We start from the raw sequence: 115343 nt of genomic DNA on the forward strand, positions 1-115343 counted from the left end.
CGATCCTGGTCGTGGACGAGACCGGCGACGTGAAGAAGACCGCTGTCGGGCGGCCGGGCTGGCCGAGGACGCCGTCTTCGTACACATGTACCGCCGCGGCGCCCTCGTGTGCGTTCACCCGGTCATACGGCCGTGGTCGCGAGCAGCTTCCGCAGCAGCCCGGCCAGCTGTTCCGCCTCCTCGGGCGTGAGCGCCTCCTCCAGGGCCGCGCGCTGCTGCGCGAGCCCGGCCGCCACGGCCTGGTCCACCAGTTCACGTCCCCGGTCGCTGAGCGTCACCCGCAGCCCGCGCCGGTCGTTCGGGTCGGGGCTGCGGCTGAGCAGCCCGGCCTTCTCCAGCTTGTCCAGCCGGCCCGTCATCCCGCCCGTGGTGATCATCAGGGTCGCGGTGAGCTCGCGCGGCGAGAGCGTGTAGGGCGCACCCGAGCGGCGCAACGTCGCCAGCACGTCGAACTCCCCGAGCGCCATTCCGTAGGGCGCGTACGCCTTGTCGACGCGGCCTCGCATCGCGTTGGCCAGCCGGTAGATCCGCCCGAAGACGGCCATCGGCAGCGTGTCCAGGTCGGGGCGGACGACCGCCCACTGGTCGGCGATGGCGTCGACGGCGTCGTGGGCAGGGGGTTCGGTGCTCTCCATGGCGGCAGTCTCCCGATCGATCGGCTCGACGGCAAGTAAGTCACTGGACGGTAAGCCACTCACAAGGCAGAAGCTTATGAAAAAGCTGCTTGCTAATAAGTGGCTTACTGCTAAGCTACTTTCCGTCAAGCCAGTTGGACTCCGAACCAGGGGGGACCTGCCATGTCCCGCAAGGCCGCCGTCGTTGCCGTCACCGCACTCGCCCCGATCTCCTGGGGCTCCACCTACTTCGTCGCCACGGAGTTCCTGCCTGCCGACCGGCCGCTCTTCACCGGTCTGATGCGCGCGCTGCCCGCCGGACTGCTGCTGCTCGCCGTCACCCGCACGCTGCCGAGGGGTGCCTGGTGGTGGAAGTCCGCGGTCCTCGGCGGTCTCAACATCGGCGCCTTCTTCCCGCTGCTCTTCCTCGCCGCGTACCGGCTGCCGGGCGGGGTCGCGGCCGTCGTCGGCTCGGTCGGCCCGCTCTTCGTCGTGGGCCTGGCCGCGCTCTTCCTGGGTGACCGGCCCACCGTGCGATCCCTGCTCACCGCGATCGCCGCCGCCTTCGGCGTCAGCCTCGTCGTCCTGAAGGCGGGTGCGGCCCTCGACCTCGTCGGTGTGGTCGCCGGCCTGCTCTCCGCCCTGTCGATGTCGGCCGGAACGGTCTTCACCAAGCGCTGGGGACGCCCCGAGGGTGTGGGTGCGCTGGCCCTGACCGGCTGGCAGCTCACCGCCGGCGGCCTGATCCTGCTGCCGATCGCCTTCCTGATCGAGGGCGCCCCGCCGGCCCTGGACTCCACCAACCTGCTCGGCTACGCCTACCTCGCCCTCGGCAACACCGCGATCTCGTACTTCCTCTGGTTCCGCGGAATCGAGCGGCTGAGCGCCTCCTCGGTGACCCTCCTCGGCCCGCTGTCGCCGATCACCGCGGCCGTCATCGGCTGGGTGGCGCTCGGTCAGGCGCTTGGTCCGGTGCAGCTCGCCGGCATGGCGATCGCCTTCGGCGCCACCCTGGTCGCCCAGCTGAACCCCCGCACCCCCGCCCCGAAGAAGACCGAATCGTTCAGCTCGACTGAAAGGAACGGTCAGGAACTTTCGATGGACCTGGAGGGTGCCGCGGTGCGACGGTAGGGCCTCACCGACCGAAGGGATCACCGTGACACTTCTGGACCGCGTCCGCACCGAACCGAGAACGACCGACGAGCCGGCACCCGCGAAGAACCTCGCGCGGGGGGCCGGCCTCGGCGTTCTTCTCGCGCTCGTGGCCACGGTCGTCTGGTCCGGCAGCTTCGTCGCCACCCGGGACATGGCCGACTCCGTCCCGCCGGTCCAGGCCGTCTTCTGGCGCTGGGTCATCGCCCTCCTCGCCGTCGCCCCCCTCGCGGCAGGACAGGCGTGGCGGCAGCGACACCTGATCCGCCGACACCTCGGCTTCGTCACGCTGGCCTCGCTGTTCGGCGTCGCCCTCTACAACACCCTCGTGCACCAGGCCGGACTGACCACGTCCGCCTCCAACATGGGCATGATCATGGCCGCCTCCCCGGTGATCATGGCGCTCTTCTCACGCTTCGGCGGTGAACGCCTCGGCGTCCGCCGCGCCTTCGGGATGCTCCTCGCGGTGCTCGGCGTGCTGCTCCTCGTCGGCAAGGGCTCCCTCGCCGTCGACTTCACCGCGGGCGACCTGTGGATGTTCGCCGCCGCGCTGTCCTTCGCCTCGTACAGCGCCCTGCTCAAGCGCAAGCCCGCCGAGATCGGCGCCCTCGCCTTCCTCTTCACGACGTTCGTGCTCGGCGCGCTGATGCTGCTCCCGCTGTACGGCGTCAGCCTCGCCGTCCAGGGCGGCTTCGAGCCCGCCGTCGGCACGGTCGGCCCGCTGCTCTACGTCGGAGTCTTCTCCTCCGCCATCGCCTTCTTCGCTTGGAACAAGGCCATCGCCCTGATCGGCGCGGCCCGCGCCGGAGTCGTCTACTACCTCCAGCCGGTCTGCGTGGCCCTGCTCTCGTACGCCCTGCTCGGCGAGGAACTGGGAATCGCGGGCGGCGCGTCCATGGCGCTCATCCTGGGCGGGGTGGCCTTGGCCTCGGCGCGGAGGGGTGATGGGGTGCGCGGTCTCTGCCCCTCCAGAGGGCGACGGCCCCGCACGAACCTGCCCGCACCAGACAGCCCGGTAGGTTGCGCCCCATGACCGAGTGGGACATCAAGAAGCTTCAGATCCTCCGCACCCTCCGCGACCGCGGCACCGTCACCGCGACCGCGGAGGCCCTGCTCATGACCCCCTCGGCCGTCTCCCAGCAGCTCAGCAACCTCGCCAAGCAGCTCGGCGTCCAGCTCCTGGAGGCGCAGGGGCGGCGGGTCCGGCTCACCGATGCCGCGCATCTCGTGCTCCGTCATGCCGAGGTCGTCTTCGCCCAGTTGGAGCGCGCGGACGCCGAGCTGGACGGCTATCTGCGGGGCGAGGTGGGGCAGGTGCGGGTCGCCGCGTTCTCCACGGCCGTACCCGCCCTCCTCGTCCCCGCCGTGCAGCAGCTGCGGACCGCGCACCCCGGACTCGACGTCCGGATCCGCGAGGCCGAGGCGTCCGAGGCGTACGAACTGCTCGGCGCCGGCGAGGTCGACCTGGCCCTCTCGCTCGCCGCCCACGCCCCCTCCGTACGCGACCCCAAGTTCAGCCGGGTCCCCCTCCTCGCCGACCCCCTCGACGTCGCCCTGCCCGCCGGTCACCCCCTCGCCGACGCGCCCGGGCTGCGGCTCGCCGACCTCTCCGCCGAGCCCTGGATCTTCGGCGGCTCCGGCCCCTGGTCGGAGATCACCACCGCCGCCTGCGAGGCCGCCGGGTTCGTGCCCGAGCAGGCCCACAGCGCCGCCGGCTGGACGGCGATCCTCGCCATGGTCGAGGCGGACATGGGTGTCGCCCTGGTGCCCCGGATGGCCTCCGCCGAGCGTCGCGCCGGGGTCGTCATGCGCGTCCTCTCCGCCGACCAGCCGCGCCGCCATGTCGTCGCGGCGGTACGGCGCGGGGCGGAGGAGGGGATCGCGGTGGCCCGGGTGCTCGCGGCGCTGCGCCACGCGGCCGCCCAGCGCGAAACCGTTCAGCAGAACTGACCGGCGCGAGAACCCGTGCCGAGAACCATTCAGCACAACTGAAAATACCTGTCGAAAACATTCGATGGACCCACCAGGTCCTGGAGGCGCACAGTCTTCTCATGACCTTCGAGACGAGCCAGGACCAGGACCCGCACGCCAACGACGCCGCCCCCTACGGCGGAGGCGACCCGTACGCCGACTACCGCACCGGTGACTTCCCCTTCACCGAGCTGGTCGACCTGGCCGACCGCCGTCTCGGCGCCGGTGTCGTCGCCGCCAACGACGAGTTCTTCGCCGAGCGCGAGAACCTCCTCGTCCGCGAGCGCGCCGTCTTCGACCCGGAGCACTTCGGTCACAAGGGCAAGATCATGGACGGCTGGGAGACCCGCCGCCGCCGTGGCGCCGACGCCGAGAACGTCTTCCCCGCCCCCGAGGACCACGACTGGGCGATCGTCCGTCTCGGCGCCCCCGGCGTCATCCGCGGGATCATCGTCGACACCGCCCACTTCCGGGGCAACTACCCGCAGCGGGTGTCGATCCAGGCCACCGCCGTCGAAGGCTCGCCCAGCCCCGAGCAGCTCCTCGCCGAGGACGTGAAGTGGGAGGAGATCGTCCCGCCCACCCCCGTGCGCGGCCACGCCGCCAACGGCTTCGAGATCGACGTCGAGCGCCGCTTCACCCACCTGCGCCTCTGCCAGCACCCCGACGGCGGCATCGCCCGGCTGCGCGTCCACGGCGAAGTCGTGCCCGACCCCGAGTGGCTGGAGCTGCTCGGCACCCTCGACCTGATCTCCGTACTCAACGGAGGCGTGTACGAGGACGCGTCGGACAAGTTCTACTCCTCGCCGACCCAGATCATCCTGCCCGGCACCTCCCGCAAGATGGACGACGGCTGGGAGAACCGCCGCCGCCGCGTCCGTGGCACCAACGACTGGGTCCGCTTCCGGCTCGCCGCCCAGGGCGCCGTACGCGCCGTCGAGATCGACACCGCCTACCTCAAGGGCAACTCGGCCGGCTGGATCGCCCTCCAGGGCCGCAACGGCGAGACGGGCGAGTGGTTCGAGATCATCCCGCGCACCCGGCTCCAGCCCGACACCCTGCACCGCTTCAAGCTCCCGGCCCAGGCCGTCGTCACCCACGTCCGCCTCGACGCCTTCCCCGACGGCGGCGTCGCCCGGATGCGGCTGCACGGCACGCTCACGGAGCAGGGCGCGGCCGATCTGCGCACGCGTTACGCGGCGCTCGGCGGCTGAACCGCCGACGCACAGCTTCCGCCCGGCGGGCGGCCGCGCGCCGACGCCCGCCCGCCGAGCGGACTCAAACGGACGAAGGGGCACCTCCGTGGGGGAGGGTGCCCCTTCGTCGTTCAGCTCGTGACCGTTACGCGGCGGCCGCGTCCGCCGCCCGCGCCTTCAGGGCGCGCTCCACGCCCGCCCGGCACTCCGTCACCAGACGCCGCAGCGCCGGAGCCGGGTCGTTCGCCGCGATCCAGGCGTCCGTGGCGTCCAGGGTCTCCTGCGAGACCTGGATCGTCGGGTAGAGCCCGACCACGATCTGCTGGATGATCTCGTGGCTGCGGGTCTCGGAGATGCCCTTGATCGAGGCGAAGTACTTCGCCGTGTACGGAGCGAGCAGCTCGCGCTGGTCGGTCTGCACGAAGCCCCCGATCACCGCCTCCTGCACGGCGTTCGCCAGCTTGTCGGACTCCACGACCGACGCCCAGGCCTCGGCCTTCGCCGCCTCGGTCGGACGGGCCGCCCGCGCGGTCGCCGCATGGCGCTCGCCCGCCGCGGTCTTGTCCCGCGCCAGCTCGGCCGCGATCTCCGGCTCGTCGAAACGCCCCGTGGCGGCGAGCCGCTGCACGAACGACCAGCGCAGCTCGGTGTCCACGGCCAGGCCGTCGATGACCTCGCTGCCGTCCAGCAGCCCGGCGAGCACGTCGAGGTCCGCGTCCGTACGGGCGGTCGCGGCGAACGCCCGCGCCCACGCCAGCTGGTGGTCGCTCGACGGCACCGCCGTCCGGAGCTGCTCCAGCGCGGCCTGCCCCCAGCGGGCCAGACCCGTGTCACGCCATTCCGGCGCCGCGTACAGGTCGAGGGCCGCCTTCACCTGGCCCTGCAGCGACTGGACCACGCCGATGTCGGTCTCCTTGGTGATACCGGAGAGCACCAGGTCCAGGTAGTCGCGGGTGGCCAGCTCGCCGTCCCGCGTCATGTCCCAGGCCGCGGACCAGCACAGCGCGCGCGGCAGGGACTCGGTGAAGTCCCCGAGGTGCGAGGTCACGTTCTTCAGCGACACCTCGTCCAGGCGGACCTTCGCGTACGACAGGTCGTCGTCGTTGAGCAGTACGACCGCCGGACGCGGCTTGCCCGCGAGCTGCGGGACGGCCGTCAGCTCGGCCGCCTCGATGTCCAGTTCGATCCGGTCCGTGCGGACCAGCTTCCCGACCGCGTCCAGGTCGTAGAAGCCGATCGCGATCCGGTGCGGACGCAGCGTCGACTCGCCCTTGGCGCCGGCGGGCAGCGCCGGGGCCTCCTGCTTGACGGCGAACGAGGTGATGGCGCCGTTCTCGTCGGTCTCGATCTCCGGACGCAGGATGTTGATGCCGGCCGTCTCCAGCCACAGCTTCGACCACGCCTTCAGATCACGGCCGGAGGTCTCCTCCAGCGCGCCGAGCAGGTCGGTCAGCCGCGTGTTGCCGAAGGCGTGCGCCTTGAAGTACGCCTGGACGCCCTTGAAGAACTCGTCCTGGCCGACGTACGCCACCAGCTGCTTCAGGACGCTGGCGCCCTTGGCGTAGGTGATGCCGTCGAAGTTGACCAGCACGTCCTCGAGATCGTTGATCTCGGCCATGATCGGGTGCGTGGACGGCAGCTGGTCCTGACGGTACGCCCAGGTCTTCTCCGCGTTGGCGAAGGTGGTCCAGGCGTTCGGCCAGCGGGTGCCCGCGACGGAGGCCTGGCAGGCGACCGAGGTGAAGGTCGCGAACGACTCGTTCAGCCACAGGTCGTTCCACCACTCCATGGTGACCAGGTCGCCGAACCACATGTGCGCGAGCTCGTGCAGGATCGTCTCGGCCCTGCGCTCGTACGCCGCGTCCGTCACCTTCGAGCGGAAGACGTACTGGTCCCGGATGGTGACCGCGCCCGCGTTCTCCATCGCGCCCGCGTTGAACTCCGGGACGAAGAGCTGGTCGTACTTGGCGAACGGGTAGTCGTACGCGAACTTCTCCTGGAACCAGTCGAAGCCCTGGCGCGTGACGTCGAAGATGTGGTCCGAGTCGAGGAACTCGGCCAGCGACGGGCGGCAGTAGATGCCGAGCGGAACGGTCTGCCCGTCCTTCTCGTAGGACGAGTGCACCGAGTGGTACGGGCCGACGATCAGCGCGGTGATGTACGTCGAGATCCGCGGGGTGGGCTCGAAGACCCACACATCGTCCTTGGGCTCCGGCGTCGGCGAGTTGGAGATCACCGTCCAGCCGCTCGGCGCCTTCACGGTGAACTGGAAGGTCGCCTTCAGGTCCGGCTGCTCGAAGGAGGCGAAGACGCGGCGGGCGTCCGGCACCTCGAACTGGGTGTAGAGGTACGCCTGGTCGTCGACCGGGTCGACGAACCGGTGCAGACCCTCACCGGTGTTGGTGTACGCGCAGTCCGCGACGACCTTCAGCTCGTTCGGGCCCTGCTGGAGGTGGGGCAGCGCGATCCGCGAGTCCCGGAAGACGGCGGCGACGTCGAGCGCGTGGCCGTTGAGTACGACCTCGTGCAAGGCGGGGGCGACGAGGTCGATGAAGGTCTCCGCACCGGCCTCGGCGGAATCGAAGCGGACGGTGGTGACGGACCGGTAGGTGCCGCCCTCCTGCGCACCGGAGAGGTCAAGGTCGACCTCGTACGCGTCCACGGTCAGCAGCTTCGCCCGCTGCTGCGCCTCTTCACGGGTCAGGTTTGTGCCAGGCACCCGGTCAACTCCTCGGTTTCGTGACGTTTGGCTCATCCTTCCACGCCGTACCTCAGCGCCGCACCGCACATTTCCAAGGCCCGTCCCCGCTGATCCGCAGCAGTCCGGGCCCGGGTACGGGCGCGCTGACACGGACCTCGCCGATCTCGTTGACCAGCAGGTCCTGGTCCTCGGCGTCGTACTCCGGCTCGCGCGGCGGGGTGTGCTGATGGACGGTGAAGTTGGACTCGCCGTAATGGAAGAAGTCGAGGACGCCGGGCGGCCCGTCGTAGACGACGAGGTCGTGGGCGTGGCCCTCGATGTGGCTGTCGAACCGGCGGGCGTGGGTGAGGGGGAGGACCCGCAGGGTCCAGGGGGTGTCCGCCTCGACCCGCAGGGTCAGCGGCCGGTCGCGCGGGACGAGCGCGACGGTACGGGCGCGGACGTCGTCCTCGTACGCCATGAGCAGGAAGTCCTCGGCGCGGCCGTACGCGTCGCAGGACTCGATGGTGGTGGAGATCGAGTGGTACGACTCGATCTCCAGGAGAGCCCAGCCCGGGGGGAGGGTGGGGTCGCAGTGCACGGTCTCCTTGCCGCGGCCCTGGTGGACGGAGGGCCGGAAGGACGAGGAGAACGGGTCGACGGGGGCGACGGAGGCCGGGTCGGCGGTCGCGTGGGGGACGACCGGGGCGCCGTACGCCGGAGCCGGTGGCGCCGGGGCTGGGGAGCCGTACGCCGGGGCTGGTGGCGAGGCGGGGGCGCCGTACGCAGGCGGCTGGGTGGGGGAGCCGTACGCCGGAGCCGGTACCTGGGCTGGGGCGCCGTACGCCGGAGCCGGTGGCGAGGCCGGAGGCGTACCCCTGCCCCACGGCACGGAACCGCCAGCCGCCCTCCCGCCGGTAGAACTCGCCGAAGACGAACGCCGTCTCCGTCGTCGCGTCCCCGATGGCGAAGTACGCCACCGGTGCGCCCGAGAGGTCCGTGACCCGTACGTCCAGGGCGGGCACCTGCCCGAAGGCCCCGCCGTCCGCGGAGGCGGCGACCACCACCCGGTCGATCCCGGGCTCCACCCGCGCGAGATCCAGCCACAGCCAGTCCGCGGCCGCGCTGCCCGGCGCGCCCGGCGCCGACTTGCCCAGATGCCGCACCGCGCCCGACGGGTGCTCGACGTGGTTGTAGAAGACGAGATCCGCGTCCCCCCGCACCCGCCCGCCCGCGTCCAGCAGCAGCGCCGAGACATCCACATCGGGCGCCCCGGCCGTTGCCTGCCAGGCGACGGCGACCTGGAGGGCCTGGGCGGGCACCGGAATGTTGGCGCCCTTGGGTATCTGGGTCATGCGCCGGATCCTGCCACCCCGAGGCCCGGCTTCGAACGCGTTGTCCGAATTCCGCCGGGTCCGTGACCACGGGACGCCGCAGGGGCGGCCGGATGCCGGCCGCCCCCGCGTGTTCGAACCGATCAGGCCTGGCGGAGCTCCGCGGCCACCAGCTCCGCGATCTGCACGGCGTTGAGCGCCGCGCCCTTGCGCAGGTTGTCGTTGGACAGGAAGAGCGCCAGACCGTTGTCGACGGTCTCGTCCACGCGGATGCGACCCACGTACGAGGCGTCCTTGCCGGCCGCCTGGAGCGGGGTCGGGATCTCGGAGAGCTCGACGCCCTCGGCGTCCTTGAGGAGCTCGTAGGCGCGCTCGACGCCGATCGGACGCTCGAAGCGGGCGTTGACCTGCAGCGAGTGGCCGGAGAAGACCGGGACGCGCACGCACGTGCCGGAGACCTTGAGCTCGGGGATCTCCAGGATCTTGCGGGACTCGTTGCGGAGCTTCTGCTCCTCGTCCGTCTCGTGGGTGCCGTCGTCGACCAGGTTGCCGGCCAGCGGCACCACGTTGAAGGCGATGGGGCGCCGGTAGACGTTCGGCTCGGGGAAGGCGACGGCCTCGCCGTCGAAGGCCAGCTGGTCGGCCTGCTCGGCGACGGCGCACGCCTGGGTCCGCAGCTCGGCGACGCCCGCGACACCCGAGCCGGAGACGGCCTGGTAGGTGGTGGCGACCAGCGCGAGGAGACCGGCCTCCTGGTGGAGCGGCTTGAGGACCGGCATGGCGGCCATCGTGGTGCAGTTCGGGTTGGCGATGATCCCCTTGGGGCGGTCCTTGATCGCGTGCGGGTTGACCTCGGACACGACCAGCGGGACCTCGGGGTCGCGGCGCCAGGCGGAGGAGTTGTCGATCACGACGGCGCCCTGGGAGGCGACCTTCTCGGCGAGGGCCTTGGAGGTGGCCCCACCGGCGGAGAACAGGACGATGTCCAGGCCGGTGTAGTCGGCGGTGGAGGCGTCCTCGACCGTGACCCCGTCGACGACGGTGCCGGCGGAGCGGGCGGAGGCGAAGAGCCGCAGCTCGTCGACCGGGAAATTCCGCTCGGCCAGGATCTTGCGCATGACTGTGCCGACCTGACCGGTGGCTCCGACGATTCCGACCTTCACGGGGACTCCTCCGTACGTTTGTGCAGGCTGCTGCCGTCCATGATGCGTATGTCCCGGCCCGCCTTGTCCAATCCATTGTCCGAGGATCGGGACGCGAAAGGGGCGGGCGCCGGTTTCGGCACCCGCCCCTCACTCGCTCAGCGGTGTTACGGAGTGACGCTGCCGATCACGACGCTGCCGGCGCCCGCGACCGTGCCGCGCGCGTTCAGCAGCTGGACCTCGCCGAAGAACTGCCGGCCCTCGGGCGCGGCACCGGCGACCAGGACCTGGGCGCCGACCTTGGCGGTCGCGCCGTTGGCCAGCGGGTAGGTCTTGGTGTTGTCGACCTGGACGCTGCCGAGCGACGCGGAGTAGTACACGTCACGGTAGTCGTAGGTCGTGCCACCCGCCGCCTGGACGGAGTAGCCGTCGATCTCGATCGTGTAGGTGCCGGCCGCCGGCTTGATCAGCGTGACGGCCTCCTCCGAGTCGCCGTCCGCGGACGAGCCGACGACCTTGCCGTCGAACTTGACCGCGAGGTCGAGGTCGGCGGCCTTGTCGGAGGTGTTGCCGATGGCGACGTCGAGCCGCTCCACACCCTCACCGATGGTGACGGTCTTCGTGTGCTTCTCGTGGTGCTGGATCGTCGGGGTCTCGACCTTGGCCGAGCCCAGCGAGCCGCCCTTCAGCTTGCCGTCGATGCCGGCGAACTTGTTGGTGACGGTCCACTCGACGGCGGCCGGGGTTCCGACCTTCGCCTCGGCGACGGTCTGCACGGCCGGGGCGAACTCGGCGCCGAGCACCGAGACGTCCAGCTTGTACGGGTTGTCCAGGTCGGGCGACGTGCGACGCGCCTCGACCTCGATCTCCCAGACGCCCGGCGTCGGGTTGGCGTACGAACGCAGGTCCGGACGGCAGGTGTTGGCCGGGTTGTAGTGCGGGTAGCACACGTTGGAGGCGGTGGACTCGAAGGCCACGCCGTACGGGTGGATCGAGATGAACCGGGTCTGGCTCTTCTCCTTCAGACCGCCGATGGCGACCTCAAGGGTCTTGGCGCCCTCCGGCACGGTCACGAAGTACGACTTGTGGCTGTTGCGCTGCACCGTGCCGGACGCGGAGTACGCGAAGCCGGGCGCGGCCAGGTCCTTGGCGACCACGACGGTCGACAGGATCTGCTTGTCGACGCCCTCGGTGCGCTCGTCGTCCAGCTCCAGGATGGCGCTGTGCACGCCGGCCGTCTGCGGCTTCGCCTCGACCTTGACGGTCACCGGCTTGTTCAGCGGCAGCGTGATGTAGTCGTACGCCGTGGCCGCCTTGAAGGTGCCGTCGTTGTACTTCCAGTTCAGCTCGTGCCGCACGCCCCACGTCGGGCCCGTGGTACGGGTGATGGTGACGTCGTACGTCTTCTTCTGGCCGACCTTGAGGCCGCCCTCGCGGTCGTACACACCGGTGCCGGTGTGCGGGGCCGGGAAGATGGCGGTGTCGACCGGGGCCTCGACCTTGTAGTCGTGCGCCGTGGCGCCGTCCTCGATCGAGTCCCAGGCCTCGTTGATGTCGATCAGGCCCGAGCCCTGCTCGTGGGCCGCGACGCCGGAGATGCGCTTCGCGGTCGAGGTCAGCGCGGTGCGCAGGGTGAGCGGGGAGAGCTCCACGCCCTTCAGCTTCGCGGCCGAGAGCAGCAGCGCGCTCGCGCCCGCGACCTGCGGGGAGGACATCGAGGTGCCGTTGAGCATCCCGTAACCGGCGGGCAGCGCGTAGCCGGACTCGGCGACACCGGCGCCGGCCTGCCAGGTCGGGATGGTGTTCACGGAGGAGCCCGGACCGGTGATGGTCGGGGTGAAGCCGCCGTCCTCACGCGGGCCGCGCGAGGAGAAGGGGAACATGGCGTACGACTTGGTGACCGCCGAGCCGTAGTTGGAGGCCCAGGTCGACTTGGAGATCGCCGCGCCGACCGAGACGACCTTGTCGGCCAGGCCGGGGTCGCCGATCGTGTTGATGCCCGGGCCCGAGTTGCCGGCCGAGATGACCAGCTGGACGCCGTACTCGTCGATCAGACGGGTGTAGAGGCGGGCGCGGACGTTGTCGCCGTCGTTCTGCGCGGGCAGGCCGCCGATCGACATGTTGACGATGTCGACGCCACGGTTGACGACGAGGTCCGTCATGCCCTCGGTGAGGGCGGTGTTGGTGCAGCCGCCGGTCCAGGTGCAGGCGCGCGAGGAGACGATCTTCGCGCCGGGCGCGGCACCGTTCATCTTGCCGCCGAAGAGGCTGTTGGCGGCGGTGATGCCGGCGACGTGCGTGCCGTGGGAGGACTCGACGATGCCGATGTTGACGAAGTCGCGCTTCTGGCCCACCCAGGTCCCGCCGAGCGGGTCCATCGCGACGTCCTTGCGGATCTCGACGACGAACGGGGTCTTCTCGACGACCTCGGTGGCCGGGTTGTCGGTACCGAAGTAGCCGATCTGGTACCCGTCCTTGTACGGCTTCATCGGCGCGTTGTCCGTGAAGTCGTTGTTCTGGTCGGTGTCGACGCGGACGGTGCCGGCGGCCGGGTCGTACAGCATGCCGAAGAGGTCGGCCGTGTCGCCGTCGCGGTTGATGTCACCGGCCGGGTCGCCGCCAGCGGTGATCGCCTCGTTGAAGCGGCTGAACTGGTAGGAGCCCTCGGGCGCCTTCCAGGACTGCGAGGAGGCGGTGAAGACCGGGCCGGCGACCGGGGTGATCTGGGCGCGCCAGGTGGCGTCGCCCTCGGTCAGCGGGTCGGTGGCGGTGACCCAGTCGACGATCTTGCGCTCGCCGGTGGTGGTCTTCTGCAGGGCCGGGTGGCCCAGGTCGACACCCGAGTCGAGGATGCCGATGGTCACGCCGCGGCCGTCGGCCTTGGGGTGGTCCTCGACGAACTCGACCGCACCCGTCTCGTGGGACGGGTTGTACGGGTTCTTCGCCGGGGTGTTCTTGCCCGGGGCCGGGTACGTCGTGGTGACGGTCGTGCCCTCGACGGCGCCGGTGGTGCCCGCGTCCGGGGTCGGGTCGTCCAGCTTGATCTCGGCCTGGAGGTCGATCGACTGGACGGAGGAGAGCTTGGTGGCCGCCTTGATGGCGGCCTCCGCCTTGGCGGTCGGGATGGTGGCGCGGACGTAGCCGAGCTTGTCGTCCTGCCTGCCGACGGAGGCGCCCTGGACGGAGTCGAGCTGGCCGGCGACCTGCTCGGTGGCGCCGGGCGCGGTGGCCACGAGGATCGTGACGTTCTTCTCGCCGGACGTCTCGGCCTCGCTCAGGCGCTGGGCGTCCGTCGGGCCGAGCTTGTCGGCGGAGTCGGAGGACTTCACCGGGGGAGTGGTCGCCGGGTCGTCGGCGGCCAGGACCGGGGCGGCACCGGCCGCGATGAGCGCGGTCACGAGTCCGGCGGCGGCCGCGATACGGGCCGCGCGTCTGTGCCCGGGGGTCGAGCGCCCGGGTATGGAGCTCTGAGATTCGGGGGTGGTCATTTACATCCCTGTTTGTGAAAGAAGAGGGTCCGGATTTCGGTACCGGATGACCGCTCAGCCTTTCGCAAGTGACAGGGGTTTGTGGAGAGTTATCAGGTGGCGGAATACGCCTGTGGCGCACATCCGCCACTGCGGGACATGCGCCACTGAAGACGAATCGCCCTCAATCGGGGCGAGTTGCCGACGGATTAGTTGTCTTTTGTACGGGCATAGTGACGCGAGGCCTTGGCCCGGTTGCCGCAGGCCGCCATCGAGCACCACCGTCGCGTGCCATTCCGCGAGGTGTCGAAGAAGTGCAGGATGCACGCCTCGTGGGCGCAACCCCGGATGCGGTCCGGTGCGGTGCGCAGCAGATCGAGGTAGTCCCGGGCGGCGGTCCAGGCGGGGCCCCAGGCGGAGTCCTTGAACTCCGGCTCCTCGCCCGGGCCCTCGGCGGTGAGGGTGGCGCGGATGCGGCCGTGATCGAGAACGGCGTCGACGCGCGCGACGGCGGCGGGGTCGCCCGGGAGATCGGCGAGGGCGAGCAGGGCGTCCCGGGCGGCGAGCGTGTGGCGGAGGGTCGTCGCGTCGGCGGCGAAGCGCTCGTTGAGCCCGTTCGAGGTGAGCCAGACGCGCAGACCGTCGGTGTCCGTGAGCAGGTCCTGGCGTACCCCTTCCCGCATCCAGCGGGTGTTGAGCAGGTCGAGGGAGACGGGCTCGCCGAGCAGGGGCCGCGGGTCGGAAACGGTCATGACGGACACCCTCCTCGAAGAGCTAACCCCTCAAGGTTACGTGACCGGTTGCGTCATCGACCTTCTAACCTCTAAAGTCGAATTAAGAGGTTAGCCAGTCGATCAGAGGGGAACCGTCATGTCGGCGATCGGAATGCTGAACACCGGCCACATCGGCCTCAACGTCACGGAGCTGGAGCGCTCGCTCGGCTTCTACGCGGACGTCCTGGGCTTCGAACTGCTCGCCGAGGGCAAGGAGGACGGCCGGCGGTACGCCTTGCTGGGCCAGGGCGGACGCCTCGTCCTCACGCTCTGGCAGCAGGCGGGGAGCGCGTACGACTCCGGCCGGGCGGGCCTGCACCACCTCGCCTTCGAGGCCGAGTCGATCGACCGGGTCAGGGCGGCGGAGACGGCCCTGAAGGAACGCGGCACCTCCTTCGCCTACGAGGGCGTGGTCGCCCACCGCGAAGGCGCCTCCTCGGGCGGCATCTTCTTCCACGACCCGGACGGCACCCGCCTGGAGATCTACACCCCCACGGGCGCGGAGGACGCAGAACCCCCGACGAAGGACGCCCCGACCTGCGGCTTCTTCTAGCCTCCCGCCCCCCGTTGTGGGCAACTGTTCCGCATGGGGGTCCCCCCAGGACGAAGTCCTAGGGGGAGGGACGGGTGGGCACAACGCCACGAACGCGCTCACCGCGCCAAGGGCCCATACCCCGCACCCCCGGACCCGCAGACGAAAGGCCTCCGGCCATGGACCCGTACAACCCCGGCTCCCTCACCGTGCAGAACCGCGTCGGCGTCCGGGACCGCGCCGACCACATCGCCCGCTCCATCACCCCCGGCATCCGCCCCATCGCCGCCGCCTTCCTCGAGCTCCAGCCCATGCTGGTGCTCGGGGCGGCGGACGCCGACGGTCAGGTCTGGAGCACGCTCCTGACCGGCACCCCCGGCTTCGTCCGGGCGACGGGCCCGCACACGATCTCCGTCGCGGCGCCCCTGCCCACCCCCTGCGGCCCCGAAGGTGCGCCCGTGGGAACCATCGCCCTCGACCCCCGCACCCGCCGCCGCATGCGCCTCAACGGCATCGCTCGCCCCAGCGCCCGCGGCTTCACCGTCGAAGCGGAACAGGTCTTCTCCAACTGCCCGAAGTACCTCCAGAAACGCGAGCTGTACGCACCCGACCTCGACACCCCGGCCGGTGCCGCGCGGCGCGGCGGGGCGCTCACCCCCGACCAGGAGCGCTTCGTCCGCGCCGCCGACACCTTCTTCATCGCGACCGCCGCCCCCGACGGCGCGGACGCGAGTCACCGAGGCGGCAACCCCGGCTTCGTCCGGGTCGTCTCGCCCGCCGAGCTGAGCTGGCAGGACTATCCCGGCAACGCGATGTTCCTGACCCTCGGCAACCTGGAGACCGACGGCCGCGCGGGCCTGCTCTTCCTCGACTGGCACACCGGCACCACGCTCCAGCTGACCGGCCGCGCCCACACCGAGTACGGCCCCGGCGGAGTCCGTACCACCCGCTTCCGCGTCGAGCGGACCCTCGAGACCCCGTCCGCCAGCCCCCTGCGCTGGTCCCGCCCCGAGTACTCGCCCGCCAACCCACCCCTGGACTCCTGAATGGCATCCGCCCCCGCCCGCCCACATCCCCGTGCCGTCGCCACGGCCACCTCCGTCAGCGTCGCGGCGCTCCTCGCCCTCGTCGCTCTCGGCACCGTGCTCCACCAGCCCCTGCTGATCCCGCCCCTGGCGGCCAGCATGGCGCTGGTCGCCGGGGCGCCCGACCTGCCGCTCTCCCAGCCGCGCTCGGTCGTCGGCGGTCAGCTCCTGTCCGCGCTCACCGGCTTCGCCGTGCTGCTCGTCGCCGGGCCCGGACTGTGGGGCGCGGCCCTCGCCGGCGGTCTCGCGCTCGGCGTCATGATGGCGGCCCGCACCCCGCACTCGCCCGCCGCGGCGACGGCCGTGATCGTCACCCTCCAGAATCCGCCGTTCTGGAGCTTCGTCTCCCTGCTCGCCCTCGCGAGCGTCCTGCTCGTCGCCGTCGGCCTCGCGGGCGCCCGGGCCGCCGGGCGGACGTACCCGGCGTACTGGTTCTAACCTCGGGACATGAAGCAGGAGTTGAGGGTGGCGGCCTACGCCGTGTGTGTCCGTGACGACGAGATACTCCTCGCCCGCTGGGTGGACAGCGCCGGGGCCAAGCGGTGGACGCTCCCCGGCGGCGGGATGGACCACGGCGAGGAGCCGGTCGACACCGTCGTGCGCGAGGTCGAGGAGGAGACCGGGTACGTCACCGAGCCGGTGGCCCTGCTCGGCATCGACTCCATCCGGCGCGGCTGGCTGCGCCGGATCGCCGGCCCGGGTGACTTCCAGGGGCTGCGGATCATCTACGAGAGCCGCATCACCGGTGGAGCCCTGCGCAACGAGACCGGCGGCTCCACCGACCTCGCCGCCTGGCATCCCCTCGACTCCGTCCCCGACCTCACCCGCGTCGAACTCGTCGACATCGGACTCCAGTTGTGGCGCGAGCGCCCCCCGGTCGGCCGCTCCCGCCTCGCCGATCCGGCGAACGGCTGAAACTCGCTCAACCCCGGAGATCGTCCTCAACCCACCCGCCCGCACCCGGTGTCCCCTCCCGTGACCGCAGAACACACACCAGGGGAGCCCGCACCATGTCAGCTGCACGTTCCGCCCGTACCGTCCTCGCCGCCACCGCCGTGGCCGCGCTCACCGCCACCGCGCTCGCGGCACCCGCGGCCGCGGCCACCGCGCCCCGGAAGCCCGACCACGGCGCCACCCAGCAGGCCCTCGACGCGGCGGTCGAGGCGGGCGTGCCCGGCGCCGTCGCCCAGGCCCGGTCAGGTCGCGCCGGCTGGACCGGGACGGCCGGCGAGCGTGGCGGCAAGGACCACTACCGGGTCGGTTCCATCACCAAGACCTTCGTGGCGACCGTGCTCCTCCAGCTCCAGGCGGAGGGCCGCCTCGACCTCGACGACCCCGTCGAGAAGTGGCTGCCCGGCGTGGTCCGCGGCAACGGCCACGACGGCCGGAAGATCACCGTCCGCCAGCTCCTCAACCACACCAGCGGCGTCTACAGCGTCACCTCCGACCCGGGGTTCCAGGAGAAGGTCTTCGGCCCCGCCTTCCTGGAGCACCGCTACGACACCTGGACCCCGGAGCAGCTCGTCGCGATCGCGATGACCCACCAGCCGGACTTCGCCCCCGGCACCGCCTGGACCTACTCCAACACCAACTACGTCCTGGCGGGCATGGTGATCGAGAAGGTGACCGGCCGCCCGTACGGCAAGGAGGTCGAACGCCGGATCATCAAGCCGCTCCACCTGCGCGCGACCAGCGTGCCCGGCACGAACGCGGCGATGCCGAAGCCGAGTTCACGGGCGTACTCGAAGCTCTCGATCGACCCGAACGCGACGACGGTCCACGACGTCACCGAGCTGAACCCGAGCCTCGCCTACGCGGCGGGCGAGATGATCTCCGACTCCAACGATCTGCAGACCTTCTACCGGGCCCTGCTCAAGGGGAAGTTGCTCCCGAAGGCCGAGCTGCGTGAGATGACGCGGACGGTTCCTGTCAGCGCCGAGAACCTGGAGTTCCGCTACGGCCTCGGGCTGATGCAGCAGAAGCTGAGCTGCGGCAAGGAGGTGTGGGGACACGGCGGTGGCATCCACGGCTCCTCCTCGGAGGCCGTCGCCACCAGGGACGGCGAGCACTCGCTCGCCATGAACTTCAACGCCGACTGGGCGGGTGACAGCCAGGCCGTCATCGAGGCCGAGTTCTGCGGTACGGCTCCGAAGGGCTGACCCTCACCGGGGCAGGACGACGACATAGGCGGCGGGCTGCCGTTCCGACGCGGCCATCAGGGCCGTACGGACCACGGTGGCCTGCTGGTCCATCGCCTCGCGCAGCTTGCGCGGGGTGATGTGGACGACCGTGATGCCGAGCCGCTCCAGGTGCTCGCGCTTGCGGGTGTACTCCGACCACAGTGCGTCGTCGTCCTGCCGCGGCGCCCGGGTGTCCAGCTCCACCGCCACCGCCTGGTCCGGCCAGTACGCGTCGAGACCGCCGAGGTGCGGGCCGCCGGGCAGCCGCAGGTCCACGTTCCACAGCGGGTCGGGCAGGGCGAACTCCCGCACCATCTCGTACAGCCGCTCCTCCGCGATGCTCCGGCCCTCCGCGAGCAGCGAGTCCACGGCGTCCACCACATGCGGCCGGGTGAGCAGCCGTGCCCGGTTCAACTCGCGTACCACCGCTCCTGGTTCGCAGTGCCCGCCGCGCACCGCCTCGGTGAGCAGTCGGCGTACCACGGCCGCGTCGGTCAGGCAGGACACGGCGTCGGCGAGGGCCCGGGCGACCGGCGCGACCGCCACCCCGGTGATCTCCAGAGGCTCGGGCATGTCCTGGGCGCGCACCACCCGGGCCCAGGACGTGGACCGCAGCCGTCGGGCGCGGGGCACCAGGACGTCGATCCGGTCCAGGGAGAGCAGCGGGGGAGCGGACGAGAAGCGGTGCAGGGCGAGCGCGGCGAGCCCGGTGATCATCGGGTCGGGGCTCTGGGAAGGCACGGCGGCGGAGCGGCGGGCGTAGAGGAGCGCGGCCTGCAGCCGGTCCTCGCTGGTGGGCTGCCCGGGGTGCAGCAGGAAGACGCCGGGGAGGATCTGCTGCCATCCGCCGCCCGGCCGGCAGTGCTCGGAAATCTCGGCGCCGGACAGTCCCTGCGCGCGCAACTGGGCGCCGGACAGGACGCGTTGCCGGTTCTCCGGGGCGGGGGAGACGGGGAGCGGGCGGGGGCTGATGGGGGTGTTGTGGTTCATGTCGGGGGTCTTCCGCTCCCCGAGCCCCCGCTAACCGCTGTTACAAGCGCGTCGCCAAACCGGGACATCCTCGCCCTAAAGTACGCGCGTTCGACTGCCGATGAACGGTGCCGCGTCGGGCCCGGTGCGGCGGGTCCAGCCCTGCCCTCCCTCCCCCCAGGACGACGTCTTGAGGGGAGGGAGGGCACAGGGAGGGTGTCAGGCGCCGGCGTCGCAGGCCTGCCCGCGCAGCGCCCGCGCCAGGTCGTCCCGGCCCTCCAGGACCAGGCGCCGCAGCGCCGGCGCGGCCGACTCGTGCGCGGCGAGCCAGGCGTCCGTCGAGGCCAGGGCCTCCTCGCCCAGGAGACCCGGGAACAGGCCCCGCACCACGTCCATGCCGATCTGGATCGAACGCTCGGCCCACACCCGCTCGATCGCCGCGAAGTACCTCTCGGCGTACGGCGCGATCAGCTCCCGCTGGGAGGGCTGGACGAAGCCCGCGATCGTCGCCTCCACCAGCGCGTTCGACAGCGTGTCCGACTCGACGACCTGCGCCCAGGCCTGTGCCTTGACCGCCGCGGAGGGCCGGGCCGCCAGACAGCGGACCTGGTGGCGCTTGCCGGTCGCCGTGTCGTCCCGGGCCAGTTCCTCGCCGATCCGCGCCTCGTCGGCCCGGCCGTGCGCGGCCAGCGGCTCCAGGAACGACCAGCGCAGCTCCTGGTCGACATCGAGACCGTCGATCTTCGCCGTACCGTCGAGCAGGCCCTCGAGCAGCTGGAAGTCCGCGTCGGAGTCGGCGACGGCCGCGAAGAACCGCGCCCAGGTCAGCTGGTGCTCGCTGCCCGGCTCGGCCACGCGCAGCTCGCGCAGCCCGCCCTCGGCGAGCAGCCGGCCGCCCTCCGCGCGCCACTCGGGCGCCGCGTAGTGCGTGACCGCCGACCGCGCCCAGGCGTGCACCATCTGCAGCACGCCGATGTCCGTCTCGCGGCCCGCGAAGTCGAGCACGACCGCCACGAAGTCCCGGGCCGGCATCAGTCCGTCCCGCGTCAGGTTCCACAGCGCCGACCAGCACAGCGCCCGCGCCAGCGGGTCCGTGATGTCGCCCAGGTGCGCCCGCAGGGTCGCCAGCGAGCCCTCGTCGAAGCGGACCTTGCAGTAGGTCAGGTCGTCGTCGTTGACGAGCACCAGGTCGGGCCGGGCCGACCCGGCCAGCTCGGCCACGACCGTCCGTGCCCCGTCGACGTCCACCTCGGCCCGCGCGTACCGCACGAGCTCGCCCTCCACCGACACCTTGTACAGACCGACGGCGGCCCGGTGCGGGCGCAGCTCGTCCCCGCCCTGGACGACGGCCAGCTCGGTGATCCGGCCCTCGGCGTCGTACGTCACCACCGGCGTCAGCGTGTTGACGCCCGAGGTCTGCAGCCAGGACCGCGACCAGGCCTTCATGTCGCGCCCGGAGGTCTCCTCCAGGACCGACAGCAGGTCGGCCAGTCGCGTGTTCCCGTACGCGTGGCGCTTGAAGTAGCGGCGCGCGCCCTCCAGGAACGCGTCCCGGCCCGCGTACGCCACCAGCTGCTTCAGGACCGAGGCGCCCTTGGCGTACGTGATGCCGTCGAAGTTCAGCTTGGCGTCCTCCAGGTCACGGATGTCGGCCGTGATCGGGTGCGTGGACGGCAGCTGGTCGGCGCGGTACGCCCACGACTTGCGGTTGTTGGCGAAGGTCACCCAGCTGTTGGTGAAGCGGGTCGCCTCCGCCAGCGAGAAGGAGCCCATGAAGTCGGCGAAGGACTCCTTCAGCCACAGGTCGTCCCACCACACCATGGTGACCAGGTCGCCGAACCACATGTGCGCCATCTCGTGCAGGATGACGTTCGCCCGGCGCTCGTACGCCGCCTGCGTGACCTTGCCCCGGTAGATGTACTCCTCGCGGAAGGTCACCATGCCGGGGTTCTCCATCGCGCCGAGGTTGTACTCGGGGACGAAGGCCTGGTCGTACTTCCCGAAGGGGTACGGGTAGTCGAAGTTGTCGTGGAAGAAGTCGAAGCCCTGCTTGGTGATCAGGAAGACGTCGTCCGCGTCGAAGTGCTTGGCGAGCCCCTTGCGGCACATCGCGCCGAGCGGGATCTCCAGCTCGGTCCCGTCGGCCAGGGTGCGCTTGTAGGTGTCCGTGACGTAGTGGTACGGCCCCGCGACGACGCAGGTGATGTACGTCGAGATCGGCGCCGTCTCCGCGAAGCGCCACACGCCGTCGGCGCCCTGCTCCCCGGCGCCGTTGCTCCACACGGTCCAGCCCTCGGGGGCGGCGACCTCGAAGCGGTGGGGGGCCTTCAGATCGGGCTGCTCGAAGGTGGCGTACACGCGGCGGGCGTCGGCCGGCTCGTACTGCGTGTAGAGGTAGACCTCGCCGTCCTCCGGGTCGACGAAGCGGTGCATGCCCTCGCCGGTCCGGCTGTAGGCGCACTGCGCGTCCACCACCAGCACGTTCTCGTCCGCGAGGCCGTCCAGTGCGATCCGGGAGCCGTCGAAGACGGTGGCCGGGTCCAGCGCGCGCCCGTTCAGCTCGACGGAGGTGACGGCGGGGGCGATCAGGTCGACGAAGGTGGTGGAGCCCGTGCCGGTACGGCGGAAGCGGATCGTCGTCACCGAGCGGAAGGTGCGCACCCTCCCCCTGCCTTCGGCGGGGGTATCCCCATCCCCGGACTCGCCGACCGCCGAGCGCAGGTCGAGGGCGACCTCGTACCTGTCGACGGACAGCAGCGCGGCCCGCTCGCGGGCCTCGTCGCGGGACAGATTCTCACCGGGCACGGTCACTCCTTCGTGGCGCGTTCGAAACAGCACCGATCCTCCCATGTGCGGCTGACACACGGCACTCGGGGAATGCCCTCGCCGACCGATGGCGTTGCTCCCCTTGGCGCATAGAGACCCGTCCCTGAGGAGTGACATGTCCGAGAGCAGGACCACCGCCGACTTCTGGTTCGACCCGCTGTGCCCCTGGGCCTGGATGACGTCCCGCTGGATGCTGGAGGTCGAGAAGGTGCGCCCGGTCGACGTGCGCTGGAAGGTGATGAGCCTGGCCGTCCTCAACGAGGACAAGCTGGACGAGGTCCCGGCCGAGTACCGGGAGATGCTGGAGACCAAGGCCTGGGGCCCGGTCCGTGTGGTGGTCGCGGCCCAGCAGCAGCACGGCGACGAGGTCGTCGGCAAGCTCTACACGGCGCTCGGCACCCGCTTCCACAACAACGGCGAGGGCCCGACGCGCGAGGCGATCTCCGCGGCCCTCGCGGACGTCGGCCTGCCGGCCGATCTCGTGGACTACGCCGACAAGGACACCTACGACACCGAGCTGCGCGCCTCCCACAAGGAGGGCATCGAGAAGGTCGGCCAGGACGTCGGCACGCCGGTCATCTCGGTCCCGGGCGCGGACGGCGACCACGTCGCCTTCTTCGGCCCGGTCGTGACGCCGACCCCGCGCGGCGAGGCGGCGGCCCGGCTGTGGGACGGCACACTGCTGGTGGCGTCGACGCCCGGCTTCTACGAGATCAAGCGCACGCGGACGGCGGCGCCGAGCTTCGAGTAGGACCCCTCGAGCCGAACGACCCCCGCGAGTCCTGTCCTCGCGGGGGTCGTTCCTTTTTCCGCCTGCGACGTGAAGGTTGAGAAGACGATCACGAGCAGGACGAGCGGGGGCCGATCAGATGGAGATCAGCGGGACGGACGTCTTGGCGGCCTGGTAGCGCTTGTTCACGTCCTGCCAGTTGACGACCTGCCACATGGCCTCGATGAAGTCCACCTTCTGGTTCTTGTACTGCAGATAGAAGGCGTGCTCCCAGGCGTCGAAGACCAGCACCGGGATCGAGCCCTGGCCGACGTTGCCCTGGTGGTCGTAGACCTGCTCGACGATGAGCCGGCCGCTGATCGGCTCGTACGCGAGGACGCCCCAGCCGGAGCCCTGGGTGGTCGCGGACGCCTTGGTCAGCTGGGCCTTGAACTTCGCGAAGGAGCCGAAGGACTCGGTGATCGCGTCCGCGAGGTCACCCACGCCGTCGGCGGCCAGCGGCTCGCCACCGCCACCGTCCTTCGGGCTGTCCATGTTGTTCCAGTAGATGCTGTGGAGGATGTGGCCGGAGAGGTGGAACGCGAGGTTCTTCTCCAGGCCGTTGATCGCGCCCCACTGCTCCTTGTCGCGCGCCTCTTCCAGCTGCTCAAGGGTGTCGTTGGCGCCCTTGACGTAGGCGGCGTGGTGCTTGTCGTGGTGCAGCTCGATGATCTGCGGATTGATCACCGGCTCCAGCGCCGCGTAGTCGTACGGCAGTTCCGGAAGTGTGTAGATCGCCATATTCCGAGCCTCTCGCTGCTGCTGCTTATTGCAACCTATATGCAAGTGCAGGCTAACAGCAGCAGTGCCGCGAAGTTGATCAGTCCTTCGTCGTAGGTCCCGGGCCGGACACGGCGGAACCCCCGGACCGCGGGGCGCGGGCCGGGGGTTCCGGGGGGAGGGGGAGCGGTGTCAGGCGTCCTGGCGCGCCGCCCCCGCCTTCTGGCGGACGATGCCGATGACGGCCAGCACCACGGTCATGACGCCCGTCGCGTACAGCTGCACGCGGGTGCCCTCCTCGCGGGCCATCAGGAAGAAGATCACCGCCATACCGGCGAGCGCCACCCAGGTGAGGGCCGGGAAGGCCCACATCCGCACGACCAGCTTCTCGGGTGCCTCGCGCTCCAGTCGGCGGCGCAGCACCAGTTGCGAGGCCGCGATGAAGATCCAGACCACCAGGATCACGCCGCCGATCATGTTCAGCAGCCACGGGAAGATCGTCTCGGGGGACCAGTAGTTCAGGCCCACGCAGACGAAACCGAAGAAGCAGGACGCGAGTACGGCGAACCGCGGCACACCGCTGGAGACCGTGCCCAGCACCTTCGGGCCGAGGCCGCGCTTGACCAGCGAGAAGGCGATGCGGGAGGAGCCGTAGATGTTCGCGTTCATCGCGGACAGCAGGGCGATCAGCACCACGATGTTCATGATCTGGCCGGCTGCCGGAATGCCCAGCTGGTCGAGAGCGGCGACGTACGGGCCCTTCTCGGCGACCGCCTTGTCGTTCCACGGGACCAGCGTGACGATGACGGCCATCGAGCCGATGTAGAACAGCGAGATGCGCCACATCGCGGTCCGCACGGCCTTGGCGACGCCCTTGACCGGGTCCTCGGACTCGGCGGCGGCGATGGTCACGGTCTCCATGCCGCCGTACGAGAACACCGAGGCGAGCAGGCCGATGACCAGGCCCTCGCTGCCGTTCGGCAGGAGGCCGCCCTCGCCGAAGAGGTTGGTCGTGCCGGGGGAGTCGGTGCCGGGCAGGACACCCAGGATGGCGAGCACGCCGAGGCCGAGGAAGAGCGCGATCGCGCCGACCTTGAGGGCGGCGAACCAGAACTCGAACTCGCCGAAGTTCTTCACGGCCGCCAGGTTGGCGCCGCAGAAGATCAGCATGAAGAGCGCGACCCAGGCCCACTCGGGCGTGCCGGGCAGCCAGCCGGTGACGATCTTCGCCGCGCCGATGCCCTCCAGGCCGACGGCCACGCTGAGCAGTACCCAGAACGACCAGCCGGCGGTGAATCCGGCCCAGGAGCCGAACGCCCGCTCCGCGTGGGAGGAGAACGAGCCGGAGGACGGGTACGCGGCCGACATCTCGCCCAGCATGCGCATGACGAGCATGACCAGCAGGCCGGACAGCGCGTACGCGAGGACGATGGACGGTCCGGCGGCGGCGATGCCGGCGCCGGAGCCGACGAAGAGGCCGGCGCCGATGACGCCACCGAGGGCGATCATCGAAAGGTGGCGTTGCTTGAGCCCGTGCGACAGGGTCGCGTCGTCTTCCTTGCGGTCGACGGGCGGGGGCGCGGTGGTCCGGGACATGAACCTGCCCTGTTCGGGGAGGAGGCGGGGGGACGCGCCACAGTCTGTGGGGGTGTACCGCTCACAGGGAACGGATGTCCGCTATACGGGCACGAGCTTCACGCAACGTGAAGATCTCGTGTCGTTTCGTACGCGCTGGTAGGTCCAGCCCCCGCTCCAGAGGGCCTCAGCGCCGCCGGTCCCGCAGCTCCCGCAGCCACGCCACCAGCAGGACGGCCCCGGTGGCCGCGCTCGACCACAGCACCTGCGGCCGCGCCCCGTCGTCGGTCAGCATCAGCACCAGGACGGCCCCCATCGCGGCCAGCGCCGTCCACGTGAGCCAGGGGAAGCCCCACATCTTCAGCGTCAGGGTCTCCGGCGCCTCGCGCTCGATCCGGCGGCGCAGCCTCAGCTGGGAGACCGCGATCAGGCCCCAGACGAAGAGGAGTACGGCGCCGACCGCGTTGAGCATGTAGAGGAAGACCGAATCCGGCCACTGCAGATTGAGCAGTACGGAGACGAAACCGAAGGCCACCGACGCGAGCACCGCCCGGCGCGGTACCCCTCCCCCGCTCTCGGCTTCGCTCGAGCGGGGGGACCCCCGTCCCGAGATCTTCAACAACCCCTTCGGGGCCTCACCGCGCTCGGCGAGCGAGAAGATCATCCGCGAGGAGCCGTAGAGGTTGGCGTTGAGCGCCGACAGCAGCGCCACGAAGACCACGACGTTCATGATCTGGCCGGCCGAGGGAACCCCGATGGCGTCGAGCACGGCGACGTACGGCGACTGACCCGGCTTCATGGAGGTCCAGGGCAGCAGGGTCACGATGACCAGCATCGAGCCGACGTAGAAGAAGAGGATCCGCCACACCGCGCTGCGCACCGCGCGGGCCACGTTGCGCGCCGGGTCGTCCGACTCGGCGGCGGCGATCGTCACGACCTCCAGACCGCCGAAGGCGAAGACCACGGCGAGGACGCCGGAGACCACGCCCTCCCAGCCGTTGGGCAGGAAGCCGCCCTGGCCGGTCAGATTGGTCATCCCCACCGGTTCCGTGTCGGGCAGCCCGCCGACGATCGCCAGCGTCCCCAGGATCAGGAAGAGGACGATCGCGCCGACCTTGAGCGCGGCGAACCAGAACTCGAACTCGCCGAAGTTCTTCACCGCCGCGAGGTTGGCGACGGTGAACACGATCATGAAGACCAGGACCCAGCCCCACTGCGGGACGCCCGGCACCCAGCCGTGCGCGATCCGCGCCGCGCCCGTCGCCTCCACCGCGAGGACGACGACCAGCAGGAACCAGTACAGCCAGCCCACCGAGAAGCCCGCCCAGCGGCCGAGCGCCCGCTCGGCGTGGACGGAGAAGGCGCCCGAGGCCGGCATGGCCGCCGACATCTCGCCGAGCATCCGCATGACCAGCATCGCGAGCGTGCCCGCGATCAGATACGAGAGGACGATGCCGGGCCCGGCGACCGCGATCCCCGCGCCCGAGCCGACGAAGAGTCCGGCCCCGATCACCCCGCCGAGCCCCAGCATCGTCAGATGACGCTGCTTCAGCCCGTGGGCGAGCGGCTCCGATTCGGGAGCGAGGGGAGCCGTGGCGACAGGAGGTGCGTCGTGCATGAGGGGGCTCGTGCCTTCGGAAGTGTTTATGGAGAACCCACAGTCTCGCTGCTGATCGCCCTCTGGCGCAAAAAGGACCTCTGTCCAGCTCTTCCTCGTGACAAGCGTCACGTGGCGCGAGGCATGGATCCCGTTCTTTGTCCGATCTCGACGAAGGGCTCAACCTCCCCTTTGTGGGCGGCTGATGGTGATCGAGCGTTCACTCCTCGACTACGGTCGATCCGTCCTGACCTCCCTCACCCCGCGGAGTACCGATGAGCACCGCCGTCGCCCCCGTCCGTTCCCTCCGCTCCGGGACGGTCCTCGCCGACCTGCTGCCTGCCACCCGCGCCCGTGACATCGCGCTCGTCGTCGGTGGCGCCGCCCTCACCGGCATCGCCGCCCAGATCGCCGTTCCGGTCCCCGGCTCCCCGGTGCCCGTCTCCGGCCAGACCTTCGCCGCCCTGCTCGTCGGCACGGCGCTCGGCGCCCGTCGCGGCTTCCTCTCCCTCGCGCTGTACGCCCTGGTCGGCATGGCGGGCGTGCCGTGGTTCGCGCAGGCGTCCTCGGGCTGGTCGATGCCGTCCTTCGGCTACATCCTCGGCATGCTGCTCGCCGCCACCGTCGTCGGCGCCCTCGCGCGCCGCGGAGCCGACCGCTCCGTGCTCCGCACCGCGGGCACGATGGCGCTCGGCTCCGTGATCATCTACGCGGTCGGCGTGCCGTACCTGGCCTTCGCCACCGGCATGACGTTCGGGCAGGCGGTCGCCGCCGGCCTGACCCCGTTCCTGATCGGCGACGCGCTCAAGGCCGCGCTCGCGATGGGCGCGCTGCCGACCGCGTGGAAGCTCATCGGCCGGAAGGGCTGACCGGACCGGCCCCTTCCTTCGCCGAGAAGAGTGGCCGCCTGAAGAGGTTCGCCGGGTCCACCTGGGACTTCAGTCCGGCGAGCCTCTTCCGCGTCTCCGCGTCGTACAGCCCCTCCGTCCGCTCCCCGTCCCCGAAGACGAAGTTGAGCGCGCGGCCGAGCGTCCGGGGCGCCAGAGCCGCCTCCACGCGCGCGTGGAGCTCGCGCACCGGGCCCGTACCCTCCTCGTCCAGCGGGTACAGCGCCCGCACGAGGAAGCCGGCCTCGCGGTACGGCACGGAGTTCGGCCGCTCCTCGGCCAGCGCCCCGCCCAGGTGGTTGATCTGAACGACCGCCATCCGCCCGGCCTTCGGCCCGGTCAGGTCGAGGACCGAGGCGGCCGCGTCCGGGTCCAGCTCGCTCACCAGGATCCCGTCGCCCCAGTAGGCGTGCGGGAAGTCCGGGTCGCTGTGGATCGTGTGGCTCTCGGTGTACGACATCTCCCGCAGCGAGTCGCTGAGCGCCGGGCCGATCGCCCGCAGCGGCGCCACCAGCCGCTCGCCCTCGGCGGCGTCCCCGGTGAACGCGACCCGCACGGAGATCACGTACCGGCCACGCAGATGCGGCGGAAGCGCCGGGACGTCCGGGTGGACCAGGGCGGCCAGGGACGAGGTCAGGGTGTCCGGGAGGGTCTCGGTCCACTCCTTGTACGTCCGCAGGACGGTGGCCGGGTCGGTCTCGGCGCCGTCGAAGGAGAGCGCCCCGCCGTAGAGCCGGGCGACCGGGACCAGGCCGACCTCCAGGGCGGTGACCACGCCCAGGCCGTGCCCGCCGCCGAGCAGTCCTCCGTACAGCTCCGGATCGCCGGCGGCCGTCACGCGCCGCAGGGTGCCGTCCGCCGTGACCACGTCGAGCGAGCGCACATGGTCGGCGGTCCAGCCGAACTCCCTGGCGAGGATTCCCAGGCCCCCGCCCAGCGTGTACGAGACCGCTCCGACGCCCGGCGCGGACCCGTCGAGCGGGGCGAGACCGTACGGGGCGGCCGCCTCGACGACCTGTCCCCAGCGCACCCCCGCCGCCACGCGCGCGGTGCGCGCCTCGGGGTCGATACGGACCTCGTCCATCCGCCGGGTGGTGATCAGCACGCCGCCCTCGGCCGCGCCGGGCAGCCCGTGGCCGGTGGCCTGGACGCCGACCGGCAGTCCGTGCGCCGCGGCGTGGGCGACGGCCGCCCGGACCTCCTCGGCGTCGGTGGCCCCGACGATCAGCTCGGGACGGACGGCGAAGCCGGTCTGGAAGCCGGCGAGCTCCTCGGCGTACCCGGTGTCGCCGGGGCGGAAGACGTGCTGAGCAGAGATGGACATGAGAAAGCTCTCCGTTCCTTGGGGGGTGTCCCTGGGGATACGGAGAGCTTCTCGGGGATACCTGACAGAACCCGTCAGGTATGGATTCAGTCCTTCGCGACGGGCTCCGGGGCCTTGTTGAAGCGGTCGCGGACCAGGGAGATGGCGACCACGAGGCCCGCCACCAGCAGCGACAGCAGGACCTGCTCACGGGCCGAGCCGCCGTTGTAGAGCATGTAGCCGAGGACGAAGACGATCATCGCGATCGTCGCCCAGGTCAGGTACGGGAAGAGCCACATCTTCACGAGCAGCTTCTCCGGGGCCTCCCGCAGGATGATCTTCCGCATGCGCAGCTGCGAGAAGCAGATGACCAGCCAGACGAAGAGCGCGATCGCGCCGGACGCGTTCAGGAGGAAGGCGAAGACGGTGTCGGGCCACTTGTAGTTGAAGAAGACGGCGACGAAGCCGAAGACGACCGATCCGATGATGGCGGCCTGCGGCACGCCCTTCGCGTTCGTCCGGGCGAAGGCCTTCGGCGCGTCACCGCGCCGACCGAGGGAGTGGGCCATGCGGGAGGCGGTGTACAGGCCCGAGTTCAGGCAGGAGAGCACCGCGGTCAGGATGATGACGTTCATGATCTGACCGGCGTGCGGGATGCCGATCGAGTCGAGCGCCGCGACGTACGAGCCGTCCTTCTCCAGCGAGGGGTCGTTCCACGGCAGCAGCGAGACGACCACGAGGATCGAGCCGAGGTAGAAGATGCCGACCCGCCAGATCACGCTGTTGGTGGCCTTGGCGACCGCGCGGCGCGGGTCCGAGGACTCTCCGGCGGCGAGGGTGACGATCTCGCTGCCCATGAAGGAGAAGACGACCATCAGGATGCCCGTGAGGATCGCGCCGTAGCCGTTGGGCAGGAAGCCGCCGTGCTCGGTGAGGTTGCTCAGTCCGGCCGCCGAGGTGTCCGCACCGGGCAGGACACCGAAGATCGCGAGCCCGCCGACCACGATGAACGCGGCGATGGCGACGACCTTGATGCCGGCGAACCAGAACTCGAACTCACCGTAGGAGGCGACCGAGCCGAGGTTGGTGGCGGTCAGGACGACCATCACGATCAGCGCCCAGGCCCACTGCGGGACGGACGGGATCCAGCCGTTGAGGATGTCGGCACCCATGGTCGCCTCGACGGCGAGCACGACGACCCAGAAGAACCAGTACAGCCAGCCGATGGAGAAGCCGGCCCACCGTCCGAGCGCCCGGTCGGCGTGGGCCGAGAAGGAGCCGGAGGTCGGGTTGGCCACGGACATCTCGCCGAGCATCCGCATGACGAAGACGACCATCGCGCCGACGAGCGCGTAGGACAGCAGGATGCCGGGGCCTGCGGCCTTGATGCCGGCCGCGGAGCCGCCGAAGAGTCCGGCGCCGATGACACCACCGATGGCGATCATCGAGAGGTGACGGTTCTTGAGACCGGCCTTGAGCCCGTCGGACTGCTGCGAATCACCGGGGTTTCCGGTGGCGCCGCCTTCCTTCGCAAGGGTCGGCTGCGTGTTCATGAACGCTTCCTTAAGTCTGGGGGGCGCTCGGGTCGCGAGCCCGAGCATTCAACACCGGAGGGTGGGGTGATCGGAAGACCCGATTCCGGATCGTTGCATCCAGGGCCAAAGGTCCATACCGCTACGGACCGACGCCCCGACCCCGCTGACCGCTACCCCGCCCCCCGCGTGCCACACTCGGAACCATGCGCGTGTACCTCGGCTCCGACCATGCCGGCTTCGAACTCAAGAACCACCTCGTCGAGTGGCTGAAGGCCCATGGCCACGAGCCCGTCGACTGCGGTCCCCACATCTACGACGCCCTGGACGACTACCCGCCGTTCTGCCTGCGCGCCGCCGAGAAGACGGCCGCCGACCCGGACAGCCTGGGTGTCGTCATCGGCGGCTCCGGCAACGGCGAGCAGATCGCCGCGAACAAGGTGAAGGGGGTGCGCGCGGCCCTCGCCTGGAGCGTGCAGACCGCCGCCCTCGGCCGCGAGCACAACAACGCCAACGTCGTCGCCATCGGCGGCCGCATGCACACCCAGGACGAGGCGACCACCTTCGTCGAGGTCTTCCTCAAGACCCCGTACTCCGGTGACGAGCGTCACACCCGCCGGATCGACATGCTCTCCGCGTACGAGACGACCCGCGAGCTCCCCCCGATCCCGGCCCACCACCCGCAGGAGCCGACCGCCTGATGCCCGAGGGGCACACGATCCACCGACTGGCCGCCGACCACCGGGAACGGTTCGGCGGCCGGTCCGTGCGGGTGACCAGCCCGCAGGGCAAGTTCGCGGACTCGGCGGCGCTGCTCGACGGCACCGTGCTCGAGACCACCGAGGCCCACGGCAAGCACCTCTTCCTCGGCTTCCCCGGGGAGGAGTGGATCCACATCCACCTGGGCCTGTTCGGCAAGGTGAACTTCGGTGACGCCCCGGCGCCGCCGCCCACGGACACCGTGCGACTGCGCCTGGCCAACCCCGAGGCGTACGTCGACCTGCGCGGCCCCACCACGTGCGCCCTGATCACGGACGCCGAGAAGCGGGCGATACACGACCGCCTGGGCCCCGACCCGCTCCGGGAGGGCGACGACCCGGACAGGGCCTGGAACCGGATCTCGAAGTCCCGCACGACGATCGCCGCCCTCCTGATGGACCAGAAGGTCATCGCGGGCGTCGGGAACGTGTACCGCGCGGAAGTCCTCTTCCGGCACGGCATCGACCCGTACCGGGCCGGCAAGGACCTGACGCGCCGCGAGTGGGACGCGATCTGGGACGACCTCGTGCTGCTGATGCGTGAAGGCGTCCGCCTCAACCGCATCGACACCGTCCGCCCCGAGCACACCCCCGAGGCGATGGGCCGCCCGCCGCGCGTCGACGACCACGGCGGAGAGGTCTACGTCTACCGCCGGGCGCTGCAGCCCTGCCACATCTGTGACGGCGAGATCCGCACCGCCGACCTCGCCGCCCGCAACCTCTTCTGGTGCCCGGCCTGCCAGCAGCGCTGACACGGGAGCTCCGGCACGCGCCCGTCGCCCTCGGCGTACGGTGGCCGCGTGACCACGGAAGAGCCGCTGCGCCCCCAGTCCCTGATGCTCGCGTTCCTGGGCGACCAGGTGCTCGGGCGCGAGGTCTGCGTGTACTCGGGAAGCGTCATCGACGTCTTCGCGCGCGCCGGCGTCGGTGAGCAGGCGACCCGCTCGACGCTGACCCGGATGGTCAACCGCGGCCTGCTCCGGCGCCAACGGGAGGGCCGCCGGATGTACTTCGGCCTGACCGAACGCTCGGCGGAGGTGCTGCGCGACGGGGAACGGCGCATCTGGCAGACCGGCGCGGTCGACCGGCAGTGGGACGGCACCTGGACCCTGCTCGGCTTCTCCCTCCCCGAGTCCTGGCAGCGCCAGCGGCACGACCTGCGCGCGAAGCTCACCTGGAGCGGCTTCGGGCCACTGTTCAACGGGTTGTGGGTCGCGCCGGGGGAGGTGGACGTCTCGGCGCTCGTGGCCGAACTCGGCCTGGCCGCCCATGTGAAGGTCTTCCGCGCTCACGCCGACACCGGCACGGACATCGGCGCGATGATCGAGGAGACCTGGGAGCTGCTCGGACTGGCCGCGCGCCACGAGGCGTTCGTACGGCGCTGGCAGCGCTGGCGGACCGAGCTGCCGGAGCCGGACGAGGCCCTCGCGCTGCGGCTGCGGCTGCAGGCGGAGTGGCTGGGGATCATCCGGGGCGACCCGCGGCTGCCGGTCGAGCACCTGCCGCGGGACTGGCCGGCCGAGCGGGCGGAGGAGACGTTCCGGGCGGTGTACGAGCGGCTCGCGCCACTCGCCCGGGACGCCGCGGAACGCCTCCTCGATCTCGTACCGGTACGCCCGGATCAGACCGATCAGACCGATCAGACCGATCAGCCCGATCGGAAGGATCGGGCCAACCGGGCGGACCGGGCTGATCAGGCGTAGAAGCGCGACAGGCTCTGCAGCACGGCCGCAGGCTTCGCGGCGCCCTCGATCTCGATCGTGCCGTCGACCGTGATCTGCACGCCGCCCGGCACGTCCTCGACCTCCGCCAGCCTCCCGACGAGCCGGATCCGCGCCCCGACCTTCACCGGCGAGGGGAAACGCACCTTGTTCAGACCGTAGTTGACCTTCGTGGTGACGCCCTGGACGTCCAGCAGCTCGGTGAAGAGCGGGATGAAGAGGGAGAGCGTGAGATATCCGTGGGCGATCGGGGCGCCGAACGGGCCCTCGGCGGCCTTGACCGGATCCACGTGGATCCACTGGTGGTCGCCCGTCGCGTCGGCGAAGGTGTCGATGCGTTCCTGGGCGATCTCGATCCAGTCGCTGGTGCCGAGCTCGCTGCCCGCGAGCTTCTTCAGTGCGTCGATGCCGTTGACGGTGATGCTCATGTCGTCTTCCTTAGCTGGGACTTGAGGAGCTTGCCCGAGGCCGTGCGCGGGAGTCCGTCCACGAGCACGACCGACTTCGGGATCTTGTACTTGGCGAGGCGGCCGGCCAGGGAGGCGAGCACCTCGTCCGGGTCGAGCCGGACGCCCGCGCGGGGCACGACGACCGCGCGCGGCACCTCGCCCCACGTGTCGTCCGGCACGCCGACGACCGCGCACTCCGCGATGTCCGGGTGGCCGAGGAGCAGGTCCTCGATCTCGGCGGGGTAGATGTTCTCGCCGCCCGAGATGATCATGTCCTTGATGCGGTCGACGACGTAGACGTAGGCGTCCTCGTCGATCCGTGCCGCGTCCCCGGTGCGGAACCAGCCGTCCGAGAAGGCGGCGGCCGTCGCCTCCGGCAGACCCCAGTAGCCGGGCATGACATGCGGCCCGTGCACCACGATCTCCCCGGTCTCGCCGACGTCGACCGGTGTGAGGTCAGGCCGGACCACCCGTACGTCGGTGAAGAAGTGCGGCACACCCGCCGAACCCGCCTTGCTCACCGCGTGTTCGGCGTCCAGGAACAGCGCGCCCGGAGCCGTCTCCGTCATGCCGTAGCCCTGGAGGAAGGTGAGCCCGCGCTCCTGGTACCGGGCGATCAACGGGGTCGGTACCGGTGAGCCGCCGCAGGTGAGGATCCGCAGGGACGACAGATCGGCGCCGTCCCAGCGGGGATGCCGGGCCACCTGGTCGAACATCGTCGGCACCCCGAACATGAAGGTGATCCGGTGCCGTTCGATCAGGTCGAGGGTGGTGCCCGCGCCGAAGGCCTCGACCAGGACACAGGTGCCGCCCTTGAGCAGCACCGGCAGCGTGAGCATGTTCAGGCCGGCCGTGTGGAACAACGGGGCGGAGACCAGGGCGCGTTCGTCGGCGATCAGATCGTGGTCGACGAGGACGTTGAACGCGTTCCAGGTCAGGTTGGCGTGGGTGAGCATCGCGCCCTTGGGGCGCCCGGTCGTCCCCGAGGTGTACATGATGATGCAGGTGTCGTCGGCGGTGACCGGCTCGTCGATCGGCTCGGCGGAGGCCCCGGCCAGCGCGTCCTCGTACGCGGCGCCGACCTCGACGTACGTACGGACACCGACGCCGCCGGCCACCGCTTCGACCAGCTCGCGGTGCGAGGGGCCGTGGACGAGGACCGTGGCCCCCGCGTCGGCGAGCTGGTAGGCGATCTCCGGGCCGGCGAGGCGGGTGTTCAGCGGGACGAAGACGGCGCCGATCGTGGCCGCGGCGAACAGGGTCTCCAGGAAGGAGGGATGGTTGGGGCCGAGGTAGGCGATCCGGTCGCCGCGGCGCACGCCCCGGGCGCGCAGGGCGTGGGCGAGGCGTGTGGTGCGCTCGTACAGCTCGGCGTACGTGACCGTGGTGTCGTGGTGGATCAGGGCCGTCCGGCGGGGGGTCTTCCGGGCCCGGCGGGCCGGCCACGACCCCACTCCCTCGTTGCGCATCAGCGGCCCCCTAGGGCTTCGTCAGGCCGAGCAGGCGGGCGGCGTTGTCCTTGAGGATCTTCGGCCTGACCTCGTCCTTGATCGCCAGCTGCGCGAAGTCCGCGAGCCAGCGGTCCGGGGTGAGGACGGGGTAGTCGGAGCCGAAGAGGACCTTGTCCTTCAGCAGCGTGTTGGCGTACCGCACCAGCTGCGGCGGGAAGTACTTCGGCGACCAGCCGGACAGGTCGATGTGGACGCCCGGCTTGTGGGTGGCCACCGCGAGGGCCTCGTCCTGCCAGGGGAAGGACGGGTGCGCCAGGATGATCTTCAGATGCGGGAAGTCGGCGGCGACGTCGTCGACGTACAGCGGGTTGGAGTACTTCAGCCGGATCCCGCCGCCGCCGGGCACCCCGGCGCCGATGCCGGTCTGGCCCGTGTGGAACAGGGCGATGGCGCCGGTCTCCTCGATCACCTCGTAGAGCGCGTACGCCACCGAGCGGTCGTTGGGGAAGAAGCCCTGGATGCTGGGGTGGAACTTGAAGCCCCTCACCCCGTACTCCTCGACGAGACGGCGGGCCTGCCGCACGCCCGCCTTGCCGCGGAAGGGGTCGAGCGAGGCGAAGGGGATGAGGACGTCCGCGTTGGCGGCCGCGGCCTCGGCGACCTCCTCGTTCGGGACGGGCGCGGTGCCGGTGGCGGACTCGGCGTCGACGGTGAAGACGACGGCGGCCATCTTCCGTTCCCGGTAGTAGGCGGCCATCTCCGCCACGGTCGGCTTCCGCTCGCCCTCGACCTTGAAGTAGGCGGAGGAGGCGTGGTGCAGGTCGTCGTCGAGGGAGGAATGGCCCTGGGACGAGACCTCGGCGTGGGTGTGGACGTCGATCGCGACGAGTTCGTCGAGGTTCATGGAGGGGGACATCACGCCTCCGGGAGCCGGGGCGCGGGGATGCCCACCGTCTGGAGTTCGGCGCCGACCGAGGTGGGCCAGGCGTCGGCGAGGGTCTCGGGGGTCCAGCCGCCGTCCGCGTACGCCGCCTTGATCTCCTGCGGATGCGACCAGAGCGTCACCCGGTCGCCGCCGATGCCGATGGCCTGGCCGGTGATGCCGCGCGCCGCCGCCGAGGCGAGGAAGGGGACGAGGGCCGCGCAGTCCTCGGGGGTGCCGAAGCCCTCGCCCTTGCGCAGGAAGTCCGGCAGCGGCGCGCCGTTCCGCATCGCCTCGATGTACGGGGCGAAGGCGGGGATGGTCTCGGTCATCGCGGTCGCCGCGACCGGCACGATCGCGTTGACGGTGATGTTCGCGCGGGCCAGCTCCATGGACCAGGTACGGGCGAGGGCGGCGATGCCGGCCTTGGCGGCGGCGTAGTTCGTCTGCCCGAAGTTCCCGCGCTGTCCGGCGGGGGAGCCGACCAGGATCAGGCTGCCGCCCTCGCCCTGCTCGCGCATCCGGACGGCGGCGGCACGCGCACAGGTGAAGGTGCCCCTGAGGTGCGTGGTGAGCACCGCGTCGAAGTCGTCGTCGGTCATCTTCCACAGGACCTTGTCGCGCAGGATGCCCGCGTTGGTGACCAGGACGTCGAGCCTCCCGAACTCCTCGACCGCGCGGTTCACGAGCCGGTCGGCGGCCTCCGCGGTGCCGACGGCGACCACCTCCGCGACGGCTGTGCCTCCCGCCTCGGTGATGGCCTTGACGGCCTGCTCGGCCACGGCCGCGTCCACGTCGTTGACGACGACGGACGCGCCGTGCGCGGCCAGGGCATGGGCGTAGGCGAGGCCGAGGCCCCGGCCGCTGCCGGTGACGACGGCGGTCCTGCCGGTGAGATCGATGGTGGGCACGTGCGGTCCTTTCGCAAGGGTGTGACGGTGAGATCGAAGCTAAGAGCAATCATTGTCGACGTCAATAGTTGTTGCCGTAAGGCTCGTACGTCAGACTGGTCCCGTCGTCCGCACACCGCCCCGCCCGGGGCCGATCAGGGAGTCCGCCATGAACCCCGCACCCATCGACGAGCACGAGCCCTGGATGCGCGGGCTGCACGCGGACAGCGGCTATCTGCTGTACCGGCTCGGCCTGCGCTCCGGGCAGCTGTTCAACGCCTTCCTCCAGGAGTCGGGCGTACGCCTGCGGCACTACGCGGTGCTGCGCTTCCTCGCCACCTCCGACGGCGCGCTCCAGCGTGAGCTGAGCACCCGCCTCGGCTACGACCCGAGCGCGATCGTCGGTCTGGTCGACGACCTCGAGAAGCTGGGCTTCGCCGAGCGCCGCCCCGCCCCCGACGACCGCCGCAGCAGGATCGTCGTCCTGACCGATGACGGCCGCGCCTTCCTGCGCGACACCGACGAGGCCGGTACGCGGGTCACGAACGAGCTTCTCGCCCCGCTGGACCCGCCCGAGCGGGAGGTCCTGCACGCCCTGCTGCTGCGCCTCGCGGAGGACGGGCTCGGGCGGCCGGCCGGGGATTGATGTTGTGCAAATGATTGACGGCTGCACAGTTGATGCCTAACTTCACCGGGCATTGGCGTGTCCCCCCCGCCGGTGACTCGCCACCGCATCCGCAGCAGGGAGCCAGCTGTGCAGCCATCCCGTTCATCGACTCGTCAATCCACCCCGGAATCACGGCAGTTGCGCCGCGTCGCGCTGTCTGGCCTGCTCGGCACGGCCGTCGAGTTCTACGACTTCCTCGTGTACGGCACCGTCGCCGCGCTGGTCTTCGGCGACCTGTTCTTCCCCGGCGCCGACCCCGCGGTCGGCACCATCGCGGCGTTCGGCACCTTCGCGGCGGGCTATGTGGCCCGCCCGCTGGGTGGCATCGTTTTCGGCCACTTCGGCGACCGGCTCGGCCGCAAGTCGATGATGCTGCTGACCATGGTCCTGATGGGCTGCGGCAGCTTCCTCATCGGCCTCCTGCCGACCTACGACGCGATCGGCGTCTGGGCGCCCGTCCTTCTCGTGACCCTGCGGGTGGTGCAGGGTGTCGCGATCGGCGGCGAATGGGGCGGCGCGACCCTGATGGTCGTCGAGCACGCCGAGCGCACCCAGGGCTCCCGGCGCGGCCTGTGGTCCAGCTCCACCCAGCTCGGCGCCCCGCTCGGTGCCGTGCTGTCGGCCGGAGTGGTCACCCTCGTCTCCGGACTCCCCGACGAGCAGTTCCGCTCCTGGGGCTGGCGGGTGCCCTTCCTGCTGAGCCTGCTCCTGCTCGCCGTCGGCATGTTCGTCCGCCTCAAGGTCGCCGAGAGCCCGCTGTTCGAACGGGCCGCGGAACGGGGCGAGCGGGCGCCGTCGGGCAGGCCGCCGATCCTGGAGGTGCTGCGCCGGCCCGGACCCGTCCTGCGCGCCGCCTGCGTCGGCATCGGCGCGTTCACCGCACAATCCCTGCTGACCGGCTTCATGATCTCGTACGCCGTCGGCCACGGGTACAGCCGCCCGCAGGTGCTCACCGCCGTGACCGTCGCGTCCGCCGTCGCCCTGTTCGTGCTGCCCGCCGCCTCGGCGCTGTCCGACCGGGTCGGCCGCCGCCCGGTCGTCCTCGCCGGCGCCATCGCCTCCGCCGCGCTCGCCTTCCCGGTGCTCGCCCTGGTCGACTCCGGCTCCCCGGGCCTGCTGATCCTCGCCCTCGCGCTCGGCCACGGCGTCGCCCAGTCCACGATGTACGGCCCGCTCGGCGCCCTGCTCACCGAGATGTTCGGCACCCGCGTCCGCTACACCGGCGCCTCGCTCGGCTACCAGGCCGCGACGCTCGTCGGCGCCGGCTTCTCACCGCTCGTCGCGACCAGCCTGGTCGCCTCCTCCGGCGGCTCCGGCACCCCCGTGTCCCTGCTGCTGTGCGGCGGCGCGGCCATCACCGCACTCACCGTCTGGCGTCTGCGCGAGACCCGCGGCGACGCCCTCGAAGCCCCCACGCCGCGCACCGTCGCCAGCGGTGTCTAGAACCCGTGAGGCAACCACGGCGCCACGGGCGACCCGAACGCCACGGACGCCTCCACGAGGGCTCCGTCCCGGAGCTCCCGCACCCGGCCGGCCGCCGCCAGCGAGACCAGTGACGTCCCACCCAGGTACGCCGCCCCCAACTCCCGTACGGACAAGGAAAGATCGGCGGCCTCGTCCGTACAGACGCACACCGCCCCCTTCGCGTCCCCCGTCAGCCGCCAACGCCCCTCGTTCCACGGACAGAACGCGTCCTCCACCTCGAACACCACGTCAACCGGCGCCTGGTACGTCCGCGCTTCCAGCGCCGCACCCACCTCCACCAGACGCAGATGCATCGAGTCCTTCTGCGTCGGCGAGCACCGGCGGATGTCGCTCACCAGGTGCTGCCACGCGTCGTCCACCGGACGGCTGTGGAACCGGACCGAGGACGTCAGGTCGATCGAGCAGAGGAACCGCCACAGCGCCGCCTCCGCCGCCGGGTCCAGCGCGCCCAGGTCCTTCAGCACCACGGCGCCGTCGGAGCCCGTGTGCGACCACTCCGGCTTGATCGCGTACAGCGCGTACCCGATGACCTCGCCGTCCCGCTCCGCCAGCACACAATGCTGCGGAGAGGCCCCGCCCCGCTCGCCCTCCGGGTCGAGCAGGGGCAGCCGCTCCCACTCGGGCCGGCGGGCCAGCATGCCGGGCCGGCGCGGCACCAGCCGCGCGTACACCGCCTCGCGCGCCGCGGCCGCCTTCGCCGGGTCGGCCTGCCGCAGCACCACCTCGTCCGTGCCCTCCGGCACCGTGAGCCGCACCCGGGTCGTGTCGATCGTCGCCCGCGTCTGGTAGGTGGCGATGCCGTAGCCGAACCGTCCGTAGATCTCCGGCTCCGAAGCCGTCAACACGGCCAGCGGCTCGCCCCATGCCCGTACGTCGTCGAGCTGACGTCGCATCATCGAACTGAGGATCCCGCGCCGCCGGTGTGTCGCGGCCACACTCACCATCGTGACGCCCGCGGTCGGCACGATCGCCCCACCCGGTACGGACATCCGGAAGGTGAACGCGCCCGCCGTGCCGACACAGCTCTCGCCGTCCCAGACCCCGATGGAACGCTCGTGCTCGGTCAGGTCCTGCCAGAGCCGACGCTCCTCCGGAGACTCCGGAACGCCTCCGAAGGCGAGCTCCAGAGTCCCGTACCAGGCGTCCCACTCGGCCGCGTCCAGTACCCGCAGTTCAGTCGTCATATGCCATCGATATCAGCGCCCACCGACCCGACGCGACCCGATTTCGCGCGCAATGTCTCAGGGGTCCCCCTGCACGAGGTCCGACCGGGTGGATAGGGTCCAGGCCAATGAGAAGTCGTGCGGGTGTCGCCTCGTACTCGGCCCGGTTGCGCAGGAGCGCACACCGGGTCCGCATCTCCCTGCGTAAATCCGGTGTCGACTACTTCCGGGGCGAGGGCTCCGACTGGGTCGCCTTCGCCGGACTGCTGCTGACGATTCCGGCGATCACCTGCGGCACCCTCGCCAACCCGGTGTGGTGCGCGCCCGCCGCGCTCGTCCTGCCGATCGTGGCCGGAGGACTGCTGCTGCGCCCCGCGAGCCTGCTCGCGCTGTACGCGGCGGCCGCCGGCGCCCTGATCGTCGAGTCGGTCGTGCTCGGCCCGTACACCCAGGGCCCGGCCCGGGTCACGCCCGGAACGGTCCTGGTCGTCGCGGCCTGCGGACTGTTCGGGCTGCTCATCGCCCAGTTCCGGGCCCGGGTCGGCGTGCCCTGGCGACGCGGCGGCACCATGCTCTTCGACCTGCGCGAACGCATCCGGGCCCAGAGCGCCCTGCCGCGGCTCCCCAAGGGCTGGCACCGCGAGATGGCGCTGCGCCCGGCCGGCGGCCAGTCCTTCTCCGGCGACTTCGTCGTCGCCGCCCGCACGCACGGCGGCCGCACGCTGGAGGTCCTGCTCACGGACGTGTCCGGCAAGGGCATGGACGCGGGCTCGCGCGCGCTGCTCCTCTCCGGGGCCTTCGGCGGCCTGCTCGGCTCGCTGCCGCCGCACGGTTTCCTGCCGGCCGCGAACGGCTATCTGCTGCGCCAGGACTGGGACGAGGGCTTCGCCACCTCCATCCACCTGGTCCTCGACCTGGAATCCGGGGACTACGAGTTGCTGTCGGCGGGGCACCTGCCGGCGCTCCAGCTCCACGCGGGCACCGGACGCTGGGAGGAGAAGTCCGGCGAGGGCCCGCTCCTCGGCGTCTACGACGGCGCCGAGTTCCACCCGGTCAAGGGCTCGCTCCGGCCCGGCGACGTCCTGATGCTCTTCACCGACGGACTCGTCGAGGCCGCCGACCGGGACATCGCCGAAGGCATCGACCGACTCACGGGCGAGGCCGACCGCTATGTCGCCTCAGGCTTCGAGGGCGCGGCCTGGCACCTGATCGAGGCCTGCGCGAAGGACGTCAACGACGACCGCGCCCTGCTGCTCATCAGCCGCCAGACCTGAGATCCCCAGGGAAGGGGTGGGGATTTCCCCACCCCTGATCGACCGGCCGCCGTCATGGCCCCTGACCTGCCCGAATCCGTACGTTCGAGACGTCGTCACGAACCTACGGAGGAAGACCATGGGCCTGCGCCGTACCAAGCGCCCCGAGCACCCCACCCCGCCGAGCGGCGCGGCCGTCGAACTCGCCGGTGTGCGGCGGCAGTACGGCCGGGGCGACGGCGCCGTCCACGCGCTACGCGGCATCGACCTCGCCCTGCCGCACGGCAGCTTCACCGCCGTCATGGGCCCCTCCGGCTCCGGCAAGTCCACCTTCCTGCAGTGCGCGGCGGGCCTCGACCGCCCCACCGCGGGCTCGGTACGGCTCGGTGGCACCGAGATCAGCGGGATGAGCGAGAACAGGCTCACCGAACTGCGCCGCAGCCGCCTCGGGTTCGTCTTCCAGGCGTTCAACCTGCTGCCCTCGCTGACCGTCGAGCAGAACGTCCTGCTGCCGATGCGGCTGGCCGGACAGCGGCCCGACCGGCGCCGGGCGGCCGAGGTCCTCGGCCAGGTCGGCCTCGGCGACAAGGGCGGACGCCGCCCCTCCGAGCTCTCCGGCGGCCAGCAGCAGCGGGTTGCCCTCGCCCGCGCCCTGGTCACCAGCCCCGACGTCGTCTTCGCCGACGAACCGACCGGCGCTTTGGACACAACAACCGCCGCCGAGGTCCTCACCCTGCTCCGCGACGCCGTCGACACCCTCGGCGCGACCGTCGTCATGGTCACCCACGACCCGGTCGCCGCCGGCTACGCGGACCGGGTCCTCTTCCTCTCCGACGGCGCCATCGCCGACACCCTGCCCCGGTCGGGCCCGGCGCGGATCGCCGACCGCATGCGCGCCCTGACCGCCCCCGCCCCCGCCTACGCCGGGACGGCCGCCTGATGCCCGGTCTGCTCCGGCCCAACGGCCTCGCCCGCGCCGCCGTCCGCTTCAAGCCCTCCTCCTTCGTCGGCACCTTCGTCGCCCTGCTCCTCGCCGCCGCCGTCGTCTCCGGCTGCGGCCTCCTCCTCCAGACCGGCCTGACGGCCACTCTTCCGCCCGACCGCTACGCCGGAGCGGCGGTCGTCGCCGCGGCCGACCAGGAGGTTCACCGGGCGGTGGACATCGGCGGCGAGAAGGAGGTGGAGTCGGCCCCCGTCCCCGACCGCGCCCGGCTCGACGCGTCCCTCGTCCGCGAGGCCGCCAAAGCCCCGGGAGCCGCCCGCGCCATCGGCGACGTCACCTTCCCCGTACGTACGGAGAAGGCGCCGCTCACCGCCCACGGCTGGTCCTCCACCGCCTTCACCGGCGTGACCCTCTCCTCGGGCACCGCCCCCGGCCCGGACGAGGCCGTCGTGGCCGCCGGAGCCGGCCGCGTGGGCGACTCGATCACCCTCGGGACCCCGGCGGGGGAGCGCGCCTTCACGGTCTCCGGCGTCACCACGTCCCCCGGCGTCTGGCTCTCCGACGCGCAGGCCCTCGCCCTCTCCGGGCACCCCGACAAGGTCGACGCCATCGCCGTGCTGCCCAAGCCGGGCACGAGCCCCGACGCCCTGGCCGCACAGGTCACCCACGCCCTCGGCGACCGCGCCAAGGTCCACACCGGGGACGACCGGGCGCTCGCCGAAGGCGCCGCGCTCCCCGCCGCCAAGGAACTCCTGACCGCGCTCGGCGGCTCGTTCGGCGGCACCGCCACTCTCGTCGCGATCTTCACCGCCGCCGGTACCGTCGCGCTCTCCGTCGGGCAGCGCGCCCGCGAGTTCGCCCTGCTCCGGGCCATCGGCGCGACGCCGCGCCAGATCCGACGCTCCATCGCCACCGAGGCCCTCCTCGTCGCCCCCGTCGCGGGCGCTCTCGGCTGCCTGCCCGGCACGGCGCTCGCCGGGTGGTGGTTCGGCCAGTTGAAGGAGAAGGGCGCCGTTCCCGAGGGCGTCACCCTCGACCTCGGCCCCATCCCGTTCGCCGCCGCGCTCGTCGCCGTCGTCACCACCGCGCTCTTCGCCGGCCTCCTGGCCGCCCGCCGCCCCTCCCGGACCAAGCCGGGCCAGGCGCTCGCCGAGGCCGCCGTCGAGCCACGCTCCTTCGGCCGCATCCGTACGCCGCTGGGGCTCATCGCCGTCGCCGGGGGAGCCGCCCTCGCGGGCGTCGCCGCCTCCCAGTCAGGTGAGGACGCCGCCAGCGTGGCCCTCGGCGTCGTCATGCTCTTCATGCTGGGCGTGGCCCTCCTCGGCCCGCTGCTCGCCCGGCTCTGCGCGAACCTCCTCGGCCTGCCGCTCCGCGGCTCGGGCGCCCCCGGCTATCTGGCCGCGGCGAACTCCCGTACCAACGCGCGCAGGCTCGCGTCCGCCCTCACCCCGATCGTGCTCGCGACGGCCTTCTCCTCCACCCTCGTCTTCCTGCACACCAGCACGGACCGGGCCACCGGGAACCAGCAGCGCGCCGCCGTCGTCGCCGACCACGTCGTCACCGCCCCGGCCGGGCTGCCGGCGGACGCCGCCCGACGGGCCGAGCACGCCCCGGGCGTCACGGCGGCCGTCACGGTCCAGCGAACCTCGGTCCTGCTCCCGGCCGGCGACCAGGGCTTCCGTACCGCTTCGGCCCAGGCCGTCTCCGCCGACCCGTCCCCGGTCCTGGACCTCGGAGTCCGTACGGGATCACTGGCCGCGCTCGCCCCCGGCACGGTCGCCGTGGACAGCCTGCTCGCCGACGCCGCGGACGTGACGACGGGGGAGAGTCTCGAACTCCTGCTGCCCGACGGCACCAAGGCCACGCCGCGCGTCGTCGCCATCTACACCCGCGGCCTCGGCCTCGCCGAGATCACCCTCCCCGCCGCGGCCCTGACCGGCCACGTCACCGCCCCGTACGCCACCGAGCTGTTCGTCCGAGGCGGCGTGGCGGCCGACCTGACCGCCCTCGGCACCGTCGGCGACGCCGCCGACTGGACCACCGCCCAGGGTGTGGAGCGCGAGCTGAACGCCTGGGCCAACACCACCATGGCGGCCGTCCTCGGCGGCTTCGCCGCGATCGCCGCCGCCAACACCCTGGTGATGACCGTCCTCGACCGCCGACGCGAACTCGGCACCCTCCGCCTGATCGGCACCACCCGCCGCCAGGTCCTGCGGATGATCCGCTGGGAGGCGCTGCTGGTCACCCTGGCCGGCCTCGGTCTGGGTACCGCCATCGCCCTCGCCACCCTCGTCCCCATGACGAACGGGCTGACCGGCGAGGGCCCGTACATCCCCCCGCTCCTCTACGGAAGCCTCGCGGCCGCGGTCGTGGTGCTCGGCCTCATGGCCACCGGCCTCCCCGCACGCGCGGCGCTCCGCCGCCCCGCGCCGTAGAGTCGGCCCATGCCGCACCTCACCCTCGCCCAGGTCGAATCGCTCGCCGTCGCGGCCCACGAGGGCCAGACCGACAAGGCGGGACGCCCGTACGCCGAGCATCTGCGGGCGGTGGCCGAGGGGGTGAGGGCGCGCGGCGGGAGCGAGGAACAGATCGCCGCCGCCTGGCTGCACGACTCCGTCGAGGACGACGCGCTCTCCGCCGAGTGGCTGGATTCGGCCGAACTCCCGCGCGCGGTCAAGGAGATGGTGCTCGCGCTCACCAAGCGCCCGGGCGAGGAACTGGAGTCGTACACCCGCCGGATCCTCGCCGTCCCGGGCGCCCTCCTCGTCAAGGAGGCCGACCTCGCGCACAACGCGGACCCGGCCCGTCTGGCTGTTCTCGACGAGCCGACCCGTGTCCGGCTGACCGCCAAGTACGCCACCGTACGAGGGCTGCTCGGGCTCACCGACGGCTGACCCGAGCCCATGACGATCAAGACGAAATCTCGCGGGTTGGCTCGATTCTTATGTCCACGATTCGTCACCCGGGGCCGGTGGGCAAGAAGTTGGTGGCACGATGGATGCAGCGGGGGTGTTCTGTGACGTGCGCTCCCGGGCGGCAAGGTGGGACCGACCGAGGGTGTGATCAGTTGTGGCCATTTCACTGTCTGTGGTGCTGCTGTTGGCGATCATCCTGGTGGTGCTGATCCGCGGCGGGAACCTGAAGGGCGGCCCGGCCGTGGTCGCGGTGCTCTTCGGCTTCTTCCTTGCCTCCACGGGCATGGCCGACGACATCCAGCGCTTCCTGGACTCGATAACGCAGACCGTGAGCTCCATCAAGTTCTGACCCGGCGCGCGCCGGCCTCCGTGCGCCGGTCCCGTGCTCCGGACTCCAACGCGACTCAGGCCTCCTTGGCGGCGGCCCGCTTCGTCTTCGTGCCTTCGTCGGCGGCGCTTCGCGAGGACTTGGAAGGCGCGGCCTTCCGGCCCCCCTCCGGCTTCGCCGCACTCGCGGGCTTCTCCGCGCCCGCAGACTTTGCCGCGCCCGCGGGCTTCTCCGCGCCCGCGGACTTCGCCGAACGCGCCGACTTCCGACTCCGCGCGGGCTTCGTCACGCTCGCGGCCTCCTTGGCCGACGCCTTTCGGCCGCTCCCCGTCTGCCAGGTGAGTTCGATCTCCAGCTCGATCTCCCCGCCCTCGACCTCGAGCTCCACCTCACTGCGGAGGGTGTCGGGGATCCGCAGGCTCAGGGTCCCGGAGCCGAGCTCCAGCTCGGCCTCGCCGCCCTTCCGCAGCGCGGCCGCGAGCGCCGCGAGCTGATCGGCCGCCTCGGTCCGCGACAGCGAGCGCTTCTGCTCGAACTTCAGGTCCTTCATGGCTGCCTCCGATGCGGCAGAGAGGGGACAGTGCTCATTCTGCTGCCGCACACCGGCTGCGGCATCCGCTGAAAGGCGGGCGCTCCAGCCCGTACGCCGGGAGATCACCCGGGAAAACACCAGGGGCCGGGCCGAAGGGTGAACCTCCGACCCGGCCCCTGGCCGGAAGAGCGGGCGACGGGAATCGAACCCGCGTAGCTAGTTTGGAAGACTAGGGCTCTACCATTGAGCTACGCCCGCAAAGGTCGCGCCGCAGGTCACGAGGGCCGCGGCACGGACAGCATCGTAGCGGGTCCCGGGCGGTCCCCGCACACCCCTTAAAGAGGGGGCGTCGCACTGTCTCCGTGCATGTACCCTACGTGTCGCACCGACGGGGTGTGGCGCAGCTTGGTAGCGCGTCCGCTTTGGGAGCGGAAGGCCGTGGGTTCAAATCCCGCCACCCCGACCACCAAGATCACGCAAAGCAAGATCGCGTTGTGGGCCTCATCCCGCTTGCGGTTACTATGCAAGCTGCGTGCCCGTGTGTCTCTCTGACCGGGCCGATCGGCCGGAACCGCCACCAAGCGGCATCGGCAGAATCCAAGAATCAGCCACCAAGGAGACCGAACCGTGAAGAGCGCCGTGGAGACCCTGAACCCGACCCGGGTTCGGCTCACTGTCGAGGTGCCCTTCGAGGAGCTCAAGGACAGCCTCGACGCGGCGTACAAGAAGATCAACCAGCAGGTCACGGTCAAGGGCTTCCGCAAGGGCAAGATCCCGGCTCGTGTGATCGACCAGCGGTTCGGCCGTGGTGCGGTGCTGGAGGAGGCCGTCAACGACGCGCTCCCGAAGTTCTACACCGAGGCCGTCAACGAGGCCGAGGTCAACCCGCTGGGTCAGCCCGAGGTCGACATCACCGAGCTGAAGGACGGCGAGCTGCTGGCCTTCACCGCCGAGGTCGACATCCGCCCGACGATCGAGATCCCGGACTACTCCGGCATCGAGGTCACCGTCGACGCGGTCGAGGTCACCGACGAGGACGTCGAGAAGTCCGTGCAGCAGCTGCGCGAGCGCTTCGCCTCCACCAACCCGGTCGAGCGCGCCGCGGCCGAGGGTGACGTCGTCACCATCGACCTCGAGGCCAAGGTCGACGGCGAGGTCCTGCCCGACGGTGTCGCCCAGGGCGTCTCGTACACCATCGGTTCCGGCGAGCTCCTCGACGGCATCGACGAGGCCGTCACCGGCCTCGAGGCCGGCGGCGAGGCCACCTTCACCTCGCAGCTGAAGGGCGGCTCCGCCGAGGGCAAGGACGCCGAGGTCACCGTCAAGGTCACCGCCGTCGCCGCCCGTGAGCTCCCCGAGCTGGACGACGACTTCGCGCAGCTCGCGTCCGAGTTCGACACCCTCGACGAGCTCAAGGCCGACAGCCGCAAGCGCCTCGAGAACATGAAGCAGTTCGACCAGGCCACCCAGGCCCAGGAGCGCGTCCTCGACGAGCTGCTGAAGCTGGCGGACGTCCCGATGCCCGAGAAGCTGCTCGAGGACGAGATCAACACCCGCAAGCACAACCTGGAGCACCACCAGCTCGGCCAGATGGGCCTGACCCTCGAGAAGTACCTGGAGATCCAGGGCAAGACCGAGGAAGAGTTCCTGGCGGAGACCAAGGAGCAGGCCGAGAAGGGCATCAAGACGCAGTTCATCCTCGATGAGCTCGTCAACAAGGAGAAGCTCAACGTCAGCCAGGAGGAGCTCACCGAGCACCTCATGCGCCGCGCCGCCTCCTCCGGCATGAGCCCCGACCAGTTCGCCCAGGCCGTCGTCGAGGGTGGCCAGGTGCCGATGCTCGTCGGCGAGGTCGCCCGCGGCAAGGCCCTCGCGGTCGTCGTCGAGGCCGCCAAGGTCGTCGACACCAACGGTGAGGTCGTGGACCTCGAGGACGAGGACGAGACCGAGGCCGCCGCCGACGCGGTCGAGGCCGTCACCGGCGAGACCGAGGTCGCCGAGGAGAAGAACGAGGCCTGAGCCTCGCTCCGAACCGCAGGTCCACGGGCCCGGACGCACTGCTGTGCGCCGGGCCCGTGCCCGTATCCAGGGCCCCGTTCCGGGCCCCGCGGGAGCACCGACAACCTTGCGCTCCCAGCGAACAGTTAGGGAACCGGGATGGCGTTGTCCTACCTGCGCGTTAGGGTCCATGAATACGAGGGCACTGCCCTCTGAACGAGACGCTGAGACGGCCTGGGGGCCGTCGGAGACGAGCAGGTGGATACGTGACGAATCTGAAGCCTTACGCCGCGGGTGAGCCGTCCATCGGTGGTGGCCTCGGCGACCATGTCTACAACCGGCTGCTCGGCGAGCGGATCATCTTCCTCGGCCAGCAGGTCGACGACGAGATCGCCAACAAGATCACCGCGCAGATGCTCCTCCTGGCCGCCGACCCGCAGAAGGACATCTACCTCTACATCAACAGCCCCGGTGGCTCGGTGACGGCCGGCATGGCCATCTACGACACCATGCAGTACATCCCGAACGACGTCGTCACCATCGGTATGGGCATGGCGGCCTCGATGGGCCAGTTCCTGCTCACCGGCGGCTCCGCCGGCAAGCGCTTCGCGCTGCCGAACACCGACGTCCTGATGCACCAGGGCTCCGCCGGCATCGGCGGCACGGCCTCGGACATCAAGATCCAGGCCGAGTACCTCCTCCGTACGAAGAAGCGCATGGCCGAGATCACGGCGCTCCACTCCGGCCAGACCGTCGAGACGATCATCCGCGACGGTGACCGCGACCGCTGGTTCACCGCGGAGGAGGCCAAGGCCTACGGCCTCATCGACGACATCATCACGCACGCCGCGGGCGTTCCCGGCGGCGGCGGCACGGGCGCCTGAGCCCGGCAGACCGCTGAAGAGCCCCAGCCCCCGCCGAACGCCACCAGGACGGTGAACATCCAGATGCAGAACAACCTCTCCCCGAGCGGCCTCTACACCGGCGCGCCGATGGACAACCGCTACGTCGTCCCGCGCTTCGTCGAGCGCACCTCGCAGGGCATCCGCGAGTACGACCCGTACGCGAAGCTCTTCGAGGAGCGCGTGATCTTCCTCGGCGTGCAGATCGACGACGCCTCTGCCAACGACGTCATGGCCCAGCTGCTGTGCCTGGAGTCGATGGACCCGGACCGTGACATCTCGATCTACATCAACAGCCCCGGTGGCTCCTTCACCGCGCTGACCGCCATCTACGACACGATGCAGTTCGTCAAGCCGGACATCCAGACGGTCTGCATGGGCCAGGCGGCCTCCGCCGCGGCCGTGCTGCTCGCCGCCGGTACGCCCGGCAAGCGGATGGCCCTGCCGAACGCCCGCGTGCTGATCCACCAGCCGTCCGGCGGCACCGGCCGTGAGCAGCTCTCCGACCTGGAGATCGCGGCCAACGAGATCCTCCGCATGCGGACCCAGCTGGAAGAGATGCTGGCCAAGCACTCCTCGACGCCGATCGAGAAGATCCGCGACGACATCGAGCGCGACAAGATCCTGACCGCCGAGGACGCCCTCGCGTACGGCCTGGTCGACCAGATCGTCTCGACCCGCAAGAGCACGGCCGCCGCGGCAGCCTGACGCTCGGCCTTCCCCTGGCACGGTCCGCGTGGCCGAATCACGACCATGTGAACCGTGCCAAGGGGGGCCCGAACGGGGGGCCCGGCAAGGTACCGTCGAATATGAGGCACCAGGAGTCGCTGAACCAAGCGCTCCCAGGCGAAGGGGAAGCACCTCGTGGCACGCATCGGTGATGGCGGCGATCTGCTCAAGTGCTCGTTCTGCGGAAAGAGCCAGAAGCAGGTGAAGAAGCTCATCGCAGGACCCGGTGTGTACATCTGCGATGAGTGCATCGACCTCTGCAACGAGATCATCGAGGAAGAACTCGCGGAGACGAGCGAGGTGCGGTGGGAGGAGCTCCCCAAGCCGCGCGAGATCTACGAGTTCCTCGAGGGGTACGTCGTCGGGCAGGAGCCCGCGAAGAAGGCCCTCTCGGTCGCGGTGTACAACCACTACAAGCGCGTCCAGGCCGGCGAGAACGGCGGCGGGGCGGGCCGTGACGACGCCATCGAGCTGGCGAAGTCCAACATCCTGCTGCTGGGCCCCACGGGCTCCGGCAAGACGCTCCTGGCCCAGACGCTGGCGCGCATGCTCAACGTCCCGTTCGCCATCGCCGACGCGACGGCGCTGACGGAGGCCGGGTATGTCGGCGAGGACGTCGAGAACATCCTGCTCAAGCTGATCCAGGCGGCCGACTACGACGTCAAGAAGGCCGAGACCGGGATCATCTACATCGACGAGATCGACAAGGTCGCCCGGAAGAGCGAAAACCCGTCGATCACGCGTGACGTGAGCGGTGAGGGCGTCCAGCAGGCGCTCCTCAAGATCCTGGAGGGCACCACCGCCTCCGTACCGCCGCAGGGCGGCCGGAAGCACCCGCACCAGGAGTTCATCCAGATCGACACGACGAACGTGCTCTTCATCGTGGGCGGCGCGTTCGCCGGCCTGGAGAAGATCATCGAGTCGCGTGCGGGCGCCAAGGGCATCGGCTTCGGGGCGACGATCCGCTCCAAGCGCGAGATCGAGGCGAGCGACCAGTTCCAGGAGGTCATGCCGGAGGACCTGGTGAAGTTCGGGATGATCCCGGAGTTCATCGGCCGTCTCCCGGTCATCACCTCGGTCCACAACCTCGACCGCGAGGCCCTGCTCAAGATCCTCGTCGAGCCGCGCAACGCGCTGGTGAAGCAGTACCAGCGCCTCTTCGAACTCGACGGCGTGGAGCTGGACTTCGACCGTCCGGCCCTGGAGGCCATCGCCGACCAGGCGATCCTGCGCGGCACGGGCGCGCGTGGCCTGCGGGCCATCATGGAAGAGGTCCTGATGTCGGTGATGTACGAGGTCCCGTCCCGCAAGGACGTGGCCCGCGTGGTCATCACGGCAGACGTCGTGCACAACAACGTGAACCCGACGCTGGTGCCGCGGATCGTGAAGAGCGACGGTCGGCACGAGAAGTCGGCGTAGTACGAGAACACACAGGGGCGCCCGGCCGGTTCACCACAACCGGCCGGGCGCCCCTGTGTGCAGGGTGCCCTATTCAGCCACGTCGAATGCCCGTTCTTGAGATGGCGATTCGATCATGATCTGCTGGCTCTCGACCAACCGTCAGTTCCACCTAGCTCTGGGGGAAACAGATGCTTCGATCGAAGGTCCAGCGCATGATCGCCACGCTGTGCGTGGCCGGAGCCGCGACCATTGTGCCCGTGGTGACTGCCGCGCCTGCCCAGGCGTCGATCACCGCGTGCCAGACGTACCTGCACGACGTGGGTTACAAGGTCGGCCCGAAGATTACGCGGGCGTGTAGCTATGCAGGAGACATGACCCACGGCGTACTCTGCCATCCGGTCCTCGTGAACATCGGCGTAAAGGATCGTCACGCGTCGACGGCATGCAGGCTCGCCATATCGTAGGCAGCGTACGACCTCCAAAGGTGCCCGGCCGATTCGCGGGTGGACGGGCACCGTTGGCAGGCGCTGAGATCACGCCTTGACGCGGACTTCCTTGCGGAACTTGGCGGTGAGGGTGGCGGCGTCCTCGGCGGAGCCCGCCTTGCCGGCCATCATGGAGGCCATGTCGAGCGGCACCACGAAGCCGACCGTGCTGTGGTCGGCCCATACGCAGATCGTCATCGCGAAGGCCGGAGTGCCCTCAGAGGCGTTGGCCTCCGCCTTGGCCTGCTGGCACTTGAGGACCGCGCCGTCGAGCTCCGCCGGCTCGTACTCCTGCGGGCTGCCTTCGAGCTGCGGCTCGCCGGACTTGCCCTTGTCCTTCTCCGCCTCCGTCTTCATGGTGGCGAAGACGCCGTCGACGACCTTCTCCGGGTCGTCGATCTCGCCGTAGAGACCGCTGAACGAGATCAGCTTGCCGGCAAGAGGGTTGGTCTTGTCCTCGACCTTGTACGAGGCGCTGACCTGCTTGGCGTTCTTGACGCCGTTCTTCTCGGCCTCCTCCATGGACTCCTTGCCGGCCCCGCCTTCGTCCTTGGTGTCCTTCTTGTACTCGGTGAGCACGGTGTCCGGCGTGATCAGCTTGTGCGGGCCGTCGTTCGCCACCGAGGAGCCACCGCCACCGGCGGTGAAGTACCAGGCGCCGCCCGCGATCAGGGCGAGGGCCACGACCGATGCGCCGACGATCAGACCCGTCTTCTTCTTCGGGGCGGCCGGCGGAGGCGGCGGGTAGCCGCCCGGGCCCTGCGGGGCGCCGTACGGAGGCTGCTGAGGGGGCTGACCGTACGGGCCGGGCTGCTGCGGCTGCTGCTGCGGGTAGCCGTACGGCTGCTGCGGCGGCACACCCTGGGGCGCCTGCTGCGGGTACCCGTAGCCGGGCTGCGGCGCTTGCGGCGGCTGGCCGTAGGGACCGGGCTGGCCCGGCTGACCGTACGGCCCGGGCTGCTGAGGCTGACCGCCGTACGGGCCCGGCTGGTTGTAGCTCATGGACAGGTTCCCCTCACAGGATGTTTATGCGTAGCGAACATCCTGTCGGAAGCCCGGCCGCGCAGGGGCGGCGGGGGGCACACCGTTACGGAACTATCGGGTTTCGGGACAGCCCTGCGACACCCCTAAACTGACCCCGTGACCGAGAACACTCAGCAGCAGCCAGCAGCCAACCCCGAACTGCCGACCCAGTACGCGCCGGCCGAAGTAGAGGGGAAGCTGTACGAGCGCTGGGTAGAGCGTGGTTACTTCGAGGCCGACGCGAACAGCGAGAAGCCGCCGTACACCATCGTCATCCCGCCGCCGAACGTCACCGGTTCGCTTCACCTGGGCCACGCCTTCGAGCACACGCTGATCGACGCCCTCACCCGCCGCAAGCGGATGCAGGGCTACGAGACGCTGTGGCAGCCGGGCATGGACCACGCCGGTATCGCGACCCAGAACGTCGTCGAGCGCGAGCTGGCCAAGGAGGGCAAGTCCCGGCACGACCTGGGCCGCGAGGCGTTCGTCGAGCGGGTCTGGCAGTGGAAGGCCGAGTCCGGCGGTCAGATCTCCGGCCAGATGAAGCGCCTGGGTGACGGCGTCGCCTGGTCCCGCGAGCGCTTCACCATGGACGAGGGCCTGTCCCAGGCCGTCCAGACCATCTTCAAGAAGCTCTACGACGACGAGCTGATCTACCGCGCCGAGCGCATCATCAACTGGTGCCCGCGCTGTCTGACGGCCATCTCGGACATCGAGGTCGAGTACCAGGACGACGACGGCGAGCTCGTCTCCATCCGGTACGGCGACGGGGACGCCTCCATCGTCGTCGCCACCACCCGCGCCGAGACGATGCTCGGTGACACGGCCGTCGCCGTCCACCCGGACGACGAGCGGTACAAGCACCTGGTCGGCACCGAGATCGAGCTGCCGCTGACCGGCCGCCGGATCCCTGTCGTCGCCGACGAGCACGTCGACCCCGAGTTCGGCACCGGTGCCGTCAAGGTGACCCCCGCCCACGACCCGAACGACTTCGAGATCGGCCAGCGCCACGGGCTGCCGAACCTCGCCGTCATGGACGAGCGCGCGGTCATCACCGCCCACGGCCCCTTCCAGGGCCTGGACCGGCTCGAGGCCCGCTCCGCCATCGTCGCCGCGCTCCGCGCCGAGGGCCGGATCGTCGCCGAGAAGCGTCCGTACGTCCACTCCGTCGGCCACTGCTCGCGCTGCAAGACCACCATCGAGCCGCGCCTGTCGATGCAGTGGTGGGTCAAGGTCGGCCCGCTCGCCGAGGCCGCCGGTGACGCGGTCCGCGACGGCAAGGTCAAGATCCACCCGCAGGAGATGGAGAAGCGGTACTTCGACTGGGTCGACAACCTGCACGACTGGTGCATCTCGCGCCAGCTGTGGTGGGGCCACCGCATCCCGGTCTGGTACGGCCCGAACGGCGAGATCGTCTGCGTCGGACCGGACGAGCAGCCGCCGGCGGGCGAGGGCTGGCACCAGGACACGGACGTCCTGGACACCTGGTTCTCCTCCGGCCTGTGGCCGTTCTCCACGCTCGGCTGGCCGGAGCGGACCGACGACCTCGCGAAGTTCTACCCGAACTCCGTTCTGGTCACCGGCTACGACATCCTCTTCTTCTGGGTCGCCCGGATGATGATGTTCGGCCTGTACGCGATGGACGGCACCCCGCCGTTCCACACCATCGCCCTGCACGGCATGGTCCGCGACCAGTTCGGCAAGAAGATGTCGAAGTCCTTCGGCAACGCCGTCAACCCGCTGGACTGGATGGACGAGTACGGCTCCGACGCCGTCCGCTTCACCCTGGCCAACGGCGCCAACCCGGGCGTCGACGTCCCGATCGGCGAGGACTGGGTCAAGGCCTCCCGGAACTTCGCCAACAAGATCTGGAACGCCACCCGCTTCGCCCTGATGAACGGCGCCACGGTCGAGGGCCCGCTGCCGGACGCGTCCGAGATGTCCGCGACGGACCGCTGGATCCTGTCCCGGCTCAACAAGACGGTCGCCGAGGTCGACGCGTACTACGACGACTACCAGTTCGCGAAGCTCGCCGACGCGCTCTACCACTTCGCGTGGGACGAGGTCTTCGACTGGTACGTCGAGCTGTCGAAGACCACGTTCTTCGCCGGCGGCGAGGGCGCCAAGGTCTCCGGCCGCGTCCTCGGCGAGGTCCTGGACGTGATGCTGCGACTGCTGCACCCGGTCGTCCCGTTCGTCACCGAGACGCTCTGGACCACGCTCACCGGCAAGGAGTCCGTGGTCATCGCCGACTGGCCGACCGACTCGGGCTTCCGCGACGAGGCCGCCGAGAAGGAGATCGAGCTGGTCCAGCAGGTCGTCACCGAGGTCCGCCGGTTCCGCTCGGACCAGGGTCTGCAGCCCGGCCAGAAGGTCCCGGCCCGTCTGGAGCTGACCGGCACCGCCCTCGCCCCGCACGAGGCGGCCATCCGCCAGCTGCTGCGTCTGCAGCCGGAGGGCGAGGGCTTCTCCGCCACCGCCTCCCTGCCGGTCGCCGGGGCCACGGTCGCGCTCGACCTGTCCGGCACGATCGACGTGGCGGCGGAGCGCAAGCGGCTCGCCAAGGACCTCGCGGCCGCCGAGAAGGAGAAGGCGCAGGCGAACGGGAAGCTCGGCAACGAGGCGTTCCTGGCGAAGGCGCCGGACAACGTGGTCGAGAAGATCCGTACGCGGCTCGCCAAGGCGGACGAGGACATCGCCCGCATCCAGGCCCAGCTGGAGCGGCTGCCGCAGGCGTAAGCACAGGTGAGGGGCCCGGAACCGATCGGTTCCGGGCCCCTTTGCCATTCCTCTCCTTTGTCCGTCGTGCCCGAGATCACACGACTTGTGGCCAAAGTCCACGGTGCCGGGTCCGAAAGACCTTGGATGATGGAGGGCATGTCGCGTCTCCCCACCTTCCTCGCGCTGCGCCGCCGCGTGGACCGGTGGGCCGCCTCACCGCCCGCCCTCGACGTCATCGCCGCGGTCAGCGCCTTCGCCCTGATGGTCCTGGACGTGCCCGGGCTCGCGCGCGCCGACAACTCGCTGACCGGTGTCACCGCGACCCTCGTCCTGGCGGCCGGCGCGGCCACGCTGGTGCTCCGGCGTCGGCTGCCGTGGATCCCGTACCTGGTGGCGCTCGCCCTGATGGGCTGGCTGCATGAGCTGACGATGATTCAGTTCGCGCTGTACTCGCTGGGCCGGTTCCGGGGCCGCAGGGTCGCCGTCGCAGCCACCGTGCTCTATGTCGCCGTGGCGTACGCCCTGTTCCACACGCCCGGCTGGCCCGACGCCCGGCACGGCGAGACGCTCAGCGACTTCCTCAGCCTCGTCGTCCCCATCGGTGTGCTCGCGGCCGGTGTCGGCATCGCCGCGTACCGGCAGGATCTGGTGCGGGCCCTGGAGTCCCAGCGCGCAGAGGCCGCGGCGCGGCAGGCGGTGCAGGAGGAGCGGATCTCGGTCGGCCGGGACGTCCACGACCTGGTGGGCCGGGAGCTGACCGTCCTCGCCGTCCGGGCCGAGGTGCTCGCCGTACGGGCCCGGGGCGAGGCGCACATGAAGGACTTCGAGGAGCTCGCGGACACCGCGCGGCGCGCCCACCACATGCTCAACGAGACGATCGTGCGGCGGGGCGATCACGGCGGAGCGACCCCGGGGCTCGAAGGGCTCGCCGCGCTCGCGGAGGAGAGCGAGCGGATGGGCGGCCCGGTCGAGCTCACGGTCGCCGAGGAGGCGAAGGCGCTGTCGCCGCTGCGGCAGACGGCCGTTCACCGGGTCGTCCAGGAATGCCTGACCAACGCGGCCAAGCACGCCCCGGGCCTGCCGGTGACCGTGGCGATCTCGGTGGCGGGACCCGACCTGCGCGTCGAGGTCCGCACCCCGCTCCCCAAGACCCCGCCGGACCGCGCCCCGGTCTCGACGGGCACGGGCCTGTTCTCCATGGAGGAGCGCGTCACCAGCATGGGCGGCGCCCTGTCGGCCGGGCCGGACGGTGACACGTACGCGGTGACCGCGCTTCTGCCCACAGGCTTCTAGCGCACCGTCTCCGCCCGGGCCCGGACTCGGGGTGGGTCCGTGGTCCTGTCGGTCCCCCTCCGTAGACTGGGTCCGTGAGTGAGCCCAGCGACCAGTTCGACGCGTCCGACCCGTTCGACGAGATCGTCGACGCAGAGACCGACCGTGACCCCGACCTGGCGGTGATCGAGGCCGGCAGCCGCACGCTGCGCGCGCAGGCCGGTCCGCCCCAGGGCGACCCCGTGCCCGCCCGGCCCGCCGACCCGGAGGTGGACAAGGCGCTGCGCGAGGTCGAGACCGAGCTGGCGACCCGCTGGGGGGAGACCAAGCTGGAGCCCTCGGTGACGCGGATCGCGGCGCTGATGGACGTCCTCGGCGAGCCCCAGCGTGCGTACCCCTCGATCCACATCACGGGCACGAACGGCAAGACGTCCACGGCCCGCATCATCGAGGCCCTGCTGACCGCGTTCGATCTGCGTACCGGGCGGTACACCTCGCCGCACGTGCAGACGATCACCGAGCGGATCAGCCTGGACGGCGGCCCGATCTCGGCCGAGCGGTTCATCGAGACGTACCAGGACATCAAGCCGTACGTCGAGCTGGTCGACTCCCGCGAGGAGTTCCGGCTCTCCTTCTTCGAGGTCCTCACCGGAATGGCGTACGCGGCCTTCGCCGACGCCCCGGTGGACGTGGCGGTCGTCGAGGTCGGCATGGGCGGCACCTGGGACGCGACGAACGTCATCGACGCCCAGGTCGCCGTCGTCACCCCGATCGACCTCGACCACACCGACCGCCTCGGCGAGACGCCCGGCGCGATCGCCGGTGAGAAGTCCGGGATCATCAAGCAGGGCGCGACGGTGATCCTGGCCCAGCAGCCGGTCGACGCCGCCCAGGTCATGCTGAAGAAGGCCGTCGAGGTCGACGCGACGGTGGCCCGCGAGGGCATGGAGTTCGGCGTCGTCTCCCGCGAGATCGCGGTCGGCGGCCAGCTGCTCACCCTGCGCGGGCTCGGCGGCGAGTACGAGGACGTCTTCCTGCCGCTGTACGGCGCGCACCAGGCGCACAACGCGGCGGTCGCCCTGGCGGCGGTCGAGGCGTTCTTCGGCATCGGCGCGGAGCACGCCCGCACCCTGGACATCGACACGATCCGCCGCGCGTTCGCCTCGGTGGCCTCCCCGGGCCGCCTGGAGGTCGTCCGCAGCTCCCCGACGGTGATCCTGGACGCGGCGCACAACCCGCACGGCGCGCGGGCGACGGCCGACGGCATCAGCGAGTCGTTCGGCTTCTCGCGGCTCATCGGCGTGGTCTCCACCAGCTCCGACAAGGACGCCAAGGGCCTGCTCGAAGCGTTCGAGCCGATCTTCGCCGAGATCGTCGTCACGGCGAACTCCAGCCCCCGCGCGACGGACGTGGACACGCTCGCGGCGATCGCCGTGGAGGTCTTCGGCGACGACCGGGTGGTCGTCGAGCCGCGCCTGGACGACGCCATCGAGGCGGCGATCACGCTCGCGGAGGAAGAGGACGAGTACGCGGGAGCGGGCGTCCTGGTGACCGGTTCGATCTTCACGGTCGGCGACGCCCGGCTGCTCCTCGGAAGGCGCTGAATCCGATGCGTACGCTCTGTGCCTCGACGCTGATCGGCGAGTTCTTCGTGATCGGGTTCGCCGGGCTGGTCGCCATGAAGGACGACAGCCTGTCGATGGCCACGGTCTGGTGGGTCTGCGGCATCGCGATGCTGGTGTCGGTGCTGCTGTGCGGGATGATCACCCGCCCGGGCGGGCTCCAGCTCGGCTGGGTGCTGCAGATCGCCCTCGTCGCGAGCGGCTTCGTGGTGCCGGTGATGTTCTTCCTGGGCGCGACCTTCGCGGTGCTGTGGTGGGCCTCGATCCACTACGGCCGCAAGATCGACGAGGCGAAGGCCCGCTGGGCCGCGCAGGCCGAGGCGGGGGCCGAGGCGGGGTAGCACCCTGGAGGGCCTGACGCTGCGTAATCGGCGGCGGTGGGGGCCCTGTAGCCTCTGAGTCCCGCACACCGCATTTGAAGGAGTCTCTACCGTGAGCCAGCGCACGCTCGTCCTGCTCAAGCCCGACGCCGTCCGCCGTGGCCTGATCGGCGAGATCATCGGCCGTATCGAGCGCAAGGCGGGCTGGACCATCTCCGCGCTCGAACTGCGCGAGCTGAGCCAGGACACGCTGGAGCAGCACTACGGCGAGCACAAGGGCAAGCCGTTCTACGAGCCGCTCATGGGCTTCATGCAGTCCGGCCCCGTCGTCGCCCTGGTCGTCGAGGGCGAGCGCGTCATCGAGGGTCTGCGGACCCTCGCCGGCCCGACCGACCCGATCGCCGCCGCCCCCGGCTCCATTCGTGGGGACTTCGGCACCATTGTCCGGGAAAACCTCATCCACGCCTCGGACTCCGAGGAGTCCGCCATTCGGGAACTGAAGATTTTCTTCCCCGGTCTGGCGTGACCCGGGGCTGACCGGCTGTCAGCCATCCTCCGCAACATCCTGGGGCGACCGAAGGAATTTCGGTCGCCCCCGGGCATATGAACGGCGCAACCGGGAACGCATCGCTGCGTCCTACCGTCACCTATACAGAGGTGGACCACCGCGCGGTATCCCGGTGGGCGGCACTACGATGGAAAACTCCACGCCGCAGCACCGGAATACCCACCACCTCGCCGACCTGAGAAGCCGTCAAGCTCCAATTGGGAAGGCCCGACGCATCCTCATGGGAAACAAGGGGAACTCAATGTCGTTCATCGGCCGTGACATGGCTGTCGACCTCGGGACCGCCAACACGCTGGTGTACGTCAGGGGTCGAGGCATCGTTCTGAACGAGCCGTCCGTCGTCGCGATCAACACCAACACCGGCGGCATCCTCGCGGTCGGCGCCGAGGCGAAGAAGATGATCGGCCGGACACCCGGCAACATCGTCGCCGTCCGGCCACTGAAGGACGGTGTGATCGCCGACTTCGAGATCACCGAGCGCATGCTCCGCTACTTCATCCTCAAGATCCACAAGCGCCGCTACCTGGCCCGCCCCCGGGTCGTCGTGTGCGTGCCCTCCGGCATCACCGGAGTGGAGCGCCGCGCCGTCATCGAGGCGTCCACCCAGGCAGGCGCCCGCCAGGTGCACATCATCGAGGAGCCCATGGCCGCGGCCATCGGCTCGGGCCTGCCGGTGCACGAGGCCACCGGCAACATGGTCGTCGACATCGGTGGCGGCACCACCGAGGTTGCCGTGATCTCACTCGGCGGAATCGTCACGGCACAGTCGATCCGCGTGGCCGGCGACGAGCTGGACAACGCGATCATCCAGCACATCAAGAAGGAGTACTCGCTCCTCCTCGGTGAGCGCACCGCCGAGCAGATCAAGATCACCATCGGCTCGGCGTACGACCTCGACAACGACGAGCACACCGAGATCCGCGGCCGCGACCTCGTCTCCGGTCTGCCCAAGACCGTGGTCATCTCGGCCGCCGAGGTCCGTAAGGCCATCGAGGAGCCGGTCAACGCGATCGTCGACGCCGTGAAGACGACGCTCGACAAGTGCCCGCCCGAGCTCTCCGGTGACGTGATGGACCGTGGCATCGTTCTCACGGGTGGTGGCGCCCTGCTGCGCGGCCTGGACGAGCGGCTCCGCCGCGAGACCGGGATGCCGATCCACATCGCCGAGGATCCACTGGACTCGGTGGCGCTGGGATCCGGCAAGTGCGTGGAGGAGTTCGAGGCCCTCCAGCAGGTCCTCGACGCGCAGCCCCGCCGATAACAAGTCGGATGCTCTTCTCGGCGGCTCGGCTGTACGGGTGGCAAGAACCCCCGTACAGCCGATCGTTGATATAACGACACAAACCGCACAGAACGACGAAAGGCACGGCCGCCGCACGTGAGGGACACACGAGAGAGCCGGCTGCTCCTGGTACTGCTGGTAGCCATCGCGTTCGCACTGATCACGGTGGACATCCGCGGTGGCGAGGAGTCACCGGTCGACGGTGCCCGGCAGGCCGCCGCCGCGGTCTTCGGTCCGGTCGAGAACGGCGTGGCGGCAGCGGTCGATCCCATCGGCAACGCCATCGGAGCCGTACGCGACTCCGGCGAGCGGCACACCCGCATCGCCGCCCTTGAGCAGGAGAACGCCGCCCTCAAGGCCAAGCTGGGCAGCGACGACCGCAACCGCAGCCGCGTGCGCGAACTCGACACCCTGCTCAAGACGGCCGGTGCCGGCCAGTACGGCATCAAGGCCGCCCAGGTCGTCGCCATAGGAGCGGCCCAGGGCTTCTCCTGGACCGTCACCATCGACGCCGGCGCCAACGACGGCATCCAGCGCGACATGACCGTGCTCAACGGCTCCGGTCTCGTCGGCCGCGTGACCACCGTCGGGCCCTCCACCTCGACCGTTCTCCTCGCCAACGACCCCGACTTCACCGTCGGCACCCGCATGGAGAAGTCGGACGAACTCGGCTTCGCCACCGGCCAGGGCAACGGTCCGCTCCTCGTCCAGCTCCTCAACGGCAAGGCGAGGGTGAAGACCGGCGACCGGCTCGTCACCTTCGGCTCGCAGGCCAACAAGCCCTTCGTGCCCGGCGTGCCGGTCGGCGAGGTCGTCCGTGTCGACCCGTTGGGCGGCGGCCTCACCCGCAACATCTACGTCCGCCCGTACGTCGGCTTCTCCAAGCTCGACATCGTCGGCGTCGTCGTCCAGGCCCCGCGCACGAACCCGCGCGACACGGTCCTGCCGCCCAAGCCCAAGCCCGCCCCGACCGTCACCGTCACGGTCACCCCACCGCCACCGGACGCGCAGCCGCAAGGCCAACAGCAGCCGGGCCAGCAGCAGCCCGCGCAACAGCCGGAGCAGGGGCAGAGGCCCGAGAACGAGCAGCAGGGGGAATGAGGCATGAAGTTCAACCGGATCCTGCTCTCGTCCACACTCGTCGTCGTCGCCCTGGTCATCCAGGTCTCCGTCCTCGCGCGCCTCCAGCTCCCCGGCGCCGTACCCGACCTCGTCCTGCTGACCGTCGTCGGCCTCGCCCTCGTCCACGGGCCCGTCAGCGGCTCCCTCGTCGGCTTCGGGGCCGGCCTCCTCGCCGACCTCGCCCCGCCCGCCGACCACGCCGCCGGGCGCTACGCCCTGGTCCTCTGCGTCATCGGCTACCTGGCCGGACTCGCCCGCCCCGACAACGGCCGGCTCAAGTCCGCCAGCGGCCCGATGGCCGTGGTCGTCGCCGCGGCGATCGGCTCCACCCTGCTGTACGCGGGTGTCGGCGCCCTCGTCGGCGACACCGCGGCCCGCCATGTCGGCCTCACCCACCTGCTGTTCACCGCGGCCGTCTACGACCTGCTCCTCGCGCCCTTCACCGTGCCGCTGATCATGGCGCTGGCCCGGCGCGCGGAGAACGACCCGCTCGCCGAGACCTCCGGGGGCACCGACGTCGCCACCGGCTGGCTCTCCTCCGGCACCGGCCTGCGGATCGGCAACCAGCGCGGCGGCCTGCTCGTCAAGGCCGCCCGCACCAGAGCCTCACGCGCCGGACGCATCAAGGGAGTCAAGCGACTGTGACCGAGGGGGCACCGGCAGCATGAGCAACATCCCGGAGACCGGACGGACCCCGAGGGTCCAGACCCGGCTCGTCGTCATCCAGATTCTCGTCTTCTCCCTCCTCCTCACCCTCGGCGGGCGCCTCTGGTACCTCCAGATCCGCAACGGCAAGGAGTACACCGACGAGGCGAAGAGCAACCACGTCCAGCAGGTCGTCCAGCCCGCCGTCCGCGGCTCCATCCTCGACGCCCGCGGCGTCCCGCTCGCCGACAACGAGACCCGCCTCGTGGTCTCCGCCTCGCGCACCGACCTGATGAAGATGAAGGACGACGGAAAGGCCGTCCTCACCCGGCTCGCCGGCGTCCTGGGGATGAAGCCCCAGGACGTCATGAACAAGATCCGGCTCTGCGACTCCAAGACCCCCAAGCCCTGCTGGAACGGTTCACCCTTCCAGCCGATCCCGGTCACCGACGAGGCCACCACCCAGCAGGCGCTGACGATCCGGGAGGCCTCCGAGGACTTCCCCGGCATCACCGCCGAACTCGCCGCGGTCCGCCGCTACCCGGCGCCCGGCAAGGCCCGCACCGCGCAGGTGCTCGGCTATCTCTCGCCCGTCACCGACGCCGAGATCGAGAAGGCGAAGGACACCGACTCGCCGTTCCTCCGCTCCGACCAGGTCGGCCGCTCCGGCATCGAACGCACCTACGACAAGGAGCTCCGCGGCAGGGCCGGCGTCACCCGCTACGAGGTCGACAACCTCGGCCGCGTCATGGGCCAGGCGGAGTCCGACCCGGGCGTGCCCGGTTCCACCCTCGTCACCAGCATCGACGCCCGGGTCCAGGCGGTCGCCGAGTACGAGCTCCACCAGGCGATGAAGACCGTCCGCGGCGAGACCGACAAGATCACCGGCCGTAAGTACGAGGCCGACGCCGGCGCCGTCGTCGTCATGGAGGCCAAGACCGGCCGCGTCGTCGCGATGGCCTCCCAGCCCGACTACGACCCCAACGCCTGGATCGGCGGCATCTCCGCCAAGGACTACGCCCAGCTCACCGACAAGAACTCCAACTACCCGCTGCTCAACCGGGCCATCCAGGGCCAGGCACCCGCCGGCTCCGTCTTCAAGGTGGTGTCGGCGAGCGCCGCCGTGCGCGCCGGCTACGACTTCAACGACAAGTACAACTGCAGCAGCTCGTACAGCATGGGCAACCGGTCCTTCGCGAACTTCGAGTCCCAGGGACACGGCCCCATCACCCTCGGCGACGCCCTCAAGTTCTCCTGCAACACCGTCTTCTACCGTCTCGGCCACCAGGAGTGGCAGCGCGACGGCGGCCTCAAGCCGAAGAAGGACGCCCACGACTGGTTCTACCGGACCGCCCACGACTTCGGATTCGGCGGCGAGACCGGCATCGACGTGCCGAACGAGGTCAAGGGCCGTATCCCGGACCGCGAGTGGAAGAAGAGCTTCTGGGAGGCCAACAAGGACGCGTGGTGCAAGCAGGGCAAGAAGGGGGGCAGCTACGTCGAGCAGATCGCCTATGAGAGCTGCCTCGAGGGCAACCAGCTGAAGGCGTTCGACAGCATCAACTTCGCCATCGGCCAGGGCGACGTGCTCATCACCCCCATCCAGCTGGCCACCGCCTACGCCGCCATCAGCAACGGCGGCACCCTGTACAACCCCACCATCGGTAAGGCCGTCATCAGCCCCGACGGCAAGAAGGTCCAGGAGATCAAGCCCAAGGCCCACGGCAGGCTGCCGGTCGACGCCCAGACGATCAGCGACCTCGACAAGGGCCTGCGCTCCGTCGTCGAGCCCGGCGGCACCGCCGCCTGGCGCTTCGGCGGCTGGCCGCAGGACAAGATCCCGCTGCGGGCGAAGACCGGCACCGCCCAGGTCTACGGCAAGCAGACCACTTCCTGGTTCGCGACCTATACGGACGACTACACGATCGTCATGACGATCTCCCAGGGTGGTACGGGATCCGGCGCCTCCGGTCCCGCCGTGCGCAACATCTACGACGCCCTGTACGGCCTCGACGACGAGGGCAACCAGGACCTCAAGCGCGCCCTGCTGCCCAAGCCGCAGGCGGAGCTGCCGAAGGTCCAGCCCGACGGCTCCATCGACGCGCCTGGGGTCACGCCGTACGACCCGACCTCGCAGCTGGTCGACCCGGCCAAGAAGGCCGAGGCGGCCGAGAAGAACGACGGACAGGAGCCACTCCACGGCCCGCCCCCCGTCTGGAGGGACTGACCCGATGACCGCCCCCCACGGATTCTCCGTCTCCCGGTACGCCCCCGAGCGCGGCACGCTCGCCAAGCTCGCCGCCCGTGACTCGGTGGTACGCCGGCTCGACTGGCCGATGCTGCTCTCCTCGCTCGCCCTGTCCTTCATCGGCGCGCTGCTCGTGTGGTCGGCGACCCGCAACCGCACCGAACTCAACGGCGGCGACCCGTACGCCTTCCTGTTCCGGCACTCGCTCAACACCGGCATCGGTCTCGCCCTGATGATCGGCACGATCTGGCTCGGCCACCGCACCCTGCGCGGCGCGGTGCCGATCCTCTACGGCATCTCGATCCTGCTGATCCTCGCCGTCCTCACCCCGCTCGGCGCGACCATCAACGGCGCGCACGCCTGGATCGTCATCGGCGGCGGCTTCTCGCTCCAGCCCAGCGAGTTCGTGAAGATCACGATCATCCTGGGGATGGCGGTGCTGCTTGCGGCCAAGGTCGACGCGGGCGACCAGGTGCACCCCGACCACCGCACGGTCGCCAAGGCGCTGGGCCTCGCAGCGCTGCCCATGGGCATCGTCATGCTGATGCCGGACCTCGGCTCGGTCATGGTGATGGGCATCATCGTGCTCGGCGTCCTGCTCGCCTCCGGCGCCTCCAACCGCTGGGTCCTCGGCCTCATCGGCGCCGGTGTGGCCGGCGCGCTCCTGGTCACCGCGCTCGGGCTGCTCGACGAGTACCAGCTCAACCGCTTCGCCGCCTTCGCCAACCCCGAGCTCGACCCGGCGGGCGTCGGATACAACACCAACCAGGCGCGCATCGCCATCGGCTCCGGCGGGCTGTACGGCGCGGGGCTGTTCAACGGCCACCAGACCAGCGGCCAGTTCGTGCCCGAACAGCAGACCGACTTCATCTTCAGCGTCGCCGGTGAGGAGCTCGGCTTCCTCGGCGGCGGACTGATCATCGTGCTGCTCGGCGTGGTCCTGTGGCGTGCCTGCCGGATCGCGCGCGAGACCACGGAGCTCTACGGCACGATCGTCGCGGCCGGGATCATCGCCTGGTTCGCCTTCCAGTCCTTCGAGAACATCGGCATGGCGCTCGGCATCATGCCCGTGGCGGGCCTCCCGCTGCCGTTCGTGTCGTACGGCGGCTCGTCGATGTTCGCGGTCTGGGTGGCGATCGGACTGCTCCAGTCGATCCGGGTGCAGCGGCCGATGACCGCTTAGGCCCACGACGGTCTGCCCTTCCGTTCACTTCACGTCTAGATTCGATTCATGGCGGAGACGAAGCGCGAGATCGAGCGGAAGTACGAAGCCACCGACACGACGGGACTCCCGGACCTCACCAGGGCCCCGGGCGTCTCGGCCGTCCTGGACCGGGGCGTCGCCGAACTCGACGCCGTCTACTACGACACACCCGGCCTGCGGCTGGCCGACGACTCCCTCACCCTGCGCCGCCGCACGGGCGGCGAGGACGCGGGCTGGCACCTCAAGTTCCCGGTCGCGTCCGGGATCCGTGACGAGATCAGGGCCCCGCTTGCCGACACCCTCCCGGCGGAACTGGCGGAGCTCCTGCGCTCCCGCACCCGCGAGGAGGACGTCGTCCCTGTGATGCGCCTGCGTTCCTCGCGGCAGGTCCACCATCTGGTGGACGACGCGGGAGAGCTGCTCGCCGAGCTGTCCGTGGACACCGTCCGCGCGGACCGCCTCCCCGGGGGCCCGGGTACCTCCTGGACGGAGATCGAGGTCGAACTGGCGGACGACGCCGACCCGGCCGTCCTGGACGCGGTGGAGAAGCGCCTGAAGAAGGCGGGGGTACGAGCGTCGTCGTCGGCGTCCAAGCTGGCGAGGGCTCTCGAGGAGACGGGCGGTGGTGCGTCCGCCGGCGCGCCCGCCGCCGACGGGCCGGGCGAGGACACCGCCGGCGGCCGCGTCCTCGCGTACGTACGGGAACAGGTCGACGCGATCGTCGCCCTCGACCCCGCCGTCCGCCGCGACCTGCCCGACTCCGTCCACCAGATGCGCGTCGCCACCCGCCGTCTCCGCAGCGCCTTCAAGACGTACCGGAAGGTCCTCGACCGCACCGTCACCGATCCGATCGGCGACGAGCTCAAATGGCTCGCCGGCGAGCTCGGCGTCGCCCGCGACCACGAGGTCCTCATCGCACGGCTGGACTCCCGGATCGACGAGCTTCCCGACACCCTGCTCCTCGGCCCGGTCCGGGCCCGGCTCCAGGCCGAGGCGGCCTCCCACGGCGACGAGGCCCGCACCAAGGCGGTCGACGCGCTCGACTCCGACCGTCACCTGGCACTGCTGAACACCCTCGACGCCCTGCTCGCCGACCCGCCCCTCCGCAAGGCCGCCACGAAGGACGCGGCAAAGGTCCTCGCCCGCGCCGTCCGCAAGGACTACGACCGCCTCGCCGGCCGCGTCGAGCGCGCCCTCGCCCTGCCCTCCGGCCACGACCGCGACCTCGCGATGCACGAGGCCCGCAAGGCCGCCAAGCGCGCCCGCTACGCCGCCGATGCCGCGCGGCCCGCCCTCGGCAAGCCCGCCAAGCGCTTCGCCAAGCGGGTCAAGGCCGTCCAGAGCCTCCTGGGCGACCATCAGGACAGCGTCGTCGCCCGCGACGCCCTGCGCACCCTCGCCATCCAGGCCCACGCGGCGGGGGAGTCCGCCTTCACCTGGGGGCTGATGTACGGGCGCGAGGAGGCTGCCGCGGCGGCACGGGAACGCGAGCTGCCGGAGGTCTGGGCGAAGGCGTCCGCCCCGAAATTGAGGGCGGCACTGACCCACTGAGCACCGGGTACGCTTGAGAGTCGCCCCCTGCCAGCTCACGAAGGTTCGAGATGTCTGCTGCCGAGTCTGTCTTCCCGCAGCTCGAAGCTCTGCTCCCGCACGTGCAGAAGCCGATTCAGTACGTCGGTGGAGAGCTGAACTCCACGGTCAAGCCGTGGGAGTCCGCCGACGTCCGCTGGGCACTGATGTACCCGGACGCGTACGAGGTCGGCCTGCCCAACCAGGGCGTCATGATCCTCTACGAGGTACTGAACGAGCGCGAGGGCGTCCTCGCCGAGCGCACGTACAGCGTGTGGCCGGACCTCGAAGAGCTGATGCGGGAGCACGGCGTTCCGCAGTTCACCGTGGACAGCCACCGCCCCGTCGGCGCGTTCGACGTCTTCGGCCTGAGCTTCTCCACCGAGCTCGGCTACACCAACATGCTCACGGCCCTCGATCTGGCGGGCATCCCGCTGGAGTCGAAGGACCGCACCGTCGATCACCCGATCGTGCTCGCCGGCGGCCACGCGGCCTTCAACCCCGAGCCGATCGCGGACTTCATCGACGCGGCGATCATCGGCGACGGCGAGCAGGCCGTCCTCGACATGACCGAGATCATCCGCGCCTGGAAGGCCGAGGGCCGCCCCGGCGGGCGTGAGGAGGTCCTCCTCCGCCTCGCCAAGACCGGCTCGGTCTACATCCCGGGCTTCTACGACGTCGAGTACCTGCCGGACGGCCGGATCGCCCGTGTCGTGCCCAACCGCTCCGGCGTGCCGTGGCGCGTGTCCAAGCACACCGTCATGGACCTCGACGAGTGGCCCTACCCCAAGCAGCCGCTGGTCCCGCTCGCCGAGACGGTCCACGAGCGGATGTCCGTCGAGATCTTCCGCGGCTGCACCCGCGGCTGCCGCTTCTGCCAGGCCGGCATGATCACGCGCCCCGTGCGGGAGCGAAGCATCACCGGCATCGGCGAGATGGTGGAGAAGGGTCTCAAGGCGACCGGCTTCGAGGAGGTCGGCCTCCTCTCGCTGTCCTCCGCGGACCACACCGAGATCGGTGACATCGCGAAGGGCCTCGCCGACCGGTACGAGGAGGACAAGATCGGTCTGTCCCTCCCCTCGACCCGCGTCGACGCCTTCAACGTGGACCTCGCCAACGAGCTGACCCGCAACGGCCGTCGCTCCGGTCTCACCTTCGCCCCCGAGGGCGGCTCCGAGCGCATGCGCAAGGTCATCAACAAGATGGTCTCGGAGGAGGACCTGATCCGGACCGTCTCCACGGCGTACGGCAACGGCTGGCGCCAGGTGAAGCTGTACTTCATGTGCGGCCTGCCGACCGAGACGGACGAGGACGTCCTCCAGATCGGTGACATGGCCGTCAAGGTCATCGCCGAGGGCCGCAAGGTCTCCGGCCAGAACGACATCCGCTGCACGGTCTCCATCGGCGGCTTCGTGCCCAAGCCGCACACGCCGTTCCAGTGGGCCCCGCAGCTCTCCGCCGAGGAGACGGACGCCCGCCTGGAGAAGCTCCGGGACAAGATCCGCGGCGACAAGAAGTACGGCCGCTCGATCGGCTTCCGCTACCACGACGGCAAGCCCGGCATCGTCGAGGGCCTGCTCTCCCGCGGCGACCGCCGCGTCGGCGCTGTCATCCGCGCGGTCTACGAGGACGGCGGCCGCTTCGACGGCTGGCGCGAGTACTTCTCGTACGACCGCTGGATGCAGTGCGCGGAGAAGACGCTGCCGTCCATGGGCGTCGACGTCGACTGGTACACGACGCGCGAGCGCACCTACGAGGAGGTCCTGCCCTGGGACCACCTGGACTCCGGTCTGGACAAGGACTGGCTCTGGGAGGACTGGCAGGACGCGCTGGACGAGACCGAGGTCGAGGACTGCCGCTGGACGCCGTGCTTCGACTGCGGTGTCTGCCCGCAGATGGACACCCACATCCAGATCGGTCCCACGGGCAAGAAGCTGCTGCCGCTGACGGTCGTCAAGTAGCCCGCTGACCAGCCCATTCCGGTAACACTCCGGCGACGGCCCGGTGCGAGGGGAAACCCTCCACCGGGCCGTTGCGTCATTCCCGGCATGAGCATGGAGAAGGCGCAGCCCCGTCCGCCCGAGCCGGAGGGCTGCCTGACGGCGTTCGTCCGGATTCCGGTACGGATCGTGGTGCTGGTGGTCGTCGTCCCCGTCCGGATGGTGTGGGACGTGCTGGTGGTCTGCGCGCGCGCCGTCGAACGGGTGCTGCTGCGCCCGCTCGTCCGGGCGCTCGGCTGGATCGGCACCCAGCTGCTCGCCCCGCTGTTCCGTGGGGTGGCGACGGTCGCGCTCTGGGTGGGCAAGGCGCTGTTCGTGTGGCCGTGGGTCGCCCTGTGGCGGTACGTGATGGTGCCGGTGGCCCGGTACGGGTTCGTGATCCCCGCCGCATGGCTGTACCGGCAGATCCTCACTCCGCTGGGCCACGGGCTCGCATGGCTGCTCCGCGGGGTGGGCACGGCGCTGTTCGTGTGGCCGTGGGTCGCCCTCTGGCGGTATGTGCTCGCGCCGTTCGGCCGGTACGGGATCGGCGTCCCGGCCGCCTGGGTGTACCGGTGGATCCTCGCCCCGCTCGGCAAGGGCCTCGCCTTCCTGGCCGTCGGCCTCTGGCGGTACGGGATCGCCATCCCGGCCGCCTGGCTGTACCGGGCCGTGCTCACCCCGCTCGGACACGCCCTCGTTCGGCTCGGCAAGGCCCTGTTCGTGTGGCCGTGGGTCGCCCTCTGGCGGTATGTCGTCGTGCCCGTCGTCCGGTACGGGATCGTCATCCCCCTCGGATGGCTCTGGCGGCGCGTCCTCGTTCCCCTCGGCCGGGAGATCGCCGACGCGTTCCGGGTCTGCTGGCGGGTCGCCGGGTACATCTCCCGGGCCGTCGGCCGGGCACTCAAGTGGATGGCCTGGAATCTGGTCGGCCGGCCGGTGACCTGGTTCTATCGCTCCGTCTGCACCCCCGTCGGGCACTGGGTCCGCGACCAGGTCTGGACGCCGGCCAGGCGGGCGGCCGTCGAGGCCGGACGGGCCGCCCGGGGCGCGCTCCGCTCGGCCCGCGCGACCGTGCGGCAGGCCCGCCGCGACGCCTGGCACGCGCTGGTCGGTGGACCCCGAGTGACCGAGCCTGTGGAACCGGTGGTGGCCTCTACGCGTACTCTGGGTAGTACAACAACCGCCTCCGGCGCGGCGCCCGCACCCGAGATCTCCCTGCGAAAGCGGGGGTGAGCCGGTCGGGACCCCCAGAGGCCACCCGCATTTCGTGGGCGGCGCGCCACCGCGCCCGCCCCGCACCGAGGAGAAGAACCACTGGGCAAGCGACAGCCCGAAGGCCCGCCGCCCGCACCGGCGGTGCAGCGCATCCGACTGCGCTACACCAAGCGCGGCCGCCTCCGGTTCACCAGCCACCGTGACTTCCAGCGCGCGTTCGAGCGTGCGCTGCGCCGCGCCGAGGTGCCCATGGCGTACTCGGCCGGATTCACCCCGCACCCCAAGGTGTCGTACGCCAACGCCGCCCCCACGGGTACGGGCTCCGAGGCCGAGTTCCTGGAGATCGCGCTCACCGAGGCGCGGGATCCGGAGACGCTGCGGGCCCTGCTCGACGAGTCGCTCCCGGACGGCCTCGACATCACCGATGCCGTCGAGGCCCGGACCTCGGGACTCGCCGACCGGCTCACTGCCTCCGTGTGGGAGCTGCGGCTCGACGGCGTCACCGTCGAGGACGCCGAGAAGGCCGTCGCGGCCTTCCTGGCGGCCGAGACCGTGGAAGTACAACGCAAGACAAAGAACGGCATCCGCACCTTCGACGCCCGTTCCGCCGTCGCCGACCTCGTCGCAGCTCGTCCACAGGGTGATAGGCCGCTGGACAATGCCTGTGCGATACTGCGGCTGGTTGTTCGGCACGTGACACCTGCCGTGCGACCCGACGACGTCCTGTCCGGTCTCCGAGCTGTGGCCGACCTGGCGCCGCCGGTCCCCGCAGCGGTGACCAGGCTGGCGCAGGGGCTCTTCGACGAGGAGTCCGGCACGGTGACCGACCCGCTCGCGCCCGACCGCGAGGCAGTCACGGCCGCTCCACCCACGGCCGCCGCGACCGCCTCAGCGACGGCGCCGGGTGCCGGTACCGCGTAGGGAGCGGTCGTTGTAGCGCAGCCCTGGCACTCGGGAGCCACCTGGGTCGGGCAGCGCACTGACCAGGAGACTTTCGCCAGGCCGTACGTAGAAAAGGCGTACGGAACCGGCGAGCCAGACATCAGCTCCCGTGCGGCGCCCGCGCCCCGGACGGCGGCACCGCGCATTTCGCGCGATCGTGCCGCCGGACCGGAACAAGGCGCGGCGCCCGGGAGCGTGACGGGAGAACCGCCCGCATGCTCGAACAGCACGAAGAGAACAACAACGCACCTGGTGACAAGCTGCCGCCGCGCCGCAGGCGCCGCGCCGCTTCCCGCCCCGCCGGTCCGCCGGTGGCCGCGGAGGTCACCGACACCGTGGCCGAGGTCGTCGTCGAGACGCCGGCCACCAAGCCGGAGCCCGTCGAGGAGCCCGCCCCCGCTCGTACGCGCCGCCGCGCCACCCGTAAGGCCACGACCCCGGAGCCGGTCGTCGAGGCCGCTGCCGAGGTCGCGCCCGTGGTGGAGGAGGCTCCCGTCGAGGAGCCCGCGCCCGCTCGTACGCGTCGTCGTGCCACCCGTAAGGCCACGACTCCGGAGCCGGTCGTCGAGGCCGCTGCCGAGGTCGCGCCCGTGGTGGAGGAGGCTCCCGCCGAGGAGCCCGCGCCCGCTCGCACCCGCCGCCGCGCCACCCGTAAGGCCACCTCCCCCGAGGTCACCGTCGCGGCGGCCGGCGAGAGCCTGCCCCAGGAGACCGTGGAGCAGATCACCGCCGAAGAGGCCGAGCCCGAGGTCGTCGCCGCCGAGAAGGCCGCCACCCGCGGCCGTACCCGCCGTCGCGCCGCCGCGCCGCAGTTCACCGCCGAGCCGGTCACCGCGCCGAAGGCCGAGGAGGAGGCGCCCCGCGCCCGCCGCGCCGCGCGTCCCGCCGTCGCCGTCTTCCAGGCCCCGGTCTTCACCGAGCCGATGTTCCAGACCCCGGAGACCGCGGCCGCCGCCGCTGCCGCCGAGGCCGTGGAGCAGGAGGAGGAAGAGGAGACGGTCGAGGCCGTGGAGGCGGTCGAGGAGGTCGCCGAGCGTCCCGAGCCCGCCGGCCGTCGCCGTCGTCGCCGTCGTGGCGAGCCCGTCGCCGAGCCCGTCGCCGTCGAGCCGGTCCCGGCCACCGTCGCCGACGAGCCCGAGGTCGAGGCCGAGGAGCCCGAGGCGGAGGTCGAGGAGTCCGACGAGTACGAGGACCGTCCGTCCCGCCGTCGCCGTCGTGGTGGCCGTCGCCGTCGTCGCGGCGAGCTCGCCGAGGCGGAGGAGACCGAGGAGTCCGAAGAGGCGGAGGAGGCCCGCGCCGAGGACGAGGAGTCCGAGGAGGAGGCCGAGGAGTCCGACGAGTACGAGGGCGGCACCCCGTCCGCCGCCGGCACGAGCAGCTCGCGCCGCCGGCGTCGTCGTCGCCGCCGCAGCGGTGACGCCACCGCCGAGTCCGAGGCGGGCGAGGAGGACGGCGTCCGTACGGTCGTCAAGGTCCGCGAGCCCCGTCCGGCCCGTGAGAAGGCCGAGCCGTCCGACGAGGTCCAGTCCATCAAGGGCTCGACCCGCCTGGAGGCGAAGAAGCAGCGCCGCCGCGAGGGCCGCGAGCAGGGCCGCCGCCGCGTCCCGATCATCACCGAGGCCGAGTTCCTGGCCCGTCGTGAGGCCGTCGAGCGCGTCATGGTCGTCCGCCAGAACGGCGAGCGCACCCAGATCGGCGTCATGGAAGACAACGTGCTCGTCGAGCACTACGTCAACAAGGAGCAGGCCACCTCGTACGTCGGCAACGTCTACCTGGGCAAGGTCCAGAACGTCCTGCCGTCCATGGAGGCCGCCTTCGTCGACATCGGCAAGGGCCGCAACGCCGTCCTGTACGCCGGTGAGGTCAACTTCGAGGCGCTCGGCATGGCCAACGGGCCGCGCCGCATCGAGACCGCCCTCAAGTCCGGCCAGTCGGTCCTCGTCCAGGTGACGAAGGACCCGATCGGCCACAAGGGCGCCCGTCTGACCAGCCAGGTCTCCCTCCCGGGCCGCTACCTCGTGTACGTCCCCGAGGGCTCGATGACCGGCATCAGCCGCAAGCTCCCGGACACCGAGCGCGCCCGGCTGAAGACCATCCTCAAGAAGATCGTCCCCGAGGACGCGGGCGTCATCGTGCGCACCGCCGCCGAGGGCGCGAGCGAGGACGAGCTGCGCCGTGACGTCGAGCGTCTGCAGGCGCAGTGGGAGGACATCCAGAAGAAGGCGAAGAGCGGCAACGCTCCGACCCTTCTCTACGGTGAGCCGGACATGACCGTCCGGGTCGTCCGCGACATCTTCAACGAGGACTTCTCGAAGGTCATCGTCAGCGGCGACGACGCGTGGGAGACCATCCACGGGTACGTGAACCACGTCGCCCCGGACCTGACGGACCGGCTGTCCAAGTGGACGAGCGAGGTCGACGTCTTCGCCACGTACCGGATCGACGAGCAGCTGATGAAGGCGCTGGACCGCAAGGTCTGGCTGCCGAGCGGTGGCTCGCTGGTGATCGACAAGACCGAGGCGATGATCGTCGTCGACGTCAACACCGGCAAGTTCACCGGTCAGGGCGGCAACCTCGAGGAGACCGTGACGAGGAACAACCTCGAAGCGGCCGAGGAGATCGTGCGCCAGCTCCGCCTGCGCGACCTGGGCGGCATCGTCGTCATCGACTTCATCGACATGGTCCTGGAGTCCAACCGCGACCTGGTGCTGCGCCGCCTCCTGGAGTGCCTGGGCCGTGACCGGACCAAGCACCAGGTGGCCGAGGTCACCTCGCTCGGCCTGGTCCAGATGACCCGTAAGCGGGTCGGTCAGGGTCTGCTGGAGTCCTTCTCCGAGACCTGCGTCCACTGCAACGGGCGTGGCGTGATCGTGCACATGGAGCAGCCGACCGCCCCGGGCGGCGGTGGCGGCGGCAAGCGCGCGAAGAAGCGCGGCCGTGGCGGCGCCGAGCACGTCCACGAGCACGAGCACGTCGAGGCCGTGGAGGCCGAGGAGACGGAGACCGTCGAGACCGAGGCCGAGGTGGCCGCGGAGATCGCCGCTCCGGTGGCCGTGGAGGAGCCCTTCCGCGCCGACGAGGAGCTGTACAGCAGCGCCGCCGAGGCCGAGGCCGCCGCCACGCGTGGCCGTGGCCGCCGTCGGGCGACCCGCAAGGTGTCCGCGCCGGCCGGTCCGCCGGTCACCTCCGCCCCCGCGCCGATCGTGGTCGAGGAGCCGGAGCCGGTGGCCGAGGCGGTCGTCGAGGCCCCGGTCGTCGAGCCCGCGCCGGTCGTCGAGGCCCCGGTTGTCGAGAAGGCCGCCCCGGCCCCCCGTACCCGCCGCCGTGCCACCCGCAAGGCGACGGCCCCGGCCGGTTCGCCGCCCGCCGCCGAGCCGGTCGCCGAGACCGTCGTCGAGCCGGTGGTCGCCCCGGAGCCGGTCGTCGAGCCCGAGCCCGCGCAGGCCGTCGAGCCCGCGCCGGTCGCCGAGGAGGCCCCCGTGGCCGCCCCGCCGAGGGCCCGCCGTCGTGTCGTCCGTAAGGTGACCGCCCCCGCCGGCTCGCCCGCGGGTGCCGAGGAGGCCGCCGTCGTGGTGGTCGAGTCCCCGACTCCCGTCGAGGCCCCGGCCCCCGTCGAGGCGCCCGCCGCGGAGGCCGAGCCCGAGGCCGAGGCTCCCGCCCCGGCCAAGAAGACGGCCGCCCGCAAGACGGCCAAGAAGGCCACCGCGAAGAAGGCCGCCACCAAAAAGACGGCAACGGCCAAGAAGACCGCGGCGAAGAAGACGACTGCGAAGAAGGCCGCCGCCAAGAAGACGGCTGCCCCCGCGCAGGACTGACGCGGCCGGTGCGGGCCGCCCCTCAGGGGACGGCCCGCACCGCCCCAGAGGTCGAAGTCACCGAATTTGACCCCTTGAGGCACCGGCCCGTAACCTTGACCGTCGGCGTGTCGTATGGCGCGCCACCCCCCTGAGCACCCTCCTCCCGGTCTTCCGGGAGAGGCCGCTCGTCCACTTCCGGATCGTCGCGGGCCTCGGCCCGTGTGAGCGGCTGGCATCAGGGGACCGTTCCCGAGTGAGAGAGAGATCCGCGTGTACGCCATCGTGCGCAGCGGTGGTCGCCAGCACAAGGTTGCTGTCGGCGACATCGTTGAGGTTGACAAGATTTCCACTGCCAAGGTTGGCGACACGGTCGAGCTCTCGACCCTGCTCGTTGTCGACGGCGACGCCGTGACCAGCGACCCGTGGGTGCTGGCCGGTATCAAGGTCACGGCCGAGGTCGTGGACCACCACAAGGGCGCGAAGATCGACATCCTTCGCTACAAGAACAAGACCGGCTACCGCCGTCGCCAGGGCCACCGCCAGCAGTACACGGCGATCAAGGTCACCGGCATCCCCACGGCTGCGAAGTAAGGGACTGAGGAGAGATGGCACACAAGAAGGGCGCATCGTCCACTCGGAACGGTCGCGATTCCAATGCTCAGCGGCTCGGCGTGAAGCGCTTCGGCGGTCAGGTCGTCAGCGCCGGTGAGATCCTGATCCGCCAGCGCGGCACCCACTTCCACCCGGGCTCGGGCGTCGGCCGTGGCGGCGACGACACGCTGTTCGCCCTGCAGGCCGGTTCGGTGCAGTTCGGCACCCACCGTGGCCGCAAGGTCGTGAACATCGTTCCGGTCGCCTGATCGGTTCTTTTGCGGAGGCGGACCTCACTTCCCGGCAGGGAAGCGGGTCCGCCTTTCGCGTGTTACTAGATAGACATTCGGTACTTCCCCAGCCTTCGGCCGGGGGGACCCCCAGTAAATGGAGGCACAACCATGACCACCTTCGTGGACCGCGTCGAGCTGCATGTCGCCGCGGGTAACGGAGGCCACGGCTGCGCCTCCGTGCACCGGGAGAAGTTCAAGCCGCTCGGCGGCCCGGACGGCGGCAACGGCGGCCGTGGCGGCGATGTGATCCTGGTCGTCGACCAGGCGATCACCACGCTCCTCGAATACCACCACTCCCCGCACCGCAAGGCGACCAACGGTCAGCCCGGTGCCGGCGACAACCGCTCCGGCAAGGACGGCCAGGACCTCGTCCTGACCGTGCCCGACGGCACCGTCGTCCTCGACAAGCAGGGCAACGTGCTCGCCGACCTGGTCGGGCAGGGCACCACCTTCATCGCCGGCCAGGGTGGCCGCGGCGGCCTCGGCAACGCCGCGCTGTCCTCGGCCCGCCGCAAGGCCCCGGGCTTCGCGCTCCTCGGCGAGCCCGGCGAGGCGCGGGACATCGTCCTGGAGCTGAAGACCGTCGCCGACGTGGCGCTCGTCGGCTACCCGAGCGCGGGCAAGTCCTCGCTCATCTCCGTCCTGTCGGCCGCCAAGCCGAAGATCGCGGACTACCCCTTCACCACCCTCGTCCCGAACCTGGGCGTCGTCACCGCCGGCTCGACCGTCTACACGATCGCCGACGTCCCGGGCCTGATCCCGGGCGCCAGCCAGGGCCGCGGTCTCGGTCTCGAGTTCCTGCGCCATGTGGAGCGCTGCTCGGTCCTCGTGCACGTCCTGGACACGGCGACCCTGGAGTCCGACCGTGACCCGGTCACCGACCTCGATGTCATCGAGGAGGAGCTGAAGCAGTACGGCGGCCTCGACGACCGCCCCCGCATCGTCGTCCTCAACAAGATCGACATCCCGGACGGCCAGGACCTGGCGGACATGATCCGCCCGGACCTGGAGGCCCGCGGCTACCAGGTCTTCGAGGCCTCGGCCGTGGCCCGCACGGGTCTGAAGGAGCTGTCCTTCGCGCTGGCCGAGATCGTCGGCAAGGCGCGCGCGGCCAAGCCGAAGGAGGAGTCGACGCGGATCGTCCTCCGCCCGAAGGCGGTCGACGACGCTGGCTTCACCGTCACGTACGACGAGGCCGAGGACGTGTACCGGGTGCGCGGCGAGAAGCCCGAGCGCTGGGTCCGCCAGACCGACTTCAACAACGACGAGGCCGTCGGCTACCTGGCCGACCGCCTCAACCGCCTCGGCGTCGAGGACGAGCTGATGAAGGCGGGCGCCCGCGCGGGCGACGGCGTCGCGATCGGCTCCGAGGACAACGCGGTCGTCTTCGACTGGGAGCCCACGATGATGGCCGGCGCCGAGATGCTCGGCCGCCGCGGCGAGGACCACCGCCTCGAGGCCCCCCGCCCGGCCGCCCAGCGCCGCCGCGACCGCGAGGCGGAGCGGGACGAGGCGCAGCGCGAGTTCGACGAGTTCAACCCGTTCTAGAACTCGTCCGGCACGGGTCCTCGACCCGTGCCAGTCGGGCCCCGCAGGTCCTGGGAGCGGCCGGTCGGCTACGGCGGCCGCTCCCGTAGGATCCTCGGTGTGAGCAGCACCCCCCCACCCACGGTAGAAGGCGCCCTCGGTGTCGTGGTCATCGCCTACAACGACGAGGCGCTGGTCGGCGACGCGATCCGGTCCGCTCTCGACCAGGGACCCGTGGTCGCGGAGGTCGTGGCCGTCAACGACGCGTCGAGTGACGGCACGGCGAAGGTCCTGGACGAGCTGGCCGCGCTCGAGCCCCGGGTGCGCGTGGTCCACCGCACGGAGAACAGCGGCGGCTGCGGCACCCCCCGCAACGACGGCGTCCAGGCGGCCACCGCCCCCTACGTGATGTTCCTGGACAGCGACGACATCCTGCCCGAGGGCGCGGCCGAGGCCCTGGTCACGGCGGCCGAGCGGCACCGGACCCCCGTAGCGGTCGGTGTCTGTGTGCGGCGCGAGCTGCCCGACGGCCGCGAGGTCCGCTGGCAGCCCGGGCTCTACCGGGAGCCGGCCCTCCTGGAGAGCGCGGCGGACCTCACACCGCTGGTGCACGACACGCTCTGCGTCAACAAGATCTACGCCCGGTCCTTCCTCACCGAGCACGGCATCCGGTTCCCCGACGGCCGCTTCATCTACGAGGACTTCCTCTTCACCGCCCGCGTCCTGGCCGCCGCGCCGCGCGTCGCGGTGATCCCCGACACGGTGTACGTGTGGCATGTGCGCCGCGCCGCCGCGCAGCTGTCGATCTCCCTGGACCGGGAGGGCGTCGCCAACTGGCAGTCCCGTATCGCCGCCCACCGCAAGGCCGTGGAGACCTTCACGGAAGCCGGCCGCGCCGAACTCGCCGCCGCCTGCCGCACCAAGTTCCTCGAGCACGATCTGTGCCTGTACGCCCGCGAGTTGAGGCTCCGCAGCGCCGAATACCAGGCCGAGTGGTGGGCATCGACCCGGGACCACATCGGGGCGTTCGAGGAGAACGAGATCGCCGCCGCGGCCGCGCCCGCCCGCTGGGCTGCCCGGTTCGTGCTGGCGTCCAAGCAGCCGCAGGACCTGCTCCGGCTGTCCCGGCTGGTCGCCGAGCCGGCCCGGCTGCTCCCGCCGTACGCGCGGAGCGAGGACGTCCCCGTCTGGTCGCTCGACCTGCCCGGCGCGGAGCTGGACGGTCTGGACACCCTGCCCCTCGCCGAGCTCCCGGTGGTCGTCGACGCCGGTCTGCACGCCAACGGGGGCGGTGAGCTGCGTCTCACGGTCCGTGACCTGTACGGCCGGATGCGTGCGGCCGGCCCCCGTACCGTCGAGGTCGTGTTCCTGCCCCGCGGCTCGGACGAGCCCGCCCGCACCGAGCGGGCCGAGCTCACCGAGGCGGAGGGCGGCTGGACCGCCCGCGTCCCGGCCGCCCTCACCGCGCTGGCCCGGTCCGGCCGCCGCCGGGGGAGCCGGGGCATCCAACTGTGGGACATCCGGATCAAGGTGACGTGCGCGGACGGCGCATCCGTCTCGACGGCGCCACGGCTGCCCGATGGTCACATGCGGCGCTCGGTCGTGCCGAGCAGCCGGTACGGTGTATTGCTGGTGCAGCAGTACACGACGGCGAGCGGCTCGCTCGCGTTGCGGATCGCACCAGGCGCCCGTGACGGGCTCCGGGCGGTCAGGGCCAAGCTCCGTCGGCTCTCCCGCAGTGCATAGCGAAAGGGATGTGGGGCGTAATGACTTTTCTGATCACCGGAGGCGCGGGGTACATCGGCTCGCACGTGGTCCGCGCGATGACGCAGGCCGGTGAGCGGGTCGTCGTCCTCGACGACCTGTCCACCGGGTACGCGGAGCGGATCCCGGAGGGCGTCCCCCTGGTGGTCGGGTCGACCCTGGACCGCGACGCCCTGGACCGGACGATCGCCGAGCACGGTGTCACGGGTGTGGTCCACCTGGCGGCGAAGAAGCAGGTCGGCGAGTCCGTCGAGCAGCCGCTGCACTACTACCGCGAGAACGTCCAGGGCCTGACCGTGCTCCTGGAGGCGGTGGCCGCCGCCGGCGTGCGCAACTTCCTCTTCTCCTCCTCGGCCGCCGTGTACGGCATGCCGGACGTGGACCTCGTCACCGAGGACACGCCGTGCCTGCCCATGAGCCCGTACGGCGAGACGAAGCTCGTCGGCGAGTGGCTGGTCCGCGCCGCCGGTAAGGCCCACGGCATCTCCACGGCCTGCCTGCGCTACTTCAACGTGGCCGGCGCCGCGACCCCCGAGCTGGCCGACACCGGTGTCTTCAACCTGGTCCCGATGGTCTTCGAGCGGCTCGACGCCGACGAGGCCCCGCGGATCTTCGGTGACGACTACGCCACCGCCGACGGCACGTGCGTCCGCGACTACATCCACGTCGAGGACCTCGCCGACGCCCACCTCGTCGCCGCGCGCAAGCTCGCGGAGTGGGCGGACGCCGGTGAGCCGCGCGATCTGACGGTCAACATCGGTCGCGGCGAGGGTGTCTCCGTCCGCGAGATGATCGACCTGATCAACGAGATCACCGGGCACTCGGTGGCCCCCGTCGTCACCCCGCGCCGCCCCGGCGACCCGGCCCGGGTCGTCGCCGCCGCGGACCGTATCGCCGCGGAGCTCGGCTGGAAGGCCCGCCACGACGTCCGCGACATGATCAGCTCGGCCTGGGCCGGCTGGGTCGCCCGCCGCGGAGTGGCCGTCTGACCGCTGCGCCGCCCGGCCACACGAAAAGGGAGGACCGCCCGTCACGGGCGGTCCTCCCTTTCTTCGTCTCCGTCCGCCGGACCAGCGGTCCAGCAGCCCGCCGGACCAGCGGTCCAGCAGTCCGCCGGACTAGCGGTCCAGCAGTCCGCCGGCCTAGCGGTCCAGCAGCGTGAAGAGGTTCTCCCAGCGGGCGACGATCTCGTCCGTCGAGTAGCGCTGGATGTCGACACGGGCACGGTCGCCCATGCGGTCGCGCAGCTCCTGGTCCGAGATCAGCTGGTCGAGCTTGCGGGCGAACTCGGCGGTGTTGCCGGGCGGCACGATGAGGCCGTTCTCGCCGTCCGTGATGATCTCGCGGACACCGGGGGCCACATCGAAGGCGACACACGGCACGGCCGTGGCCATGGCCTCCATGAGGGCCAGCGGGAAGCCCTCGCCCCGGGACGACAGCGCGAACAGCGAGCTGTCCTTCAGAGCCCCGGGTACGTCGCTGGTACGCCCCATCCACTCGACCGAGGAGGTCACCCCCAGCTGCTCGCTCTGCTTCTTCAGCGCCGCCTCCTCCTCGCCGGAGCCGTAGAGGCGCAGGGTCCAGTCGGGGTGCTTGGGCGCCACCTCGGACCAGGCTTCGAGGAGCAGGTCGACGCCCTTCTCCTCGTGCAGACGGCCGATGCTGACCACGACCTTGGCCGAGCGCGGTGACGGCTCCTCGGGGAAGAACGGGAGCGGGTTCGGCATGGCGCCGACATGGTCGAAGCGCTGCCGGATCCAGAGGTCCGCGTCCTCACGGGTCAGCGCGAGCATCCGGTCGACGTCGGCGTAGAACTGCTTGACCCGCTGGAAGCGGGACGAGTTGCGGCACGTCTCGAAGGACTCGTGGCTCATGCCGACCACACGCAGCCCCGCGGTGTCCGCGAGGGCGACCCACTCCATGGCCCAGACCTGCGTCACGATGACGACGGACCCCGGCCGGGCGGAGCGGAAGATCGCGCTGAGCTTGGCGGCCTCCCGGCGCATGCCGGCCGCGCGCGCGGCCCTGCGCCGGCGCTCGACGAGGTCGAGCTTGCCCTTGATGCCGCGCAGCGGCTTCAGGGACGGCGGGTGGACGTCGTACAGCGTCGTGGTCCGGTAGGGCAGGTCGTCACCGAGGTCGGCGCGCCGTCCTTCCGGGGCGGGAACGACGCCGACCACGTGCACCGCGTGCCCACGCTCGCTGAAGAGCCGGGCCATCTGGTGCGACCAGCTGGTGATTCCACCGAGCTCGTCGACGCTGTTGGAGACGAGGATGATGTCGCGGGACGCGGTGGCCTGCTCGTCGGTCGTCGTCTTGGTCATCATCTCGGTCATCAACGGCTCCACCGGGAGAAGAACTGCTGCACGATGGACCGTGCGGCGTTGCCCTGGTCGTACTCGCCGAACTCGGCCACGAAGCGCTTGCGGGCGTCGCAGAACTCACGGCCCTCGGATTCGAGGTTCCGCACGGCGGCGTGCAGCTCGTCCTCGGTCCGGAAGACCGGGCCGGGCGCGTGCTCGAGCAGGTCGAAGTACGTACCGCGGTCCTCGTGGACGTAGTTCTCGTAGTCGTACGTGAAGAACAGCATCGGCCGGTCGAGCAGCGCGTAGTCGAACATCACGGAGGAGTAGTCCGTGATCAGCGCGTCGGCGAGCTCCATCAGCGGCATCACGTCGTGCTCGGACGACACGTCGATGATCTTGCCCGCCACGTTGGGCGGAAGCACCACGTGGTTGAAGTAGTGGGCGCGCACCAGCAGGACGAAGCGGTCGCCGAACTCCTCGGCGAAGCGCTCCACGTCGAAGGGCAGGGCGAACTGGCTCTCCTTGCCCGACGTGCGGAACGTCGGCGCGTACAGCAGCACGGTCTTGTCCGCCGGGATCCCGAGCTTCTCGGCGAGCGGTCCGCGCACGCGGGAGCCCGCCTCCTCCTCACGCTGCCTGGCCTCGACCAGCACGTCGTTGCGCGGGTAGCCGGCCCGCAGCAGCGTCTGGTCCTTCAGGCGGAAGGCCTTGGCCAGGGTCCGCACATCGTGCTCCGAACGCACCAGGAAGTGGTCGAAGCGGTCGAGGTGCTTCTGCTGGGCCTCCTGCTGCTGCCGCGTCTTCGCCTTGAGGTTGGGCTGGTCGAAGCCCATCTTCTTGAGCGCGGAGCCGTGCCAGGTCTGGATGTACGTCGTCTCGGGACGCTTGGCCAGACGCAGCGGATAGCTCTGGTTGTCCACCCAGAACTCGGCGCGGGCAAGGGCCTTCAGATAGGGCAGCGACCAGCGGCGTACCAGCTGGGCGTCCTTGGGGAAGTCCTTCGGGCTGCCCGCGTACGACCAGACGGCGTGGAAGTCCAGGCCCTGCCTGCGCATCTCCTCGTAGATCGCGCGCGGGCTGTCGCTGTACTGCTTGCCCAGCTGGCTCTCGAAGACGACCGTCCGCTTCTTGACGGGCAGTCGGCTGTAGACCTCGTGGTAGAGGCGCAGCTTGGTCTCGCCGGAGGTGAGCGTCTTGCGCAGCTCCTTGGCGCGGCGGTACCCGGACTTGACGAGCTGCCCGGGCTTGCCCTGCAGACCGCGCTGGAGCAGCTCCTCGATCCGCTCGCTGTCGCCCTTGGTGGAGAGACGGAAGGCGAGGTGGCCCTTGGCGGTGGGGTGGGGCTCTATGTGGTCGCCCACCAGCCGCGTCAGCCGAGGCTTGACGGGGAGCGCACCGCTGCCCAGGTCGCTCTGCTCGACGGTGAGGCGGGTCTGGGTGCCGACCCCGTTCACCTTGAGGTTGACGCGGACGTCCCACACCGAGTCGATGATGCCGAGGGGCCGCAGCTTGGAGCTGATGTCGGCCTGGGTCGCCCAGTGGATGGTGTCGCCGTCGTGGCGCAGGGTCGTGATGGGGAACACGAACGTCTGCAGGCTGCGGCGGCGGGCCTGGAACTCCAGCTCCGCGGTGAGCGTGTCCCCGGGCTTGACGATCTCCAGCGGGTTGGTGATCCGGCCGGCGAGCCGCGCGGTGCCGTCGGACTCCGTGTACTCGGTGAGCTCGTTGCGCAGGAACAGCTGGTTGATCGGCTTCTGGTGGTAGCCGAGATCCGTGACGTCGAGCACTTCGCGGCCGAAGGGGTCGTCGAGATGCTCGTCGCACCAGTAGATACGACCGTCGCGCTGGGTGAGCGGCGACGAGAGCTTGTTGCGGTGGATCAGCGTGTCCACGGCGGGCAGCAGGTTGTCCCAGTCGCCCTTCTCCAGGAGGTAGGCGCAGATCGCGTGGATCTTCGCGGCCCTGCCGTACGCCTCACGGTCGAGTCCCTGGAGGTACGAGAGCGAGAGCTCGGCGAACTCGCGGCGGTACGCCTCGTCCCGGAACGGCAGATCACGCAGATGAAGGACGAGGTCGTGCTTGAGGAACTTGACGTCCTTGTCCGCCCGCATCTCCGCCATGCCGTGCTGGTCGAGGAGCGCGTCGATACGCCGGTGGATCTCCAGCCGGTGCTGGTAGTTCCGCATCTCGTGCCGGCTGTTGGTGACCGACTTGACCTTGGCCTGCTCGTAGACGTGCCAGAAGTAGACCTGGTTGGGGATGAGGGTGATCTTCTTCGCGGCGAGGTAGGCCTCTGCGATGAACATCAGGTCCTCGTAGAACATCCCCTTGGGGAAGCGGAGCGCGTTGTCGACGAGGAAGTCGCGGCGGTAGCACTTGTTCGTGGAGAGCGTGTCCCAGACGAACAGGTCGGGGAGCTCGGCGACCGAGTCGAGGGTACGGGTCGTCGAGTAGAGCCACGGGTACCACTCGTTGCGCTTCTCGTTGCGGCTGTCCTTGGTGAGGCGCACGCAGAGGCCCGAGACCAGGTCGGCCTGGGTCTCCTCGGCGGCCGAGACCATGTTGCGGCAGGCGTTCAGCTCCAGGACGTCGTCACTGTCGAGGAACATGACGTACCGGCCCCGCGCGTGGCCGATGCCGACGTTGCGGGGCTCACCGCCCGCGCCGCTGTTCTCGGGCAGCTGGTAGGCCCGGACCTGCTCCGGGTGGGCGGCTGCCAGTTCCTGGGCGACCTCGAAGGTGCGGTCCTTGCTGCAGTCGTCGACGATCACGACTTCGACGCTCTGCAGTGTCTGGTCCAACACCGATCGCACGGCCGTCGGGAGACGCTCTGCGTCGTTGTAGGCGATGACGATCACTGAGACGTCAGGCACTGGCACCTCGATCCACTTGTCTTGCGCAGGCTGCCTCAACGGTACCTCGCGTTCACTTTCCGACGGTCCGATGCTCTGGGAGGCGTCCGGGCCGGGAGCCCGGTCCTGGGCGATCGAGTCACTCTCCTCGATCGGATTCGTCGATTTTAAGGGGCAACCCATTCGGCTCCGTCCCCGTCTTGCAGATGCGTGCAGATAAGGCCTTAGCCTCTTTCTGCGACCATTTCATGACAGAGGGTGACGGACAGTACATATGCGAACCAGGTGGGACATTCAGGGGGCGGGGGGCCTCCAGGAATGCGGAACCCATGGACGGCCCCCATGCTGAATCCCTCACCTGGCACGGTCACCCCCCGGCAAGGCGCCGACGCCACCTCACAGGCGGCTTCTGCCGCCCGGGAGCCCCGGCGGAATCGAAGACCCCAGCTCGCCGCGGCCTGGTTCGCCGCCCTGGTGTCCATGAGCGCGTACTGCCTGGCCATGGCGGTGCAGGGCACCTATCCCTTCGGCCCCCGGTCCCGCGCCGTGAACGACCTCGGCAACCAGTTCGTGCCGTTCCACGCCCGCCTTCGGGACTTGATGCACGGCGACGCCAACGGTGACCTCTTCTTCAACTGGGCAAGCGGTTACGGCACACCGTTTCTTGCGGACTTCTTCACTTATTTGATGAACCCGTTCTCGTGGCTGGTCGGGGTCTTCCCCCGGGACAGCGTCGAGTTCCCCGTGTTCCTTGTCACTCTCCTCAGCGTCGGGCTCGCCGCGGGCCTCATGACCGTCTTTCTCGGCCGTATCCACGCGGGTAGCCCCTGGCTGCGCGCGCTGCTCTCCATCGGTTTCGGACTGAGCGCCTGGATGATCACGGACGGCTTCTCCGATCCCATGTGGATGTGGGGCCTGGTCGCCTTTCCGGTCCTGGGCATCGCCTACGACTGGTGCCTGCACCGCCGCCGCTGGGTGCTCGGCGCCCTGCTCGTGACCGTCTGCTGGGCGGGCAACTTCTACACCGCGGCCATGGCCACCATCGGCATGGGGCTCGTCCTGCTGGTCCGGGTGCTGCTGGACGAGCGGCCTGCCGCCGAGCGCGTCCGCGTCCTCGCGCGTGCCGCCTCCATGACCCTGATCGGAGTGCTGCTGGCCGCCCCCGTGCTCACGGTGAGCCTCAAGGCGAGCAAGCTGTCCCAGCCCGCCCCCGAGGCCCTCTACAAGGGGCCGCCGCCCCTCACCGAGTACCTGGCGCACCTCTTCCCCGGCGGGCTGATCGGCCGAGCGCCCCACATCTCCGTCGGCATGCTCGCGCTGCTCCTGGTCGCCACCTACCCGTTCATCGGCAGGGTGCCGCTCAAGGAACGGCTCATGTGGCTGGGCCTGACCGTGGCCATGGGCGCCTCACTGGTCTGGCAGCCCACGATCCTGCTCTGGCACGGACTGGCCATGCCCAACGGCAGCCCCTATCGCGCCGCGATCGCCCTCACCGCCGTGCTCGTGTGCGTCGCCTGGCTGGCCCTCGCCCGCCGGCCCCGCCCCGCGGAGCTGCTCCGCGGCACCGCCGTGGTCCTCGTCCTCGTCGCCTGCGTGAGCACCACCCGGTACATGACCCGCGGACCCTGGCTCCTCGCCGCCGGCGGACTCGTCTTCCTCGCCCTGCTGCTTGCGCTGCACCGCCACCAGCACGACCGCCGGGTACGCAGGGGACTGACCGTCGCCCTGGCCGGAGCCGTCTTCCTCTCCGCGACCTGCGCCGTCCTGACCACGACGCGGCTGCGCGACTCCATGAACTGGTGGCAGCCCAAGCGCACGTACGACAGCCGGTCGCTGACCGCGTACAAGCAGCTGAAGGCGACGGACGCCTGGCCCGCGAGCCGTACCGACCCGGGCCCGCACTCCTTCGCCAACAACGACCCCATGCTGCTCGCCGGTCAGGGCGGCGAGTACTACAGCAGCTATCTGCCGGCGACCACCGCCGACGCCCTGCAGCGGCTCGGCGCCGGCTGGTACATCCAGGGCCGCCACACGCTCAGCTTCAACGACCCGGCCGGCCGCGCGATCATGGGCGTGAGCAGCTACCTCGAACGGCAGCGCGGAGGGGTCGGGTTCGTCCAGCGCTCCGCCGCCGCCCCGCCCGTCGTCACGCTGCGTCCCCCTGGCACGCCCCTCGACGGGACCTCCGGCGACGCCTCCGTCTTCGCCCGCCAGGAGCGGGTCCTCGGCGCGAAGCTCTACGAGGTGCCCGCGTTCGTCCGGGCCGGAGCCATGACACAGGGCGGTGCGGACACCGCACTCGTCCCGGGCCGCGGGTGGCCGCTCAAGGCCGACCGCCCGCGCGGCGCCGGCGCGACGTTCACCGCGACCTGTACCGCGGGCACGGAGGCGTACCTGTACGCGCCCTGGCTGGACGGACGGGTCCGAGCGTTCGGCAAGACCGTCAAGGCGACGGGCAAGTACACGATGACCAGCAACCCGCTCTTCCGCCTCGGGACCGTCCCCGCCGACGGCAGGATCACCGTCAAGATCCACTCGACGCGCGCGCAGTTCATCCCGGAGCGCTCCGTCGGCTGCCTCGACCGGGCCGCGCTGGACCGGACCGTGCGCCATCTGCGCGACACCGGGCCCGAGCGCGTCGAAGCCGCGGGCCACAGCATCAGCGCCACGTTCGCGCCCGGAACCAAGGGCACCGCGATCGTCTCGGTGCCGGCCACCCCCGGCTGGCGCTGCTCGGTCGACGGCGGCCGGCCGCACGCGCCCCGGACGCTCGGCGGTCTGATGGCCGTCGAGCTGGGTGACGGCGCCTCGCGGCTGTCCTGTTCCTTCCGCACCCCCGGGCTGCGGCTCGGCCTCGCGGCGAGCGGCGCCGCCGCGGCACTGCTCCTCGTCGTGGCCGTGGGCCACACCCTGCGAACCCGTACTCCTCGCTCATCGTCCAGGAGCCAACGCTCATGATGAAGATCTCCGTCGTTGTCCCCTGCTTCAACGAGGAAGCGGTGATCGACCAGTTCGACACCCGAATCCGCGAGGTCCTCGCCGGCCTGCCCGTCGACTACGAGCTCTGCTACGTCGACGACGGCAGCGAGGACGGCACGGCCCGCCGGCTGCGCGCCATCGCCGCCGAGTTCGGGAAGGAGACCCGCTACGTCTCCTTCAGCCGGAACTTCGGCAAGGAGGCGGCGATGCTCGCCGGGCTGCGCGAGGCCACCGGCGACGCCGTCGTGATCATGGACGCGGATCTCCAGCACCCGCCGGAGCTCATCGCGCGGATGCTCGATCTGTACGAGCGCGGCCACGACCAGATCATCGCCCGCCGCACCCGCGAAGGTGACAAAAAGGTACGCAGCGCCCTCAGCAGGCTCTACTACCGTGCCGTAAACAAGTGGGTCGATGTGGAACTCACCGACGGCGTGGGAGACTTCCGTATGCTCTCCCGCCCGGCCGTGGACGCGCTGCTGTCGCTGCCCGAGTACAACCGCTTCTCCAAGGGCCTCTTCTCCTGGATCGGCTTCGACACCGTCACCTTCGACTACCAGAACGCCGCGCGCGAGGCGGGCGAGACCAAGTGGAAGTTCGGCTCCCTGCTCAACTACGGCATGGACGGGCTGATCTCCTTCAACAACCGTCCGCTGCGCATCGCGATCTGGCTCGGTCTCACGCTCGTCGGGGTGGCCGCGCTGTATGCCATCTGGATCACGGTGACCGCCCTCACCCAGGGCGTCAGCGCCCCCGGCTACGTGACCCTCGTCGCGATCATCGTCGGTCTCGGCGGCGTTCAGATGATCATGCTGGGCCTGATCGGCGAGTACATCGGCCGTATCTACTACGAGACCAAGCGCCGGCCGCACTTCCTGGTGAAGGAGACCCACCGCTCCTTCGCCGGGGCCGGCGCCGGCCGCGACCGTCGCACGGGCCGCGGTGAACGCGTCCGCCTCGTGTCGACCGACCGGGAGATGTGATGCGCGGTCAGCTCGGCCAGATCGCCCGGTTCGCGCTGGTGGGCGGGGTCAACACCGGCACCTTCTACGGCTGCTATCTGCTCCTGCACCCGTGGATGCCGTACTTCGCCGCCTACTCCATCGCCTTCGTGCTCAGCATGATCGGCTCGTTCTTCCTCAACACCTACTTCACCTATCGCACCCGGCCCACCTGGAAGAAGTTCGCGCTCTTCCCGCTCACCAACGTCACCAACTACCTGGTGCAGAGCGTCGGCCTCTACGCCCTGGTGACCTGGGCCGGGATGGACGACCGGATCGCGCCGCTCGTCGCCGCGGTCGTGGCCATCCCGTTCACCTATCTGCTGTCGCGGAAGATCCTCGTGCCCGGCGGCAGGAAGGCGGGGACCGGCCAGGCCGACGGTGCCGAGGCCGCGGACCCCGTCGCCACCCGCTGACGGACCACCTCGTCCGCAGACCCGTTCCGTGGACGCCTTCCGAACACCACTTCCTGGAGCCTCTTCCGGCGCCGCCCGCCCGTTCCATCCACCGGAATGGACGGGCGGCGGCCGTCCCGGCTCGCGTAGATTGCGCGTGACATCCGAATGAGGCGACGCAGGTGACGGCGGTACAGGTGACAGTGGCAAGGCAGTACGTGACGGAAGCCCGCAGGATCGTCGTCAAGGTCGGCTCGTCCTCACTGACCACCGCGTCCGGCGGCCTCGACGCCGACCGGGTCGACGCCCTCGTCGACGTCCTCGCCAAGGTCCGCAGCGGAGGCGAGAAGGAGATCGTGCTGGTCTCCTCCGGTGCCATCGCCGCCGGCCTGGCCCCGCTCGGCCTCACCCGCCGCCCCAAGGACCTCGCCCGCCAGCAGGCCGCCGCCAGCGTCGGCCAGGGCCTCCTGGTCGCCCGCTACACCGCCTCCTTCGCGCGGTACGGCGTACGCGTCGGACAGGTGCTGCTCACCACCGACGACACCAGCCGCCGCGCCCACTACCGCAACGCCTATCGGACCCTCGACCAGCTCCTCGCCATGGGCGCCCTGCCGGTCGTCAACGAGAACGACACCGTCGCCACCGACGAGATCCGCTTCGGCGACAACGACCGGCTCGCCGCCCTCGTCGCCCATCTCGTCCGCGCCGACCTGCTGGTGCTGCTCTCGGACGTCGACGGGCTCTACGACGGCGACCCCTCCAAGCCGGGCACCTCGCGGATCGTGGAGGTGGCGGGCCCCGAGGACATCGCCCACGTCGAGATCGGCTCCGCGGGCAAGGCCGGGGTCGGCACCGGCGGCATGGTCACCAAGGTCGAGGCCGCCCGGATCGCCGCCGCCGCGGGCACTCCCGTGGTTCTCACCTCCGCCGTCCGCGCCGCCGACGCCCTGGCCGGCCGCGACACCGGTACGTACTTCCACAGCACCGGCCGCCGCTCCGCCGACCGGCTGCTCTGGCTCGCCCACGCCTCCACCCCGCAGGGCCACCTGACTCTGGACGATGGGGCCGTACGGGCCGTCGTCGAAGGCAAGAAGTCCCTGCTCGCGGCTGGGATCGCCGCCGTCGAGGGGGAGTTCGTGGCGGGCGACCCGGTCGAGCTCCGCGACACCCACGGCCGCGCCGTCGCCCGTGGCCTCGTCAACTTCGACGCCAAGGAGATCCCCCGGATGCTCGGCCGTTCCACGCACGAGCTCGCCAGGGAACTCGGCCCGGAGTACGAGCGGGAGGTCGTCCACCGCGACGACCTGGTCGTCGTCCGCGCCTGAAGCGGGGTGGCGGGGGAGGTGGCGTCGGGGGGTGTGGTCCCGGCGTGTGGGGAAACGGCTGAAACTCCGGCCATCCGGTAGAGACCTTTACCAAAACCGCCCCACGTGCCGCCTCGGGCTGGTCAACTTTGTCTCGGGGGCAAGACAAGGCGGGGTACAGCACCACACGCATCAAACAGGAGGCCGCCGGTGAGACGAGCGCGCCCAGGGGCACTGCCCCGCGGGACTGCCGAACGCGCCCTGACCAGTGTCGAGGCCGGAGCCGACTTCGACGAGAGCCAGGACACCGAGACAGCTGAGGCACGCGGTGAGGAGCGGGCGGTGGTCGCCTCGAAGCTCTGGCACATCACCCTCAGCGTCTCGGGGGCCGAGGCCCCGCTGAAGGAGGTCAGGCGGGCCCTCGAGCAGCTGGCCCACGACCATCCCTTCCTGCTGACCAGTCGCTACGCCAATGATCACGCGGAGATCCGCTACTGGGAAGAGGCCCGTGACCTGCACGATGCCGCGGCGGTCGCGCTGCGGCTGTGGGGCGAGCACCGGCAGACCGCCAAGCTGCCGCCCTGGGAGATCGTCGGCCTGGAGGTCATCGACCGCGAGACCTACCACCAGCGCATCGCCGAGGGCTACGGCCCGCCGCCGGCCGCCCCGGTGGGGGTCCACCCGTACTGACCCCCGTACGGACCGTCGCCTCGTCCCCGGAGGCGTCTCGGAGTGCGGGATACGTACGGGATACGTGCGGGATGTCCGCAGGGGTGCCAGTACCCTGCGGACATGACCTCGCTCACGCCCCTCGACAATCTGTCCCCGGTCACCCGGGCCGCCTACCAGGCCCGCGGGGCCGCCGCCGAAATCGCGCCACTTCCGCGCGCGGCGAAGGACGACGCCCTGCTCGCCATCGCGGACGCGCTGGAGGTCCGTGCCGCGGAGATCGTCGAGGCCAACGCAGAGGACGTGGCCCGCGCCCGCGAGGCCGGCACCAGCGAGTCGATCATCGACCGCCTCACCCTCACCCCGGAGCGGGTACGGGCCATCGCCGCCGACGTCCGTGACGTGGCCGCACTGCCCGACCCGGTCGGCGAGGTCGTCCGCGGCTCCACTCTCCCGAACGGCATCGACCTGCGCCAGGTCCGTGTCCCGCTCGGCGTCGTCGGCATCATCTACGAGGCCCGGCCGAACGTGACCGTGGACGCGGCCGCCCTCTGCCTCAAGTCCGGAAACGCCGTCCTGCTGCGCGGCTCGTCCTCCGCCTACGCCTCCAACACCGCCCTGGTGAAGGTCCTGCGCGACGCCGTGGGCGGCGCCGGCCTGCCCGCCGACGCCATCCAGCTCGTTCCCGGCGAGTCCCGCGAGTCGGTACGGGAACTGATGCGGGCCCGCGGCCTTGTCGACGTCCTCATCCCGCGCGGCGGCGCCTCCCTGATCCGCACGGTCGTCGAAGAGTCCATCGTCCCGGTCATCGAGACCGGCACCGGCAACTGCCACGTCTACGTCGACTCCCAGGCCGACCTGGACATGGCCGTCGACATCCTGATCAACTCCAAGGCCCAGCGACCCAGCGTCTGCAACGCCGCCGAGACCCTCCTCGTCCACAAGGACATCGCCGAGGCCTTCCTGCCCCGTGCGCTCGCCGCCCTCGCCGACGCCGGAGTCACCGTCCACGCCGACGAGCGGGTCCTCGCCCACGCCGAGGGCTCCAAGGCCACCGTCGTCCCGGCGACCCCGGAGGACTGGGAGACCGAGTACCTCTCCTACGACATCGCCGCCGCCGTCGTCGACTCGCTCGACAGGGCCGTCGAGCACATCCGACTCTGGTCCTCCGGCCACACCGAGGCGATCGTCACCACCTCGCAGGCCGCCGCCCGCCGCTTCACCCAGCTGGTCGACTCCACGACGGTCGCCGTCAACGCGTCCACCCGCTTCACCGACGGCGGCCAGTTCGGCTTCGGCGCCGAGATCGGGATCTCGACGCAGAAACTGCATGCCCGCGGGCCCATGGGCCTGCCGGAGCTGACCTCCACGAAGTACATCGTCACCGGCGACGGTCACACGCGGTAACACCCGATTCCCCCGTTCGGTCCCGCTCCGGCGGGGCCACGGGGCGCCGGGCGGGCAGGGATAGTTCGCACTCTCCCTGCCCAAAACCCCCTCCCAGGTCTACTCTGAACACGTGCCGGACGACGTGGGGGGCAGGCCGTTCCCGGACGGCGGGGACCCTGAGAACTCTGACAACCGCGGGGGCGCGGACGAAGACTTCGCCACCGTGGTGTTCGACGAGGACTTCGTACGAGCAGCCGAGGTGCACGAGCCGACCGCCGTGGAGCGCCTCCTGGCGGCCGCACAGGCGCGCGCCGAGGCAGAAGCCGCCCGCGCCAGAGCCGGCGGGGGAGCGGGCGACGACGAACTCTTCGAGGACGGCTACGACCCCTCGGACCCCTTTGCGAGCCCGTACGCCGACGGCTACGACCCGTACGACCCCGACGACGACTCCGGGCCGTACGGACGCCACGGAGGCGCCCTGCGCCCCTACCGCGGCAGCGCCCGCTGGCACCGGCCGGTCGCCTGGGTGCTCGCCCTCGTGATGGGCGTCGGCATGGTCGCCCTCGCCTTCACCGCCGTCTACCGCGGCGCCTCGGCCAACCGCCAGGACCAGGTTCCGGCGCCGGCCACCACCGGCATCGACAAGCCGCGCGCCGTCCCGCCCGCGGTCACCGCGCCGTCGGCCTCCGCCGAGTACTCCGCGCCCCCCGTCTCCGCCGTTCCCCGCACCCCCTGAGCCCGCCGAGCCCAGGGGAGGGCCAAGCAGGGCCATCCGTCGGAATTCTTCCGAACTTGTCGTGTACCTGGGCGTTTACCAGGGCTTCGACAGACCTACTCTGAAGGTATGGCAGGGCGTGGCGACCCGCCTGAGGGGCCGGCACCCGACCCCGGCGGTGGTGAGGACGAGTACCGATCCGTCGTCTTCGACGAGTCGTTCGTCCGCGCTGCCCGGCTCCAGGAGTTCTCCGCCGAGGAGCGGATGGGAGAGCACTCCCAGGCCGTGCGCTCCCGCCCCACCTGGGAGGCCAGAAGCGGCTCCCGCCAGGCCGTCCTGCTGGTGCTGCTGATCCTCCTCGCCTTCGGAACAGCCATCTATCTCGGTGTGCGCAATCCCTACCAGCCCCCGGTGGACCAGCGCGCCGAACCGCTGCGGATCACTCTCGTCCCGCTGGCACCCCAGGGCCCGGTGGCGGGCGGTCAGCCCGCCCAGCTGTTCGCCCACAGCCCCGCCGCCGAGTACCGCAGCGGAGCCGCCGGCATCAACCTCCCGGTCACCGGACGCACCACCCACTTCTCGGAGAGCCAGGTGGTGAGCGCCCTGACCATCGCCAAGGAGTACCTCGTCGCCTCCTCCCTGGATCCCGACGTACTGGCCGGCGAGACCGTCCGCCCGGCCCGGATGCTGATCGACCCCGACCAGCTGGCGCAGTTCGACCGGAGCGTCGAGTCCTCGCTCGACGACGGCCGCCACGCGGTGTCCGGCTGGCTGGTGCGCTTCGACCCGGCCAAGGTCGCCCTGGCCGACTCCACGGTCCGCGTCCAGGGCACCCTCCGCTTCGCGGAGACGGGCACCGACATGCTGGAGGTCACCGCGGACCACACGTTCACCTACGCGCTGCGCCCCGCCACCTCCGGCGCCGGTCCGGTGGGCCAGGCATCCCTCTACACCGTCCACCGCGAGATGCACTTCCGACTCGACCGCGAGGACCTGCGGATGCACCGTGTGGAGCTGCTGACCAGCATCGTCCAGGCAGGCCCGCAGGCCTGCGGCGCCGACACCAGCGGGTCCCTGCGCCCGCTCCTGGCGGGCGAGCGGACCTCCTCCTCCGGCGACCCGGCGGTCACCGACCCGTACGCCACGGGCCGGCCCGCCGTCTCCTCGCTCTGCGGGACCCTGGCCCCGAGCGCTCAGCCCTCGCTCTGACCGCTGCCGCTCGTGCCGCCGCCGTCGCCGCCGTTCGGACCGCCGCCGAACCGGCTGCGCAGCTTCCCGCCCAGGTCGCCCGCCAGATCGCCCGCGCCACCGGCTATGTCGCCGACCAGCTTCATCAGCGGATCCTTGCTCGTGCGCACCGATTCGGCGTAATGCCCGGCGGATTCCCGGAACGAGTCGGTCACCGAGGTGTCCTTGTCCTCCGACCGCCGCGGGTAGTGCCCGTCCATGATCCGTTGGTAGTCGCGGCTCTCGGACCACTTCTTCAGCTCGGCCGCCCGGACGGTGGTGAACGGGTGCGAGCGCGGCAGCACGTTGAGGATCTTCAGGACGGAGTCCCGCAGGTCGCCGCCCTTCTCGTACTCGTCGGCCTGGGCGAGGAACGCGTCCACGTTCATCTCGTGCAGATGGTTGCCGCCGGCGATCTTCATCAGACCGCGCATCGAGGCCTGGAGGTCCTGGCCGACGAGGAGTCCCGCCCGGTCGGCGGAGAGCTCGGACTTGCGGAACCACTCCCGCAGCGCCGTCACGATCGCCATGATCGCGATGTTCCCCAGCGGGATCCAGGCGATCTTCAGCGCCAGGTTGGTGAGGAAAAGCAGGATCGTGCGGTACACCGAGTGACCGGAGAGGGCGTGACCCACCTCGTGGCCGATCACCGCCCGCATCTCCTCCTCGTCGAGCAGCTCCACGAGGCCGGTGGTGACCACGATGATCGGCTCGTCCAGACCGATGCACATCGCGTTCGGCTTCGGGTCCTGCGTGACGTACATCGGCGGGACCTTCTCCAGGTCCAGGATGTAACACGCGTCCCTCAGCATGTCGTTGAGGTGCGTGAACTGCGCGTCGCTCACCCGCACGGAGTCGGAGAGGAACAGCAGTCGAAGACTGCGCTCGGGCAGCAGCCCGCTCAGCGCCTTGAAGACCGTGTCGAAGCCGGTGAGCTTGCGCAGGGCGACGAGCGCCGAGCGGTCGGCCGGATGCTCATAGGCCCGCGAGGAGATGCCGGGGAAGCGCTTGCGCTGCCTGCTCGGCACGTTCCCGTTTCCGTTGTCGGCCTTCTCGGTCATGGATGCCCCCTGTTCGTACGAGACTTTGCTCGTCCCCCTGACGCGCCCCAGCCTAGGGGCTGGGGCCACCGCGTGCCGGAGCCTGTGGATAACTCGGGCACAGCGGACAACCGAGGAGTACGACCGCCCTGACAACGACTGAGTCGGCGTGAGCGTGCCCGGACGGCCCGCATACGATGTGCGCGAAGTCTCCGCTCCCATCCCCGATCGATAGGTCCTGCTGACGATGAGCCTCCACAGCACCGCCGCCAACCTGGTCTCGCTCGCCGAGGGCGCCGCCGAGCACGGTGGCAACCACGACAGCCTCAACCCGTACCTCACCGGTTTCGGCGCGCTCGGTGCGCTGCTTCTGCTGCTGTGGATCACCACCCGGTTCAACCGCGACCGCTGAGCCGGCGACCGCGGATCGGACGCCCGAAGCGGTGCCAGTAGGCTCTGCACGCATGGGAGAGCAGGAAGTGCCTACTGGCGGCCGCGGCAAGCGCCGACTCGGCGTGATGGGCGGAACGTTCGACCCGATCCACCACGGACACCTGGTGGCCGCCAGTGAGGTGGCCGCCCTGTTCCACCTCGACGAGGTGGTGTTCGTGCCGACCGGGCAGCCGTGGCAGAAGAGTCACAAAGCCGTCTCGGCGGCCGAGGACCGCTATCTGATGACGGTCATCGCCACCGCGTCCAACCCGCAGTTCTCGGTCAGCCGTATCGACATCGACCGCGGCGGGCCGACGTACACCATCGACACCCTGCGGGACCTGCGCTCCCTCAACAGCGACTCGGACCTCTTCTTCATCACCGGGGCCGACGCGCTGTCGCAGATCCTCACGTGGCGCGATGCCGAGGAGCTCTTCGCCCTCGCCCACTTCATCGGCGTCACCCGGCCGGGCCACGACCTCACGGACGACGGACTGCCCAAGGGCGGGGTCTCGCTCGTCGAGGTTCCTGCGCTCGCGATCTCCTCCACCGACTGCCGGGCGAGGGTCGCGCAGGGCGATCCGGTCTGGTATTTGGTGCCGGACGGCGTGGTCCGCTACATCGACAAGCGCCAGTTGTACCGCGGCGAGTGAGCCTCGGAGAGGGGCACCGGTGAACGAACAGAACCCGTACGACCCGTACTACCCGCAGCCGCAGATCATCGGCTACGACGAGTACGGGCAGCCGGTGTACCAGCAGGTCCCACCGCAGGCACAGCAGCCGTACGACCCGTACGCCCAGCAGCGGCAGGCCCAGCAGCCGCAGCAGCAGCCCGTGCAGCAGCCCGGCCGGCAGCAGGGGTACGGCTACGACGCCTACGGGCAGCCGGTCCAGCCCCAGCAGCCCCCGCAGCAGCCCCAGCAGTCCCCGCAGCAGCCTCAGTACGACCCGTACGGGCAGCAGCGCGGATACGACCCGTACGCCTCGTACGACACCGGGCAGCAGTGGGCCGTCCAAGGAGACCCCGCCCCCGCCGCCCCGCCGCCCGCCCCGGTGGCCGCTCCCGCCGGCGTGCCCGGACAGCGCCCCGCGCCGGACGACAGCGGCGACGACCGGGCCTACCGCACCGAGCAGTTCTCGTTCATCGAGGAGCCCGACGAGGACTCCGAAGACGTCATCGACTGGCTGAAGTTCACCGAGAGCCGCTCCGAGCGGCGCGAGGAGGCCAGGCGGCGCAGCCGTAACCGGGTCGTCGCCCTGGTCGTGGCCCTCGTCATCGCCGCCGTCGGCGGAGTCGGCTATCTCTGGTCCGCGGGCAAGCTCCCCGGCATGTCCGGCGAGGAGCGGCAGCAGAACACCGCCACCGGACCCCAGAAGCGCGACACGATCGTCGTCCATCTGCACGACACCAAGGGCGGCGGGACCAGCACCGCCCTGCTGGTCGACAACACCACGACCAAGCAGGGCACCACCGTCCTGCTCCCCAACGCACTCTCCGTCGCCGACGACGAGGGCTCCACGACCACGCTCGCCAAGTCCGTCGAGGACGACGGCTCCAGCGGCACCCGCGAGGCCATCGGCAACCTCCTCGGCGCGAAGATCACCGGCACCTGGCGGCTCGACACCCCGTACCTGGAGAACCTGGTCGAGCTGGTCAGCAACATCGACATCACCACCGACACCGACGTACCCAGCGGGAAGAAGGGCGAGGAGCCGCTCGTCACCAAGGGCGAGAACCAGACGCTCAACGGTCGCGCGGCCGTCGCCTACGCGACGTACCGCGGGCCCGGCGAGGCCGAGGCCAAGCAGCTCCAGCGCTTCGGGCAGGTCCTCTACGGGGTGCTGCGGAAGATGTCCGACGACCCCAAGGCCGCCACGGTCACCATCGAGACCCTCGCCCAGATCCTCGACCCGTCCCTGCCGGAGAAGGACCTCGGCGCCTCGCTCGCCAAGCTGGCCGAGCACGCCAAGGGCGGCGACTACAAGACCGCGCTGCTCCCGGTGGAGCAGGACGGCTCGCTGAGCGAGGGCGGGGCCGACAGTGTGGTCAAGGACATCCTCGGCGGCAAGGTCAGCGCGCCCGACCAGGGGAGCGCGGTCCGAGTCTCGATCCGGGACGCCTCCGGCAAGGACGCGACGGAGGCCGCCAGGGTCGTCCTGATCAACGGAGGCTTCGCCTTCGTGGGCGGCGCCAAGGCGGAGACCGAGGAGAAGTCGCAGGTCCTCTACGGTGACGACGCCCAGAAGACGACCGCGGCGGAGGTGGCCAAGACCCTGGGCCTGCCGGAGAGCGCCGTCAAGAAGGGCAAGGCGGCCGGGAACGGCGATGTCACGGTGGTTCTGGGCGAGGATTACAAGATCCCCGGGCGGAAGCAGTGACCCGGTTCTAATGGTTTGCGGGGCGGTCGGCGGTACGTGAGACCCTTGATGTGTCTCTGACCGCCGACGAAAGCCTGCTTGTGACCGCCACGGATCGCTCCATCGAGCTCGTCAACGCCGCCGCCCAGGCGGCGGCCGACCGGCTCGCGCACGACATCATCGCGTACGACGTCAGCGATGTGCTGTCGATCACCGACGCATTCCTGCTCGCCTCCGCGCCCAACGACCGCCAGGTCAAGTCGATCGTCGACGAGATCGAGGAGCGGCTCAACAAGGAGCTCGGCGCCAAGCCGGTGCGCCGCGAGGGCGACCGCGACGCCCGCTGGATCCTCCTGGACTACGTCGACATCGTCGTCCACGTCCAGCACAGCGAGGAGCGGGTCTTCTACGCTCTGGAGCGGCTCTGGAAGGACTGCCCCGAGCTGCCGCTGCCCGAGGACGCCCTCAAGACCCGCGGCAAGGCCGCCGAGCACGCCGCGCTGACGGGCGCCGCCGACGAGACGGACGGTGAGCTGCGCTGAGCACCACCAAGGGCGGCAGCGGCCGCCGTATCGTCCTGTGGCGGCACGGCCAGACCGCGTGGAACCTGGAGCGCCGCTTCCAGGGCTCCACGGACATCGAGCTGACGGAGACCGGTGTCGCCCAGGCGCGCCGGTCCGCCCGGCTGCTCGCCTCGCTGAAGCCGGACGCGATCATCGCCTCCGACCTGAAGCGGGCGGCGGCCACCGCCGGCGAGCTCGCCGCCCTCACCGGCCACCCCGTCGCGCACGACTCCGCCCTGCGCGAGACGTACGCGGGGGAGTGGCAGGGCCTGACCCACGACGAGATCGTGGCGCGTTACGGCGAGCAGTACGCCGCCTGGAAGCGCGGCGAGCCCGTGCGCCGGGGCGGCGGCGAGCTGGAGACCGAGGTCGCCGACCGGGCCGCTCCGGTGGTCCTGGAGCACGCCGACAAGCTGCCGGACGACGGCACGCTCGTCGTGGTGAGCCATGGCGGCACGATCCGCACCACCATCGGCCGGCTGCTCGGCCTGGAGGCGCATCACTGGGAGAGCCTCGGCGGGCTCTCCAACTGCTGCTGGTCCGTCCTCGGCGAGGGCGCCCGGGGCTGGCGGCTCCTCGAGCACAACGCCGGCACGCTGCCCGAGCCGGTCCTCGGCGACGACGACTGAGCGGCTCACGGACCCGGATTTCACTTTCCGGCAGGTCACAGGCTAAAGTTCTTCTTGTTCGCAGCGCGGAGCGCAAAGAACACGAGGGGCTATAGCTCAGTTGGTAGAGCGCCTGCATGGCATGCAGGAGGTCAGGAGTTCAATTCTCCTTAGCTCCACAGTCACCGGATCCCGTCCCCATCAGGGGGGCGGGATTCGTCGTTTCGTCAGTGACCCCGCAGCGTCTCGATCGCTCGGCGGCTCTCCTCGTCGTTGGGCGTGTACGTCACGATCCGGCACTCCGGCATTCCGTTGATGGACAGCGACACCGAGGTCATCCGGACCTCGCCCACGAGGTCGTGGCGGAAGGTCTTCACCCGGGGCCCGGGCGGTACGACGTCGCCGCTCTGCCAGAGCCGGGCGAACTCCGGGCTCGCCTCCGAGAGCCGCCGGATGAACGACTCCCAGGCGGGCTCGCCCACATGGCGTCCGTAGGCACCGCGCATCTGAGCCACCATCAGGGGCAGCTCCAGGCGCTTGTTGACCACGGGGCAGGCCGGGTCGGGGACGGTGAAGAGCGTCCACAGCACATTGCGTATGCCGAGCGGATTGCGCACCCGGTCGTGCGCGGAGGGCAGGAACAGCGCCTCGTACGTGGAGTTGGTCGCCAGCACGTCGTACCGGGTGTTGTAGACCACCGCCGGGTGCGGGACCAGGGCGTCCAGAATTCCCTGGATCTCGGGGCTGACCGTCTCGATGTCCTCCGCGCCGCGGTCGGGCGCGAACGGCACCTCCGCCAGGTGGTACAGGTGCTCGCGCTCGGGCCGGTCGAGCCGGAGCGTGCGGGCGACCGCGTCGAGCACCTGGGCGGAGGCGTTGATCGGGCGGCCCTGTTCCAGCCAGGTGTACCAGGTGACGCCGACCCCGGAGAGCTGGGCGACCTCCTCGCGGCGCAGGCCGGGTGTACGGCGGCGCAGTCCGGGCGGCATCCCCACGTCCTCCGGAGTCACCCGGGCCCGGCGGCTGCGCAGGAACGCCGCCAGTTCCGGTCGGCGGCGCTGCTGTGTCGGTGCTGCCAAAATCGTCACACCCCCATGGTCGAGTCCCCGTGCCGCCGTTGCCAGGTGGTGTCAGTACCAGCATCAGCGGGCTCTCGTTACCCGTATCGAATCGTCGTCAGGCTGCTCTGCATGACGACGACCACAACACGTCCCGTACTCAGTAAAGACGGTGGCACCGACAACCGGCCCGGGTTACTGCTCGGGGTGGTGCTCGCCGCCCAGTTCATGGCACTGCTCGACGTCTTCATCGTCAACGTCGCCGCCCCCACCATCCGTACCGAACTGTCCGCCTCCGGGGCGGGACTTCAGCTCGTCATCGCCGGTTACACCATCGCCTACGCGGTCCTGCTGATCACCGGCGCACGGCTCGGCGACCGGCTCGGCCACCGGCGGATGTACCTCGGCGGACTCGCCGTCTTCACGGTGGCCTCGCTCGCCTGCGGTCTGGCCACGGGAACGGGCCAGCTGATCGCCTTTCGCCTCGTCCAGGGTGCCGGGGCCGCCCTGATGATCCCTCAGGTGCTCAGCCTCATCCAGCGGAACTTCACCGGGGAGGGCCGGGTCCGCGCACTCAGCGCGTACTCCGCGGTGCTCGCCACCGGCGCCGCGGCCGGCCAGGTCGTCGGCGGCATCCTCGTCAGCGCGGACCTGTTCGGCAGCGGCTGGCGGCCGGTCTTCCTGGTCAACGTGCCCATCGGTCTGGTCCTGCTGGCCCTGGGCGCCCGAGTGCTGCCGCGCGACGCGCGCACCGAGCCCGAACGCGCCCGCTCCCTCGACCTGCCCGGACTCGTCCTGCTCGCCGCGGCCGTCTCGCTCCTCACCGTCCCCCTGGTCCTCGGACAGGAGCAGGACTGGCCGGTATGGGCCTGGATCTCGCTCGCGTGCTCCGCGGTGGTCCTCGCGGCCTTCGGCGCGTACGAGTCCCGGCTCGCCCGCCGGGGCGGTGCTCCGCTCATCGCCCCGCGTGTCCTGCGCATCCCGGGCATCGGACGGGCCGCGTTCGGGATCGCCGTGGCGATGGCCATCAACGCCGGCTTTCTCTTCACCCTCACCCTGCATCTGCAGGGAGGGCTCGGGCACAGCGCGCTGCGCGCCGGTCTGACCTTCGCGCCGGCCGCCGCGGTCTTCGGCGTGATCGGCCTCACCTGGCGTCGCTGGCCGGCCCGCGGGCAGCGCTTCCTGATCCCCGGCGGTTTCCTGCTGGCCGCGGTCGCCTCGGTGGCCATGGGCGCGCTCCTCAGGGGCGGCGACACGGGAGGCTGGGGGCTCTACCCGGCACTCGCCGCCATGGGGGCGGGGCTCGCGCTTGCCTTCAGCCCGGCCCTGACCGGAGCGCTGGCCCGCGTACGGCCCGAGGACGCCGCCGACGCCAGCGGTCTGCTCGCCACCGTCACCCAGCTCGGCCAGCTGATCGGTGTCGCGAGCTTCGGCACACTCTTCCTCGGCCGACTGCATACGCCGGGGGCGCATGACTCTGCCAATGCGCTGTGGGCGTGCGCCCTCGCGCTGGCCGCTGCTTCGATCTTGGGCGCGTCGGCCGCCCTGGTACGCCGAGCGCGCTGACCCCCTTGCGGGGCCATGGCAGAATCGGACGGCCGGAGGGGAACGAGGGCCCGGGTGGGAGGGAGTGTGCGATGGCCGCGAGCGGTGCCGAGGGTGCCGAGACCGATGCCGTCGCCGAGCCCGACGAGGACCGTGCCGCGGCTCACGGGGCCGGAGCCCCGCTCGACTGCCCCCCGTGCGGTTCCGCCCAGGTCGTCCAAGTGCTCGGCGACAACGGCGGAGTGTCCTTCGTGTGCACGTCCTGCGGCCACAGCTGGAGCTGATTGATGGGTGCACACAGGCGGAAGTGCGACTGGTGCGGCAGCGGTACGCCCATTGTCCGGGACATGGACCCGGTCAACGCCGACTACCAGTACTGGTGCGAGGAGTGCGCGCGGGCGCTGATCATAAAGGGCGACCCCATCGAGACCTACCGCGAACTCGAGGGGGAGCCGATCTACGGACGGCTGCTCGACGAGCACTGCACCCTCAAGCGCTTCTACTCCTTCGCCACGGCCTGACGCCACCGGGCGAGTCCGTACCCCAGGAACAGGGCGGTCGCGGTCAGCGGATAGACCGCCGAGAGCAGCATCTGACCGGGGTTCTGGGCGAGTTCGGGGCGCCCCGGGTCGTGCGGCACCCACCACAGCGCGAACGAGGCGAAGGCCAGTGCCACCGCGGCCACGGCCCACCCGGGCCGCACACGATCGCGTCGGTCCACGAGCAGGACGAGCAGCGGGACGCACCACACCCAGTGGTGGGACCAGGAGATCGGGCTGATCATCAGAGCCGTCACGGCACAGACGATCACGGCCAGTGCCTTGTCCCCGCGCAGCGCGGCCCGCACCGCGAGCACCATGGCGGCGCCACCGAGCACGGCCGCGGCCACCGCCCACCACATGCCCGGGTCGTCGGTGTGCATCAGCCGCGCGAGCACCCCGCGCAGCGACTGGTTGGCGGTCTCCTCCGCGAAGCCCACCCGGCCGGTCTCGAAGAGCGTCTCGGTCCAGAAGCGCTTGGAGTCGTACGGCAGGATCAGTGCGCTGACCAGGGTCGCACCGAGGAACACCGCGGTCGCCGTGGCCGCCGTGCGCAGCCACTGGTTCCAGCCGTTCTCGCGGCGCCACAGAAGCAGGCCGGCGGCGAGGAGGAGGACGACGAACAGACCGGGTGTGAGCTTCACCGCAGTCGCCAGGCCGATGCCCAGGCCCGCCCAGCGGTTGCCCTCGCGGCGTGTGAAGTCCCACAGGACCGCCACCGCGACGAGCAGGTTGATCTGTCCGTACCGCAGCGTCGTCCACACCGGCTCGCACCAGACCACGACCGCCGCCACCAGGAACGTCGTGCGCCAGAGCCGCTCGCGGGACAGGGACGGCCGGACCAGCTGCAGGGAGAGCTGGACCAGGGCGACGACGAGGAGCAGGTTCCCGGCGGTCGTCAGCGTCCGCATCAGCGGAACGCCGACGAACGTCAGTGGGACGAACAGCAGCCCCGCGAAGGGCGGATACGTCATGGCGAGGTTCGCCGAGGTGGCACGCATCGCGTAGAGGTCACCGCCGGCCCGGACGGTCTCCCCCTCCGCCCGGTAGACCATCACGTCGAGCATGTTCACGTGGGCGAGCCTTTGCGCCACCCAGAAGGCTATGAACGACACGAGACAGGCGGCCGCGGCAGTGGCGAGAGGCCACTGGCGGGCGCGGGTTCTGGCAAGCACGGACACGGTCACAGAGGGGGACCCTACCCGGCACCCCCGGGCCGCCTGGGAAAGGATTTGGTGATCCCCCGGGGAGCCGGTTAATGTTCTGTCTGTCGCCGCGGGGGAAACCCGGAACGGGGCGGACAGCAAGGGGCTATAGCTCAGTTGGTAGAGCGCCTGCATGGCATGCAGGAGGTCAGGAGTTCAATTCTCCTTAGCTCCACAGAACGAAGAAGCGGATCATCCGAATCGGATGATCCGCTTCTCCGTTTTCACCTCCCGGGCATCAACCCCTGCCGCTGCCCAGCGCCTTACGGCCCGGGCCAGGCGGCAGGGCCGGCCGCTCCTGGGGTCCCTGCTCGATCCTGAGCGCCAGCGCGGGACAGCGACGTACGGCCCGCTGCGCCCGCCCCCGCAGATGCATCGGCACGGAGGCGTCGGCGAGCGCCGGATAGCCGTCCGGGCCCAGCCTGATCAGCTCCGGGACGATGTCCGCGCAGAGCCCGTGCCCCTGGCACAGCGTCCAGTCCACGGCCAGCTTCTCGCCGCTCGGGATCGACTCCTCCGCGTCCTGGTAGCCGGGAGCGGGGAGCGGCAGCACGCCGACGGTCGGGCGTCCGCAGCCGCCGTCGAGGACATGGGCGGCGAGATCGTCCGTGAAGGCCGAGAGCGTCGAGGCGAAGAAGCGGGCCGAGCCGTCCGGGTGCTTGCAGGCGCCCCGGCCCTTCACCGCCTGGGTCACCTCCCGCAACGCCCCCAGCGCGGCCGGACCGCCACCGTTCAGCACGTCCGAGAGGCCACCGGCCGCGGCGGGCAGACCGAGCCGGCACGGCCCGCACTGGCCCGCGGTCTCCGCCGCGAGCCAGTTCGCGACCCGCAGCGATTCGCCGAGCGGGCATGTCTCGGGGCCGATCGGCAGGATCGCCCCGGCGCCCAGGGCGCCGCCGACAGCGGCCAGCGACGCCCGCGAGACGACGGCGTTGTCGACGGCCGTCGAGTCGATCCAGTTGCCGTGGTAGCCGCCCGTGAGGACGCCCTGGGGGAGCGGCGGGGCCCCGGCCAGCTGGAGCACGTACCGCAGCGGGACGCCCGTCGGAACCTCGACCACCATGGGGCGCGCGACCGCGCCGGAGATCGTCAGCATGACCGTGCCGGGCTCCGCCTCCAGACCGCTGTGGCCGTAGCGGCGCGGACCGATCCGGGCGGCCACGGCCAGCTGCGCGAACGTCTCGGCGTTGGACAGGAGGGTGGGCGCCCCGCCCACCCCGGACTCCGCCGCGCGCTCCCGGCGGCCGGGGGGCAGAGCGGGGCCGCCGCCGATCGCACGGATCACCGCAGAGGCCTCCCCGGAGACCATGCGCTCCGGAGTTCGGACGACACGCGCGCGTAGAGCCTGCCCACGGCGGTCGGAGAGGCCGCGCTCGGCGAGTGCCGACCGGATGGAGATCTCCGTGGAGTTACGGGTCACGGCCACGATCAGCGTCCGGGCACCGAGCGCCTCGGCCGCCAGCAGAGCCCCGTCCAGGATCAGGTGCGGGGCCCGGTTGAGCAGCACCGTGTCCTTCCGGCAGGCGGGCTCGCCCTCACTGCCGTTGACCACCACCACGGGGCGCACCCCACGGCGGATCGCCGCCTGGCCGACGGCCCTCAGCTTGCGGCCGAAGGGAAAACCGGCGCCACCGCGCCCGTGGAGGGATATGTCGTCCGCCAGCTGGGCGAGCTGCTCGCCGCTCATCGGATCCAGCGGCCCGTGCACCTTCAGATGCATCGCCAGACCGAGCCGCTCGACCAGGTCGAACCCCTGGGTGAGCTGCGGCAGACCGACCACGCGGACCTCGGGGACGTCGGGGAGCGGGGCGTTCACGGGCGGTCTCCTGCGGGTGCGGTCCAGGGTTCACCCGCGGGAGGCGGGCTGGAGTAGGTCGGCATCGGGGGCGAGGGCGTGGGCCAGTAGCCGGGGCGGAGGGAGGGGTCTGGAACGACGGGGAGCTCCTCGGTCATGGGGATGCGCTCGGCGAGCGGGGCGCCGCCGGAGGGGTACGGGGTGGGGTCGGGCGCCGGGGCGGCGCGGGACACCGCCCGGTAGGCGGCCGAGAGGCCGGCGGAGAAGCCGGGGCCGACGGTCGGGGCCGGGGGAGCCGTCTCGTAGAGCGGTGGCGTGGACTCGTACGGCGGGGGAGCGGACTCGTACAGCGGGGGAGCTGTCTCGTAGAGCGGGGGAGCGGATTCGTACAGCGGGGTTGTGGACTCGTACGGCCGGTCGCTCGGTACGGGGGGCGAGACGGGCACGGGGGGAGCCAGGGAGGGGCGGCCTGTGGGCCGGTCCAGCCATTCGGTGGACACGGTGGGCGACTCGTAGCCGCCGCCGTCGTCCTCCGGCCTCGTGGTGTCCTCTGCCCGGGCGGCGGCCCGGTCGGCTTCCTCGGCCGCGCCGGTGCCTTCCAGCGACGCGAGGAGTCCGGCGAACCGGTCGGCGAGCGCCCGCTGTGTCGGGGCGGGCAGCAGCCGGAGCGAGACCGCCGTCGCGACGGCGGTCAGTGCGAGGCAGTACATGACGACGACCCAGGTGGCGGCGGGCCGGCCCGCGTACAGGCCGTGGACCAGGGCGAAGCACCAGGCCGGGTACGCCAGCATGTGCAGCGGTCGCCAGCGGGCGGCGAAACGGCTCCGGCCCGCCAGAGTGCTGCGCAGGGCGCCCGTCGAGGCGGCGACGACCATGAGCAGCCCGGCGAGCGAGCCGAAGCCGATGAGGGCCGATGTGCCTGTGATGCCGAGGCCGAAGGGGATCAGGGCGCCGATCGGCTCGACATGGCCGAGGGACACCTTGACGGTGGCGTGCAGCAGCAGGAAGCCGAGGGAGGCGACCGCGGTGGCGCGGTGGACGCCCTGGGCGAGCAGCCGGTGACGGGGGGAGAGCAGCAGCCGGTCGGTGGCTATCAGGCCCCAGGCGACCGAGGCGGTGAGGGACACCAGCGACAGCACGCCGGTGGTGAAGTCGAGCGCGGCCCGGAAACCGTCGCTGCCGCCGAGGGCGAGCAGCGGGATGATCACCAGCGCTGCGACCGAAAGCCCGCCCTGAACCGGTCGGCTCATACCGGTTCGCAGGTCGGGGGAAGAGCGGTTCTTGCGATGAGGGTTCATGGGGGCGACTCCGAATGGTGCGGATAAGCGGTCCCGTTGCCGCATGCTAAGTCGCTCCATACCGGCTGGTAGGGAGTTTGCGCGTTTACAAGGCGCTCGCTCCGTAACTGACTCTGGGGTTGCCCTGGATAAGGGTGATACGCGGAGTAACCCGGGCGGCCCGGACGGCCGGGAAGACGTGGCGTGACTGCGGTGGGGCGCATTCCGGTGGTCGTGGGGCCACCGGGTGGAACGTCGGTGCGGCCCGCTCGGGCCCTGCGGTACCCTGACGCCATGCGTGCCGTACGCCTTCTGCTTAGCGAGCCGCGCTGATCAGTCCCGACCGATGAAAGATCTGGTCGGAATCGGCGCGGCGTCCCCTCCTGTGCGAGGGGATTTTTCATTTCGTGGCAGTGCAGTTCGCGGGCAGTGGGCAGAGACGATCGATGGAGCTTCAAGGATCATGAGCGAGATGAATTCGGCTGCCGAGACGGCGGCCCCGCATCGTTATACGGCGGCCATGGCCGCCGACATCGAGGCACGCTGGCAGGACTTCTGGGACGCCGATGGCACCTACGAGGCGCCGAACCCCACCGGTGACCTGGCGGGCGATCCGGCGGTCGCCGCCCGGCCCAAGAAGTTCATCATGGACATGTTCCCGTACCCCTCGGGTGCGGGCCTGCACGTCGGTCACCCGCTGGGCTACATCGCCACGGATGTCTTCGCCCGTCACCAGCGCATGACCGGCCACAACGTGCTGCACACCCTGGGCTTCGACGCCTTCGGCCTGCCGGCCGAGCAGTACGCCGTGCAGACGGGCACGCACCCGCGCGTGTCCACCGAGGCCAACATGGAGAACATGAAGGTCCAGCTGCGCCGGCTGGGCCTGGGCCACGACAAGCGCCGGTCGTTCGCCACGATCGACCCGGAGTACTACAAGTGGACGCAGTGGATCTTCCTGCAGATCTACAACTCCTGGTACGACGACGAGGCCAAGAAGGCCCGCCCGATCACCGAGCTGATCGCCCAGTTCGAGAACGGCACCCGTGAGGTCACCGGCTCCACGCGCGCGTGGAGCGACCTGACCGCAGCCGAGCGCGCCGACGTCCTGGGCGAGTACCGCCTGGCCTACGCCTCCGACGCGCCGGTCAACTGGTGCCCCGGCCTGGGCACGGTCCTGGCCAACGAGGAGGTCACCGCCGACGGCCGTTCCGAGCGCGGCAACTTCCCCGTCTTCAAGGCCAAGCTGCGCCAGTGGAACATGCGCATCACCGCCTACGCGGACCGCCTGCTGGACGACCTGGACGCGCTGGACTGGCCCGAGGCCATCAAGCTGCAGCAGCGGAACTGGATCGGCCGCTCCGAGGGCGCCCGCGTCGACTTCCAGGTCGGCGAGGCCGGCGCGATCACCGTCTTCACCACCCGCCAGGACACCCTGTTCGGTGCCACCTACATGGTGCTGGCCCCGGAGCACGACCTGGTCGAGAAGATCGTCCCGGACGCCTGGCCCGCCGGCACCCACGACGTGTGGACGGGCGGACACGCCACTCCGGCCGACGCCGTCGCCGCGTACCGCAAGCAGGCCGCCTCCAAGTCCGACGTCGAGCGGCAGGCCGAGGCCAAGGAGAAGACCGGCGTCTTCACCGGCGCGTACGCGACCAACCCGGTCAGCGGCGAGCAGGTCCCGGTCTTCATCGCCGACTACGTCCTGATGGGCTACGGCACCGGCGCGATCATGGCCGTCCCGGCGCACGACACCCGCGACTTCGCCTTCGCGCGCGCCTTCGAGCTGCCCATGCGCTGCGTCGTCGAGCCGAGCGACGAACGCGGCACCGACCCGTCCACGTGGGACGACGCGTTCGGCTCCTACGAGGCGAAGCTGGTCAACTCCGCGAACGACGAGATCTCGCTGGACGGCCTGGGCGTCGTCGAGGCCAAGGCGAGGATCACCGCCTGGCTGGCCGACCGCGGCATCGGCGAGGGCACCGTCAACTTCCGCCTGCGCGACTGGCTGTTCAGCCGTCAGCGGTACTGGGGCGAGCCCTTCCCGATCGTCTACGACGAGGACGGTGTCGCGCACGCGCTGCCCGAGTCGATGCTGCCGCTGGAGCTGCCGGAGGTCGACGACTACTCGCCGCGCACCTTCGACCCGGACGACGCCGACACCCAGCCCGAGACGCCGCTGTCCCGCAACGAGGACTGGGTCAACGTCACCCTGGACCTGGGCGACGGCCCGAAGAAGTACCGCCGCGAGACCAACACCATGCCCAACTGGGCCGGTTCCTGCTGGTACGAGCTGCGCTACCTGGACCCGAACAACTCCGAGAAGCTGGTCGACCCGGCGATCGAGCAGTACTGGATGGGCCCGCGCGAGGGCATGCCGACGGGCGGCGTCGACCTGTACGTGGGCGGTGCCGAGCACGCCGTGCTGCACCTGCTGTACGCGCGGTTCTGGTCCAAGGTGCTGTTCGACCTGGGTCACGTCTCCTCGGCCGAGCCGTTCCACAAGCTGTACAACCAGGGCATGATCCAGGCCTTCGTCTACCGTGACGCGCGCGGCATCGCCGTGCCGGCGGCCGAGGTCGAGGAGCGCGACGGCGGCTACTGGTACCAGGGCGAGAAGGTCAGCCGCGTCCTGGGCAAGATGGGCAAGTCCCTGAAGAACGCGGTCACCCCGGACGAGATCTGCGCCGAGTTCGGTGCGGACACCCTGCGGCTGTACGAGATGGCGATGGGCCCGCTGGACGTGTCCCGCCCGTGGGACACGCGCGCGGTGGTCGGCCAGTACCGGCTGCTGCAGCGGCTGTGGCGCAACATCGTCGACGAGGCGACGGGTGAGGCCACGGTCGTGGACACCCAGGACGCCGACATCGACGCGGACACGCTGCGTGCCCTGCACAAGGCCATCGACGGTGTCTCGCAGGACATGGCGGCCATGCGCTTCAACACCGCCATCGCCAAGGTGACCGAGCTGAACAACCACCTGACCAAGGCGGGCGGCGCGATCCCGCGTTCCGTCGCCGAGCGACTGGTGCTGCTGGTCGCCCCGCTGGCCCCGCACATCGCCGAGGAGCTGTGGCGCAAGCTGGGCCACACCGACTCGGTCGTCCACCAGGACTTCCCGGTCGCCGACCCGGCGTACGTCGTGGACGAGACCGTGACCTGCGTCGTGCAGATCAAGGGCAAGGTCAAGGCGCGCCTGGAGGTCTCCCCGTCCATCACGGACGCGGAGCTGGAGGCGCTGGCGCTGGGCGACGCGAACGTGGTCGCGGCGCTGGGCGGCGCGGAGATCCGCAAGGTGATCGTGCGCGCCCCGAAGCTGGTCAACATCGTCGCCTGATCAGGGACACGGGGTTTTCCCCTACGGGCAGGTTGGGGGTTCCGATGGAACCCTCGGCCTGCCCGTTCCGTTTACCGTGGAAGAACGACAACCGAGGGAACTCGACAGCCGAGGAACTCGACCGACGCCGGAGGGCCGCACATGGAAGCCGCGATTGTGATCATGGCGCTGCTCTTCTTCGCCTTCGTGGCGCTGGGGGTCTACGCGACGGTGAAGGTCGCCAAGGCCGCCAAGCGAGGTGTCGACCGCACCATCAACCAGGCCCGGCGGACGGTCGAGGACACCACGCTGCGCGCCAAGAGCTACGGGCAGGGCGGGGTCGCCGGTGAATTGGCCCAGCTGCGGCTCTCGCTGCGCACCTCGATGCGCGCGACACAGGACGCCCTGCAGGCGGGCGTCGCCGAGGACGCCTCGCTGAAGGAGTCTTTGGACCTCTTCCGCCGGTTGAGCGCCCACGGTCAGGAGCTGGACGAGGATCTCAAGCGCCTGGAGCGGGAGCCGGACCGGTCGAGGGTGGCCGGACAGCTCGGCGATCTCCGCAAGCGTACGGAGCAGATCACCCAGTCCGCGGACTCGCTCCGCTGGGCGGCCAGGGACCGGGCACGGAAGTTCGCGGAGGACGACCTGTCCTCGCTGAGCGCGCAGATCGACGTGGAGGCGGGAGCGTTGCGGCACTGGTCGGCGCCTGCCGGCCAGGAACCCGCGTCGGGCGACTTCGCGTGGCCGGACGCGGGCGCCGCCGTGCCGGGCGCCGAGCGGGGCCAGGTGTGGCCCGGGGACGCGGACGCGGAGGCCGCGTCGGGCCCGCGTCAGGACGGCCAGGGCGCCGGTGCCCAGGGACAGCAGCCGCCGCCGGCGATCACGCCGCCCGATCCGCGCCAGGCCGCTTATCCGTGGGAGAAGTCGCCCCGGCCCGAGACCACCAACTGACGCGAGCGAGGGCCGGGCTGCCATGCGGCGGCCCCGACGGGTAACCTCCCGCTCATGTCCCGGCATGTCGCGATCGTCACCGATTCCACGGCCTACCTGCCACCCCAGGCGATGGAGCGGCACAGCATCACCGCGGTCCCGCTCACCGTCGTCATCGGTGATCAGGCCTTTGAGGAGGGGACCGAGATCTCGGCCCGCTCGCTGGCCCAGGCGCTCCAGAAGCGGCGGCCGGTGACCACCTCGCGGCCGAGTCCCGAGGTCTTCGCGGAGACCTATCGCGCGGCCGCCGAGGCGGGTGCGCGGGGTGTCGTCTCACTTCATCTCTCCGCCGAGTTCTCCGGTACGTACGACGCCGCCGTGCTGGCGGCGAAGAACGCCCCCGTGCCGGTCCGGGTCGTCGACACCCGGATGGTGGGGATGGCGCTCGGCTTCTGCGCGCTCGCGGCGGCCGAGGTCGTGGACGCGGGCGGTTCCCTCGACGAGGCGGTCGCCGCCGCGGAGAAGCGGGCGGCGGGGACCTCCGCGTTCTTCTACGTCGACACGCTCGACTACCTCCGCAGGGGCGGGCGGATCGGTGCGGCCCAGGCGCTGCTCGGCTCCGCGCTCGCCGTGAAGCCGCTGCTCCAGCTCGACGGAGGGCGGATCGAGCTGCGGGAGAAGGTACGGACGGCGTCGAAGGCGATCGCCCGCCTCGAGGAGATCGCCGTGGAGCGGGCGGGTTCCGGCGCGGTGGACATCGCGGTGCACCATCTCTCCGCACCCGAGCGGGCCGCCGTCCTGGCCGACCGGCTGCGGGAACGCGTCGAGGGCATCGAGGAGTTGCAGGTCAGCGAGGTGGGCGCGGTGATCGGAGCGCACACGGGGCCCGGGCTGCTCGCCGTCGTGGTCTCGCCCCGCTGAGGAGCACAATCCCTCGTGTGAGTGACGGACTTTTCCACAACTGGGTGCTTACCCACGGAAATTGAGGCGTCTCAGCGGGTTCGGACAGATGTACCTACCGTCCTGTCCATGGCTCTTCGTACAGATACCGCAGCAGGCAACAGCACACGTGACGTGACGCGTGACGCGCCGCGCGACGTGACGCGTAGGGCGACCACGAACCCGACCACGACCGCGGCCGCGTCCTCGGTGAGGAGGGCGGGTGCCACCAGCGGTCCGGGGCGCGCGCCCGGTTCGGACGGGCGGAGCCGCGTCCGTGGGCGGGGTTCGCCTCCCTCGCGGGCGCGCGGGCGGGCGCGGGGGAGACAGGCGGTCGCCGCGAGCCGTGCCGCCGTACGGCGCCGAGGTGAGGCGCTGTTTCCTTCCGCGGCGGCACCTGCCGTGCGCGAACCGGACGTGGAGTGGGGCGAGTCGGAGGTCGTGGCCCCGCCCGGGGTACGGGAGGAGGTTGGCGCGCCCGGGAGGTGGGAGCGGCTGAGGCTGGCGCTGAGTGATCGGCTGCCGGTGTGGGTGCAGTCCAGGTGTGGCCTCGAACCGAGGACGCTGGCCGCGCTGGCCGTGGTCCTGGTCGTGGCCGCGGGTTTCGCCGGACGGTACTTCTGGGCCGGACGCCCGGAAGCCGTCCGGGCGCCGGAGATCGTGCGCGCGGCGCCGCTGCCGGAGAGCGGGGCGTCTCCGGCCCTGCCAGCGGAGCCGACGGCCGGGGCGCAGCCGTCGCCGGTCGTGGTCGATGTGAGCGGCAAGGTGCGGCGGCCCGGGGTGCTGACCCTGCCTGCCGGATCGAGGGTCGCGGACGCACTGCGCGCGGCCGGAGGGGTCAGGCCGGGCACGGACGTCACCGGACTCAACCGGGCCCGGGTTCTCATGGACGGCGAACAGGTCGTGGTCGGTGTGCCGGCACCGAACGCCGCTGGTGCGGGCGCTGGTACGGGTGGGGGTTCGGGTACCGGAGCCCCGGCCGGAGTTCGGGCGGGGCCGCTGAGCCTGAACTCGGCGACCGTGGAGCAGCTGGACACGCTGCCCGGGGTCGGGCCCGTACTCGCCCAGCACATCGTCGACCACCGACTGGAGCACGGCGGCTTCCGGTCGGTCGCCGAGCTGCGTGAGGTCAACGGGATCGGTGAGCGGCGGTTCGCCGACCTCGCACCGTTGGTCCGGCCGTGAGCACGTCCCCCGCATTCCGCGGGGCCCGCGAGGAAGGTCCGGTCGATCTCCGGCTCGTACCACCGGCGTTGGCGGCCTGGGGAGCGGCCGCGCTGGCGGTGGGCGCCACCGGCTGGTGGGTGCTCGTGGGAGTGCTCGGCTGCTTGGCAGGGGCGGTGATTCTCCTGGTGGCGATTCGAGGGCGGCCGGGTCGGCGCCTGAGGATCGCCGCGGCCGCGGCGGTGCTGCTCGGTGCCGCGGCCGGTGCGGCTTCGGGCGGGCTCCACGCGGCGGACCTGACACGCGGGCCGGTACCGGGCCTCGCGGGGGAGTATGCCCGGGTGAGCGCGCAGGCGACGGTCACCTCGGATCCGCGACTCACCCGGCCCCGGATCAGGGGCGACCGGACGGCACCTGTCTCCGTCGTCCTGAACGGGGAGGTGACCCGGATCGAGGCACCCGGCGGAGCGGTCCACCGGACCAGGACACCGGTCCTGGTGATCGTGCCCGCCGGCGACGCCCAGCGGGAATGGCTGCGGATCCTGCCCTCGACCAGGCTGCGGCTGACGGGGCGGCTCGCGCCCCCGCTGGGTCCGGGAGACCGGTTCGCGGCGGTCCTGCGGGTCGACGGGGCCGGGCCGCCGCGAGTCACGGGGCCTCCGAGCACCGTGCAGCGCACGGCCGGGGAGCTGCGGGAGGGGCTGCGGCGCGCCACGGAGGACCTCGAACCGGACGCCCGGGCGCTGCTGCCCGGGCTGGTCGTCGGAGACACCTCGCGGATCGAGCCGGAGCTGAGCGACGCCTTCGAGGCGACCGACCTCACCCACCTTTTGGCGGTGTCCGGATCCAACCTCACAGTCGTGTTGCTGCTTCTCGTCGGCCGGCCGGGCGCTGCCTCGGGGGCCGAGCGGGGCGGGCTCGCGCCCCGGCTCGGCATCCCGCTGCGGTCCACCGCTCTGATCGGGGGAGGGCTCACCCTCGCCTTCGTCATCGTCTGTCGGCCGGATCCGAGCGTGCTGCGGGCCGCGGCCTGCGGCATGGTCGCCCTGCTCGCCATCGGTACGGGGCGCCGCAGATCGCTGATCCCCGCCCTGGCCGCGGCCGTGCTGATGTTGGTGCTCTACGACCCGTGGCTGGCGCGGAGTTATGGCTTTCTCCTCTCGGTCCTGGCCACCGGGGCGCTGCTCACCGTCGCTCCGCGGTGGAGTGAGGCGCTGCGGCGGCGCCGGGTGCCGGGCAGGCTCGCCGAGGCGCTGGCCGCCGCTCTGGCGGCGCAGGCGGTGTGCGCGCCCGTCGTGGCGGTCTTCTCCGCCCGGGTGAGCCTGGTCGCGATCCCCAGCAACCTGCTGGCCGAGGCGGCCGTCGCCCCGGCCACGATCCTCGGGTTCGCCGCGCTCGCCCTCGCCCCTGTCTGGCTGCCGGGCGCCGAGCTGGTGGCGGGCATCGCGGCCTGGCCGGCCGGGTGGATCGCCGGGGTGGCCCGCACCGGCGCGGCGCTCCCGGGCGCGGAGACGGACTGGCCGGGCGGCTGGTGGGGCGGGCTGATGCTGGCCGGTCTCTTCGCCGTCCTGGTGCTGGGGGCGTGGAGAGCGCCGTACCGGCGGCGGATCGCCGTGGGCTGCGCCGTGCTGCTGCTCCTCGCGGTGGTCAGGCCGCCACCACTGACCCGGCTGGTCACCGGATGGCCGCCGCCGGGCTGGGCGTTCGCGATGTGCCAGGTCGGGCAGGGCGACGCGGCCGTGCTCCCGGCCGGCGGGGACGCGGCCGTGGTCGTGGACGCCGGGCCCGATCCGGCGCTGGTGGACCGCTGCCTCCACGACCTCGGGGTGCGCCGGATCCCACTCCTGGTGCTGACGCACTTCCACGCGGACCATGTCGCGGGACTGCCCGGGGTGCTGCGCGGGCGGTCGGTGGGGGCGATCCAGACGACGGGGCTCGAAGAGCCGCGGGGGCAGGCGGAGTTCGTGCGGCGGACCGCCGCGGCGGCCGGGGTTCCGGTGATCCGGGCCGGTCCGGGGGAGCGGCGGCGCCTGGGTCCGCTGGAGTGGCAGGTGCTGTGGCCGCGAGGGGATCAGGGAGCGGTGGACCCGGAGGCGTCCGGGCCGAACGACGCGAGCGTCACCATGCTCGTACGGAACGCGGAGGGGCTGAGCCTGCTGCTTCTCGGGGATCTCGAACCACCCGCCCAGCAGCGTCTGTTGCGGGCGTATCCCGCGCTGGCACCGGTGGACGTCCTCAAGGTCGCCCACCACGGCTCCGCGCACCAGGACCCCGGGCTGATACGGGCGGTCCGGCCACGACTGGCGCTGGTGTCGACAGGGCGCGGCAATCCGTACGGTCACCCGTCGCCCCGGACGGTGGAGGCGCTGCGGGACGGGGGAGCGGAGGTGCTCCGGACGGACCGGGACGGAGCGATCGCGGTGACCGGCGCCGGCCGGGATGTGCTGGCCGTACCGACAGGGAGGACCTTGTAGAGAAATCCTTGTAAAGGAATCTTTCTAAAGATAGCTTTACATCATGCAGGAGGAGCAGAGGAAGCACGGGGACGAAGAACAGCCCAGGAGCATCAGCCTCACGGACCCCCGCGCGCTGCGGGCGTACGCCCACCCCACGCGGATGGCGCTGGTCGGTCTGCTGCGGCGGAGTGGCCCGTTCACCGCGACCAGGGCCGCCGAGCTGACGGGGGAATCGGTCGCCAGCTGCTCCTACCACCTGCGGATACTCGCGAAGT

At 70.9% G+C, this 115343-nt stretch carries 95 protein-coding genes, 4 tRNA genes and 1 pseudogene (1 of these 100 running past the window's edge); 71 read left to right on the top strand and 29 right to left on the bottom strand.

The features are described from left to right. Window positions 1-122 precede the first annotated feature (122 nt). Window positions 123-635 carry a MarR family transcriptional regulator gene (locus tag ABZ939_RS02300; RefSeq protein ID WP_361847976.1) on the bottom strand — a complete coding sequence of 171 codons (513 nt, stop codon included), beginning with the start codon at window positions 633-635 and terminating at the stop codon, window positions 123-125. A 162-nt stretch (window positions 636-797) separates the two neighbouring features. Between ABZ939_RS02300 and ABZ939_RS02305 the strand changes: the two genes are divergently transcribed. The 4 genes from ABZ939_RS02305 (at window position 798) to alc (ending at window position 4951) form a co-directional block, all read left to right on the top strand. Next, window positions 798-1745: an EamA family transporter gene (locus tag ABZ939_RS02305; RefSeq protein WP_361847979.1), complete on the top strand. Its 948-nt coding sequence runs from the start codon at window positions 798-800 to the stop codon at window positions 1743-1745. 34 nt (window positions 1746-1779) lie between these two features. Beyond that, on the top strand, window positions 1780-2799 hold the full coding sequence (locus tag ABZ939_RS02310) for a DMT family transporter (protein ID WP_361849077.1): 1020 nt from the start codon (window positions 1780-1782) through the stop codon (window positions 2797-2799). After that, window positions 2796-3716, top strand: coding sequence for a LysR family transcriptional regulator (locus ABZ939_RS02315; RefSeq protein WP_361847982.1), 921 nt, complete (start codon window positions 2796-2798; stop codon window positions 3714-3716). Before ABZ939_RS02310 ends, ABZ939_RS02315 begins: the two co-directional genes overlap by 4 nt. Before the next feature lie 101 nt (window positions 3717-3817). Continuing rightward, complete coding sequence (alc, locus tag ABZ939_RS02320; RefSeq protein WP_361847985.1) at window positions 3818-4951, top strand: allantoicase; 1134 nt, start codon at window positions 3818-3820, stop codon at window positions 4949-4951. A gap of 127 nt (window positions 4952-5078) precedes the next feature. On the opposite strand, the gene pepN (ABZ939_RS02325) is transcribed toward alc, so the two are convergent. From pepN (ABZ939_RS02325) to ABZ939_RS02350, 6 genes and pseudogenes are all read right to left on the bottom strand, one after another. Next, the gene (gene pepN / locus ABZ939_RS02325) at window positions 5079-7652 is read right to left on the bottom strand and encodes an aminopeptidase N (RefSeq protein ID WP_361847988.1); all 2574 of its coding nucleotides are present in this window, start codon (window positions 7650-7652) and stop codon (window positions 5079-5081) included. A gap of 52 nt (window positions 7653-7704) precedes the next feature. Continuing rightward, complete coding sequence (locus ABZ939_RS02330) at window positions 7705-8505, bottom strand: hypothetical protein (protein WP_361847991.1); 801 nt, start codon at window positions 8503-8505, stop codon at window positions 7705-7707. Window positions 8506-8530: 25 nt separating this feature from the next. After that, window positions 8531-8968: pseudogene (locus ABZ939_RS02335) on the bottom strand (TerD family protein); the annotation flags it as partial. Window positions 8969-9090: 122 nt separating this feature from the next. Beyond that, complete coding sequence (locus ABZ939_RS02340; RefSeq protein ID WP_361847994.1) at window positions 9091-10110, bottom strand: aspartate-semialdehyde dehydrogenase; 1020 nt, start codon at window positions 10108-10110, stop codon at window positions 9091-9093. 146 nt (window positions 10111-10256) lie between these two features. Further along, the gene (locus ABZ939_RS02345; RefSeq protein ID WP_361847998.1) at window positions 10257-13577 is read right to left on the bottom strand and encodes a S8 family serine peptidase; all 3321 of its coding nucleotides are present in this window, start codon (window positions 13575-13577) and stop codon (window positions 10257-10259) included. A 188-nt stretch (window positions 13578-13765) separates the two neighbouring features. Next, window positions 13766-14308, bottom strand: coding sequence for a CGNR zinc finger domain-containing protein (locus tag ABZ939_RS02350; RefSeq protein ID WP_361848001.1), 543 nt, complete (start codon window positions 14306-14308; stop codon window positions 13766-13768). A gap of 118 nt (window positions 14309-14426) precedes the next feature. On the opposite strand from ABZ939_RS02350, the gene ABZ939_RS02355 reads away from it, so the two are divergent. The 5 genes from ABZ939_RS02355 to ABZ939_RS02375 all read left to right on the top strand — a co-directional run bounded on the left by ABZ939_RS02355 (window position 14427) and on the right by ABZ939_RS02375 (window position 18105). Next, complete coding sequence (locus ABZ939_RS02355; protein WP_361848004.1) at window positions 14427-14882, top strand: VOC family protein; 456 nt, start codon at window positions 14427-14429, stop codon at window positions 14880-14882. Window positions 14883-15040: 158 nt separating this feature from the next. Next, a complete protein-coding gene (locus ABZ939_RS02360; protein ID WP_361848007.1) occupies window positions 15041-15907 on the top strand; it encodes a pyridoxamine 5'-phosphate oxidase family protein in 867 nt (288 codons plus the stop codon). Beyond that, entirely contained in the window at window positions 15908-16384 is a 477-nt protein-coding gene (locus ABZ939_RS02365; protein ID WP_361848010.1) for an HPP family protein, read from the top strand. Between the two features lie 9 nt (window positions 16385-16393). Beyond that, entirely contained in the window at window positions 16394-16861 is a 468-nt protein-coding gene (locus ABZ939_RS02370) for an NUDIX hydrolase (RefSeq protein ID WP_361848013.1), read from the top strand. Window positions 16862-16956: 95 nt separating this feature from the next. Continuing rightward, on the top strand, window positions 16957-18105 hold the full coding sequence (locus ABZ939_RS02375) for a serine hydrolase domain-containing protein (protein ID WP_361848016.1): 1149 nt from the start codon (window positions 16957-16959) through the stop codon (window positions 18103-18105). 3 nt (window positions 18106-18108) lie between these two features. Here ABZ939_RS02375 and ABZ939_RS02380 read toward each other — a convergent pair whose 3' ends face one another. Next, entirely contained in the window at window positions 18109-19116 is a 1008-nt protein-coding gene (locus tag ABZ939_RS02380; RefSeq protein ID WP_361848019.1) for a hypothetical protein, read from the bottom strand. A 198-nt stretch (window positions 19117-19314) separates the two neighbouring features. Next, window positions 19315-21900 (bottom strand): aminopeptidase N, encoded by a 2586-nt coding sequence (gene pepN, locus ABZ939_RS02385; protein ID WP_361848022.1) that lies wholly within the window; start codon window positions 21898-21900, stop codon window positions 19315-19317. Window positions 21901-22036: 136 nt separating this feature from the next. Between pepN (ABZ939_RS02385) and ABZ939_RS02390 the strand changes: the two genes are divergently transcribed. Further along, window positions 22037-22672: a DsbA family protein gene (locus ABZ939_RS02390; RefSeq protein ID WP_361848025.1), complete on the top strand. Its 636-nt coding sequence runs from the start codon at window positions 22037-22039 to the stop codon at window positions 22670-22672. A 114-nt stretch (window positions 22673-22786) separates the two neighbouring features. Here ABZ939_RS02390 and ABZ939_RS02395 read toward each other — a convergent pair whose 3' ends face one another. From ABZ939_RS02395 to ABZ939_RS02405, 3 genes are all read right to left on the bottom strand, one after another. Continuing rightward, a complete protein-coding gene (locus tag ABZ939_RS02395) occupies window positions 22787-23431 on the bottom strand; it encodes a superoxide dismutase (RefSeq protein WP_361848028.1) in 645 nt (214 codons plus the stop codon). A 171-nt stretch (window positions 23432-23602) separates the two neighbouring features. Beyond that, a complete protein-coding gene (locus tag ABZ939_RS02400; RefSeq protein WP_361848031.1) occupies window positions 23603-25006 on the bottom strand; it encodes an amino acid permease in 1404 nt (467 codons plus the stop codon). Between the two features lie 166 nt (window positions 25007-25172). Then, entirely contained in the window at window positions 25173-26603 is a 1431-nt protein-coding gene (locus ABZ939_RS02405) for an amino acid permease (protein WP_361848034.1), read from the bottom strand. A 254-nt stretch (window positions 26604-26857) separates the two neighbouring features. Between ABZ939_RS02405 and ABZ939_RS02410 the strand changes: the two genes are divergently transcribed. Then, window positions 26858-27451 carry a biotin transporter BioY gene (locus tag ABZ939_RS02410; protein ID WP_361848037.1) on the top strand — a complete coding sequence of 198 codons (594 nt, stop codon included), beginning with the start codon at window positions 26858-26860 and terminating at the stop codon, window positions 27449-27451. Here ABZ939_RS02410 and ABZ939_RS02415 read toward each other — a convergent pair. Further along, a complete protein-coding gene (locus ABZ939_RS02415) occupies window positions 27432-28793 on the bottom strand; it encodes an FAD-binding oxidoreductase (RefSeq protein WP_361848040.1) in 1362 nt (453 codons plus the stop codon). The two genes, ABZ939_RS02410 and ABZ939_RS02415, sit on opposite strands and share 20 nt — an antisense overlap. Window positions 28794-28879: 86 nt before the next feature. Further along, entirely contained in the window at window positions 28880-30325 is a 1446-nt protein-coding gene (locus ABZ939_RS02420) for an amino acid permease (protein ID WP_361848043.1), read from the bottom strand. 185 nt (window positions 30326-30510) lie between these two features. On the opposite strand from ABZ939_RS02420, the gene ABZ939_RS02425 reads away from it, so the two are divergent. Genes ABZ939_RS02425 through ABZ939_RS02435 form a run of 3 tightly spaced genes read left to right on the top strand, consistent with a single transcriptional unit; the run spans window position 30511 to window position 32765 of the window. Then, entirely contained in the window at window positions 30511-31005 is a 495-nt protein-coding gene (locus ABZ939_RS02425; RefSeq protein WP_361848046.1) for a ribose-5-phosphate isomerase, read from the top strand. Next, entirely contained in the window at window positions 31005-31814 is an 810-nt protein-coding gene (locus tag ABZ939_RS02430; protein ID WP_361848049.1) for a DNA-formamidopyrimidine glycosylase family protein, read from the top strand. The genes ABZ939_RS02425 and ABZ939_RS02430 overlap by 1 nt, the downstream gene beginning before the upstream one ends. A gap of 48 nt (window positions 31815-31862) precedes the next feature. Further along, window positions 31863-32765, top strand: a complete 903-nt coding sequence (locus ABZ939_RS02435; protein WP_361848052.1) for a PaaX family transcriptional regulator C-terminal domain-containing protein — start codon at window positions 31863-31865, stop codon at window positions 32763-32765. Here the strand turns inward: ABZ939_RS02435 and ABZ939_RS02440 are convergent. The 4 genes from ABZ939_RS02440 to ABZ939_RS02455 are packed head-to-tail and all read right to left on the bottom strand — an operon-like array spanning window position 32756 to window position 36516. After that, window positions 32756-33211: a MaoC family dehydratase gene (locus tag ABZ939_RS02440; RefSeq protein ID WP_361848055.1), complete on the bottom strand. Its 456-nt coding sequence runs from the start codon at window positions 33209-33211 to the stop codon at window positions 32756-32758. The two genes, ABZ939_RS02435 and ABZ939_RS02440, sit on opposite strands and share 10 nt — an antisense overlap. After that, on the bottom strand, window positions 33208-34701 hold the full coding sequence (menE, locus tag ABZ939_RS02445; protein WP_361848058.1) for an o-succinylbenzoate--CoA ligase: 1494 nt from the start codon (window positions 34699-34701) through the stop codon (window positions 33208-33210). Before menE ends, ABZ939_RS02440 begins: the two co-directional genes overlap by 4 nt. A gap of 10 nt (window positions 34702-34711) precedes the next feature. Further along, complete coding sequence (locus ABZ939_RS02450) at window positions 34712-35587, bottom strand: amidohydrolase family protein (protein WP_361849080.1); 876 nt, start codon at window positions 35585-35587, stop codon at window positions 34712-34714. An 11-nt stretch (window positions 35588-35598) separates the two neighbouring features. Beyond that, window positions 35599-36516, bottom strand: coding sequence for an SDR family oxidoreductase (locus ABZ939_RS02455; RefSeq protein WP_361848061.1), 918 nt, complete (start codon window positions 36514-36516; stop codon window positions 35599-35601). 148 nt (window positions 36517-36664) lie between these two features. Here ABZ939_RS02455 and ABZ939_RS02460 point away from each other — a divergent pair, with 148 nt between their 5' ends. Both ABZ939_RS02460 and ABZ939_RS02465 read left to right on the top strand, forming a co-directional pair. Then, the gene (locus ABZ939_RS02460) at window positions 36665-37141 is read left to right on the top strand and encodes a MarR family transcriptional regulator (protein ID WP_361848064.1); all 477 of its coding nucleotides are present in this window, start codon (window positions 36665-36667) and stop codon (window positions 37139-37141) included. Window positions 37142-37249: 108 nt separating this feature from the next. Continuing rightward, window positions 37250-38605, top strand: coding sequence for an MFS transporter (locus ABZ939_RS02465; RefSeq protein WP_361848067.1), 1356 nt, complete (start codon window positions 37250-37252; stop codon window positions 38603-38605). Here the strand turns inward: ABZ939_RS02465 and ABZ939_RS02470 are convergent. Further along, window positions 38602-39831, bottom strand: a complete 1230-nt coding sequence (locus ABZ939_RS02470) for a GNAT family N-acetyltransferase (protein ID WP_361848070.1) — start codon at window positions 39829-39831, stop codon at window positions 38602-38604. The genes ABZ939_RS02465 and ABZ939_RS02470 overlap by 4 nt on opposite strands. A gap of 107 nt (window positions 39832-39938) precedes the next feature. On the opposite strand from ABZ939_RS02470, the gene ABZ939_RS02475 reads away from it, so the two are divergent. From ABZ939_RS02475 to ABZ939_RS02495, 5 genes are all read left to right on the top strand, one after another. Then, window positions 39939-41084: a PP2C family protein-serine/threonine phosphatase gene (locus ABZ939_RS02475; protein ID WP_361848073.1), complete on the top strand. Its 1146-nt coding sequence runs from the start codon at window positions 39939-39941 to the stop codon at window positions 41082-41084. Window positions 41085-41202: 118 nt separating this feature from the next. Next, on the top strand, window positions 41203-42003 hold the full coding sequence (locus ABZ939_RS02480; RefSeq protein ID WP_361848076.1) for an ABC transporter ATP-binding protein: 801 nt from the start codon (window positions 41203-41205) through the stop codon (window positions 42001-42003). Beyond that, window positions 42003-44441: an FtsX-like permease family protein gene (locus ABZ939_RS02485; protein WP_361848079.1), complete on the top strand. Its 2439-nt coding sequence runs from the start codon at window positions 42003-42005 to the stop codon at window positions 44439-44441. Before ABZ939_RS02480 ends, ABZ939_RS02485 begins: the two co-directional genes overlap by 1 nt. 9 nt (window positions 44442-44450) lie before the next feature. After that, window positions 44451-44900 carry an HD domain-containing protein gene (locus ABZ939_RS02490; RefSeq protein WP_361848082.1) on the top strand — a complete coding sequence of 150 codons (450 nt, stop codon included), beginning with the start codon at window positions 44451-44453 and terminating at the stop codon, window positions 44898-44900. A 175-nt stretch (window positions 44901-45075) separates the two neighbouring features. Beyond that, on the top strand, window positions 45076-45270 hold the full coding sequence (locus tag ABZ939_RS02495; RefSeq protein WP_361848085.1) for a hypothetical protein: 195 nt from the start codon (window positions 45076-45078) through the stop codon (window positions 45268-45270). Window positions 45271-45325: 55 nt separating this feature from the next. Here ABZ939_RS02495 and ABZ939_RS02500 read toward each other — a convergent pair whose 3' ends face one another. Continuing rightward, window positions 45326-45799: an amphi-Trp domain-containing protein gene (locus ABZ939_RS02500; RefSeq protein WP_361848088.1), complete on the bottom strand. Its 474-nt coding sequence runs from the start codon at window positions 45797-45799 to the stop codon at window positions 45326-45328. A gap of 169 nt (window positions 45800-45968) precedes the next feature. Further along, a tRNA-Gly gene (locus tag ABZ939_RS02505) sits at window positions 45969-46039 on the bottom strand. A gap of 131 nt (window positions 46040-46170) precedes the next feature. Between ABZ939_RS02505 and ABZ939_RS02510 the strand changes: the two genes are divergently transcribed. The 6 genes from ABZ939_RS02510 to ABZ939_RS02535 all read left to right on the top strand — a co-directional run bounded on the left by ABZ939_RS02510 (window position 46171) and on the right by ABZ939_RS02535 (window position 51275). Next, window positions 46171-46247 (top strand) — tRNA-Pro (locus ABZ939_RS02510). 161 nt (window positions 46248-46408) lie between these two features. Beyond that, entirely contained in the window at window positions 46409-47800 is a 1392-nt protein-coding gene (gene tig, locus ABZ939_RS02515; RefSeq protein WP_361848091.1) for a trigger factor, read from the top strand. 245 nt (window positions 47801-48045) lie between these two features. Then, complete coding sequence (locus tag ABZ939_RS02520) at window positions 48046-48663, top strand: ATP-dependent Clp protease proteolytic subunit (RefSeq protein ID WP_361848094.1); 618 nt, start codon at window positions 48046-48048, stop codon at window positions 48661-48663. A 63-nt stretch (window positions 48664-48726) separates the two neighbouring features. Beyond that, window positions 48727-49389, top strand: coding sequence for an ATP-dependent Clp protease proteolytic subunit (locus ABZ939_RS02525; protein WP_137994695.1), 663 nt, complete (start codon window positions 48727-48729; stop codon window positions 49387-49389). 156 nt (window positions 49390-49545) lie between these two features. Beyond that, window positions 49546-50829 (top strand): ATP-dependent Clp protease ATP-binding subunit ClpX, encoded by a 1284-nt coding sequence (clpX, locus tag ABZ939_RS02530; RefSeq protein ID WP_361848097.1) that lies wholly within the window; start codon window positions 49546-49548, stop codon window positions 50827-50829. A gap of 194 nt (window positions 50830-51023) precedes the next feature. Beyond that, window positions 51024-51275: a hypothetical protein gene (locus ABZ939_RS02535; RefSeq protein WP_361848100.1), complete on the top strand. Its 252-nt coding sequence runs from the start codon at window positions 51024-51026 to the stop codon at window positions 51273-51275. 69 nt (window positions 51276-51344) lie between these two features. Here ABZ939_RS02535 and ABZ939_RS02540 read toward each other — a convergent pair whose 3' ends face one another. Next, window positions 51345-52298, bottom strand: coding sequence for a hypothetical protein (locus tag ABZ939_RS02540; RefSeq protein ID WP_361848103.1), 954 nt, complete (start codon window positions 52296-52298; stop codon window positions 51345-51347). A gap of 138 nt (window positions 52299-52436) precedes the next feature. On the opposite strand from ABZ939_RS02540, the gene ABZ939_RS02545 reads away from it, so the two are divergent. From ABZ939_RS02545 to galE, 20 genes are all read left to right on the top strand, one after another. Beyond that, window positions 52437-55058: a valine--tRNA ligase gene (locus ABZ939_RS02545; RefSeq protein ID WP_361848106.1), complete on the top strand. Its 2622-nt coding sequence runs from the start codon at window positions 52437-52439 to the stop codon at window positions 55056-55058. Window positions 55059-55196: 138 nt separating this feature from the next. Further along, window positions 55197-56333, top strand: coding sequence for an ATP-binding protein (locus tag ABZ939_RS02550; RefSeq protein WP_361848109.1), 1137 nt, complete (start codon window positions 55197-55199; stop codon window positions 56331-56333). 74 nt (window positions 56334-56407) lie between these two features. Next, a complete protein-coding gene (locus ABZ939_RS02555; protein WP_361848112.1) occupies window positions 56408-57916 on the top strand; it encodes a folylpolyglutamate synthase/dihydrofolate synthase family protein in 1509 nt (502 codons plus the stop codon). A gap of 5 nt (window positions 57917-57921) precedes the next feature. After that, a complete protein-coding gene (locus ABZ939_RS02560) occupies window positions 57922-58275 on the top strand; it encodes a DUF4233 domain-containing protein (protein WP_361848115.1) in 354 nt (117 codons plus the stop codon). 91 nt (window positions 58276-58366) lie between these two features. Next, window positions 58367-58780, top strand: a complete 414-nt coding sequence (gene ndk, locus ABZ939_RS02565; RefSeq protein ID WP_137989320.1) for a nucleoside-diphosphate kinase — start codon at window positions 58367-58369, stop codon at window positions 58778-58780. Between the two features lie 283 nt (window positions 58781-59063). Continuing rightward, window positions 59064-60083 (top strand): rod shape-determining protein, encoded by a 1020-nt coding sequence (locus tag ABZ939_RS02570; RefSeq protein WP_056640532.1) that lies wholly within the window; start codon window positions 59064-59066, stop codon window positions 60081-60083. A gap of 117 nt (window positions 60084-60200) precedes the next feature. Then, window positions 60201-61205 carry a rod shape-determining protein MreC gene (gene mreC, locus ABZ939_RS02575; protein ID WP_361848120.1) on the top strand — a complete coding sequence of 335 codons (1005 nt, stop codon included), beginning with the start codon at window positions 60201-60203 and terminating at the stop codon, window positions 61203-61205. 3 nt (window positions 61206-61208) lie between these two features. Then, the gene (gene mreD / locus ABZ939_RS02580) at window positions 61209-61871 is read left to right on the top strand and encodes a rod shape-determining protein MreD (RefSeq protein WP_361848123.1); all 663 of its coding nucleotides are present in this window, start codon (window positions 61209-61211) and stop codon (window positions 61869-61871) included. 19 nt (window positions 61872-61890) lie between these two features. Beyond that, window positions 61891-64098, top strand: a complete 2208-nt coding sequence (mrdA, locus tag ABZ939_RS02585) for a penicillin-binding protein 2 (RefSeq protein ID WP_361848126.1) — start codon at window positions 61891-61893, stop codon at window positions 64096-64098. 4 nt (window positions 64099-64102) lie between these two features. Continuing rightward, on the top strand, window positions 64103-65302 hold the full coding sequence (gene rodA, locus ABZ939_RS02590; RefSeq protein ID WP_361848129.1) for a rod shape-determining protein RodA: 1200 nt from the start codon (window positions 64103-64105) through the stop codon (window positions 65300-65302). Window positions 65303-65350: 48 nt separating this feature from the next. Beyond that, complete coding sequence (locus ABZ939_RS02595; protein ID WP_361848132.1) at window positions 65351-66874, top strand: CYTH and CHAD domain-containing protein; 1524 nt, start codon at window positions 65351-65353, stop codon at window positions 66872-66874. 50 nt (window positions 66875-66924) lie between these two features. Further along, window positions 66925-68853, top strand: a complete 1929-nt coding sequence (locus tag ABZ939_RS02600) for a TIGR03960 family B12-binding radical SAM protein (RefSeq protein ID WP_361848135.1) — start codon at window positions 66925-66927, stop codon at window positions 68851-68853. A gap of 87 nt (window positions 68854-68940) precedes the next feature. Next, complete coding sequence (locus tag ABZ939_RS02605; protein WP_361848138.1) at window positions 68941-70107, top strand: hypothetical protein; 1167 nt, start codon at window positions 68941-68943, stop codon at window positions 70105-70107. A 123-nt stretch (window positions 70108-70230) separates the two neighbouring features. Continuing rightward, window positions 70231-71010 carry a TIGR03936 family radical SAM-associated protein gene (locus tag ABZ939_RS02610; protein WP_361848141.1) on the top strand — a complete coding sequence of 260 codons (780 nt, stop codon included), beginning with the start codon at window positions 70231-70233 and terminating at the stop codon, window positions 71008-71010. A 236-nt stretch (window positions 71011-71246) separates the two neighbouring features. After that, window positions 71247-74846, top strand: a complete 3600-nt coding sequence (locus ABZ939_RS02615; RefSeq protein ID WP_361848144.1) for an Rne/Rng family ribonuclease — start codon at window positions 71247-71249, stop codon at window positions 74844-74846. A gap of 252 nt (window positions 74847-75098) precedes the next feature. Beyond that, window positions 75099-75419, top strand: coding sequence for a 50S ribosomal protein L21 (rplU, locus tag ABZ939_RS02620; RefSeq protein WP_114036861.1), 321 nt, complete (start codon window positions 75099-75101; stop codon window positions 75417-75419). A 14-nt stretch (window positions 75420-75433) separates the two neighbouring features. Continuing rightward, window positions 75434-75688, top strand: coding sequence for a 50S ribosomal protein L27 (gene rpmA, locus ABZ939_RS02625; protein ID WP_073914109.1), 255 nt, complete (start codon window positions 75434-75436; stop codon window positions 75686-75688). 132 nt (window positions 75689-75820) lie between these two features. Further along, on the top strand, window positions 75821-77260 hold the full coding sequence (obgE, locus tag ABZ939_RS02630; protein ID WP_361848148.1) for a GTPase ObgE: 1440 nt from the start codon (window positions 75821-75823) through the stop codon (window positions 77258-77260). 99 nt (window positions 77261-77359) lie between these two features. After that, complete coding sequence (locus tag ABZ939_RS02635; RefSeq protein WP_361848151.1) at window positions 77360-78985, top strand: glycosyltransferase family 2 protein; 1626 nt, start codon at window positions 77360-77362, stop codon at window positions 78983-78985. A gap of 20 nt (window positions 78986-79005) precedes the next feature. Next, window positions 79006-79992, top strand: a complete 987-nt coding sequence (gene galE, locus ABZ939_RS02640; protein ID WP_361848154.1) for a UDP-glucose 4-epimerase GalE — start codon at window positions 79006-79008, stop codon at window positions 79990-79992. A gap of 153 nt (window positions 79993-80145) precedes the next feature. Here the strand turns inward: galE and ABZ939_RS02645 are convergent, their stop codons facing one another. Both ABZ939_RS02645 and ABZ939_RS02650 read right to left on the bottom strand, forming a co-directional pair. Then, complete coding sequence (locus tag ABZ939_RS02645) at window positions 80146-81339, bottom strand: glycosyltransferase (RefSeq protein ID WP_361848157.1); 1194 nt, start codon at window positions 81337-81339, stop codon at window positions 80146-80148. Further along, entirely contained in the window at window positions 81339-84182 is a 2844-nt protein-coding gene (locus ABZ939_RS02650; protein WP_361848160.1) for a bifunctional glycosyltransferase family 2 protein/CDP-glycerol:glycerophosphate glycerophosphotransferase, read from the bottom strand. Before ABZ939_RS02650 ends, ABZ939_RS02645 begins: the two co-directional genes overlap by 1 nt. Before the next feature lie 321 nt (window positions 84183-84503). Here ABZ939_RS02650 and ABZ939_RS02655 point away from each other — a divergent pair, with 321 nt between their 5' ends. The 8 genes from ABZ939_RS02655 to ABZ939_RS02690 all read left to right on the top strand — a co-directional run bounded on the left by ABZ939_RS02655 (window position 84504) and on the right by ABZ939_RS02690 (window position 93822). Beyond that, complete coding sequence (locus ABZ939_RS02655; RefSeq protein WP_361848163.1) at window positions 84504-87119, top strand: YfhO family protein; 2616 nt, start codon at window positions 84504-84506, stop codon at window positions 87117-87119. After that, complete coding sequence (locus ABZ939_RS02660) at window positions 87119-88123, top strand: glycosyltransferase family 2 protein (protein WP_361849083.1); 1005 nt, start codon at window positions 87119-87121, stop codon at window positions 88121-88123. The genes ABZ939_RS02655 and ABZ939_RS02660 overlap by 1 nt, the downstream gene beginning before the upstream one ends. Continuing rightward, window positions 88123-88557, top strand: coding sequence for a GtrA family protein (locus ABZ939_RS02665; protein ID WP_361848166.1), 435 nt, complete (start codon window positions 88123-88125; stop codon window positions 88555-88557). Before ABZ939_RS02660 ends, ABZ939_RS02665 begins: the two co-directional genes overlap by 1 nt. Before the next feature lie 176 nt (window positions 88558-88733). Continuing rightward, entirely contained in the window at window positions 88734-89861 is a 1128-nt protein-coding gene (proB, locus tag ABZ939_RS02670; protein ID WP_361848169.1) for a glutamate 5-kinase, read from the top strand. Between the two features lie 189 nt (window positions 89862-90050). Continuing rightward, on the top strand, window positions 90051-90530 hold the full coding sequence (locus tag ABZ939_RS02675; RefSeq protein ID WP_361848172.1) for a hypothetical protein: 480 nt from the start codon (window positions 90051-90053) through the stop codon (window positions 90528-90530). A 102-nt stretch (window positions 90531-90632) separates the two neighbouring features. Next, window positions 90633-91916 (top strand): glutamate-5-semialdehyde dehydrogenase, encoded by a 1284-nt coding sequence (locus ABZ939_RS02680; protein ID WP_361848175.1) that lies wholly within the window; start codon window positions 90633-90635, stop codon window positions 91914-91916. A 112-nt stretch (window positions 91917-92028) separates the two neighbouring features. Then, window positions 92029-92634, top strand: a complete 606-nt coding sequence (locus tag ABZ939_RS02685; protein WP_361848178.1) for a hypothetical protein — start codon at window positions 92029-92031, stop codon at window positions 92632-92634. Between the two features lie 108 nt (window positions 92635-92742). Further along, window positions 92743-93822 (top strand): hypothetical protein, encoded by a 1080-nt coding sequence (locus ABZ939_RS02690; RefSeq protein ID WP_361848181.1) that lies wholly within the window; start codon window positions 92743-92745, stop codon window positions 93820-93822. Here ABZ939_RS02690 and ABZ939_RS02695 read toward each other — a convergent pair. Then, window positions 93807-94901 carry a M48 family metallopeptidase gene (locus tag ABZ939_RS02695; RefSeq protein WP_361848184.1) on the bottom strand — a complete coding sequence of 365 codons (1095 nt, stop codon included), beginning with the start codon at window positions 94899-94901 and terminating at the stop codon, window positions 93807-93809. The two genes, ABZ939_RS02690 and ABZ939_RS02695, sit on opposite strands and share 16 nt — an antisense overlap. 226 nt (window positions 94902-95127) lie before the next feature. On the opposite strand from ABZ939_RS02695, the gene ABZ939_RS02700 reads away from it, so the two are divergent. The 6 genes from ABZ939_RS02700 to ABZ939_RS02725 all read left to right on the top strand — a co-directional run bounded on the left by ABZ939_RS02700 (window position 95128) and on the right by ABZ939_RS02725 (window position 99020). After that, window positions 95128-95292, top strand: a complete 165-nt coding sequence (locus tag ABZ939_RS02700) for a hypothetical protein (protein ID WP_329120641.1) — start codon at window positions 95128-95130, stop codon at window positions 95290-95292. A gap of 52 nt (window positions 95293-95344) precedes the next feature. Next, a complete protein-coding gene (gene nadD, locus ABZ939_RS02705) occupies window positions 95345-95965 on the top strand; it encodes a nicotinate-nucleotide adenylyltransferase (protein WP_361848187.1) in 621 nt (206 codons plus the stop codon). A gap of 19 nt (window positions 95966-95984) precedes the next feature. Continuing rightward, entirely contained in the window at window positions 95985-97691 is a 1707-nt protein-coding gene (locus ABZ939_RS02710; RefSeq protein WP_361848190.1) for an LCP family protein, read from the top strand. Window positions 97692-97771: 80 nt separating this feature from the next. After that, window positions 97772-98212, top strand: a complete 441-nt coding sequence (rsfS, locus tag ABZ939_RS02715) for a ribosome silencing factor (protein ID WP_361848193.1) — start codon at window positions 97772-97774, stop codon at window positions 98210-98212. Further along, complete coding sequence (locus ABZ939_RS02720) at window positions 98209-98862, top strand: histidine phosphatase family protein (RefSeq protein ID WP_361849086.1); 654 nt, start codon at window positions 98209-98211, stop codon at window positions 98860-98862. The genes rsfS and ABZ939_RS02720 overlap by 4 nt, the downstream gene beginning before the upstream one ends. A gap of 85 nt (window positions 98863-98947) precedes the next feature. Next, window positions 98948-99020 (top strand) — tRNA-Ala (locus ABZ939_RS02725). Between the two features lie 48 nt (window positions 99021-99068). On the opposite strand, the gene ABZ939_RS02730 is transcribed toward ABZ939_RS02725, so the two are convergent. Beyond that, window positions 99069-99929 (bottom strand): helix-turn-helix transcriptional regulator, encoded by an 861-nt coding sequence (locus ABZ939_RS02730; protein ID WP_361848196.1) that lies wholly within the window; start codon window positions 99927-99929, stop codon window positions 99069-99071. A gap of 102 nt (window positions 99930-100031) precedes the next feature. Between ABZ939_RS02730 and ABZ939_RS02735 the strand changes: the two genes are divergently transcribed. The 3 genes from ABZ939_RS02735 to ABZ939_RS02745 all read left to right on the top strand — a co-directional run bounded on the left by ABZ939_RS02735 (window position 100032) and on the right by ABZ939_RS02745 (window position 101965). After that, on the top strand, window positions 100032-101465 hold the full coding sequence (locus ABZ939_RS02735) for an MFS transporter (protein WP_361848199.1): 1434 nt from the start codon (window positions 100032-100034) through the stop codon (window positions 101463-101465). 71 nt (window positions 101466-101536) lie between these two features. After that, the gene (locus tag ABZ939_RS02740; protein WP_361848202.1) at window positions 101537-101728 is read left to right on the top strand and encodes a hypothetical protein; all 192 of its coding nucleotides are present in this window, start codon (window positions 101537-101539) and stop codon (window positions 101726-101728) included. Between the two features lie 3 nt (window positions 101729-101731). Further along, window positions 101732-101965 carry a hypothetical protein gene (locus tag ABZ939_RS02745; protein WP_252421590.1) on the top strand — a complete coding sequence of 78 codons (234 nt, stop codon included), beginning with the start codon at window positions 101732-101734 and terminating at the stop codon, window positions 101963-101965. Here ABZ939_RS02745 and ABZ939_RS02750 read toward each other — a convergent pair. Next, window positions 101944-103170 carry a glycosyltransferase 87 family protein gene (locus ABZ939_RS02750; protein WP_361848205.1) on the bottom strand — a complete coding sequence of 409 codons (1227 nt, stop codon included), beginning with the start codon at window positions 103168-103170 and terminating at the stop codon, window positions 101944-101946. The genes ABZ939_RS02745 and ABZ939_RS02750 overlap by 22 nt on opposite strands. Window positions 103171-103290: 120 nt before the next feature. Between ABZ939_RS02750 and ABZ939_RS02755 the strand changes: the two genes are divergently transcribed. Beyond that, a tRNA-Ala gene (locus tag ABZ939_RS02755) sits at window positions 103291-103363 on the top strand. A 63-nt stretch (window positions 103364-103426) separates the two neighbouring features. On the opposite strand, the gene ABZ939_RS02760 is transcribed toward ABZ939_RS02755, so the two are convergent. Both ABZ939_RS02760 and ABZ939_RS02765 read right to left on the bottom strand, forming a co-directional pair. Next, window positions 103427-105004 (bottom strand): NADH-ubiquinone oxidoreductase-F iron-sulfur binding region domain-containing protein, encoded by a 1578-nt coding sequence (locus tag ABZ939_RS02760; RefSeq protein WP_361848208.1) that lies wholly within the window; start codon window positions 105002-105004, stop codon window positions 103427-103429. Next, window positions 105001-106233, bottom strand: a complete 1233-nt coding sequence (locus ABZ939_RS02765; protein WP_361848211.1) for a hypothetical protein — start codon at window positions 106231-106233, stop codon at window positions 105001-105003. Before ABZ939_RS02765 ends, ABZ939_RS02760 begins: the two co-directional genes overlap by 4 nt. Before the next feature lie 490 nt (window positions 106234-106723). Here ABZ939_RS02765 and leuS point away from each other — a divergent pair, with 490 nt between their 5' ends. The 6 genes from leuS to ABZ939_RS02795 all read left to right on the top strand — a co-directional run. Then, window positions 106724-109600 (top strand): leucine--tRNA ligase, encoded by a 2877-nt coding sequence (gene leuS, locus ABZ939_RS02770; protein WP_361848213.1) that lies wholly within the window; start codon window positions 106724-106726, stop codon window positions 109598-109600. A 141-nt stretch (window positions 109601-109741) separates the two neighbouring features. Continuing rightward, window positions 109742-110530, top strand: a complete 789-nt coding sequence (locus ABZ939_RS02775; protein WP_361848216.1) for a hypothetical protein — start codon at window positions 109742-109744, stop codon at window positions 110528-110530. A gap of 54 nt (window positions 110531-110584) precedes the next feature. Beyond that, entirely contained in the window at window positions 110585-111430 is an 846-nt protein-coding gene (locus ABZ939_RS02780) for a DegV family protein (RefSeq protein WP_361848219.1), read from the top strand. 228 nt (window positions 111431-111658) lie between these two features. Then, window positions 111659-112633 carry a ComEA family DNA-binding protein gene (locus tag ABZ939_RS02785; protein ID WP_361849089.1) on the top strand — a complete coding sequence of 325 codons (975 nt, stop codon included), beginning with the start codon at window positions 111659-111661 and terminating at the stop codon, window positions 112631-112633. Beyond that, window positions 112630-115086 carry a ComEC/Rec2 family competence protein gene (locus ABZ939_RS02790; RefSeq protein ID WP_361848222.1) on the top strand — a complete coding sequence of 819 codons (2457 nt, stop codon included), beginning with the start codon at window positions 112630-112632 and terminating at the stop codon, window positions 115084-115086. The genes ABZ939_RS02785 and ABZ939_RS02790 overlap by 4 nt, the downstream gene beginning before the upstream one ends. A 43-nt stretch (window positions 115087-115129) precedes the next feature. Further along, window positions 115130-115343 carry the start of a helix-turn-helix domain-containing protein gene (locus tag ABZ939_RS02795; protein ID WP_361848225.1) on the top strand. Its footprint extends 431 nt past the window's final position, so 214 of the gene's 645 nt are visible here — the first part of the coding sequence; its start codon is at window positions 115130-115132; the stop codon falls past the right edge of the window.

The sequence above is a fragment of the Streptomyces sp. NPDC046712 genome (assembly GCF_040645695.1).
Lineage (GTDB): Bacteria > Actinomycetota > Actinomycetes > Streptomycetales > Streptomycetaceae > Streptomyces.

Excerpts from the sequence above, each read along its gene's own strand:
- ABZ939_RS02300 (WP_361847976.1), bottom strand. The coding sequence starts at position 635 with ATGGAGAGCACCGAACCCCCTGCCCACGACGCCGTCGACGCCATCGCC.
- ABZ939_RS02305 (WP_361847979.1), top strand. The coding sequence starts at position 798 with ATGTCCCGCAAGGCCGCCGTCGTTGCCGTCACCGCACTCGCCCCGATC.
- ABZ939_RS02315 (WP_361847982.1), top strand. The coding sequence starts at position 2,796 with ATGACCGAGTGGGACATCAAGAAGCTTCAGATCCTCCGCACCCTCCGC.
- alc (WP_361847985.1), top strand. The coding sequence starts at position 3,818 with ATGACCTTCGAGACGAGCCAGGACCAGGACCCGCACGCCAACGACGCC.
- ABZ939_RS02345 (WP_361847998.1), bottom strand. The coding sequence starts at position 13,577 with ATGACCACCCCCGAATCTCAGAGCTCCATACCCGGGCGCTCGACCCCC.
- ABZ939_RS02350 (WP_361848001.1), bottom strand. The coding sequence starts at position 14,308 with ATGACCGTTTCCGACCCGCGGCCCCTGCTCGGCGAGCCCGTCTCCCTC.
- ABZ939_RS02355 (WP_361848004.1), top strand. The coding sequence starts at position 14,427 with ATGTCGGCGATCGGAATGCTGAACACCGGCCACATCGGCCTCAACGTC.
- ABZ939_RS02360 (WP_361848007.1), top strand. The coding sequence starts at position 15,041 with ATGGACCCGTACAACCCCGGCTCCCTCACCGTGCAGAACCGCGTCGGC.
- ABZ939_RS02365 (WP_361848010.1), top strand. The coding sequence starts at position 15,908 with ATGGCATCCGCCCCCGCCCGCCCACATCCCCGTGCCGTCGCCACGGCC.
- ABZ939_RS02370 (WP_361848013.1), top strand. The coding sequence starts at position 16,394 with ATGAAGCAGGAGTTGAGGGTGGCGGCCTACGCCGTGTGTGTCCGTGAC.
- ABZ939_RS02375 (WP_361848016.1), top strand. The coding sequence starts at position 16,957 with ATGTCAGCTGCACGTTCCGCCCGTACCGTCCTCGCCGCCACCGCCGTG.
- ABZ939_RS02380 (WP_361848019.1), bottom strand. The coding sequence starts at position 19,116 with ATGAACCACAACACCCCCATCAGCCCCCGCCCGCTCCCCGTCTCCCCC.
- ABZ939_RS02390 (WP_361848025.1), top strand. The coding sequence starts at position 22,037 with ATGTCCGAGAGCAGGACCACCGCCGACTTCTGGTTCGACCCGCTGTGC.
- ABZ939_RS02395 (WP_361848028.1), bottom strand. The coding sequence starts at position 23,431 with ATGGCGATCTACACACTTCCGGAACTGCCGTACGACTACGCGGCGCTG.
- ABZ939_RS02400 (WP_361848031.1), bottom strand. The coding sequence starts at position 25,006 with ATGTCCCGGACCACCGCGCCCCCGCCCGTCGACCGCAAGGAAGACGAC.
- ABZ939_RS02405 (WP_361848034.1), bottom strand. The coding sequence starts at position 26,603 with ATGCACGACGCACCTCCTGTCGCCACGGCTCCCCTCGCTCCCGAATCG.
- ABZ939_RS02410 (WP_361848037.1), top strand. The coding sequence starts at position 26,858 with ATGAGCACCGCCGTCGCCCCCGTCCGTTCCCTCCGCTCCGGGACGGTC.
- ABZ939_RS02415 (WP_361848040.1), bottom strand. The coding sequence starts at position 28,793 with ATGTCCATCTCTGCTCAGCACGTCTTCCGCCCCGGCGACACCGGGTAC.
- ABZ939_RS02420 (WP_361848043.1), bottom strand. The coding sequence starts at position 30,325 with ATGAACACGCAGCCGACCCTTGCGAAGGAAGGCGGCGCCACCGGAAAC.
- ABZ939_RS02425 (WP_361848046.1), top strand. The coding sequence starts at position 30,511 with ATGCGCGTGTACCTCGGCTCCGACCATGCCGGCTTCGAACTCAAGAAC.
- ABZ939_RS02430 (WP_361848049.1), top strand. The coding sequence starts at position 31,005 with ATGCCCGAGGGGCACACGATCCACCGACTGGCCGCCGACCACCGGGAA.
- ABZ939_RS02440 (WP_361848055.1), bottom strand. The coding sequence starts at position 33,211 with ATGAGCATCACCGTCAACGGCATCGACGCACTGAAGAAGCTCGCGGGC.
- menE (WP_361848058.1), bottom strand. The coding sequence starts at position 34,701 with ATGCGCAACGAGGGAGTGGGGTCGTGGCCGGCCCGCCGGGCCCGGAAG.
- ABZ939_RS02450 (WP_361849080.1), bottom strand. The coding sequence starts at position 35,587 with ATGAACCTCGACGAACTCGTCGCGATCGACGTCCACACCCACGCCGAG.
- ABZ939_RS02460 (WP_361848064.1), top strand. The coding sequence starts at position 36,665 with ATGAACCCCGCACCCATCGACGAGCACGAGCCCTGGATGCGCGGGCTG.
- ABZ939_RS02470 (WP_361848070.1), bottom strand. The coding sequence starts at position 39,831 with ATGACGACTGAACTGCGGGTACTGGACGCGGCCGAGTGGGACGCCTGG.
- ABZ939_RS02475 (WP_361848073.1), top strand. The coding sequence starts at position 39,939 with ATGAGAAGTCGTGCGGGTGTCGCCTCGTACTCGGCCCGGTTGCGCAGG.
- ABZ939_RS02480 (WP_361848076.1), top strand. The coding sequence starts at position 41,203 with ATGGGCCTGCGCCGTACCAAGCGCCCCGAGCACCCCACCCCGCCGAGC.
- ABZ939_RS02485 (WP_361848079.1), top strand. The coding sequence starts at position 42,003 with ATGCCCGGTCTGCTCCGGCCCAACGGCCTCGCCCGCGCCGCCGTCCGC.
- ABZ939_RS02490 (WP_361848082.1), top strand. The coding sequence starts at position 44,451 with ATGCCGCACCTCACCCTCGCCCAGGTCGAATCGCTCGCCGTCGCGGCC.
- ABZ939_RS02500 (WP_361848088.1), bottom strand. The coding sequence starts at position 45,799 with ATGAAGGACCTGAAGTTCGAGCAGAAGCGCTCGCTGTCGCGGACCGAG.
- ABZ939_RS02525 (WP_137994695.1), top strand. The coding sequence starts at position 48,727 with ATGCAGAACAACCTCTCCCCGAGCGGCCTCTACACCGGCGCGCCGATG.
- ABZ939_RS02535 (WP_361848100.1), top strand. The coding sequence starts at position 51,024 with ATGATCGCCACGCTGTGCGTGGCCGGAGCCGCGACCATTGTGCCCGTG.
- ABZ939_RS02540 (WP_361848103.1), bottom strand. The coding sequence starts at position 52,298 with ATGAGCTACAACCAGCCGGGCCCGTACGGCGGTCAGCCTCAGCAGCCC.
- ABZ939_RS02550 (WP_361848109.1), top strand. The coding sequence starts at position 55,197 with ATGTCGCGTCTCCCCACCTTCCTCGCGCTGCGCCGCCGCGTGGACCGG.
- ABZ939_RS02560 (WP_361848115.1), top strand. The coding sequence starts at position 57,922 with ATGCGTACGCTCTGTGCCTCGACGCTGATCGGCGAGTTCTTCGTGATC.
- ABZ939_RS02570 (WP_056640532.1), top strand. The coding sequence starts at position 59,064 with ATGTCGTTCATCGGCCGTGACATGGCTGTCGACCTCGGGACCGCCAAC.
- mreD (WP_361848123.1), top strand. The coding sequence starts at position 61,209 with ATGAAGTTCAACCGGATCCTGCTCTCGTCCACACTCGTCGTCGTCGCC.
- mrdA (WP_361848126.1), top strand. The coding sequence starts at position 61,891 with ATGAGCAACATCCCGGAGACCGGACGGACCCCGAGGGTCCAGACCCGG.
- rodA (WP_361848129.1), top strand. The coding sequence starts at position 64,103 with ATGACCGCCCCCCACGGATTCTCCGTCTCCCGGTACGCCCCCGAGCGC.
- ABZ939_RS02595 (WP_361848132.1), top strand. The coding sequence starts at position 65,351 with ATGGCGGAGACGAAGCGCGAGATCGAGCGGAAGTACGAAGCCACCGAC.
- ABZ939_RS02600 (WP_361848135.1), top strand. The coding sequence starts at position 66,925 with ATGTCTGCTGCCGAGTCTGTCTTCCCGCAGCTCGAAGCTCTGCTCCCG.
- ABZ939_RS02605 (WP_361848138.1), top strand. The coding sequence starts at position 68,941 with ATGAGCATGGAGAAGGCGCAGCCCCGTCCGCCCGAGCCGGAGGGCTGC.
- ABZ939_RS02615 (WP_361848144.1), top strand. The coding sequence starts at position 71,247 with ATGCTCGAACAGCACGAAGAGAACAACAACGCACCTGGTGACAAGCTG.
- rpmA (WP_073914109.1), top strand. The coding sequence starts at position 75,434 with ATGGCACACAAGAAGGGCGCATCGTCCACTCGGAACGGTCGCGATTCC.
- obgE (WP_361848148.1), top strand. The coding sequence starts at position 75,821 with ATGACCACCTTCGTGGACCGCGTCGAGCTGCATGTCGCCGCGGGTAAC.
- galE (WP_361848154.1), top strand. The coding sequence starts at position 79,006 with ATGACTTTTCTGATCACCGGAGGCGCGGGGTACATCGGCTCGCACGTG.
- ABZ939_RS02645 (WP_361848157.1), bottom strand. The coding sequence starts at position 81,339 with ATGACCGAGATGATGACCAAGACGACGACCGACGAGCAGGCCACCGCG.
- ABZ939_RS02655 (WP_361848163.1), top strand. The coding sequence starts at position 84,504 with ATGCTGAATCCCTCACCTGGCACGGTCACCCCCCGGCAAGGCGCCGAC.
- ABZ939_RS02660 (WP_361849083.1), top strand. The coding sequence starts at position 87,119 with ATGAAGATCTCCGTCGTTGTCCCCTGCTTCAACGAGGAAGCGGTGATC.
- ABZ939_RS02665 (WP_361848166.1), top strand. The coding sequence starts at position 88,123 with ATGCGCGGTCAGCTCGGCCAGATCGCCCGGTTCGCGCTGGTGGGCGGG.
- ABZ939_RS02680 (WP_361848175.1), top strand. The coding sequence starts at position 90,633 with ATGACCTCGCTCACGCCCCTCGACAATCTGTCCCCGGTCACCCGGGCC.
- ABZ939_RS02690 (WP_361848181.1), top strand. The coding sequence starts at position 92,743 with ATGGCAGGGCGTGGCGACCCGCCTGAGGGGCCGGCACCCGACCCCGGC.
- ABZ939_RS02695 (WP_361848184.1), bottom strand. The coding sequence starts at position 94,901 with ATGACCGAGAAGGCCGACAACGGAAACGGGAACGTGCCGAGCAGGCAG.
- ABZ939_RS02700 (WP_329120641.1), top strand. The coding sequence starts at position 95,128 with ATGAGCCTCCACAGCACCGCCGCCAACCTGGTCTCGCTCGCCGAGGGC.
- nadD (WP_361848187.1), top strand. The coding sequence starts at position 95,345 with ATGGGAGAGCAGGAAGTGCCTACTGGCGGCCGCGGCAAGCGCCGACTC.
- ABZ939_RS02735 (WP_361848199.1), top strand. The coding sequence starts at position 100,032 with ATGACGACGACCACAACACGTCCCGTACTCAGTAAAGACGGTGGCACC.
- ABZ939_RS02740 (WP_361848202.1), top strand. The coding sequence starts at position 101,537 with ATGGCCGCGAGCGGTGCCGAGGGTGCCGAGACCGATGCCGTCGCCGAG.
- ABZ939_RS02745 (WP_252421590.1), top strand. The coding sequence starts at position 101,732 with ATGGGTGCACACAGGCGGAAGTGCGACTGGTGCGGCAGCGGTACGCCC.
- ABZ939_RS02765 (WP_361848211.1), bottom strand. The coding sequence starts at position 106,233 with ATGAGCCGACCGGTTCAGGGCGGGCTTTCGGTCGCAGCGCTGGTGATC.
- leuS (WP_361848213.1), top strand. The coding sequence starts at position 106,724 with ATGAGCGAGATGAATTCGGCTGCCGAGACGGCGGCCCCGCATCGTTAT.
- ABZ939_RS02775 (WP_361848216.1), top strand. The coding sequence starts at position 109,742 with ATGGAAGCCGCGATTGTGATCATGGCGCTGCTCTTCTTCGCCTTCGTG.
- ABZ939_RS02780 (WP_361848219.1), top strand. The coding sequence starts at position 110,585 with ATGTCCCGGCATGTCGCGATCGTCACCGATTCCACGGCCTACCTGCCA.